Below are 114,588 nucleotides of genomic sequence, written 5' to 3' on the forward strand. Positions count from 1 at the left end.
CCTCCATCAGGCGTTTACCCTCTCCGCCCGTCCGGCGGCGAGCCACTGCAACGCCCGCTTGGTTTTCACGGGCAGTGATGACGCTACTACGAATCGGGAGCCCGATTCGCACGAATCCGAAAGCTAGAACACTTCCGCGGAAGACGGGTAGCCAGGTATCCATGAACGTCATACTGTATTCAGTATCCAAGCTAAGGAGGCGTTGATCAGATGACTGACGACACGGGTGCAGACACCACGATCTCCGGCGGCCACCTGGTCGCCAAGGCCCTCAAGGCCGAGGGGGTCGATGTGATCTTCACGCTCTGCGGCGGCCACATCATCGACATCTACGACGGTTGCGCCGACGAGGGCATCGACGTCATCGACGTCCGCCACGAGCAGGTGGCGGCCCACGCGGCCGACGGCTACGCGCGGGTGACCGGAAAGCCCGGATGCGCGGTCGTCACCGCCGGCCCCGGCACGACCGACTCCGTCACCGGCATCGCCAACGCCTACCGCGCCGAGAGCCCCGTGCTGGTCATCGGCGGGCAGGGCGCCCTCAGCCAGCACAAGATGGGTTCGCTGCAGGACCTTCCGCACGTCGACATGATCGGGCCCGTCTCCAAGTTCGCCGCGACCGTCCCGCACACCGAGCGGGTGGCCGACCTGGTCTCGATGGCGTTCCGGGAGTCGATGAACGGCGCCCCCGGCCCCTCTTTCCTGGAGATCCCGCGCGACGTCCTCGACGCCTCCGTACCCGCGGAATCGGCCCGAGTGCCCGAGGCCGGCCGCTACCGCGCCTCCACCCGCCAAGCCGGCGACCCCGACGCGATCGAGCGCCTGGCCGAGCTGCTGGTGCGCTCCGAACGCCCCAGCATCCTGCTGGGCAACCAGGTCCAGACCACCCACGCCACCGAGTCGGCCGTCGACCTGGTGCGCACCCTCAACGTCGCCGCCTACATGAACGGCGGCGGCCGCGGCACCCTGCCGCCGGGCGACCCGCACCACTTCCAGCTCTCGCGGCGCCACGCCTTCTCCAGCTCCGACCTGATCGTCATCGTCGGCACCCCCTTCGACTTCCGGATGGGCTACGGCAAACGGCTGTCGGCCGACGCCACGGTCGTGCAGATCGACCTCTCCTACGCCACGGTCGGCAAGAACCGCGACATCGACCTGGGCATCGTCGGCGACGCCGACGTCGTCCTGTCCTCGGTGCTGGAGGCGACCTCCGCCTACGGCGACAACGGGGCGCAGGGACGCAAGACCTGGCTGGAGGAGCTGCGCCAGGTCGAGAACACGGCGCTGGACAAGCGGGCGCCGCTGCTGGGCTCCGAGGCCACGCCCATCCACCCCTACCGCCTGGTCAGTGAGATCAACGAGTTCCTGACCGAGGACTCCATCTACATCGGCGACGGCGGCGACGTCGTCACCTTCTCCGGCCAGGTGGTCCAGCCCAAGGCCCCGGGGCACTGGCTGGACCCGGGCCCGCTGGGCACGCTGGGCGTGGGCGTGCCCTTCGTGATGGCCACCAAGTACGCCCGCCCGGACAAGGAGGTCGTCGCGCTGTTCGGCGACGGCGCCTTCAGCCTCACCGGGTGGGACTTCGAGACGCTGGTGCGCTTCGACATGCCCTTCATCGGGATCATCGGCAACAACTCCTCGATGAACCAGATCCGCTACGGCCAGGCCGCCAAGTACGGCGCCGACCGCGGCGAGATCGGCAACACGCTGGGCGACGTGCGCTACTCGGAGTTCGCCGCGATGCTCGGCGGCTACGGCGAGGAGGTCCACACACCCGACCAGATCGGGCCGGCGCTGCGGCGCGCCCGCGAATCCGGCACGCCCTCGCTGATCAACGTCTGGATCGACCCGGAGGTCTACGCGCCGGGGACGATGAACCAGACCATGTACAAGTAGGCGGTGAGGATCCACATGAGCAAGGCACTGGACGGGGTCCGCGTCCTGGACATGACCCACGTGCAGTCGGGGCCCTCGGCCACCCAGATCCTGGGCTGGCTCGGCGCCGACGTGGTCAAGCTGGAAGCGCCTTCGGGCGACGTCACGCGGCGCCAGCTGCGCGACCTGCCCGACGCCGACAGCCTCTACTTCACGATGCTCAACGGCAACAAGCGCAGCATCACGCTCAACACCAAGAGCGACGAGGGCCGGCGCATCTTCCTCGACCTGGTCAAGCGCAGCGACGTGCTGGTGGAGAACTTCGCACCCGGCGCGCTGGACCGGATGGGCTTCACCTGGGAGACGCTGCACGGGGCCAACCCGCGCCTGATCTACGCCTCGATCAAGGGGTTCGGCCCGGGCGCCTACGCCGGCTTCAAAGCCTACGAGGTCATCGCCCAGGCCATGGGCGGCTCGATGAGCACGACGGGCTTCGAGGACGGTCCCCCCACGGCGGCGGGCGCCCAGATCGGCGACTCCGGCACCGGAATGCATACAGTCGCCGGTATCCTCGCCGCGCTGTACCAGCGCACCAGCACCGGCACGGGGCAGCGGGTCGAGGTCGCCATGCAGGACGCGGTGCTCAACCTGTGCCGGGTCAAGCTGCGCGACCAGCAGCGCCTGACGCACGGCCCGCTCGACGAGTACCCCAACGCCGACTTCGGCGACGAAGTCCCGCGCTCGGGCAACGCCTCGGGCGGCGGGCAGCCCGGATGGGCGGTGCGCACCGCGCCCGGCGGGCCCAACGACTACGTCTACGTCATCATCCAGCCCACCGGCTGGGAGCACATCACCCGCATCATCGGCCGGCCCGAGCTCGCCACCGACCCCGAGTGGTCCACCCCGCAGGCGCGCCTGGACAAGCTCGACACGTGCTTCGGCCTCATCGAGGAGTGGTCGTCGTCGCTGCCCAAGTGGGAGGTGCTCGCCGCGCTCAACGAGCACGACATCCCCTGCGGGCCGATCCTGTCGACCCGGGAGATCATCGACGACCCCACGCTCAACGCCAACGGGATCGTCGCCACGGTCGACCACCCCCGCCGCGGCGCCTACAAGACCGTGGGCCTGCCCATCCGGATGTCGGACTCGCCCGCCGACGTCGGCCGCTCCCCCCTGCTCGGCGAGCACAACACCCAGGTCTACACCGACGAGCTGGGGCTGACCGCCGAGGACCTCGACGCCCTCAAGACGAACGGAGTGATCTGAGAAGATGACAACGGTATCCGGCTACGATCGCGAAGCCGTCCGCGCCGTGCTCGACCGGGCCCGCTCCGAGAGCCGCAGCGCGCTGACCGCCCCCGAGGGCAAGGAGCTCGCCGAGGCCTACGGCATCCCCGTCCCCCGCGAGGCGCTGGCCACCAGCGCCGACGCGGCGGTGTCGCTGGCCGTGGAACTGGGCCTGCCCGTGGTCGCCAAGATCGTCTCGCCCGACATCCTGCACAAGACCGACGCCGGCGGCGTCGAGGTGGGACTCTCCTCGGCCGAGGAGGTCGAGGCCGCCTACCGGCGCATCGTCGACAACGCACGGTCCTACGACCCCCGGGCGACGATCGAGGGCGTGCAGGTGCAGCAGATGGTGGGCGGGGGCACCGAGGTCCTCATCGGGGCCACCACCGACCCCACCTTCGGCAAGGTCGCGGTGTTCGGCCTCGGCGGGGTGCTGGTCGAAGTACTCAAGGACGTCTCGTTCCGCCTGGCCCCCGTATCGGCCGCCGACGCCCGCGCCCAGATCGGCGACATCAAGGCCGCCGAGGTGCTCGACGGCGTGCGCGGCGGCGAAGCGGTCGACACCGACCGCCTCGCCGACGTCATCACCCGGCTGTCGGACCTGGTCACCGACTTTCCCGAGATCTCCGAAGCCGACCTCAACCCGGTCTTCGCCTCGGGCACGGCCAGCGTGGCCGCCGACCTGCGCTTCGTGCTCGACTTCGACCCGGTCCAGCCGCCCGCGCAGTTCAGCACCGAGGAGATCCTCGCCTCGATGAACCGCATCTTCAAGCCGCGCTCCATCGCGGTCGTCGGCGCCTCCAACGAGCAGGGCAAGATCGGCAACTCGGTCATCCGCAACATCGTCGACGGCGGATACGCCGGGCAGGTCTATCCGATCAATCCCAAGGCCGACGAGGTCTACGGCCGCACCTCCTACGCCACCGTCGCCGACGCGCCCGCGGGCATCGACGTCGCGGTGTTCACGATCCCGGCCAAGCTCGTGCCCGCCGCGCTGGAAGAGGCCGGGCGCACGGGGGTGGCCGGCGCGATCCTCATCCCGTCGGGCTTCGCCGAGACCGGCGAGCACGAGCTGCAGGACGAGGTGCTGGAGGTGGCGCGCCGCCACGGCGTGCGGCTGCTGGGACCCAACATCTACGGCTACTACTACACCCCCGAGCACCTCTCGGCGACCTTCTGCACCCCCTACGACGTCGCCGGCGGCACCGCGCTGTCCTCCCAGTCGGGCGGCATCGGCATGGCCATCCTCGGATACAGCCGCAGCACGAGCACGGGCGTCTCGGCGATCGTGGGCGTGGGCAACAAAGCCGACATCGACGAGGACGACCTGCTGACGTTCTTCGGCCAGGACGACAACACCAACGCCGTCGCGATGCACCTGGAGGACCTCAAGGACGGCCGCGCCTTCGTGCAGGCCGCCCGCGAGGTGGTGCCCCGGAAGCCGGTGGTGGTGCTCAAGGCCGGCCGCACGTCGGCGGGCGCGCGGGCCGCGGGCTCGCACACCGGCGCGCTGGCCGGCGACGACAAAGTCTACGACGACATCCTGCGCCAGGCCGGCGTCGTGCGGGCGCCCGGGCTCAACGAGCTGCTGGAGTACGGGCGCGCGCTGCCGGTGCTGCCCACGCCCGCCGGGGAGAACGCCGTCATCATCACCGGCGCCGGCGGGTCGGGGGTACTGCTGTCGGACGCGGTGGTCGACAACGGCCTGTCGCTGATGGAGATCCCGCCCGACCTCGACGCGTCGTTCCGCGCCTTCATCCCGCCTTTCGGGGCGGCGGGCAACCCCGTCGACATCACCGGCGGGGAGCCGCCCTCGACGTATGCGAACACCATCCGGCTGGGCTTGGAGGACCCGCGGGTGCACGCGCTGATCCTGGGCTACTGGCACACCATCGTCACCCCGCCGATGGTCTTCGCCGAGCTGGTGGCCGACGTGGTCGGCCAAGCCCGCGCCGCCGGCATCGACAAGCCGGTCGTGGCGTCCCTGTCGGGCGACACGGAGGTCGAGGCCGCCAGCGCCCACCTGTTCCAGAACGGTGTGGTGGCCTACCCCTACACCACCGAGAAACCGGTCCAAGTGCTCGGCGCCAAGTATCGCTGGGCGCGCTCGGCCGGGCTACTCTGACCCGTGATCATCGTCGGGTAGCACCTGCCACACCCGGTGGCCGCCGAGCCGCCACGAAGCGGCCGCCGGGTACCCCGCCGCTGCGGCTTCCGCCAGAGCCGCGTCGGCGCAGATCCGCGACCATCCCGCCGGCCACGAGAAGGAGGTTGCGCGCGCAGGGGGGCGAATGAGGGGGCGAGACCAGCCCGCATCCGCGATCCAGCGAGGGAGAGCTCCACGCATGGACTCCTCAGACATCAACTCCGACCGGCCGCTGGGCCGTGATGACTCCCCCGGCACCGATGCGCCCGATGCGCAGGTGCCCGCACAGCGAGGCCCCTCGCCGGCAGAAGCCGGCGCCTCCGGCACCGGCGCCGCTGACACCGGCGCGTCCGAGGCCCCCGGAGAAGAACGCTATTGGAAAGCGGGGCGGCTGGAGCGGATGCCGATCCGCGCCCTGCCCGACGCGCCGCCCTCCGTCCACCTGCTGGGGCCGACGGTCTTCCTCGTCGCCCTGGGCGTGGGAATGGGCGAGTCCTACATGTGGCCGCGGCTGGTCCTGCTGTTCGGCCCCGAGATCCGGTGGCTGTTCCTCGTCGGCGTCAGCCTGCAGGCCGTGGTCATGCTAGAGATGTCGCGCTATGCGATGGCCACCGGCGAGAGCATCTTCTTCGGTGCCGCGCGCGTGTTCAAACCGCTGATGTGGTTCTTCTTCGTCACCGCGATGCTCGTCTACATATGGCCGGGCCACCTGTCAGCGGGCGCATCGGCCTTCGAACGGGTGAGCGGGATCCCCTGGCAGGCCACTGCGGTCACCGGCATGCTGCTGGTGGGCGTCATCTTCACGATGGCCAAGGTCGTCTACAACCTGCTGGAGAACGTCCTCTCCATCTGCATCGGCCTGCTGGTCGTGGGCACGTCGGTGGTGGCGGGCCTGGTCGGCAACCTGGCGGACCTCTCCAGCACCATCACCGGCATGTTCGCCTTCGGCTACATGCCCGACGAGGCGCTGAGCGCGGCGTGGTTCCCCGTCATCGTCGGCTCCATCGCCTTCGCCGGCCCGTCGGGCATGCAGCAGATGTGGTACACCCTGCACCTGCGCGACAAGGGCGCCGGCATGGGCTCCCACATTCCCCGCATCCGCGGCCTGGCCCACGCGGGCGAGCAGGAGACCATGCCCACCCGCGGCTTCATGTTCGACACCTCCGAGCCGGAGGAGATGGCCAAGTGGAAGGGCTGGCGCCGGTGGGTCACCTTCGACGCGTTCGTGCTCTTCTGGGGCATCACGATGCTGGTGACCGTCTCCTTCACCGTGCTCGCCCAGGCCTCGGCACGGTTCGACCCCGGGGTCGTGACGGTCATCCGCGACGGCGAACGCGACGCCGCGCTGGACGCGATGGCCGCCTCCTTCACCGCCGCCGGAAGCCCCGTCTTCGGCACCGTCTTCTTCCTGTTCATCTCCCTGATCGGCCTCAACGCCACGTTCGGCCTGTTCGACTCCTTCTCCCGCGGCCAGGCCGACATGACCTACTTCTTCGTCCCCGGCGCCCGACGTTTCAGCATGTCCAAGCTGTACGCGTTCTTCCTGTGGGGCGTCATCCTGTTCGGCATCGGCGTCCTGCTGTGGGGGCCGGCCGACGGCCCGGCGGGCATCCTGGACACGCTGGCGTTCCTGTCCACCTTCGCCATGGGCGCCTACTGCGTGACGCTGCTGCTGGTCAACAACCTGATGCTGCCCAAACCCATCCGGCCCGGCATCGTCACCAACCTGATCATCGCCTTCGCCGCGGTGTTCTACCTCGGCATGCTGTTCTACTCGCTGTTCGCCTACGGGGTGGTGGTGAGCTGATGAGCACCCGCACCACCGCAGCAGGGCCGATGCCCGCAGCGCTCCAGTACGCCGAGGTGTCCGTTCCGGGGGTGGGCGTCGGGCTGGTCGCCGGCGTCTTCGCCGCCGGAGTGGCGGCCATGGCCGGACTGCCCGCCGTGCAGATCGCGACGATCGCCGCCGGTCTGGGCCTGCCCCTGGCCCTGTTGGGAGCGGGCTACTGCATCCTGCTCGCCTTGGGCACGTTCGGGGTCGGCGCGCTCGGCCCGGTCGCCTTCTACTGGCTGGCCGGCTTCCCCCTGGCCCGGCTGACCGACCAGTACCTGGTCGCCGCCGTGCTCGGCCGCGACGAGGTACTGCGCGAGCCGCTGCTGTCGTTCCTGGCCTTCCAGGCGATGCTGAGCATGGGCTTCGCCATCGGGTTCCTGTGGCTGCACGAGCGGATCGCCCCCCACATGCTGATCCGCATCAAGGACCACAACCCCGTGGCCGCCGGCCTCGTCGGACGCTACGTCTCCCAGGCGACCGCCCTGGAGGAGCGGCGCGCGACCGCCACGCGGGAGCGTGCGGCCAAGCGGGGCCGCGGACGCGGCTCCCCCTGAGATGTAGTAAACCGGTCCCGGGCGCGTGCGGCGCCCGGGACCGGCTGCCCCGCGCCATCGCAACCGCTGGAGAACTCGCTTGGATATCGCACCTTGGGTCTGGGCAGCGACCATCGCCGTCCTGCTCGGCGTGATCGCGCTCGACTTCGCCATCATCACCCGCCGCCCCCATGAGCCGTCGATGCGCGAAGCCGCCGTCTGGGTCTCGGTCTACGTTTCGCTCGCGGTCCTGTTCGGGATCGGCCTGTCGGCGTTCACCGACGGCCAGGCCGTGGACTTCTTCACCGGATGGATCGTCGAATACTCGATGAGCATGGACAACCTGTTCGTGTTCATCCTCATCCTCGGCTCTTTCGCCGTCCCCCGGGAGCACCGCCAACGCGTCCTGCTGGTGGGCATCGCCCTCGCGCTGCTGTTCCGCGGGCTGTTCATCGCCGCCGGCGCCGCGGCCGTCAACACCTTCGCCGGCGTCTTCTACCTCTTCGGCGCCTTCCTGCTCTACACCGCCTGGAAGCTGGTCTCCGGCGGCGGCGAGGACGACGAGTACGAGGAGAACGCGGCCCTGAAAGCGGTCCGGCGGATCCTGCCCACGTCCGACACCTACGACGGCCACAAGCTGCTCACGCGCGTGAACGGCACGCGCATGGTGACCCCCATGCTGATGGTGATGATCGCCGTCGGCATGACCGACATCCTCTTCGCGCTGGACTCCATCCCCGCCATCTTCGGCATCACCCAGGAGCCCTACCTCGTCTTCACCGCCAACGCCTTCGCGCTGATGGGCCTGCGCCAGCTCTACTTCCTCATCGGCGGCTTGCTGAACAAGCTGGTCTACCTCAGCTACGGCCTGGCGGCGATCCTCGGCTTCATCGGAGTCAAGCTGGTCCTGCACGCCCTGCACGAGACCACCGACCTGCACGTTCCCGAGATCCCCACCATGGTTTCGCTGGTGGTGATCGTCGTGACACTGGGCGCCACCACGGTGCTGAGCCTGCTCAAGTCCCGCCGCGACGCCCGGGCCGACCAGGGCGCCGACGGACCGGAGGCGGCGGACAGGTCCGGCGGCGGTGACGACGACCTCGACGAGCGGGTCTCCCTCTGACCGGTCCCGGGCGCGGGACCGCCGCCGCGGCGGGTGCGGCATCGCCGTATCCGCCGCGGTGCCCCGCCGCGCCCGCAGGGGCGCGGCGGGTCCGTGCCGGGGTCGTGCCGGGGTCGTGCCGGGTCTGCAAGAGTCAGCCGGCGCTGCCGCGGGTCCAGGCGTTGAACGCCAGGTCGCGGCAGACGCGGGCGAAATCGAGTTCGGCGGCTTCGGCCGCCAGCGGGAACGTCGAGGTCTCGGTGAGCCCGGGAGCGACGTTGACTTCCAGGAACCGCACGCGGCCCGCGGCGTCGACGATGAGGTCGGTGCGCGAGTAGTCGCGCAACCCGAGCACACGGTGCGCGGTCAGCGCGGCGTCGGCCGCGGCGCGGGCGGCCTCCTCCGACAGGCGCGCGGGGCTGAAGAACTCGGTGCGGCCGGGGGTGTAGCGGGCGGCGTAGTCGTAGACGCCGCCGTCGGGCACGATCTCCACCGCAGGCAGGTCGACGGGGCCGTCGCCGAGGTCGACCACGCCCACAGCGACCTCGGTGCCGTCGATCCGCTCTTCGATGACCGCCTTGTCGCCGTAGGCGAAGCAGCTGACCATCGCCGCCGACAGCTCCTCGGCGGAGTCGACCGAGGTGGCCCCGAAGGCCGAGCCGCCCTGGTCGGGCTTGACGAACAGGGGCAGCCCCAGCCGGTCCACCACCCGCTCCAGCAGCGCCGGGGCGCCCAGGTCGTGGAACGCCGACTTGGGCAGCGTCACCCCGCGCGGCACCGGAACACCGTGCTGGGCCACCAGCGCTTTGGCGGCGGGTTTGGCGAAGGCGGTCCGGCATGCGGCGGGCGGCGCGCCGACGTAGGGCACACCGCTCAGCTGCAGGATCTCCGCGGTGGCGCCGTCTTCGCCGGAGGCGCCGTGCAGGACCGGGAAGACCGCCTGCGGCGGGTCGGTCCGCAGCCGCTCCAGCAGAGCCGCATCGATGTCGGCGATGTGGGCCTCCACGCCCAGGCGACGCAGCGATTCGGCCACGCGCCGCCCCGAGCGCACGCTGACCTCGTGCTCGGGCGACATGCCGCCCGCCAGTACGAGCACCCGCTCCAGATCGGCCACGGTCCTGCCTTCCTGCTGTGCTGCTGTGGGTGTCACCGGCCCGCTCCGCTGGTCGTCAGGGCAGGTCGGGGAAGGGGGATCCGTCGCCCGCTCCGGCCGGGGGCGACGTGTCGCCGAAGGTATCACGCAGCTCGGTCTCGCCCTCGATCACGCCGACGAGCCGGCGGACCCCTTCCCGGATCTGCTCGCCGGTGGGGTAGCAGAACGACAGCCGCATGCTGCGGCGGCCCTCGTCGGTGGCGTAGAAGCCGGTTCCGGGGACGTAGGCCACGCGTTCGTTGACCGCACGCGGCATCATGGCCTTGGCGTCGAGCCCTTCGGGCAGGGTCAGCCAGACGAAGAACCCGCCGTCGGGCCGGGTCCACTCGGTCCCGGCGGGCATGAGCGTGTCGAGGGCACCGAGCATGGCGTCGCGGCGCTCCCGGTACATCTCGTTGAAGTCCTTGATCTGCTCGCGCCATGCGTGGTCGGCGAGGTAGCGGCGCACGACCATCTGGTTGAAGGTGGAGTGGCTGAGCATGGCCGATTCCGCGGCCAGCACCAGCTTGGCGCGCACCGCCGGCGGAGCCAGTGCCCAGCCGATGCGGAAGCCCGGCGAGAGCGTCTTGGAGAAGGAGCCGAGGTAGATGACGCTGTCGGGCGCCTGGGCGCGCAGCGGCGCCACGGGCTCGCCGTCGTAGCGCAGCAGGCCGTAGGGATTGTCCTCCAGCACCAGCAGGCCGTAGCGCTGGCAGATCTCCAGGACGCGAGTGCGGCGTTCGGCCGCCAGGGTGACCCCGGCGGGGTTCTGGAAGTTGGGGATCGTGTAGAAGAACTTGGCCCGGCGGCCCTCGGCGGTCAGGCGCTGCAGCGCCTCCTCCAGCGCCTCGGGCACGACCCCGTCTCCGTCCATGGCGACGTGGCGGATGTCGGCCTGGAACGCGGCGAAGGTGTTGACGGCGGTGACGTAGGTGGGCGCTTCGCACAGCACCACGTCGCCGGGGTCGACGAAGACGCGGGTGACCAGGTCGAGCGCCTGCTGGGAGCCGACGGTGACGATGACGTCGTCGGCGGCGGCGTCGATGTCCTCCTCGGCCATGACCTCGCAGATGTGCTCGCGCAGTACGGGGTCGCCCTGGGCGGAGCCGTACTGCAGCGCGGTGGCGCCCTGCTCGGCGACGACCTGCTGGACGATGCGGCCGATGTCGTCCAGGGGGAGCGCGCTGACGTTGGGCATGCCGCCCGCCAGCGAGACGACCTCGGGACGGGAGGCCACGGCGAACAGCGCGCGGACCTCCGAGGCCACCATGCCCCGCGTCCGGGCTGCGTAGCTGTCGACATAAGGGTCGATGCGCGAGCCCTGGACCGAGGGCTGCCGGTGGGGTTCTCGGGGATCCTGCACGATCCACCTCCGCTGCCTGGGACGATGGTGCTGCCTGTGGCCGGTGGGACGCTTCGGCGGCGCCGCCGGTTCGCCTGATCCGCATACCGCGGTCCCGCGACACGTGTCCTGTCCGCCCGCCGCGGCACCCGGTTCGGCCGATCCCGGCCCAGTGTATGCTGGCCCGCCGCCGGTCCGCCCCGCGCCCTCCCCTGCGGAAGCACCGCGCCGCAGGACGGAGCCTTCCCGCCCACGCGGGCCGATGCGACCGCACTTACCCGATCCTGACCGGTTCGTTGCCCGCCGGCGGTCTCCGGACCTGCGGCGGCGACCCGGGCGGGCTCCCCCCACCCGCCGCAGGCCGCCGCCTTCGAAGGTCCGCCCGCGTGATCGACCCGCTACCCCCCTCAAGGCACCGGGTACGGGCGGACGTGGTCGTCGCGGCCCCGCGCCGCTGCACATCCGACTCGACCGCATCACCCCAGGCACAAGCAAAGGTTGCACGGGGTTGCATTTTAACTACGCACGGTGTTTCCAGTGTTTCGAAGCACCCGCGGGCCGGGGAGCCGGCCCGGGGACGACGCACCGAGCCGCCGCGGGCGCCTCAGCCCGGCAGCGGCGTGCCCGGCGCGGCGGCGCCGCGGGCCGCCTCGCCCCGGGCGCGCCGGATCCCGGGCGCACGCGAGGCCGGCAGCAGTTCGGCCGCGTGCTCGGGGGCGCGCACGCGCACCCGCAGGCCGTCGCCGAACCGGTAGGGGCGGCTCTCCACCACGCCGCCGAGGCGGCGGCGCAGGCGCGACATCTCCGCGCGCACGGTCACCAGCCGCTCGGCGTCGCCGAACAGCTCGCCGGCGAGCTCGGCGGCGCTGCAGCCCTGAGGACGGCGCGACAGCAGGAACAGCAGCTCGCAGTGGCGCAGGGTGGGCCGGTGTGTCCACGTCCCGCTGTGGCCGGAGACGGTCACCTGGGGCGCCGCGGCGTCGGCGAGATCCAGTACCACTTCGGTGGGCGACGGCTCCGCACCGGCACCGGGCCGCAGCAGCCACCCGCCCGGGAGGGGTTCCACGGCGCACTCCCCCAGCCCCGGCAGCCGGCTCCCCCCGCCCTGGAGGCGGCGGGGCAGCAGGACGCGGCGCGGCGGGTCCATGTGGACCGCCGTCGCCGTCCAGCCGTCGGAGTCGACCACCAGGGCCTTTTCGCCGATGCCCGACAGCAGCGGCGCGGAGACCGCGCGCAGCCGCTCCAGGTGGGCGTGGTGGCGGCCGCGCAGCTGCGATTCGGCGTGCTGGGCGACGACACTGACCAGAGCCAGGGTGGCCGGGTGCACGGTACGGGCGGGGCCGGTCAGGTTGACGGCGCCCAGAGCGCGCCCGTCGCGCGGGTCGTGTACGGGCGCGCTGGAGCAGGTGGCCTGGTGCAGCCCGCGGGCGTAGTGCTCGGCGGAGTAGACCTGAAGCGGGCGGTCCACGGCCAGCGAGGTCCCCACGGCGTTGGTGCCCGCGGCCTCCTCGCTCCAGTGCGAGCCCTCGACCAGCCCCATGGCGTCGGCCATGCGCCGCATCCGCACCGGGCCGTCGCGCCAGAGCAGGCGGCCCCTGTCGTCGGTGACGACCATGACGTGGGAGGCGTCCTCGGCGACGGGCATCAGCGCGTCGCGCAGCATGGGCAGCAGGTCGGCCAGCGGCGAGGCGCCGCGGAGGGTCTGCAGATCGTCGCGGGCCAGCACCGGGGCGGGGCGGGCGTCGTCGGGGTCGATGCGGGACCGGCGCATCCGCTCCCAGGAATCGGCGATGACCGGGCGGGGCCGGGCGGGCGGGCTGTCGCCGGCCAGGACCGCGTCGTGCACACGGCGCAGCAGCCGCGCGTAGTCCCTCGGGTCGACACCGGCAGGCACTGCGGTGTCCAGATGCGGCTGCACTATCGCGCCCCCGCTGAGCCGACGGATCCAGGACCCCTCAATCCTTGTCCCCGCGTGCGCGGGCGGCAACCGATACGCGAACAGGCGTAGCGCTTTGTGCAGCGGGAACCCCGAGTGGTCCCGAAAAGCCCGCTGCAGATCCCGGGTGTCCGCCGATTCGGCTTCGCACGCCGGGTTGCGTCGACGCCCGTCCGGCCTGGCGGGGCCGCGCCCCCGCAGGCGGAGGCGTCAGGAGGGCTGGATATCGCCGGTGGTGTAGCGATCCACCCCGACCAGGGCCAGATTGGTGACGCGGTCGATCAGGCCGTCGGGGCTCTCTTCGGGGTGCTCCAGCAGCCAATCGCTGAGCGAGTCGGCCGCGCCGATGGCGATGCGGGCGAGGATCTCGGCGTCGCGCTCGGTGACGATGCGCTCGCCGCCGCCCAGTCGGGTGCCGGCCACGACCATGCGGGTGATCTCCTCGATGACGCGGCGGCGGGCCTCGCTGACCTCCTGGGCGAAGGGCTCGCCCTGGGTACGGGCGTGCTGGTAGAGCACCGCCCAGCTGTCCCGGTTGTCGGCGACGAAGCGGAAGAACACCCGCAGGCCCGACCACAGCCCCAGTTCCGGGGGCTCGTCGGCGTGCACCGCTGCACGCACCGCCTCGACCACGCGGTCGGCCTCGCGGTGGATGCAGGCGGTGAACAGCCGCTCCTTGGATCCCAGGTAGATGTAGACCATCGGTTTGGAGATGCCCGCCGCCTCGGCGATCTCCTCGACGCTGGCCGTGTGGTAGCCGGAGCGGGAGAAGACCCGCACCGCGGCGTCGATCATCTGGCGCTCGCGCACTTCGCGCGGCAGGCGCTGCTGTTTGGTGGCCACGCCCCGACCCTATCGAGCGGACCGGTCCCGCCGCCGCGGGACCGGGCGACCGGAATCCGCCCTCCGACGGGCGATCCGAGCGTCCCCGGCACCGTCCGGGCGGTCCTTACCCCACTAGTAAACCGACTAGTCGGTCTTATAAGGTCGCGGTACTTCGAAGTAACCGGGATCACATGAAGGGCCCCACATGAGCACCACCGTCAGTGCCGCCGTCGTCGCCGGGGTCGACGAGCCGCCGAAGATCGAGCGCATCACCCTCAACGAGCCCGGACCGGGGCAGGTGCGGGTGCGGCTGGCCGCAGCGGGCGTGTGCCACTCCGATCTGTCGCTGGCCCAGGGCGTCCTGCCGCAGAAGCTGCCCGCCGTACTCGGCCACGAAGGCGCCGGCACCGTGGAGGCCGTCGGCCCCGGCGTCACCGGGCTGGAGCCCGGCGCCTCCGTCGTCCTCAACTGGACACCGCCCTGCCGCGCATGCTGGTACTGCGACAACGGCGAGCCCTACCTGTGCGAGCACGGGATGGACGCAGCCCAGCAGGCCTACGGCAAGCGCGCCGACGGCACCGCGGTCTATCCGGGGCTGGGCACAGCGGCCTTCGCCGAGGCCACGGTCGTCCCGGTCAACGGTGTGGTTCCCATGCCCGAGGGCGTCGACGCCGCGACCGCGGCCCTGCTGGGCTGCGCCGTGCTGACCGGCTGGGGCGCGGTCACCAACACCGCCGGCGTGCGCGCGGGCCAGTCGGCGGCCGTGATCGGCCTGGGAGGCGTGGGCCTCGCTGCGCTGCAGGCCGCCGCCCTCGCCGGAGCCGACCCCGTCATCGCCGTCGACGCCTCCCCCGGCAAGCGCGACCTCGCCCTCGCCCTGGGCGCCACCCACTTCGTGCAGGCCGGATCCGAGCTCGCCGGCGAGGTGCGCGCACTGACCGGCGGACGCGGCGTCGACCACGCCTTCGAGGTCGTGGGCTCCAGTACGACCATCCGCGCGGCCTGGGACATCAGCCGGCGCGGCGGCGGGGTGACGGTGGTGGGCGCCGGCGCCCTCGGCGACAGCGTCTCCTTCAGCGCTCTGGAGATCTTCCACCAGGCGCGCACCCTGCGCGGGTGCTTCTACGGCTCCTGCGACCCCGACCGCGACGTCCCTCTGGTCGCCGACCACGTCCGCGGCGGCGGCCTGGACCTGGCGACGATGGTCACCGACGAAGTCGGCCTCGACGAGCTGCCCGAGGCCTTCCAGCGGATGCGCGACGGCCGCGGCGGGCGTTCGCTGATCCGGTTCGACTGAGCAGGGCCGTCCGCCGCACGGGGCGGGCCCGTGCGCGTGCCGCCCGCTCCGCGCTCCCGCCTGCTCCCGTTTTTCCGAGGATCCGCCGCAGCCGACCGTGGGGAGTTCCCGTGGAAGAGCAGTCGTCCGAACCCGAGATCGCCCGCCCGACGCGCTCGCTCGCGGCGGTTACCGCGCAGCTGCTGGTCAGCGGCGGCCCCTTCGAGATGGAAACGGCCGAGGTCGGCGGCGTCGCCACCCGCGTGTGGAAGCACGCGCCGCCGCATATGCGCGCCGTCATCGAGTCGAGCCTGGAGCACGGTGAGGCGACGGCGCTGGTCTACGGTGACGAGCGCCTCACCCATTCCGCGTTCTACCGGAGCACCGCCGCCCTGGCGCGCCGCCTGATCGACGACTACGGCGTGGCCAAGGGCGACCGGGTGGCGATCGCGATGCGCAACTATCCGGAATGGGTGATCGCCTACTTCGCCGCGACCGCCATCGGTGCGATCGCCGTTCCCCTCAACTCCTGGTGGAGCGGGCCGGAGCTCGAATTCGGCCTCACCGACAGCGGGGCCGCGGTGCTGGTGGCCGACCGGGAGCGCATCGAGCGGCTGGGCGGAGCACTGGAACGGCTGGAGCTGCCGCTGATCGGGGTGCGCACCGAGGAGCTGCCCGAGGGCGCACGCTCCTGGGACGCCGTGCTGGGCACGGTCGCCTGCGACCAGCGCCTGCCCGAGGCCGAGCCCGCCCCCGACGATCCGTGCACGCTGTTCTACACCTCGGGCACCACCGGCCGTCCCAAGGCGGCGGTGGGCTCGCACCGCAACCTGGCCACCAACATCGTCTCCGGCTCCTACTCGCGGTTCCGCTCGCTGATGCGGCTCGGGCTGGAGATGGAGGAGGTCCAGGCCTACGTCGACGGAATGGGCCCCTCGGTCGTGCTGTGCGTCCTGCCGCTGTTCCACGCCACCGGCGCGCAGACGGTCATGCTGCCCACGCTCGCCAACGGCGGGACGCTGGTGCTGATGTACAAGTGGGACCCCGAGGAGGCGATGCGGCTGGTCGAGCGCGAGCGGGTCAGCGCGATCACCGCGGTGCCGTCGATGATCGCGCAGATGACCGCTTCGCCCCGGCTGGGCGACTACGACCTCTCCAGCCTGATGATGCTGGCCTCGGGCGGCGCGCCGGCCGCGCCCGCGCTGGTCTCGCGCACCCGCCGCAGCATGCACGAGATGCTGCTGGGGCAGGGATACGGGCTCACCGAATGCTCGGCGACGGCGACCACCAACGGCGGCAGCGACTACCTGCTGCGGCCCGACAGCGCCGGGCTGCCGGTGGCCACGGTCGACATCGCGATCTTCGACGCCGCCGAGCAGGAGCTGCCGCCGGGCGAGATCGGCGAGGTCTGGATCCGGGGCCCGGGCGTGGTGCACGGCTACTGGCAGCGCCCCCAGGCGACGGCGGCCGCTTTCAGCGGCGGCTGGCTGCGGACCGGCGATCTGGGGCGGCTGGACGACGAGGGATTCCTCTACATCGTCGACCGCGTTACCGACATGATCATCCGCGGCGGCGAGAACGTCTACTGCGCCGAGGTGGAGGCCGCCGTCCACGAGCACCCCGCGGTGGCAGAGGTGGCGGTGGTCGGGATCCCCGACGAGGTCATGGGCGAGGAGGTGGGTGCGGTGGTGCGCCTGCTCCCCGGTCGCGAGCTGACCGGCCAGGAGCTGGCGGAGTTCCTCGAACCGCACCTCGCGGGGTTCAAGATCCCCTCCCGCGTGCACGTGGTGACCGGGGAGCTGCCGCGCAACGCCGCGGGCAAGCTGCTCAAGAAGCACCTGAAGCGCGAGTACGGCTGGAGCGCGGACGAGGAGGGCCCGGCGGGCGTGCCCTGACGGCCCGGCACGCCGGGCTCGCCCAGCCCCTCCTGCGCCACCGCGACGCCCCACCGCCCGTACCGGCCGGCCTCCGCCTCGGCACGGTGCGGCGACGCGGCCGGCGGGGCCGGGCCGGTCAGGCGGTGCCGTCCGGGCCGGTGCCGTCCGGGCCGTCTCCGGACGCGCCGTCGCCGTCCTGCCCGCCGCCGTCGTCGCGGATCCGCTTGCGCGGTCGGCCGCGGCGGGGAATGCCCGCGGTGTCGCCGGGCAGCCGGCCCGCGTCGGCCAGCGCGCGGCGCAGCAGGAACTCGATCTGGGCGTTGGTGCTGCGCAGCTCGTCGCCGGCCCAGCGGGCAAGCGCGTCGTGCACGGCCGGATCCAGCCGCAGCAGGATCTTCTTGCGCTCAGCCACGGTGCTCCAGGTCTCGGCTACTGGTAGAGGGAACCGGCGTTGACCACCGGGCTCGCCGGCCGGTCCGAGCACAGCACCACGAGCAGGTTGCTCACCATCGTCGCCTTGCGCTCCTCGTCCAACTCCACCACCTCGCGCTCGGCCAGGCGGTCCAGAGCCGCGTCGACCATACCCACCGCCCCCTCCACGATCTGGCGGCGTGCGGCGACGACGGCGCCGGCCTGCTGGCGCTGCAGCATGGCCTGGGCGATCTCCTGAGCGTAGGCCAGGTGGGTGATGCGCGACTCGGCGATGCGCACGCCCGCCGACTCCACGCGCTCGGCGATCTCCGCCGACAGGCGCTCGGTGATCTCCTCGGCGTTGTCGCGCAGGGTCATGACCTGTTCGGCCGGGGCGTCGTAGGGATAGTTGTTGGCGATGTGCCGCACGGCCGTCTCGGTCTGGATGGACACGAACTCCACGAAGTCGTCGACCTCGAAGACCGCCCGCGCGGTGTCCTCGACCTGCCAGACCACCACGGCGGCGATCTCGATGGGGCTTCCGCCGGAGTCGTTGACCTTCAGCACCGACGTCTCGTGGTTGCGGATGCGGGTGGAGACCTGCCGGCGCGTGGTCAGGGGGTTGACCCAGCGCAAGCCGTCCGCGTGCACCGTGCCGACGTAGCGGCCCAGGAACTGCAGGACGCGGGCCCGGTTGGGCGCGACCACGGTGAGCCCGGCGGCGGCCACCACCGCGGCGGCGGCCGGGACGGCTCCGGCCGCGATCAGCGGCCCCGACCCGGAGTCGGCTCCCGCCACGATCGCGGCCGCCGCCGCGAGCAGAACGAGCAGGCAGGCGCCCGCGACGGGCAGGCCGGGCAGCTGCAGCGCGAGGCGCTCCCGGTACTTGGGCGCGGGCATCCGGATACCGGCACCCGGTGCGGGGGATTCGGACGGCGTCATGGGGCGGGATCCCCTTTCCTTCGATCGATGATTGCTTCATCATAGCATTGTGATATCACTTTCCACGTCGCATCGTCCCGACCACGAGAGGGGATCCGGGTCATGACACTCACCCGATCCGCCCCGTCCGCACCCGTCCTGCGGCCTCCTCGCCACCGCGTCGCGCGCCGCGCCGTCGCCTGGTGGAGCGCCCGCATTCTGACGCTGACCGCCGCCGGCGCGGCCACTCCGGCGCTCGCCGCCCTGATCGTTCCCGCAACCGGAAACCCGCCTCCGGTGCTGGCCGCCGCCCTGGTGTGGGCGGCGGCCGCGGCCGGCGCGGCGGGACTGGCGGCCGCAGCGGTGGTGCCCCTATGGCGCTTCCGCGTGCACCGCTGGGAGGTCGCCGACACCGCCGTCTACACCGCATCCGGCTGGCTCTGGCAGGAATGGCGGGTGGCGCCCATGTCGCGCATCCAGACCGTGGACACCCACCGCGGCCCGCTGCAGCGGCTCTTCGGACTCGCCGACGTCGTGGTCACCACCGCCTCGGCCGCCGGGCCCATCTCCATCGTCGGCATCGGCGCCGCGCAGGCCGAGCGCGCGGCCGCCGAACTGACCGAGGCCGCCCGCGTTTCGGAAGGCGACGCGACATGAGCGCGCATGCACCGGTTCCGGGAGCCGACACCGATTCCGCTCCCGATTCCGCTCCCGATTCCGATTTCGGCTCCGGCTCCGGCTGGCGGCGGCTGAGCCCGCTCACCGTCTGGGCGTGGGCGCTGGGGCTGGGCGCGGTCGCCGTCCCCGGCTCGGCCGCGGGCACCGTCCTCGTGCGCCTGGGCGGCGGGTCCTGGCTCTGGGTGGCGCTGATCGTACTCGGCGCCGCCGCCGGCACAGCCCTACCCACGGCGGTCGCGGCGCTGCGCTGGAGTCGGACCCGCTACCGGATCTCCGGCCGGCGCCTGGAGATCCGCACCGGCGTCGCGGCGGTTTCGTACCGCTCGGTGCCCCGCGAGCGCATCCGCAGCGTCGACGTGGCCGTGCCGCTGTGGATGCGGCCGCTGGGACTGTGCGCCCTCAGTATCGGCACGGCCGAGCAGGCCGGCTCCGGAGGCGCGCAGATCCGGCTCAGCGCCGTCCGGCGCGACGAGGGCGAGCGGCTGCGCGCACGACTGCTGCTGCGGGATCCGGCGGATCCGGCGCAGGCGCCCGCCGGATCCGCCGGCGACGGCCGCTCCGGCGCGGGAACCGCGCGCGAGCTGGTGCGGCTGCGGCCGGTGTGGCTGGGCTATGCCCCGGTTTCGGCCGCCGCGCCCGCGCTGGGCGCCGCCGCCGTCGGCGCCGCCTTCAACGTGCTGAGCCTCGCCGGCCGCGACCGGGCCGACGCCGCCGTGGCCGCCGTATACGGCCAGGTCCTCGACCGGCCGCTGCTCCTGCTGCCCGGCGTCGCCGCGGCACTGCTGGTCGGTGCGGCCGCGGCCGCCGCCGTGCAGGCCGAGGCGTGGTGGGGCTACCGCGTGGACCGCGAGCCCGACGGCACCCTGCGGCTGCAGCGCGGCCTGGTCACCACCACCTCGCTGTCGCTGGAAGAGCGGCGGCTGCGCGGCGTCGAACTGCGCCGGGCGCTGCCCCAGCGCTGGTTCGGCGCGGCACGGGTCCGGGCCGTGGCGACGGGACTGGCCGCCGAAGGCGGGCGCGGCGATCCGGTGCCGCGCAACGCGCTCTCGCCGGATCTGCCGCACCGGCGCGCACTCGCGCTCAGCGCCGCGGTGGTGGGCGAGTCCGAGTCGCCCGCCGCCGCGCCGCTGCGGAGCCACCCCCGGGCGGCCCTGCGCCGGCGCGTCGTCCGCGCCCTGGCGGGCACGGCGGTCGCGGCCGCCGCGGGTGCGGGCCTGGCGCCGGCGGCGCAGTGGGCCCTGGCGCAGACGCCCGCCGGCATGCGGGCGCTGGCCGAAGCCGACACGGCGACGGCACTGGCGGCCGGCGCATCGGCCGGCGCGCTGGCGGTCGGGCCGCCGCTGGCCGGCTGGGCGGTATCGGCCTACCGCGGGCTCGGACACACGGTGCTGCCGGGCTACCTGGTCACCCGCACCGGCGCGTTCGTGCGCACGACGGTGGCGCTGCGGCGCGAGGGGATCATCGGCTGGCGCATCTCCCGCTCGCCGTTCCAGCGCAGGGCGGGGCTGGCGACGGTGACCGCGACCACCGCGGCGGGGCCGGGGCGCTTCTCCGTGCCCGACGTCGCACTCGGTACGGGCCTGCGGCTCGCGGACGCGTCGGTGCCGGGCCTGCTGGGCCGGTTCCTGGTCCGCCCCGCCGCCGAGCGGTTCACCGGCGTCGGCGCGGCCGGTTCCGGCCGCGGCGCCGTCAGCGCCGGGCCGCCGAACGGGCGGTGAACGGCACCTGGGCCTGCGGCAGGACGGTGAAGCAACCTGCCAGGCCCAACGCCTCCAGCGTGCGGAGAACGGCGGGGGACGGCCCGCCCAGTGCCATCCGCACACCGCGCGCGTCGAGGCGCCGGCGCACCGCCATCAGCGCGCGAACGCCGCTCGCGTCGAAGAATCCGACCCCGGAGAGGTCGGCGACCAGCAGCGCGGTGCGCCGCTCCTCCCCCGCCGCGGCGAGCATCCGGTCGCGCATGTCGTCGGCCGTCGCGATATCGATCTCGCCCCGGACCGCGACGACCGCCGTATCCTGGTGATCGAACCGCGGGCCGCTTACTCCGGTCTGTCCGGGCACACCGTTCCGCCTCTCACTCGCCTGTCCGAATTCCCTGCCCCCGGGAGCATGATCGTATCGGTTGCCGGCCGTCTCCGCCCTCCTCCGAGAGTCCCGGGATCCACCGGTTCGCGGGCGATCGGGCGTTCTCCGGGGCCACCCGCCGAGCACGCCGCCGGGCGTGCCGAACAGGAACCGGCATCGGGAGGGTCTGGGCCGACCGGAAGTACACGGGCGGGACGCGCGGGAACGACGCGGCCGTGCTGCGGAATGCCGATTGCCGGGTGACCCGGTGGCGGCCGGCAGCCGGGTGCCCGGCGCGGGCGCCGGGCACCGTTGACATCGAACGGCGGGCTGCCTAGATTGATCTGGCAAGCGCTTTCCAAGGGTGCTGCAGGACTGCCGCCGACCGAAGGAGGTCGTGGACTCGCACCGCTCGCCGCCTTCTCCGCGGCCCTCCTCCACACGTCGGCCGCGTCCACCCCCGGCCCGGACCGGAACCGTTCGCGAAGGCAGGCCCGTGGACGTCCTCCCCTTGTGGGGAGGGACCCCGGCGGTCGCCCGCCGAGGAGGACCGCTTCGTCGCCGACCGCCCGGTCCGAGAGGACTCCTGTCGGGATCCGACACCCGAGCCCGCCCGCACCTGCCCGCTTCGGCGGCCCGCGTAGCGCGCACGCCCCTCCGCGCCGAACCGCCCCCGGACACGGTCGTCGCGGGCACGGCCGCACCCTCGGACCGGCCCCCGTTCCAGCCATCGTGCACGCCTCGACCAGGAAGGAGAGGGCGCCTCGCTCCCGCGTGAAGGCGGGGCCGGCGCGCCCGACATCCCGATGAGTGAATCCCCCGTTCCGGTCGTACTCGCCGGCGCCCACGGGCACGGGCGTTCGCACCTGCGCAATGTCGGGGCGCTCGCCGAAGAGGGACTGGTCCGGCTGGTCGGAGTGTGCGACCGGGTCCCGCTTCCGGAGTCCGAGCTTCCCGCCCGCTCCGGGGTCGAGCAGGGCGCCGACCTCGGCGCGCTACTGCGGCGCACCGGGGCCGCCGTCACGATCCTGTGCACTCCGATCCACACGCATCTCCCCCTCGCCCGCACGGCGCTGGAGGCGGGCTCGCACCTGCTGCTGGAGAAACCGCCCACCGCCACGGCCGGCGAATTCCACGCCCTGCGCGAGGCCGCAGCCGCCGCAGGCCCCGCCTGCCAGATCGGATTCCAGAGCCTCGGCTCGGCCGCCATCGCTGCGGTGCGGTCCCTGATCGCCGACGGGGCCGTCGGCACGGTCCGCGGCATCGGGGGCGCGGGAACGTGGGTGCGCACCTCGCAGTACTACGACCGCGCCGAATGGGCGGGCCGGCGCACCCTCGGCGGCGTCGACGTCGTCGACGGCGCGCTGACCAACCCGTTCGCGCACGCGGTGGCCACTGCATTGGCCCTGGCCGGCGTGCAGCGCAGGACCGCCGACGGCATCGAACTGGAGCTCTTCCGCGCCCACGGCATCGAAAGCGACGACACCTCGTGCCTGCGCCTGCACACCCCCGACGGGATGCCGATCAGCATCGCGGTCACCCTCTGCGCGGCGGTCCACCGCCCGCCGCGGCTGATCGTCCACGGCGACGCCGGACGCATCACGCTGTTCTACACCCGCGACGAGGTCCTGCTGGAGCGCCCCGGCGCGGAGCCCGAGACGACCGTCCACCCGCGCACCGACCTGCTGCGCAACCTGATCGACCACGTACGCGGCGAGGCCGAGCTGCTGGTTCCGCCCGAGGAGACCACCGGTTTCACGGCGGTGCTCGACGCCGTGCGCCGAGCGCCCGACCCGTTGCCGATCCCCGCCGGAATGCAGCTCGTGAGCAGCGAGGACGACGGTGTGCATCGAGTGGTGGAGGGAATCGACGATCTGATCGCACGCAGCGCCGAGCGGATGGCGCTCTTCTCCGAACTGGCGGCTCCCTGGGCGGTGCCCGGCCCGACCGGGACGGGAGCCCGCCCCGAAGCGGTCTCCGATCGCGGCGGCGGCACGGGCTGACGCCGCCGACCGCGTATCCGGGGCACGGCAGCGGCCCCGCCCCGGGCGGCGGCCGGAACGAGCGGGCCGACGGCCCGCGGCCCCGACGACACAGCGGCGCAACACGGCGGAAAGGACGGGTGCAGCCCTATGGCGGCAGGAGATGCGGACGGCGGCCGGGCCGGGAGCGGACACGGCGAAGGCGCAGCGGTGCTGCGGTGCCGGGGATCGGTGGTCGCCGAGTGGAACAGCGGCGCCGGCGTCGATCCGCAGCTGTCGCCCCGCCCCTACCTCCACCCGGTGCGCACCCCGGCGGGCACCACCGTCACCGAGGTCCGTCCCGACGACCACCTGCACCACCTGGGCGTCGGCGTGACCGTGCCCGACGTCAACGGCAGCAGCTTCTGGGGCGGCACCACCTTCGTCCGCGACCGCGGTCCGGTGCTGCTGGACAACCACGGGCGCCAGGAGCACCGCGGCTGGGACGCGGCCGCCGACGACCGGTCGGTCGAGCGGATCGCCTGGGTCGGGCGCGACGGTACCGAACTGCTCGGCGAGGTCCGCGAGACCGCCGCATGGGAGGTGGACGCGCACACGTGGGCGCTGGATCTGCACACGCGGCTGGTCGCCGGCGAGCGCGACCTGGAGGTCAACAGCCCGGCGACCAAGGGCCGCCCCGGGGCCGGCTACGGCGGGTTCTTCTGGCGCGCTCCGCGCCACGCCCGTCCGCCGCGGGTACTCGGTCCCGGTGCCGAGGGCGAGGACGCGCTGCACGGCTCGCGCGCCCCTTGGCTGGCGCTGCAGGGCACCTCCGACTCCGAGCAGCGGTGGAGCCTGGTGTTCGCCGCAGCGGGCCCGGTGGCGGACCCGTGGTTCGTGCGCGCCGGTGAGTACCCGGGCGTGGGCGGCTCGCTGGCCTGGCGCGATCCGCTGCACGTGGCGGCGCGCTCGGCGGTGGAGCGCCGCGTCCTCACCCTGGTCGCCGACGGCCATCCCTCCCCCGATCGCCTGGCCGGTCTGGTCGCGACCGCCCGCGACCGCCTGGGCGCGCCCGCTCCGGAGCGCTCCGCGGCGTGACGCCCGCGGGCCGGTTCCCCGCCTCGGCGCACCCGGGCGGGTCGGGCGGCGCACGTGCGCCGAGCGGGTCGACGTCCGCTCCCCGGCCGCGAAGCCGGGGATTCCTACGGCGGTCGGGTGACCGCTTCGGCGGTTTCCCGCTTCGTCGCGCCGCAGGCACCCGGACCTGAGGCCGTCCGGGTGCGGCGGGGTCCACTGGCGGCGCCCGCCGTCTGCTGCTCTCCTACGACGCGCGAAACTCAATGGCAAGCGCTTTCCAGTGGAGGAGGCGCACCCGGAAGCGCACGCGGCCGCGCGGGTCCGCACCGCACGCGCCCGACGACGCGAACAGGACGGCCATGCGCATCCCCGCCACCGGTGGCACGGGCCGAATCGGCCGCCGCGCGGGCGCGGCACCGACGGCCCGCTGCCATGACGCCCCTCGGCCGACCCGCCTCCCGCGGCTTCGGACGGCGGTGCCGGCTCCCCTACGGCAGTCCTGCCCGACGAGGCCGCGCGCGAGGATCCGTTCGCCCCGCTGCGCCCCGATCCCGCCCGCAGGGGCGGCGTCGACCACGCGCCCCCGTGGACGCCCTTGCGCCGGAACCGTCGGCCGAACCGGCGCCCCGCCTCCTCGGGCACCGCCGAAGCCGCGGCCGGTCCCGCCGGTCGGCATGGGCGTTCAGCCCCGCACCCGCCGCCGACCGGCTAGGCTGGCGCCCGCAGCGGATCCGGCGCGACGAACCACTGGAAGCGGTTTCCAGCGGGGGCCAGGGCACGGTCGGCGCGGCCGCCCCGCCCGCCCGGCGCACTCTCCTCAGCGTGTCGGGGTGCACCGCGCCGCGCCGCGGATGCGGCTGGTAACGGGGGTTGCGCGCACGCGTAGGATCGGACTGCGGAAAAAGTTTTCCCGCAGTCGGGGCGAAAGGTGAAGCCGTGGGCAGCGGATACGTGACATTGGATCAGGTCGCCCGGCACGCCGGCGTCTCCCTGGCCACCGCCTCGCGCGTCCTCAACGGCAGCACCCGCCAGGTAGGGCGCACCCTGCACGAGCGCGTCACGGCCAGCGCCCGCGAGCTGGGCTACCTCGCCAACGCCTCGGCCCAGACCCTGGCCCGCAACACCAGCTCACTGGTCGGACTCATCGTCCACGACATCGCCGACCCCTATTTCTCCAGCATCGCCTCCGGTGTCACCCGCACGGCCGAGGACGAAGGACTGGTCGTCGTGCTGGGCACCACCGGCCGCACCCCGCAGCGCGAACTGGAACTGCTCGCCACGCTGCGCTCGCACCGCGCCCGCGCGGTCGTGCTGGCGGGCAGCCGCACCATCGAAGAGGAGACCACCCGGCGGCTGGCCGACGAGATCGCCGCCCTCGGGGCCCGCGGGGGCCGCATCGCCTGCGTCTCCCAGGAGGGCCTGCCCGCCGACACCGTGGTGCCCAGCAACCGCGACGGCGCCGCCGAACTCGCCCGGCACCTGATCGGGCTGGGGCACCGCCGCTTCGCACTCCTGGCCGGACCCAACAACCTGCGCACCGCCCGCGACCGGCTCGACGGCTTCCACGCGGCGCTGTCGGCGGCAGGCATCGAACCGGACCCGCGCAACGTCGTGCACGGCGCCTTCACCCGCGACGGCGGCTACGAATCCACCCGCCGCCTGCTGTCCGCCGATACCGACGCCACCTGCCTGTTCGCCGTCAACGACGTCATGGCCACCGGCGCCGTCGCGGCGCTGCGCGACGGAGGGCTGGAGGTTCCCCGGGACATGTCGGTGGCCGGCTTCGACGACATCCCCACCCTGCGCGACCTCACCCCCGGCCTGACGACGGTGCGCCTGCCGCTGGAATGGATGGGCGAAGAGGCCGCCCGCCTGGCCCTGGACGACGACGAGAACACCGAGCCGCGCACGGTGCCGGTCTCGGGCGAGGTCGTCGTGCGCGAGAGCACGGCCCCGCCCGCCCGCTCCTGAGCGGCGTTCCCGCTCCGGGGTCCGCACCCGGGCCCCGGAACCGTCCGTGGACCGCCCGGGGCCGGGGCTGCGGACCGGCGCTCAGGCCAGGTAGCGGACGTGCCGGCGCGCCACGGTGGCCAGTACCGCGTCGGGGTCGGCCGACCACACGTCGGCGTTGAAGATCTCCACCTCGATGTCGCCGGTATATCCCGCCGCGTCCACGGCCCGGTGCAGCGCGGGGATGTCGGCGTGCCCGTCGCCGACCATGCCCCGGCCCAGCAGCGGGTCGGCCGGCAGCGGCAGCACCCAGTCGCAGACCTGGAAGGCGGCGATGCGCTCGCCGGCGCGGGCGATCTCCCGGTGGAGGCGGGGGTCCCACCACACGTGGTAGGAGTCCACGACCACGCCGACCTGGCCGACGGGGAAGCACTCGGCGACGTCCAGCGCCTGGCCCAGGGTCGACAGCACGGCCCGATCGGCGCAGAACATCGGGTGCAGGGCCTCCAGCGCCAGACACACGCCGCGCTCGGCGGCGTAGGGTGCGAGCTCGGCGATCGCCTCGGCCATGCGCTCGCGGGCGCCGACGAGGTCGCGGTCGCCGTCGGGCAGTCCGCCGACCACCACCACCAGGCAGGGCGCGCCGAGCTCGGCGGCCTCGTCGAGGGCCCGGCGGTTGTCCTCCAGCGCCGGGGTGCGGTCGCAGCCGGTGAGGAAACCGCCGCGGCAGTAGGAGGACACCCGCAGCCCGGACTCGCGCACCAGCCGGGCCGAGCGTGCGATGCCGGCCTCGGCGGCGTGCTCGCGCCACAGTCCGACGGAGCCGATGCCCGCGCGCAGGCAGCCGTCGACGGCCTCGGGCAGGCTCCACTCGTTGACGGTCTTCTGGTTGATCGACAGCCGGGCCAGTCGCGGGTCTCCGGGCTCCGGCGCGTCCCCCGCGGGCGCACCGGAGGGGACGTCGACGGCCGTAGGCGCGGCCGGACCGCCGTGCGCTCGTGCCGCCATCACCGCACCCCCGAGATCTCCAGCAGGCCGCGCATCCGGGCGACCGCCAGGTCGGGGTCGGTGAGGACCCCGGCGGCGTCGGCCAGACGCAGCGCCTCCGACAGGTGCACCAGGTCGCGGGCGCTGTGCAGGCCCCCGACCATGGTGAAGCCGGGCTGGTGCCCGTTGAGCCAGCTCAAGAACGCGATCCCGGTCTTGTAGTAGTACGTGGGAGCGGCGAAGATGTGGCGGGCCAGCGGGACCGTGGGCTCCAGCAGCGCGCGGTAACCCGCGGTGTCGCCGGCGTCCAGCGCACGCAGCGCCGCCGCGGCGGCCGGGGCGATGGCGGCGAAGATACCGAGCAGGGCGTGGGAGTGGCCGCCGGCGTCGCCTTCGATGAGCTCGGGATAGTTGAAGTCGTCGCCGGTGTAGAGCCGAACGCCCGCCGGCAGGCGTTCGCGCAGCCGCACCTCCAGCGCGGCGTCCAGCAGCGACACCTTGATCCCGTCGATGCGGGAGGCGTGCTCGGCGATGATTCCGGCGACCGTGTCGATCGCTTCGGCCGGATCGTCGTGGCCCCAGTAGCCGGCCAGCGCCGGATCGAAGGCGGTGCCCAGCCAGTGCAGAATGACGGGGCCGCGTACCTGCCGCAGCAGCCGTCCGTACACGGCGGCGTAGTCGGCGGGGCCGCGGGCGCAGGCGGCCAGGTGCCGGCTGGCCATCAGCACGGGGATGGCACCGGCGCCCTCGACGGTCTCCAGCTGTTCGGTATAGGCGGCCTCGACCTCCGTGAGCGTCGTCCCCGCGCCGGGTTCGAGGTGGTCGGTGCCGGCGCCGCAGCACACGGCGGCGCCGCGGGACGCGGCCTCGGCCGCGCTGCGGCGGATCAGCTCGGCCGTGGCGGGCCAGTCCAGACCCATGCCGCGCTGGGCGGTGTCCATGGCGTCGGCCACGCCCAGGCCCAGGTCCCACAGGTGGTGCCGGAAGGCCATGGTGGCTTCCCAGTCGAGGCGGGCGGGGGCGCCGATGGCGTTGCCGGCCAGCGGGTCGGCAACGACGTGGGCCGCTGCGTAGGCGGTGCGCGACCCGGGCGGCGGGGCGTCGGCGGCCGCGGGGGCCGGCGGTGCGCCGCGGGGGGTGAATCCGTTCAGCCGGCCGTCGGCGGTCGGCAGCATCAGTGTCGGGCCGCTCACGGCAGATCCACCTCCTCCAGCTCGACGCGGTTGCCCGAGGCGGCCGAGCGCAGCCCGGCCTCGGCCAGGTGCAGGCCCCGCGCCCCCGAGAGCAGGTCGTAGGGGAAGGAGGTACCCGCGCACACGTGGGAGATGAACTGTTCCCACTGGGTGCGGAAGCCGTTGTCGAAGACGGCGTTGTCGGGGACCTGCTCCCACTGGTCGCGGTATCCGCCCTGGTCGGAGGGGGCGTCGGGGTCCCAGAACGCGCGGGGGGTGGCGACGCGGTGCTGGATGCGGCAGTCGCGCAGTCCGGCCACGGCGCTGCCCTCGGTACCGTCGACCTGGAACTCCACGAGTTCGTCGCGGTCGACCCGCACGCACCAGGAGGAGTTGATCTGGGCGGTGATGCCGCCTTCGAGCTCGAAGACGGCGTAGGCGGCGTCTTCGGCGGTGGCGGCGTAGGGGCTGCCGCCTTCGTCCCAGCGCCGGGCGATGTGGGTGGCGGTGGTGGCGTTGACCGCGCGCACCGGGGCGAAGAGCTGCTCCAGGATGTAGTGCCAGTGCGGGAACATGTCCAGCACGATGCCGCCGCCGTCCTCGGCGCGGTAGTTCCAGCTGGGCCGCTGGGGCTCCTGCCAGCCGCCTTCGAAGACCCAGTAGCCGAACTCGCCGCGGATGGACAGCACCCGGCCGAAGAAGCCGCTTTCCAGCAGCCGGCGCAGTTTGAGCAGGCCGGGCAGGAACAGCTTGTCCTGCACGACGCCGTTGCACACTCCGGCGTCGCGGGCGAGCTTGGCCAGCTCCAGTGCCGCGCTGAGCGTGGAGGCGGTGGGTTTTTCGGTGTAGATGTGCTTGCCGGCCGCGATCGCCGAGCGCAGCGCCTCCTCGCGGGCGCTGGTGATCTGGGCGTCGAAGTAGGCTTCGATGCCGGGGTCGGACAGCACGGTGTCGAGGTCGGTGCTCCACCGCTCGACGCCGTTGGCTTCGGCGATGCGCCGGAGCTTGTCCGCGGACCGGCCCACGAGGACGGGCTCGGGCACCACCCGTGATCCGTCGGGGAGCTCGACTCCGCCGGCCTTCCTGATCGCCAGCACCGACCGCGTCAAATGCTGTCGGTAGCCCATGCGGCCGGTGACGCCGTTCATGGCGACGGCCAGCACCCGATCTTGCATGCGTCGTCCTATCACTCGATTGAGAAAGCGCTTTCCAACGTACTTTAACCTGCTTTCCGACGCCAGAGGCGTATCCGCGCACGGTGCCGGCCGCCCCGACGCCCCGACGGCGCCGATCCGGCCGGGCGCACGCCGATCGCACGGCGGAAAACCCGCCGGTGACCTGCCCGACACTAAAGGAAGGCGCTTACCATAGCCCTCGCGGGGCCCGCGCGGCGCGACCGCCGCGCGGGCCCCGCCGGCCGGTCAGCTCCCGGCCGTCGAGCACACGTCGGTTTCGATGTGCGTGCACAGCCAAGCGTGCTGGGCATAAGCCACGCGCAGCGCGAGCGCACGGCAGCGCGCACCGCAGTCGACCACCGCAGTCAGCTCGGCGACGTCGGGCGCGGGTGTGCGCAGCACCGTCCGCCGCAAGCGGGGGCTGTAGGCGCCCGCGTAGCAGCCGGCGCGGCGCAGCAGCAGCGCATAGGCGCGCCGCCCCAGCAGCGGCCGGACCTGGTGGACCGGCCGCTGCCCCGCCAGCACCTCGGCCAGGATCTGGGCGAAGCGCGACAGCTGCTGAGGGCTGCGGCGGTGCGGATAGGCCACCGGGTGCGAGCGTGCGGGACCGCGCCCGGGACGCGGCCGGCGGGTCGGGGCGTTCGGGGAGCGGCGCGCCGGCGGGTGCGAACCGCCGGTGCGGTCGACGGGCGGGGCCGGTGGGCCGGCGGGTGTGGAGGCGTGGGCGGAGGCGGTGTGGAGCTGGTGACCTGCCAAGGCTGCGTCCCTTCCGCGACGGATGCGGTCTCTTCCGCGGGCGCCGGGCGCCCGCGGAGGCGGCGGAGCCGGCGCGGCGCCGATCCGCCTCCCACTCAGAGCGCCCGGCACCGCCGCGATGCCACCTGGAATTCCAGGTTTCTCGCGCCGGTTCCGGGGCCGGCGCCCGCGCGGCCCTGGCCCGGGGCGTGGTCCCGGAACCCGGCAGCGGGCATACTGCTGGCTGTGACACACCGGTACCTCGACACACCCGCCCCCATCGCGCTGGCCCACCGCGGCGGCCGGCTCACCGACGCCTCCGGTGCCGTGGACACGTCGCTGGAGAACACCGCCGTCGCCTTCCAGCACGCCGTGGACCTGGGCTACCGGTACCTGGAGACCGACGTGCACGCCACAGCCGACGGCGTGCTGATGGCCTTCCACGACACCACGCTGGACCGGGCCACCGACCGCAGCGGCCGCATCGCCGACCTGCCCTACGCCGAGGCCGCCCGAGCGCGCGTCGCCGGGCGCGAGCCCATCCCGCTGCTGGAGGACCTGCTGGGTGCCTGGCCCCACGTGCGGCTCAACGTCGACATCAAAAGCGACGCGGCCGTGGCCCCGCTGGTGCGGACCCTGCGCCGCACCGCGGCCTGGGACCGCGTGTGCGTGGGCTCCTTCGACCAGCGGCGGGTGAACCGCGCCCGCCGGCTGTTCGACCGCCCGGTGGCCACCTCGTGCGGTCCGGTCGAGGTCGCCCGGCTACGCGCCGCCTCCTTCGCCGCACCGCTGCGCCCGCTGGCGCCGACGGTCCCGGTCTGCGCGCAGATTCCCCTCAGCCACAGCTCGATCCCGCTGGTCAGCAGCGATGTGATCGCCACGGCCCATCGCCTCGGGCTGCAGGTGCACGTGTGGACCATCAACGACACCGGCGTGATGGAACGGCTGCTGGACGCCGGCGTCGACGGCATCGTCACCGACGACACCGAGGGTCTGCGCCGCGTGCTGCGCCGTCGCGGCGCCTGGCAGGATTCCGGCGGCGACCCGGTCGCCGACCGGTAGCCGCCCCCACCGCCCCGCCCCCGGACAAGGATCCGACCATGGCCACCACTCCCCCTCCCCCGGCTTCCCCGCCGCCCGGCGCGGCACCCGGCCCGCCCTCCGCCACGGGACGCGAGCGCCGCGCCTGGTACTTCTACGACTGGGCGAACTCGGTCTTCTTCACGTCGGTCATTTCGGTCTTCTTCGGTCCGTACCTGACTACTCTGGCCCAGAACGCCGCCGGCCCCGGAGGCCGGATCAGCGTGCTGGGCTGGATGATCGACCCCACCGCGCTCTACCCCTACGCGACCTCGCTGTCGGTACTGCTGCAGCTGGTGGCACTGCCCGCCGTGGGGGCGATCGCCGACTACACCGGACGCAAGCGCGAGCTGATGGGCGTGCTGGCCTACATCGGGGCCTTCGCCACGATGGGCCTGTACTTCGTCGACGGCACCGAGTACCTGCTGGGCGCCGGCCTGTTCGTGCTGGCCAACCTCGTCCTGGGCGCGTCGGTCGTGGTCTACAACTCCTTCCTTCCGGACTTGGCCGCGCCCGACGAGCGCGACACCGTCTCTTCGCGCGGCTGGGCGCTGGGCTACCTCGGCGGCGCGCTGCTGCTGAGCCTGCACCTGGTGCTCTACCTCTTCCACGGGGCGTTCGGCCTGGAGCAGGGCCACGCCGTGCGCATCGCCATGGCGTCGGCGGGCGTGTGGTGGGCGGTGTTCACCCTGATCCCGCTGACGCGGCTGCGCAACCGCTACCGCGGCAGCGTGCTGACGGGCACCCGGCCCGCCGAACCGGGCCGGGCCACCACTTCCCGCATGGTGACCGGCAGCTTCGTCCAGCTCTGGCACACCGTGCGCAGTCTGCGCGCCTACCCCCGGACACTGCTGTTCCTGGTGGCCTACATCCTGTTCAACGACGGCATCCAGACCGTGATCGCGTTCGCGGCGACCTTCGCCGACCAGGCGCTGGGCCTGGGCCAGGAAGTGCAGATCGGCGCCATCCTGATGGTGCAGTTCGTGGCCTTCGGCGGTGCGCTGGCGGTGGGCGCGATCGGGCGCCGGCTGGGCACCAAGCGCACGATCCTGGGCAGCCTGGTCGTATGGACGGCGGTGGTGGCCGTGGCGCCGCTGCTGAGCGAGGGATCGGCGGTGCAGTTCTTCATCCTGGCGTTCTTCATCGCCATCGTGCTGGGCGGCACCCAGGCGCTGTCGCGGTCGCTGTTCTCCCACCTGGTCCCGGCCGGCAAGGAGGCCGAGTATTTCGGCCTCTACGAGATCAGCGACAAGGGGTCGGCGTTTCTGGGGTCGCTGGCGCTGGGGGTGGCGCTGGACGCCACCGGCGGCGACTACCGGCTGGCGATCCTGTCACTGGTGGTGTTCTTCGTCCTGGGCTTCGCGGTCCTGGCTTCGCTGGGTGTATCCCGCGGCATCCGCGACGCCGGCAACACCGTGCCCGACGCCGTCTAGAACCGCCGAGAACCCGGCCGGGGACGGGTCGCGTGTGCGGCGCGGACGGGTGTCCGCCCGCGCCGCCCGGACCGGCCCGGCCCCGGCCGGTCCTACCGGAATCCGCGCTCGACCCGCTCCCGGCGCTCGCCGGCGTCGTCGAGTTCGGGCACCCGGTCGGCCATAGTGGCGGGCTCGTCGCCCACGCCGCTCCAGCGGCGCAGCGCCGCGGTGGCCGCCGAGCGGTCCTCGCCGGACAGCGCGGCGATGTCGGCGCCGTGGTTGGCACCCGGGGCGACGAAGCGCATGGTGTCACGCTTGCCGAGGACCCTGAAGGGCTCGGCGCCCCACGGGTCGTACTCGCCGTCGACGAAGAGCATGCGCTCGGACCGGTGGGTCACCCAGTGGTCGATGTCGGGCATGGCCCACCGGTCGAAGCGCGGGACGTCCATGTCCTCGGGCAGGTAGCTGCCGGCCTGGAACAGGCCGGGGTAGCGCAGCAGGCCGTCGAGGTGGCGCGTGGGCACGCTCGGGGTCCCCAGCTGGGTGGCGGCCTGGAAGTAGTAGGGGATGTAGGGCTCGGTTCCCTGGTCGGTGTAGAAGGCGAACCCGGCGACCTCGTCGAGGAACGCCGCGATGTCGCCGGTGGAGGCCTCGGGCGCCGGCACGTCGGCGCAGGCCTCGGTGTGGGGCTGGTATTGCCAGAACGCCCAGGGGGTGTCGAGGACGAGCATCTCCAGGGCCTTGTCGGCGCTGCCGAGGGAGCGGTGGAAGGTCCAGCCGTTCTCCTCGGCCCGTCCCCTGTAGTGGTCCACGAGCTCGTCCCGCCGCTCCAGCGCCGCGCGCTGGAGGTCCTCCAGGCCCCGCCGGCACCGGGGGTCGTCGCCGACGGTGCGGAAGAACCGCCGGTAGGCGTGGTCCTCGTGGTCGAGGACGTCGTTGGGGGCGACGTAGGCGACGGTGCCGTCGACGTCGCCGGGGTAGAAGCGGCGGTGGTAGACCGAGGTCATGCCGCCCTTCGAGGCTCCGGTCGAGATCCACTCCCGCTCGTAGACGTCGTCGAGCGCCTCGACGAGGCGGTGGTGGTCGGCGGCGGCCTGGCGGATGTCCAGATCGTCCCAGTCGGCGGGGTCCGGGCGGGAGGGCTCGAAGAACCGCTGCTCGGTGGAGATCTGGTTGCCGTCGACGATGCGGGTGGGCTCGCTTCGGAAGGCGCCGAGGCCGACACCGTATCCGCTGGTGTGCAGTACGGTGGGCCGGTCGAGGCCGCGGTGCAGCAGGGTCAGGCGCTGTTCGAAGCTGTCGCCGCCGGGGGCGGCGTGGTCGGCGGGCTGCTCGTACCCCAGGACGAAGTAGCGGAATCCGGGTGCGGTGTCGGTCTCGTCGATGATGCGCAGGCCCGGTACTGCCTCGATCCGGTCGGTGATGTCGCCGGCGGCGGGAGCGGGGTCGGCGGCGGCCGGTGCCGCGGTCAGCAGCAGTGCGGTCGCGGTCAGCAGGGCTCCGGCGGCGCTGCGCCGGGACGGTTCCGTGTGCGGTTTTCGGGCGGTCACCCGTCGAACCTCCTCGGTAGGGGGCCGCCCCGGCGGGGGTGGCGGGGCGGGTCGTTTACCGACTGACCGATCATTCGGTGCGCCGCGTCCGCAGTCAAGCGGTCGCCGCGTGTCGCGGGTCCCGGTGTGGCCGGGGCGGATCCGCCGCCGCGGATGGCTATGCTGGCCAGTCGGCCGAGACGACGACGGCGCCGCCGCCTCCGGGCGGTTCCGGCGCGGAAGGGGAGCACATGCTGTTCGGCAAGGAGCACGTCGAGCGCTACCGCGCGACCGACGGCGCGGAGGGCCACGAGTGGAACGGCACCACGGTGCTGCTGCTGACCACAACCGGACGCAATTCCGGCGAGCCGCGCACCACGCCGCTGATCTACCGGCCCGACGGCGGGGCCTACGTGGTCGTGGCCTCCAACGGCGGCGCACCCGACCACCCGCAGTGGTACAAGAACCTGCAGGCCGACCCGCAGGCGCGGGTGCAGGTCGGAGCCGAGGAGTTCGGCGCCCGGGCGCGCACCGCCGCCCCCGGGGAGAAGAGCCGGCTGTGGTCCTCCATGGCCGAGGTGTGGCCGCAGTACGACGAGTACCAGAAGAGCACCGACCGCGACATTCCGGTCGTGCTGCTGGAGCCCGTGTCCTGACGTCCGCGCCGCGGCGGCCCACCCGGGCGGCCGCCGGCTCCGGCGACCGCCCCGGTACGGGAATCCGGCCCCGGTGGCGGTGCGTTGGAGCTGACGGCCGGGGAGGGCCGCGCGCGCCGCGGTACGCCGACGGCGGGGAGCGGCCTGCCGCCCGGCGTCGGCTCACCGGCCGATCCCGGTAAAGATTGTGTCAAGACCGCACGGGGAATGCAGGGGTGCGACCGGGCCGTGTGCTCGGCGTTGTGCGCCCGTGTCCTGTGGCTACTACCGTTCGGCGCGCCCCGGTCACCGGCGACCGGGCATTATCGCACGGTTGGTTCACCGATGTGCGGGGAATCTTGGCACGGACCGACGTGTTAGACCCATGTATCCCGCAAGAGCGCCTGGAGGCACGCAACCGATGGCCGAGCGAGCACTTCGCGGCACACGACTCGGGGCGACGAGCTACGAGAACGACCGCAACACCGACCTGGCACCGCGCCAAGAGGTCACCTACGACTGCCCTCGGGGTCATCGCTTCCCCATCACGTTCGCGACCGAAGCCGAGGTCCCCACGAACTGGGAGTGCCGCTTCTGCGGCGAGACCGCGCTGATGGTCGACGGCAAGGAGTCGCAGGAGAAGAAGGCCAAGCCCGCGCGGACCCACTGGGACATGCTCCTGGAGCGCCGCAGCATGGAGGACCTCGAAGAGGTCCTCAACGAGCGCTTGGAGCTGCTCAGGTCCCGCCGCAGGGAAGAGCAGGAGCACATGGAGGCGATCGCCGAAGAGCGGCGCAGCGCCTGAGCACCGGCAGGGGGCGCGCACGCGCGAGGGGCGGAGGCGGGAGGGCCTGACCGCCCCTTCGCATGTGCGCGGATCCCGCTCGTGCGGCGGGTTCAGGAACCCTGAGCCTGGTCGGCGGTCGTGTCCTCGCCGAAGGGGTCGCGGGTGTGGCCCACGAGGTCGGCCACCGAATTCAGGACCTTCGTCGGGCGGTAGGGGAAGAGCTCGGCCGTCTCGCGGCCGGAGATCCCCGACAGCACCAGCAGCGACTGCAGGCCCGCCTCCAGTCCGGAGCGCACGTCGGTGTCCATGCGGTCGCCGATCATGACGGTGCTCTCGGAGTGGGCGCCCAGCGCCCGCAGCGCCGAACGCATCATCAGCGGATTGGGCTTGCCCACGTAATACGGCGCTCGCCCGGTCGCGCGCTCGATCAGCGCCGCCACCGCGCCGGTGGCCGGCAGCGACCCTTCGCGACTGGGCCCCTTCTCGTCGGGGTTGGTCGCGATGAACCGCGCGCCGCTCTCCACCAACCGGATCGCGCGGGTGATCGCCTCGAAGCTGTAGGTGCGGGTCTCGCCCAGCACCACGTAGTCGGGGTCGCGGTCGGTGAGCACGTAGCCGATGCTGTGCAGCGCGGTGGTCAGGCCCGACTCCCCCACCACGTAGGCCGATCCGCCGGGCCGCTGCTCGCGCAGGAACCGCGCGGTGGCCAGAGCGGAGGTCCAGATGGATTCCTCGGGGATGTCCAGGCCGCTGCGCCGCAGGCGGGCCCGCAGGTCGCGCGGCGTGTAGATGGAGTTGTTCGTCAGGACCATGAAGCCGATTCCGTTCTCCCGCAATTCGGAGACGAACACGTCGGCGCCGGGGATGAGGTGCTCTTCGTGCACCAGGACCCCGTCCATGTCCATGAGGTAGTTCCACGGCTTGTCGTCGTTCACGCCCGCAACACTACCGCCGGGGATCCGGTCCGGCCGGGCGGTGCCCGGCCCGGATCGGCCGGGATCACTCGTCCTCGACGATGCGGCCCCGCACGACGCGGCCGCCGCCGGGGGCGCGGCCGTCCTTGCCTCCGGGCTCGGGCGGGATGCGGCCGCCCCGGGCGACGAACTCGGCCTCGGCGGCGTCGCGCATGCGGGTGACGCGGCGCTCGGCCCAGGCCGCGAACGCCCAGCGCAGCGCCGGTCGGGTGAAGGGCAGCGCCATCACGGCGCCGAAGGCGGCGGTGACGAACCCCGGGGTGAGCAGCAGGATGCCGCCCACCATCAGCATCAGCGTGTCCAGCAGCCCCGACTGCGGAGGCGAGCCGGTGCGCATGGCCTCGTTCGCCTCGCGGAAGGTCTTGGTTCCGGCGCTGCGCAGCACGACGACGCCCGCGGCGCTCAGCGCGAACAGCAGCGCGACGGTCCAGGCGACGCCGATCTGCTGGCCGACCATGATCATCAGCCAGATCTCCAGGAAAGGCAGCGCCATCAGCGCGATGACGATCAGCAGGGGCATGGGCACCATCCTCGACTCGGCCGGTCTCCCTGACGGGTACAACGCCTGAACGGCCCTGAGCGTTCCCGCACCGGCCACAGCGGATCGGGATCCGCCCGGGGCGACCGATCCGGTCCTGTGCTCCCGCTCAGGCTCACTGCGCCGCCTCCGGCGGATCGGCCCCGCCCGCGCCGCCGGACCGCCCGCCCCGGGCGGGCTCGGCGCGTGCCCGGCGGAGGCCCCGCCCGGCCGCCGCCGCGAGCGCGCCCAGCGCCAGGGCGCACAGAGCGGCTTCGGGCAGCGCCCCCAGGCGGGTGGCCGGAGTCTGCCCGGTCATGGCGGGGATCTCGGCGACGTGCACCGCCGGCTCGGCCTCGGGCGAGCGGTAGTCGATCCGGCCCCCGGCGGTGACCACGGCGCTGATGCCGCTGGTGGAGGCCACCACGGCGGGGCGGCCGTGCTCGACCGCGCGCAGCCGGGTGATGGCCAACTGCTGATCGGATTGGCCGGTGAAGTTGTAGTTGGCGTTGTTCGTGGGGACCGCGATGATCTGGCCGCCCGCGGCCACCGCTTCGCGGACCGGCCGGTCGAAGGCCACGTCGAAGCAGATCGCGGTGGCCAGCGCCGTACCGCCCATGTCCAGCGCGCCGGGCTCGGTTCCGGGGACCGCGTCGCTGCCGACCTGGTCCAGCCGCTCGACGAAGCGGGTGAAGAAGTCCCGGTAGGGGACGTACTCGCCGAAGGGCACGAGGTAGCGCTTGGTGTAGTGGTCGACCGGCCCCGCACCGGGCTCCCACACCACGCTGCGCACCTCGCGCTCGGTGCCGTCAGCGCTGTAGCGGGTGATCCCGAACAGCAGGGGGGCGCCGATGTCGCGGGCGGCAGCGTCGATCATGTCGGCGGCGGCCGGGTCGGCGTAGGCGTCGATGTCGCTGGCGTTCTCCGGCAGCACCACGAGGTCGGGCCGGGGCGCCTCGCCGGCCTCGACGCGCTCGGCCAGCCGGTGCACGCCGTCGACGTGGTTGCCCAGCACCTCCATGCGCTCGCCCAGGACGCTCATCTGCCCCACGCCCGGCACGTTGCCCTGGACGAGGGCGACGGTGGCGGTGTGGTCGACGGCGGGCGCGGTGGCGGCGGGCAGGACCGCGCCGGCTCCGGTGAGCGCGACGGCGCCCGCGAGCAGGCCGGCGGCGGCCGGCGCCCGGCGCGCCCGGCGCGGCCGGCGGGCCAGGCGCAGCGCCGCCGCCAGCAGCAGGGCGCCTACCAGCGCCACGGCGAACGTGGTCAGCGGCGACGATCCCGCGGCCGCATAGCCGGTGAAGGGGGTGTCGGGCTGGGCGAAGGCGAGCTTGCCCCAGGGGAATCCGCCGAGCGGGAACCGGGCGCGCACGGCTTCCTGCAGCACCCACAGCGCCGCGGTCCACACCGGCCATCCCGGCAGCCGTACGACCAGGGCCAGGCCCGCGGCCATCGGGGCGAAGTAGACGGCCTCGGCGGCGGCGATCAGCAGCCATACGTCCGTGCCGAGGACGTCCTGCCAGCGCAGCAGGGGAACCATCAGCGCCGCGCCGCAGACCGCGCCCAGCCACGCCGCGCGGCGCGCGCGGGCGCCCATGACGGCAAGAGTGAGCAGGGCGGCGCCGACCGGTCCGAGCCACCAGAGGCCGTACGGGGGCAGGGAGAGAAGTTGGCACAGCCCCGCCGCCGCGGCCGCGAGGGCGCGCGGGGCGGGGCCGGTCAGCGAGCTTCGAGGGGGTTGCCGGACCGCCGGAGCGGCGGCCTGCGCGTTGTCGCCCGTGTCCTGGGCGTCGTCGGTAACCACGCCGGGCTCGCTTTCACCAAAGTTGGGGGGACGCGGAAAAGGCCCGAAAGCACCCTTCGGACCGGATCCGTCTCGTCGGCGGCGAGCGCGGAGACCGTTGTCTACTGGATGTTCGGGCCTTCTCCGGGTCCAACCCCCCGCCCGGCCGCGGAACCCCGGTCCTTATCAGGCCGGCGAACGCACCTGGTGCGTGGTGCGACGCCGGGCAAGACAACGACCGGACCGCTCGACCGGTCCGTCCAGTGCTGGACTGGTCCGTAGATTACCCAGACTCGCAGCCGTACGCCGCAACGCTTCGCCGACGTGTCGGGGAGAGGAATCCCGCCCGCTCACGCACGCGGAGCCTGCGAGACGACCGGATCCGGGCAACCGTCGCCAGGCTAACGCACCCGGGGACCGCACGCCAGTCTGCCCACTCGGCGGCGGGCGCACCTAAACCCCCTCTATACAGCGCCGTGCGCTGCACCGACACACGGATCGCCGCGGTTTCGGGGACGCTCGGCACCCCGCGCGCGCCGGAGCGTGCGCGCACGGCGATACGGGATCCGCAAGCGCGGAGCCGGACGCCGGCGCGCGGCCCACCGCCCCGCCGCGCCGTGGCCCGCGCCACACGCGCGACGCTCGTCTCACATCGTGAACGCAATCGGATCGAAATCGCGCGAACTATCGACAGATCGGCGCCATTGATGTTCAGTATTGGTCAACACATCGATATAGAGCGATCACCACAGCGGACAAGCCCGATCCCGCGAGCCGGGGCGGGCCACGGACACGGGAGCTGTTACCCCATGGCGAAGATCGTCCTGGACGGCGTCGACAAGGTGTACTCCGGCGGAGTCAAGGCCGTCGACAACCTGAACCTGGAAATCAACGACAGCGAGTTCATGGTGCTCGTCGGACCGTCGGGCTGCGGCAAGTCCACCGCCCTGCGGATGATCGCCGGCCTGGAGGAGATCACCGGCGGCGACCTCTACATCGGCGACGACGTGGTCAACGACCGCCCGCCCAAGGACCGCGACATCGCGATGGTCTTCCAGAACTACGCGCTCTACCCGCACATGACCGTCGAGCAGAACCTCGCCTTCGGCCTGAAGCTGCGCAAGATCCCCAAGCAGGAGATCCAGAAGCGCGTACAGGAGGCCGCCTCGATGCTGGGGCTGGAGACCTACCTCAAGCGCCGCCCCGCCGCCCTCTCCGGCGGCCAGCGCCAGCGTGTGGCCATGGGCCGGGCCATCGTCCGCGAGCCCCAGGCCTTCCTCATGGACGAGCCCCTCTCCAACCTCGACGCCAAGCTGCGCGTGCAGATGCGTGCCTCGCTGAACCAGCTGCACGAGCGCCTGGGCGTGACCACCGTCTACGTCACCCACGACCAGACCGAGGCCATGACGCTGGGCGACCGCGTCGCGGTGCTGCGCGACGGCCGCCTGCAGCAGGCCGACACCCCCAAGAACCTGTTCGACCACCCGGCCAACCTGTTCGTCGCCGGCTTCATCGGCTCTCCCGCCATGAACTTCATCAACGCCGAACTGCAGAAGGACGGCGCGGGCGCGGTGCTGAAGTTCGCCGAGCACAGCCTGGCCGTGCCCGAGTCGGTCGTCGAAGCCCGTCCGGGCCTGCGCGACTACATGGGCACGGAGATCATCCTGGGCATCCGCCCCTCCGACTACGAGGACGCCACGATCACGGGCAACGGATCCGGCGTCACCATGGAGGCGGTCGCCGACGTCACCGAGGAGCTGGGCACCGAGATCAACGTGATCTTCTCGGTCAACGCCCCTCCGGTCCGCCACGAGGAGGCCGCCGCCCTGGCCGCCGACGCGACCGGCGACGGCGAAGACGCGGACTCCGGACTCTCGCTGAGCAGCGAGGACAAGGCGCAGTTCACCGCCCGTGTCAGCCCGCGCAGCTCGGTGCGCCCCGGCGGCACGATCTCGCTGGCCGTCGACATCAGCCAGCTGCACTACTTCGACAAGGACAGCGGCCTCGCCATCGGCCACGCGGGCTGATCGCGACACCCTTCCCCGGCCGCAGCGGGCCCTCCCCTCCCCGGCCGCCGCGCTCGCCCGCGGCGGCCGGCCCGGTCCGCGGCATCCGACGGGCTCCGGGCGCACCGCCCCGGGGCCCGTCGGCGGTTCGGGTCCGACGCCGGACGCCGCGACGCTCACCGCGCGAGCCGCACCCCTCCGCGGCCTCCGGGGCGGCCGCGACCGGACGGTTGGCCCGGAGGAGCCCGCACGGTCGGCGGTACGCCGCTATTTCACCGCTCCGGCCATCACGCCCTGCACGAAGTACCGCTGGAAGGCGAAGAACACCAGCAGCGGCACGATCATCGACAGGAACGCGCCCGATGCGATCACGTCGATGTTGGCCCCGAACTGGCGCATCTCCGACTGCAGGGCCACGGTCATGGGCCGGCTGGTCTCCGCGGCGAAGACCAGTGCGACCAGCAGGTCGTTCCACACCCACAGGAACTGGAAGATGCCCAGCGAGGCGATCGCGGGACCGCCCAGCGGCAGGATCACCCGGCGGAAGACGGTCGGTTCCGTGCCGCCGTCCATGCGCGCCGCCTCCAGCAGGTCCCGCGGAATGGACGCGAAGAAGTTGCGCAGCAGGAAGATCCCGAAGGGCAGCCCGAATCCCACGTGGAACAGCACCACGGCCGGGATCGACCCGTACAGCGGCGTGCCGCCGTACAGGCGGGAGATGGGCACCAGCGCCACCTGGATCGGCACCACCAGCAGCCCCACCACGCCCAGAAACAGCCAGTCGCGGCCGGGGAACTCCAGCCAGGCGAAAGCGTAGGCGGCCAGAGCGGCCACGACCACGATGATCAGTGTGGAGGGCACCGTGATCAGTACCGTATTGGCGAAGGACGCGACGAAGTCGGGGTTGTCCAGCAGGTTCGCGTAGTTGCGCAGAGTGATCCGGGCGGGCTCGGTGAACACGGTCCACCACCCCGACGCGGCGTTGTCCGCCGACGAGCGCAGGCTGGAGAACAGCAGGCCCAGGGTCGGCACCATCCAGAACAGCGCGATGAGGATCAGCAGCACCTGCACCAGCCCCGACCCGGCGCGCGCCACCAGGCGCGCGGCCGGCGAGCGGTGCGGCGCGCCCTCGCCGCCCGGTCCTGGAGGTGCGGCGCCCTCCTGGGCCGATGCGGCCGGTTCGGCGTGTGCGCTCATCGCTCCTCCCGGCGGAACCGTCGGATCTGGAAGACCATCGCGGGCACGACCAGGATCAGCAGGAACACCGCGAGCGCGCTGCCCAGCCCCTGGTCGCTGGCGCCGAAGGAGACCTGCCACATCTCCAGTGCCAACACGTTGGCGTCGGCGCGCACCGATCCCGGCGCGATCACGAACACGAGGTCGAAGATCTTCAGAACGTAGATCATCAGGGTCACGAAGACCACCATGAGCACCGGGGACAGCAGGGGCACGGTGACCCGCCTGAACACCTGCCACTCGGTCGCCCCGTCGACGCGGGCGGCCTCCAGCGACTCGCGCGGGATGGCCGAGAGCCCGGCGGCGATCAGCACCATGGCGAACCCCGCCCACACCCACAGATAGGCGGCGATGATGGCGGGTGTGATCAGCGTGGGGCCCAGCCACGTCACCCCGTTGTAGGGATCGGAGAAGTTGGAACCCGACAGCCGCAGCGTGTACCGGCCGTCCTCCAGCCCGGTCAGAGCGAACGTGCCGTCGGCGCCGGTGGCGGTGGCCGCCACCGCGTCGCCGTCGCGCACCGCCTCCACACGCAGCGCGGGAAGCCCGGTCTCGCCGGGGTCGACGGCTCCCTCCCGCCCGCCGCCTCCGCGGGTGAAATCCATCCACACCGTCCCGGCGACCTCGCCCCGGCCCGCCCGGGGCTCGACCGCGTCCTGGGCGTCTGCGGGCAGGTTGTCGGCTGAGACGCCCACCAGCGGAAGGGCCACCGCGTCCCCGGGGGCGACGGGGTCGGCGAGCCGGTAGCCGCCGCCCGGCGCCTCCTCCAGCGGCGCACCGTCGCGCGGACCGGCGCCGGGATAGGCACCGGTGGGGGCGATCGTGTCCTGGACGGTGGTGATGGCCGCGTTGGCCAGGCCGCGGTCGGGGTCCTGCTCGTAGACGATCCGGAAGATCACACCGGAGGCGAGGAAGGAGATCGCCATCGGCATGAACACCACGATCCTGAAGGCGGTGGCCCAGCGGATGCGCTCGGTCAGCACGGCGAAGATCAGCCCGGCCGCGGTCACCACGGCCGGCGCCACCGCGATCCAGATCACGTTGTTGCGCAACGCGGTGAAAGTGTCGGCCCGGGTGAACATCCGGACGTAGTTGTCCAGCCCGACGAACTCCGCACCCGCGGCGTCCCACAGGCTGCGGTAGACGGAGAACAGGATCGGGTAGACCACGTAGACGCCCAGGAACAGCAGGGCGGGCAGCAGGAAGAACAGCGCCAGCCACGGCGGCGGGCCCAGACGGCCCCGCCCGGCCCCGGGACCGCCGGCCTGCTCGTCCTCACGGGCGGGGGCCTCCTCCGCGGTCACCGCATCCGCCCGCCTTCCGCGTCCCCGCGGCGCAGCGGCGCCGCCGGAGCCGGCGCCGCCCTCGTCACCGTCGCCATGTCGGCGCTACTCCGCGTTCGCGGCGGCCCGCTCCAGCCGCTGCGCCGCGGCCCCGGGGTCGGAAGGATCGCGCAGGAAGTCCTGCAGCACGGCCCACATCCCCTTGCCCTCGGTCGCGCCGAACCGGCTGGGCACCTGGTCGGAGAGGTCGTAGCGGACGTCGTCGCCGGACTCCAGGATGGTCTGGGCCAGCTCCTGGGTGAACTCGTCGGGGTAGGCGCCGGCCTCGACCCCGGAGTTCGCGGAAAGGTAGCCGCCCAACCCCGCCCAGTCGGTCTGGGCCTTCGACGACGCCAGGTAGGCCACGAGCCGCTGCACGCCCTCGGACTCGCTCATGGCCACGGCGATGTCGCCGCCGACCACGACCGGTGCCCGCTCGCCCACGGCCGGGAACGGGAAGGCCCGGGCGGTCTCGCCGACCGTGGCGCCGGCCTCCTGGGCGCTGGCGGCGACGAAGTCGGCCTCATAGACCATGGCTGCCTGCTCCTGGCCGTAGACCTGCGAGACGCAGGTGGGGAAGTCGGTCTGCACGGCGCCCCGCGTGCCGCCGGCCATCCAGTCGCTTTCGCTCCACACGTCCGACAGGGTCCGCAGGGCCTGCACGACGCTGTCGTCGGTCCAGGGGATCTCGCGGTCGGCGAGCCGGTCGTACTTCTGCGGTCCGGCCTGGGCGAGATAGACGTTCTCGAACCAGTCGGTCAGCGTCCACCCGGAGGCTCCGCACATGGCGAAGGGGGTGATTCCGGCGTCGGACAGCGTGGGCGCGGTGGTTCCGGTCATGGCGTCCCAGGTCTCGGGCGGATTGACGCCCGCCTGGTCGAAGGCCTCGGGCCGATACCAGACGACGGACTTGTGCGCCGCCTTGAGCAGCACGCCATAGGAGTCGCCCCCGACCGAGCCCAGGTCCTGCCAGTAGTCGGTGTAGTCCTCCTCCAGGCGTGCGGCCGCGTCGCCGGACAGCGGCACCAGCGCGTCCTGCGCGGCGTACTCCGCAAGCAGGCCGGGTTGGGGGAGCACGGCCACATCCGGCGGCTCGCCCGCCTCGATCTTGGGACCGAGGTAGGCGCCGGTGTCCTCCCCGGTGGACTCGTAGGTGACGGTGGCGCCGGTCTCCTCCTCGAAACCGGACAGCACCTCGGTGAAGTTGTCCTCCTCTACGCCGGTCCATTTGGCCGCCACCAGCAGCTCCACGCCGGCGAGGCCCCCGGAGCCGCCGGAGGGCGCCGATCCCGGGCTGCAGGCGGTGGCGGCGACCAGGGCCGCGGCCGCCGATACGGCCACCGCTGCGCGTCCGGACCGCAGGTGCTCACGCATGTGTTCCCTCTCTCCGCTGGGGGATGGAGTCCGGATCGCCCCGGATGGCGTCTCCCGTGGCAGGGTCGAAGAAGTACAGGCGCCCGGTGTCGACCCGCACCCGCAGCGGCCGGCCGGTGCGGGCCCGGGAGCGAGGGCTGAACCGGGCGACGGCGCCGCTGTCCGGGGCCGCGGCGTCGATCCCGTCGGCGCCGGCGTCGCGCGCGAGTTCCCGGGTGTCGTCGGTGACCACCGGCGGCGCGGGCAGCCGGAAGTGCACGAGCAGTTCAGGGCCCAGCGCCTCGACGATGTCGGTGGTGGAGGTCAGTACCGTTTCCCGCTCTCCGTCGCGGAGTTCGGCGTCGTCCATGTCCTCGGGCCGGATGCCCAGGGCGACCTCGCGGCCCAGATACGCGCGCAGCCCGGGACGCCGCTCCAGCAGCGAGGCGGGCACGGCGAGCGTCTGCCCGCCCAGCTGCACGCGGGCGGCGGAGCCGTCGGCGTCGAGGCGGCCCTGCAGCAGGTTCATCGCCGGCGAACCGATGAATCCGGCCACGAACAGGTTGGCCGGGTGGTCGTAGAGCTCCTGGGGCGGGGCGGCCTGCTGCAGCAGGCCCTTCTTCAGCACCGCGACGCGGTCGCCCAGCGTCATGGCCTCGACCTGGTCGTGGGTGACGTAGACGGTGGTCACGCCGAGGCCGCGCTGGATCCGGGAGATCTCGGCGCGCATCTGCACGCGCAGTTTGGCGTCGAGGTTGGAGAGGGGCTCGTCCATGAGGAAGGCCTGGGGATCGCGGACGATGGCCCGGCCCATGGCCACGCGCTGGCGCTGGCCGCCGGAGAGGTTGCGGGGGCGGCGGTCCAGATGCTCGGTCAGACCCAGGGTCGCGGCTGCGGCCTCCACCCGCCGTTTGATCTCGTTTCTGGGGCGCTTGCGCAGCTGCAGCCCGAAGCCGATGTTGTCGCGCACGGACAGGTGGGGATAGAGCGCATAGCTCTGGAAGACCATGGCCACGTCGCGGTCGCGTGCCGGGGTGCGGTTGAGGACGCGGCCGCCGACGGTCAGCGTGCCCGAGCTGATCTCCTCCAGCCCGGCGACCATGCGCAGCGCCGTCGTCTTGCCGCAGCCCGACGGACCGACGAGGACCAGGAACTCGCCTTCGGCGATATCGAGGTCGAGCCCGGTCACTGCGCTCGTCCCGTCGGGGTAGGTCTTGCCGATCCCGGACAGGTGGACCCGCGCCATTCGCGCCTCCGACGCCGTTCGCCATTCGGATAGGCAGCGGCCGACCCCGGCCGCGTCAGGCGGGCTGCGTCACACGGGCTCGTGACCCGTGCCACACCAGCGCTCGCACTCTTGTACCAGCCGACGCCGCGATGTGCACAGCCCCCGCCACAGCGGTGTTACCGATTCTTGACCGCCTCCCGGCAGCCGGCGGCCGGCGGTCATCCGGCGTCGGCGGAGCGGGCGAGGTCGCGGCCGATCACCATGCGCTGGATCTGGTTGGTTCCCTCGACGATCTGCAGCACCTTGGCCTCGCGCATGTACCGCTCGGCGGGCAGGTCGCGCGTATAGCCCGAGCCGCCCAGCACCTGAACGGCGTCGGTGGTGACGCGCATCGCGGTGTCGGTGGCCAGGAGCTTGGCCATGGCCGCCTGGGTGCCGAAGGCGAGCCCGGCGTCGCGGCGGCGGGCGGCCGCCAGGTACAGCTCGCGCGCGGCCTGCACACCGGTGGCCATGTCGGCGAGCATGAAGGAGATCCCCTGGAAGTCGCCGACGGCGCTGCCGAACTGGCGGCGGGTGCGCGAGTAGGCCACCGCCTCGTCCAGCGCGGCCTGGGCGACGCCGACCGCGCAGGCGGCGATGCCGAGACGGCCGGAGTCCAGCGCCGCCAGGGCGACGGCCAGGCCCTGCCCCTCCTCGCCGACGCGGTGCTCGGCGGGCACCGGTGCCCGGTCGAAGCGCACGGCCGCCGTCGGCGACGAGGCCATGCCCATCTTGCGTTCGGGCGCGTCGGCCTGCACTCCGGCCGTGTCGGCGGGGACGTGGAAGCAGCTGATGCCGCGGCCGCCGGAGTCGGACTCGCCGGTACGGGCGAACAGGGCGTAGTAGTCGGCGGCGCCGCCATGGGTGATCCAGGATTTGGCGCCGTCGACCACGTACCCGTCCTCCGCGGCGCGGGCCCGGGTGCGCATGGCGGCGGCGTCGGATCCGGACTGGGCTTCGGACAGGCAGTAGGCACCCAGCCGCTCCCCGCCGAGCATGTCCGGCAGCAGTTCGGCGCGCTGGCGCTCGGTTCCGTAGGCGGCGACGGGGAAGCAGGACAGGGTGTGCACGCTCACGCCCAGCCCCACGGCCAGCCAGCGGGCGGCCAGCTCTTCGACGACCTGCAGGTAGACCTCGTAGGGCTGGTCACCGCCGCCGTAGTCGGCCGGGTAGGGCAGGCCGAGCAGCCCGGAGGCGCCCAGCAGCGCGAAAGCGTCGCGCGGGAAGGCGCCCTGCTCCTCGTCGCGTGCGGCGCGCGGGGCCAGTTCCGTGTCGGCGATGCCGCGGGCCAGCTCCAGCAGGTCCCGGGCCTCGGATGTGGGCAGGATGCGCTCGTGGGCCATATCTGGGCTCCCTGGAGTCGGGGCGGGGTCCCCGCCCGGAGAACTATGTGGACGTCCTACTTGTTACTAGGACGTCCGAATATATACGGCGGCTCCGGGGCCGGGACCACCGCCCCGCCCGGTTTCCGCCCATGTCCGGGACGCTCCCCCGTCCGGGCGCAGCTCACTCGCCGGCCGGGCCGCACCCGCATGCCGCAGTCTCCGGGGCGGGCCCGGCCGCGGACGCCCGGCGGCCCTTCAGCGCTCCGCCGCCGGCTCCAGCCGTGCCAGCATCCGCTCCCAGGTCCACTCCGCGCATACGCACTCGCGCCCCCGCTCCCCCATCGCCCTGGCGGTGTCGGGGTCGGACAGCAGCAGCGACAGCTTGCGGGCGACCGACCGCGCATCCGCGCCGTCGACGACGTAGCCCGTCTCGGCGTGGCGCACCCGCTCCCCCGCCGCCGCTCCGGCGACCACCGGCAGCCCGCAGGCCGCGGCCTCCAGCAGCCGCGCCCTCGAATCGGCGTTCCGGTGGTCGGAATCCGCGCGGCACGGGAGCGCGAACACGTCCGCGGCGGCATAGAGCCCCGGCAGCTCGGCCCGGGTGAACGGGCCGGCGAAGACCACCTCGTGCTCGACGCCCGCCCAGGCGGCCAGCGCGCGCAGCCGCCGCAGGTCCGGTCCCCCTCCGGCCACCAGCAGCCGCACCCCCGGGACGCGTACCCGCAGCCAGGTCATGGCCCGCACCAGGCTGTCGGCACCGCAGTCGCGCGTCAGCCGGCCCGCGCACAGAACCACCGGGCCCGCTCCGAGACCGAAGCGGCCGCGTGTCTGCGCGCCGTCCGATCCGGGTCGGAAAACGCCGGTATCCACGCCCTCGGCCAGCCGGACCAGCCGCACCGGTGTGTCGGGGTCCAGCATGCCGCGGACCCGCACCCGTGCTGCCTCGCTCGGGCAGGCCAGCACGTCGGCGCCGGAGGCGATGCCGCGCAGCACCGGCCGCGCGGCCGGGCCCCAGGCGCCGATCCCGCGAGTGGCGGCCACGACTTCGCCGCCGCTCCCGGCCCGCACGCGGGCGGCCATCAGGCCGAGCCCGGCCTCGGCCAGCAGCACCCGGTCGCAGCCGTAGCCGCGCATCAGCGCCGCCACGCGGCGCGCGGTGCGCGGGGTCGGCAACAGGCGCGGTCCGGAGCCGCGCTCGATCGGATAGCCCTGGTGATCGTCGTAACCGCCGGTCCCCGACGCGACCGTGTGCACGACCGCACCCAGCCCGTCGTCGCCGGCCAGCCGCCGGGCCAGCCGGCTGCCGAACGTCTCGGATCCGCCCCCGCGTCCGGGGAAGTCGTTGGTGACCAGCAGAGTGCGCGCTGCCATGGCAGCCCCCGTATTCCTCGTCACGGCACCGGTGGCGGCCGTGAACATCCTCGCCTGCAGCATTGTCCGCCCGGCCGGCGGGCAATCCCCGTCCCACCCGGCCGGCGCGGCACCCCGGTATCGGCGCCCCCGCAGCGCACATCCTCCGGTGACCGGTCCCGGCCGCCCTCGACGGCCGGCACCGCCATTGTGCCGGTCGGCGCCGCCCCCAAGCGGGCGTTCGCGCCGCCCGGCCCCCGCCGGCGGGGCCGCAGGATCAGCCCACCGAGGAGTAGGCGACCACCCCGCGGCGGACGAGGTCCACGGCGCGGCGGGCGCTGCGGCGCACTCCGCTGTCCTCGGGGGCGGCGCCGGCGATCTGGCCGAGCATGTCGACCAGCTGCTTGGTGGTGCGCACGAAGTCGCCGGCGGGCATGTCGGCCTCACCGAGGATGCGGTCCAGCCGGTCGCCGCGCGCCCAGCGGTGGGTGATCCACACGAATCCCAGGTCGGGGCGGCGCAGGAACCCGACGCCGTTGTCGCGTTCGACCTCGTGCAACTCGCCCCACAGCCGCTCCATCTCCTCCAGCACCGCGGCCGGAGGGCCGTCGGGCACCCGCGGGAACGGGTCGTCGTTCCGCCGCGACTCATAGACCAGCGAGGACGCGCACGTGGCCAGGTCCTGGGGGGCGAGGTCCTCCCACACGCCCCGGCGCAGGCACTCCGAGACCAGCAGGTCCATCTCGGAGTAGACCTTGGCCAAGCGGGCCCCCTCCTCGGTGACGGTGTCGCCGTCGAGGTACTCCAGGGTCTCCAGCACGCCGCAGACGCGGTCGAAGGTGCGGGCGATGACGTGGGAACGCCCTTCGACGCGGCGGCGCAGCGACTCGGTGTCCTTGCGCAGCCGGAAGTAGCGCTCGGCCCAGCGGGCGTGGTCCTCGCGGTCCTGGCAGGCGTGGCACGGGTGGCGCCGCAGATCCCGGCGCAGGCGGGTGATCTCGGCGTCCTCGGGGGCCTCGCCGCCCCCGCCCTGCTTGGCCGGGTCGACTCCGCCGGTCTCTTCGAGCTTGGCGCGCAGCGCCGAGGCCAGCTCGGTGCGCGACTGCGCCGATCGGGCCGAGAAGTTCTTCGGAATGCGCAGTCGCCCGGCCGGCTCCACCGGCACCGGGAAGTCGGCGGCGTTGACCCGCTTGACCTGCCGCTTGGAGGTCAGTACCAGAGGCGCCGGGGTGTCGCCCTTCAACCCCGGGTCCAGGACCACGGCGAAGCCGGTGTGGCGTCCGGAGGGCACGCGGATGACGTCGCCGGAACGCAGCCGCTCCAGGCTGCGCACCGCTTCGTCGCGGCGGCGGGCGCTGCGGCCCTTGGCCGCCTGGTTCTCGCGGTCGCTGAGTTCGCGCCGCATCCCGGCGTACTCCATGAAATCGCCCAGGTGGCACTGCGCCGCTTCGGCGTATCCCTGCAGGGCCTCCTCCTGCTTGCGCAGCTGCTTGGTCAGGCCCACCACCGCGCGGTCGGCCTGGAACTGGGCGAAAGAGGCCTCCAGCATGGTGCGGCTGCGCTCGCGTCCCACCTGGCCCACGAGGTTGACCGCCATGTTGTAGGAGGGCTGGAAACTGGAGTTCAGCGGATAGGTGCGGGTGCTGGCCAGCCCCGCCACGGCCTCGGGGTCGGTGCCGGGCTGCCACACCACGACGGCGTGGCCTTCGACGTCGATGCCGCGCCGCCCGGCGCGCCCCGTCAGCTGGGTGTACTCTCCCGCCGTGAGCGCTGCGTGGGTCTCACCGTTCCACTTGTCGAGCTTTTCGATGACCACGGTGCGCGCGGGCATGTTGATGCCCAGCGCCAGGGTCTCGGTGGCGAAGACCGCCCGGATCAGGCCGCGGGAGAACAGCGTCTCCACGACCTCCTTGAACGTCGGCAGCAGACCCGCGTGGTGGGCGGCCACGCCGTGCTCCAGGGCGCGCAGCCACTCCTCGTAACCCAGCACCGCCAGGTCGCGGGCGGGGATGTCGGAGCAGTGGCGCTCGGCGAAGGCGCGGATCTCCGCGGCCTCCTCCTCGGTGGTCAGCTCCAGCCCGGCGTATACGCACTGGCGCACGGCGTCGTCGCATCCGGCCCGGCTGAAGATGAACGCGATCGCCGGCAGCAAGCCCTCGTGGTTGAGTTCGTCGACGACCTGAACCCGGTTGGGCGGGGCGTACTTGGTCTTGGGACGGGGCGAGGTGCGCGCCCGCGACTGGGGGTGGCGCCGGCGGTGGGCCAACTGGGTGATGCGGTCCTCTTCGGTGGCCAGCCGGATCAGCCGCGGGTTGACCGCCATGCGCTCGCCGCTGACGACGATTTCGGAGGGGCGGGCGTGCGATGAGCGGTCGCGCTTGCGGGTGCGCTTTCCGCCGCCGCCCCGGGAGCCGCCCTGCTCTCCGCCGTCCTCCTCCCCGTCGAGGGGCACGAACAGGTCGTGGATGCGCTTGCCGGTCATAACGTGCTGCCACAGCGGCACCGGACGGGTCTCGTCGACGATGACCGTCGTCTCGCCGCGCACCTGCTGCAGCCATTCGCCGAACTCCTCGGCGTTGCTGACCGTGGCCGACAGCGCCACCACCCGCACCGATTCGGGCAGGTGGATGATGACCTCTTCCCACACCGCCCCGCGGAAGCGGTCGGCGAGGTAGTGGACCTCGTCCATGACCACATAGGCCAGCCCGGCCAGGGTGCGCGAGCCCGCGTAGAGCATGTTGCGCAGCACCTCGGTGGTCATGACGACGATCGGCGCCTCGCCGTTGACCGTGTTGTCGCCGGTGAGCAGACCGACCTGCTCGGCTCCGTAGCGGCGCACCAGGTCGGTGTACTTCTGGTTGGACAGCGCCTTGATGGGCGTGGTGTAGAAGCACTTGGCGCCGTCGCGCAGCGCGAGGTGCACGGCGTATTCGCCCACGATGGTCTTGCCCGAGCCGGTGGGGGCGGCCACCAGCACTCCCTCGCCCGACTCCAGCGCCTTGCAGGCCCGGATCTGGAAACGGTCGAACTCGAATCCGTAGAGACCCTGGAAATCCTCGATGGCGGCGCTGGATTCTGCTTGGCGCCGGCGGAAAGCGGCGTACCGGGCGGCGTGGGTACTCATATCCACCTAGCCTAGAACGTCGGGGCGGATGGGGAGCACGCGGCGCAGCGCGCCGCCGCGCCGGCGACGGTGCGCAGGCGGATCAGCTCTGCTCACCCTCGGCCTGCGCGCCGCCCTCCTCCGCGGATGCGTCCCCGGCACGGCCGGTCTCGCGGGAGGCGGGTGCGACCACCGCACGCACCGGGACCTCGCCGCGCTGGATGGCGGCTTCCTCGGCCGTGAGGTACTCCTCGGGGATGTCGAACTCGCCGTCCTTGGCGCCCAGCACGAACGCGTCCCACTCGGCGGGGGTGAAGAACAGGGTGCCCTTCTCGGGGTGCTTGCCGTCGCGCACCGCCCGGTACCCGTCCTCGAATTCGGCGACCTCGACGACGGCCGAGGAGTTCTCGCGCGAGAGCGAAGAGCGCTTCCACACGGCGTCGGTGGTGTCGTGCCACTTGGAGTTGCCGCGGGCCTCGGGCGGCAGGTCCCGGGAGGCGGGCGTGGCGTTGTCCATCTGACTGCTCCTCGGCGAACGTCGGATCACCCCGCTGATCGGGGGTTCGGCGTGTCCGAGACTAGCGCTTCGGATCGGGGCCGGGCACCGACTCCGCGTCATCGAGCGGAGAGATCTCGTCGTCGTCGAGCCCGGCGAGACCGTCGCGGGCGCGGCGGCGCCGGTCGTTGACGAAGCAGAACAACTCGGCGGCCTCGAACAGCGCGATGAGCGGAAGCGCCAGCGCCAGCATCGACAGCGGCTCGGCGGGGGTGGCCACCGCCGCCAGCACGAAGATGCCGAAGAGGATGATGCGGCGCGAGCGCGCCAGCGCCTCGTGGCTGAGGACCCCCAGCAGGTTGAGCAGGGCGACCAGCAGCGGGGTCACGAAACCCAGCCCGAACACGAGCATCATCAGCATCATGTAGCTGAGGTAGTTGGTGATGGTGATCATCGCCGTCGCGCCCTCGAACGCGAAGCCGAACAGCACCGTCATCGCGAGGCTGGTGATGTAGTAGGCCAGTGTCGCGCCGCCGACGAACAGCACCGCGGCCAGCGGGACGAAGACGTAGGTGTAGCGCTTCTCGCGGCCGTTGAGCGCCGGTGCGACGAACGCCCACAGCTGGTACAGCCAGAACGGGCAGGACACCGCCAGGCCCACGATCAGCCACACCCGGAAGGCGACGAAGAAGGGATCGAACACGCCGGTGAAGATCAGGTCGCATTCCTGGCCGCCGCCGCGCACGTCGGCCGGAAGGGAGCAGTAGGGTTCACTGAGCCAGGCCCACACCGGGTCTTCGACCAGGTATCCCACCACGGCGCCCGCCGCGATGAACACCATCGCCTTGAGCACCCGGTTGCGCAGCTCGCGCAGGTGGTCCATGAGCGGCATGCGGCCCTCGGGGTCCCGCGACCGCCGCTGCCGTGCTCGCCCCGCCTGCATCGCCCGCTACGCTCCTCGTGCCCGGCCTCGTCCGTTCGCCGGCGCGCCCGTGTACGCGCCGTTCGCCGCAGCGCCCCCGCTGAAGGCGCCGTCCTCCGTCCGTCCGGATTCTAGCCGCTGCTGCTGCGGCGGACGGGCTCACCGTTCTCGTCGACGACCTGCCGACCGGACGGAAGCTCCGGGTAACCGCTGCGGGCGTCCTGCTGCGGCTGCTGCGGGGGCGCGTCGACGCCGGACGGCGCGCCCGCCTGGGTGCCGGCCCCGCCCTGCGTCTTCTGGTCGGACGTGTCCTCGGCCTCTTCGTCGGCCAGGCCCTTGGTCTCGGCCTTGAGGATCCGGGCACTGCGGCCCAGCGACCGCGCCAAGTCGGGAAGCCGCCGCGCACCGAACAGGATCAGCGCGATGACCACCAGAAAAGCCAACGTCTTGGGATCGAACAAACCCATGTCTCAACCTCTTTTCCCGGCGCCACCTGCGCCATCGATGGTACGCCCCGGCGGTGCCAGGATCACGGGGCGCCCACCTTGTCGCGCCCGGTGCGGGCGCGCAGCCTGTCGTATGCCGGTTCGACCTGGTCACGGGTCCGCTCCAGCTGGTTGCGGAGCCGCCGCAGTTCGGCGAGCATCCGCAGGGCGCACGCGCCCACGCAGATCAGCCCGACGGCGGTCAGCGCGATCAGCACAGCGAACACGAACACCACTCCAGCTTACTGCCCGTCCCGCGCAATGCGGATTGCCTCGGGATGAATCCGACCGATCGGGTGTGCGAACCGCGGTCGGTCCCGTCCGGTCATCCTAGGCTCCCCGCCCGCAGGCGGAAAGGGGTCCCCACCGCCCGCTCAGCCGGCACACCCCGGGCGCCGGGCGCGCCGGGCAGAAGTCCGCACCCGGATCGTCTTGACTTCCGCTCCCCGGGCTAAGAGCCGGGGATTCCTACGGCGGCCGGTCGGCCGCTTCGGCGGGTTCCCGCTTCATCGCGCTGCGCCCGAACGGGTTCGGGTCTTACCTGCGCTCCACGGGCTGATGCCGCCAGTCCGGCGGCCGTGGCGACGTTGACCGCCGCGTTGACGTCCCGGTCGAGGACGGCCCCGCAGTCGCCGCACGTCCACACACGTACATGCAAAGGCTTGGGCCCGTCCTTGACGCCGCACACCGAACACACCCGGGACGTGGGTTCGAACCGCCCGATCCTGACCAGCCTCCGGCCGTACCGCGCGGCCTTGTACTCCAGCATGCGCACGAACGCCGACCACCCCGCGTCATGCACCGACTTAGCCAGCCTGGTGCGGGCGAGCCCGTTCACCGCCAGGGTCTCCACGGCCACCGCTTGGTTCTCGCGGATCAGCCGGGTGGAGAGCCGGTGGTGGAAATCGCGCCGTGCGTCGGCGACCCGGGCGTGAGCGCGGGCGACCTTCACCCTGGCCTTGTCCCGGTTGGCCGACCCCTTCTGTGTGCGGGACAGGCGGCGCTGTTCCCGCTTGAGCTTCTTCTCGGCCCGGCGCAGGAACCGGGGCGAGTCGACCTTCGTGCCGTCCGACAGCACCGCGAAGTGCCCCAACCCGAGGTCGATGCCGACCTCGCCGGTGGTCTCGGGCAGCGTCTCGTCCCGGCCGGTCTCGACGACGAAGCTCGCGAAGTACCGTCCGGCGGCGTCCTTGACCACGGTGACCGACGACGGCACCGACGGTAGCGCGCGGGACCACGTCACGCGCACGTTCCCGATCTTGGGTAGCGACAGGTCGCCGCCGGTCGTGATCCTCCAGCGGGCGTTGGCAGTGAACCGGACGGTCTGACGCCGGTCTTTGCGGGACTTGAACCGGGGTGCGCCCATGCGCGGGCGCTTGCCCGTGAGGCCGTCGAAGAAGGTGCGGTAGGCGGCGTCCAGATCCCTCAGCGCCTGCTGCAGGACCACGGCGGACACGTCGCCCAACCATGCGCGCTCGGGGGTCGCCTTCGCTCGGGTGATCAGCTTCTTGGACAGGTCCCCGGTCGTCGGGAACGCGTCGCCGCCGGTGCGGGCGGTCTCCCGCGCCCGCAGCGCGTCGTTGTAGACCACGCGGGCGCAGCCGAACGCCTGCGCCAACGCTTGGCGCTGGGGGCCGTTGGGGTACAGGCGGAACCGGTACCGGAGCTGCATGCGAACAAACGTACTACAGGGGGGCACGGGCCCACACGAGAACGCCGGAACCGGCAGACACCGCGTTTCCGTTCTGCATGCGCACTCGGTTTTCGTTACGAAGTACCGGCATGCGGTGTTCTCCGACGCCCACCTTCACCGCATGGAGGAGGTCATGCGGTCGGTGTGCACCGACGTCGCGGCCGATCCGGTGGAGTCCGACGGCGCGGGCGAGCACGTCCACCCGCCGGTGCACCTCCCGCCCGACACCGCGGCCTCCACACCGGTCGACAGCCGCACGGGCGTGTCCCCGCGCCGGTCGCGCCCGGAATTCTGCGAGCGTGTCCGCCACTGCCAGCGCGGGCGAGCGGCCCCGGTCGGGCTCCTACTCCGCCGGCCCGGCCGGCGACACCCCGTCGACCGCGGTACGGCGGAGCACTGCCGACGACCCCGGTAGCGTTCTCAACGGCCGCGGGTCCGGGCAGGCCGACGGGCCCGACATCGCATCCTCGGGGGGGGGATCGGGACATGCAGAACAGGTTTTCCGGCAAGGTCGTGCTCATCACCGGCGCCGGCTCGGGGCTGGGCAGGGCCGCGGCGGTCGAGGTGGCGGCGGAGGGGGCGCGGCCGGCGCTCGTGGACGTCAGTGAGCGGGGGCTGGCCGATACCGCCGCGGCGGTCGAGGAGGCGGCGCCGGGCGCCGAGGCGCTGCGCATCACCGCCGACGTCACCGACGAGGACGCCGTCCGCCGCTACGTCGACGCGACCCGGCAGGCCTACGGCCGTATCGACGGGTTCTTCAACAACGCCGGTGTCGAAGGCAGGCAGAACCTCACCGAGGACTACGGATCCGAGGAGTTCGACAGGGTGGTCGGGATCAACCTCCGCGGTGTCTTCCTCGGGCTCCGCTACGTGCTGGCGGTCATGCGCGAGCAGGGTTCGGGAACCGTGGTCAACACGGCGTCGGTCGGCGGTATCCGCGGTGTCGGCAACCAGTCCGGCTACGCCGCGTCCAAGCACGGTGTGGTGGGGCTGACCCGCAATTCGGGCATCGAATACGGCCCCTTCGGGATCTCGGTCAAGGCCATCGCGCCGGGCGCGATCATGACCCCGATGGTCGAGGAGTCCCTGAAGCAGATCGACCCGGAGAACTGGCAGGAGGCGGGGCGCGAGTTCGTCAGCGCGAACCCGATGCGGCGCTTCGGCCGCCCCGAGGAGATCGGGCATCTCGTCGCGTTCCTGCTGTCCGACCAGGCCGGATTCATCAACGCCACCACGGTGCCGATCGACGGCGGCCAATCGGAGCAGTACTGATCCCCGCGGCTGCGCCCCGCCGGGGCGCAGCCGCGTGCCGACGCGCGTGCTCCCGGGGCGGTCAGATGCAGCGGGCCGCGCGCCGAAACGGTCGGGGCCGCCGCGGCGATCCGGTCAGCCGTCCTGCCCGTAGGCGGCCAGGGCTCCCCGCGCCTCCTCGCGCACCCGTTCGGCCAACTCCAGCGGGGCCACCACGCGCGCCAGCGGCCCCAGGCGCAGCGCCAGCCGGCACACCCACGCCGGCGCCGGGGTGCGCAGGACCGCGCGCACCCGCCCGCCCTCGAACTCGCGCACCGACGAGCACAGGTACTCCTCGGTGACCCACCGTGCCGCGGGGGCGAGGTCCAGCGTCACGCGGGCGTCGTCGGCCGACAGCTGCAGCACGCCCTCGCTGAGGTCGCGGCGCCGGGCGCGGTCCGGGACCTGCGCGGGCTCGGGCAGCACCGTCAGGTCCAGCACGCGGTCCAGCCGGAACAGCCGCACGTCGCCGCGCAGCCGGCACCAGCCCTCCAGGAACGCGTGGCCGTCGTGCACCACCAGCCCCATGGGGTCGACGTCGCGCTCGGTGACCTCGTCGGCGTAGCCGGCCAGGTACCGCAGGTGCACCAGCTGCCCGCTCCGCAGCGCTTCGTCGCAGCGCCGCTGGACCTCGCGCACCTCGTCGCCGAGTTCGATGCGCACCCCCACCGACCCCGCCAGGCGCTCCAGCGGGTCGGGGGCCTCCTCGGCGGCGCCGGCTTCGCGGGCACCCGCGGCCTCGCCGATTCCGGACGGGGCGGCCGCCGCGGACCGCAGCTTCTCGCCGACCCGCTTGAGCGCCTCGCTGTCGGCCACACCGGGCAGTTCGGCCAGCAGTTCGACGCCGATGACCAGACTGGCGGCCTCGTCGGCGGTCAGCCGCAGCGGCTGGGCCAGGGTGTCGGCGTTGCCGATGATGATCTCGCCGGTGGCCTCGGCGGCCTCCAGATCGACGTCGATCAGGTCACCGGGAGTGTAGCCGGGCAACCCGCACATCCACAGCAGGCTCAGGTCCTTGAGCACCTGGCGCTGGTCGAGGTTGAAGTGGGCGGCGACCTCGGGCACGCGCACGTCGTGGCTGAGGGCGTAGGGCACCAGCATCAGCAGCCGGCGCAGCTGCTCGGAGGAGGCCGACTGGCGGCGGGTGGCGGTCCAGGGGCCGGGGCCCTCGTCGGATGCGGCGGCATCACGCGGATCGGGGTCGCGGGCGGCCAGCTCGGCCAGGTGGGCGGCCACGGCTTCGCGGGCCTCGGCGGGCGCCTCGATCACCGCGCGGTCGCCGAAGCGGGCCACCGCCCCGACGAGGTCGGCGACGTCGGTGTAGGGCAGGTCGAGCACGTCCCAGCGCCGGTTCTCGGCGCTGTGCTCGCCGGCCACGATGCGCTGGGCGGAGCGGCGCAACTCGTGCCCGGCGTCGGCGCGGACCCGTACCCGGGCCAGCCCTTGCGGCTCGCTGCTGCGGCCCAGCCGCACCACCGTGCGCACGTCGACCCCCTCGGGCACGTGGACGGGCGGGCCCGCGGAGGCGACCTCGACCTCGCCGGCGATGCGGCCCAGCCGGAAGACCCGGCGGTCCCCGCGGTCGCGGTCGTAGCCGGCGACGTACCAGTGGCCGTGGACGTTGACCACACCCCAGGGCTCCAGGCTGCGCCGGGCGGCGGCTTCGTCGCCGGGCTTGCGGTAGTCGAAGCGGATCGGCCGGCGGTCGCGCACCGCCTGCCAGATCGGAAGGAACGCCGGTTCCTCGGTGCCCAGCACGGGTGTGAGGGCGGGGGCGGCGTCGGTGTCGACGGGTACTCCGGCGGCGCGCAGCTTGAGGATGGCGTTGGCGGCGGCCTCGCCGAGCGCGGCGTGCCGCCAGGCGCGGGCGGCCAGGCCGAGCACGGCGGCCTCGTCGGCCAGCAGCTCGATCTCGGGCAGCCGGTAGTGGGCCCGCAGGATGCGGTAGCCCTCCTCGCCGCTCCAGACGTCGCCGCCGCCGGTCTCGATCGGGATCCCGGAGTCGCGCAGTTCGCGCTTGTCCCGTTCGAACATCCGCTTGAAGGCGGAGTCGGTTTCGGCGTCCTCGTAGCCGGCGACCGTCGAACGGATCTCCCGCGCGGTGAGGAAGCGCCGGGTGGCCAGCAGGCAGATCACCAGGTTGAGCTGCCGTTCGGTCTTCTTGCGCGACATCGGACCTCCGTTATCCTTCCGCGCCGCGGCCGCGGGCCTTCACGCCCTGACGGTACCGCGCCCGGGAGGCGGGAGTGACGCCGTGCACAACCGGCGCCCGCGCACGGGGCGGGGCCGCCGGACGCGCAGGGGCGCCCGGCCCGGAGCGGGCCGGGCGCCCCTGCGCGCGGAAACCGTGCGGTCAGCCGTCGTCGGAGCCGCCGCCGTCGCCCGAGCCACTACCGTCGCCGGATCCCTCGCCCGATCCCTCGCCGGAGCCGTCGCCCTGCTCCTCTTGGGGTGCGCTGTTGACCGCGTCGAGGATGTCGATGACGAACACCAGGGTGCCCTCGGGCGCCCCCTGCTGCGCGGCGCTGTCGCCGTAGGCCAGGTCCGGCGGAACGACCAGCAGCATGCGGCTGCCGACGTTCGCACCGACCAGGCCCTCGTCCCAGCCCTCGATGACCTGGCCGTCGCCGATGAGGAAGGTGGCGGGCACGCCTTCGGCGCCCTCGCGGCTCCAGGTGGAGTCGAACTCCTCGCCGTTGTTCCACTGCACGCCGGTGTACTGCACGACCAGCTGCTGGCCCGCCTCGACCTCGGGACCGTCGCCCTGGATCAGCGCTTCGGTCCGCATCTCCGCCGGAGGATCGGTGTCCTCGGGGACGGTGATGTCGGGCTGGTCGTGGCCGCTCTGCTCGACGGTGGGCAGCCCGTCACCGCCCTCGCTGTCCTGCTGGCCGGGCACGACCTCGGCCTCGCCGTAGCGTTTGCGGATGTCCAGTACCGACACCGAGCTGCCCGGTTCGGGCGAGGGCTGGCCCTGCTGCTGGGCCTGCTCGGGGTCCTGGGGCGGGAAGGCGTAGACGACCCGGGTGCCGACCGGCTGGTTGACCAGGCTCTCGGTCAGGTTCTCCTGGAGCTGGCCGAGGTTGAGCAGGATGGGGGCGTCGGCCTCATACGTCGACTGGGTCTGCTCCGCCTTGCCCTCGGCGGTCCACTGGTACTCCACGACGTCGGCCTGGACGATGTCGCCGCCGCGGATGAGGTCGTTCTCGCCGTCGCCCTTCTCGACCACGCCGGAGACCTGCTCCTGGGGCGGGGCCTTGCCGCTGAAGTCGACCTCGGGTTCCGTGCCGAATTCGCCGCTCACCTCGGGCAGCCGGTCGTCGATCTCCTGGCGGTCGGTCTCCAGGAAGGCGGGCGTGCGCCAGTCCTCGGGGATGGCACTGCAGCTCGACACCGCGAGCAGCACGGCAAAAGACGGCACCGCGATGGCGGCGGCACGCAGTCGCATAGGTCACTACCTCAGATATCCGGCTCGGGTCCCCGACACACTATCGGAGTGCCCATGATGCAGTAGTTCTGTGAGAACAGCGTAAGAGCCGGAAGCGCGCGGTGACATACCGATCGCATACCGGTCGGCGCGCCCGCCCCGCCCCGGGCGCGCCGGTTGCGCGGACCGGGGCTACATGCCGGCGATGAGCTTGTCGACGCGCTCGTCGACGGACTTGAAGGGGTCCTTGCACAGCACCGTGCGCTGAGCCTGGTCGTTGAGCTTGAGGTGGACCCAGTCGACGGTGAAGTCGCGCCGCTTCTCCTGGGCCTTGCGGATGAACTCGCCGCGCAGCCGGGCCCGGGTGCTCTGGGGCGGCACCGACTTGGCCTCGAAGGAGTGCAGGTCGCCGATGACGCGGTCCATCTGGCCCTTGCGCTGCATCAGGTAGAACAGCCCGCGGTCGCGGTGGATGTCGTGGTACGTCAGATCCAGCTGGGCCACCCGCGGCGAGGACAGCGACAGCCCGTGCTTGGTTCGGTAGCGCTCCAGCAGCAGGTATTTGGACACCCAGTCGATCTCGCGCGCTACCAGTTCGAGGTTCTGGGTCTCGACGGCTTCGAGGGTGCGCGCCCACAGTTCCAGCACCCGCTTGCCGGTGGCGTCGGTGCCGTTGCGGTCGACGAAGTTCTGCACCTTCTCCAGGTATTCGCGCTGGATCTCCAGGGCGCTGGCCTCGCGCCCGTTGGCCAGGCGGACCTTGCGCCGCCCGGTCATGTCGTGGCTGATCTCGCGGATGGCGCGGATGGGGTTCTCCAGCGTGAAGTCGCGCATCACCACCCCGTTCTCGACCATGCGCAGCACCAGGTCGGTGGAGGCCAGCTTGAGCAGGGTGGTGACCTCGCTCATGTTGGAGTCGCCCACGATGACGTGCAGCCGGCGGAAGCGTTCGGCGTCGGCGTGGGGCTCGTCGCGGGTGTTGATGATGGGCCGCGACCGGGTGGTCGCCGAGGAGACGCCCTCCCAGATGTGCTCGGCGCGCTGGCTCACGCAGTACAGCGCGCCGCGGGGCGTCTGCAGCACCTTGCCGGCCCCGCACACGATCTGGCGGGTGACCAGGAAGGGGATGAGGATGTCGGCCAGCCGGCCGAACTCGCCGTGCCGCCCCACCAGGTAGTTCTCGTGGCAGCCGTAGGAGTTGCCGGCGGAGTCGGTGTTGTTCTTGAACAGGTAGATCTCGCCGGCGATGCCCTCTTCGTGCAGGCGCTGCTCGGCGTCGACCTGCAGCCCCTCCAGAATGCGCTCGCCGGCCTTGTCGTGGGCGATGAGGTCGGCGAGGCTGTCGCACTCGGGGGTGGCGTACTCGGGGTGGCTGCCCACGTCCAGGTAGAGCCGGGCGCCGTTGCGCAGGAACACGTTGCTGCTGCGGCCCCAGGAGACCACGCGGCGGAACAGGTAGCGCGCCACCTCATCGGGGGAGAGCCGCCGCTGGCCCCGGAACGTGCAGGTGACGCCGTATTCGTTCTCAAGACCGAAGATCCGACGTTCCATGTGGTCTCACCAATCCCGTCCTGTCACCGCCCCCGGCCGGTATCCGGAGTGCTGCAACGGCTCCCAGAGTATTCATCGCCCACGGGGGTGTGCGGAAACCCCGGCGGGCGCGGCCCCGCGCCGCGGCGCCCGCCGCTGCGGGCAGTGCCGGGCTGCCGGGCCGCGCCCGCCGATCGCGTGTCAGGAACCGTTCGTCCGGTCCTGGGAGCCGCCGCCCGGCTCCTCCGCCGCCGAATCCTGCGCCGGATCCGCTCCGCCCGACGCCGCACCCTCTTCCATCAGGGAGGTGAGCCGGTCGCCGGTGACGCGCCGGAACTTGCGGTGCTCGCGGCGCCCGCGCTCCAGGACGGCCACCTCCAGTCCGGAAGAGTCCAGATCACGCTCCTCGCCGTTCTCGTGGCGCAGCGCGTGCACGGCGGCGTTGACGGCGGCGCCGAGCGAGGCGTCCTTGTCGAACCGCTCCTTGAGGGCGGTGGTGACCTGCTCCGCCGATCCGCCCATCGCCAGATAGCCCTGCTCGTCGACCACCGAGCCGTCGAAGGTGATGCGGTAGATCTGGTCGGAGGCGGCGTCGTCGCCGACCTCGGCGACGACGATCTCCACCTCCCAGGGCTTGTTGCTCTCGCTGAAGACGGTGCCCAGGGTCTGGGCGTAGATGTTGGCCAGCACCCGGCCGCTGACGTCGCTGCGGTCGTAGGCGTAGCCGCGCACGTCGGCGAGGCGCACCCCCATCTGGCGCAGGTTCTCGAACTCGTTGTAGCGGCCCACCGCGGCGAAGGCGATGCGGTCGTAGAGCTCGCTGATCTTGTGCAGGGTGCGGGAGATGTTGTCGGCAACGAACAGGATGCCGCCGTCGTACTGCAGCACGACGGCGCTTCGGCCGCGGGCGATGCCCTTGCGGGCATAGTCCGCCTTGTCCTTCATGCTCTGTTCGGGCGAAACGTAGAACGGCATCGACACCGCGAATCGTTCCTTTGCTACAGATCGTCGGGGCGGGGGCTCAGCGCAGCGGTGCCCGAGGGCCGTCGGGCCGCTGCGCACGCTCCTCGACCACCGCGGTGGCCAGGCGCGCGACGTCCTCCTCCGCCATGCGGCGGTGGCCGTCCTCGGTGATCACGTCGACCAGCGGGTAGATCTTGCGGTGCAGATCGGGGCCGCCGGTGGCGGAATCGTCGTCGGCGGCGTCGTAGAGCGCTTGGAGCGCCACGCGAACGGCGTCCTCCTCGGCCAGGTCGTCGCCGAAGAGCTTCTTGAGCGAACCGCGGGCATAGACCGCGCCCGATCCGATGGTGTGGTAGTCGTGCTCTTCGCTGCGCCCGCCGACGGCGTCGTAGCTGAAGATGCGGCCCAGGCCGCGATCGGTGTCGTAGCCCACCAGCAGCGGCAGCACCACGAAGCCCTGCAGCGCCATGGGCAGGTTGCCCCGGATCATCGTGGCCAGCCGGTTGGCTTTGCCCTCAAGGGACAGCGAGCGCCCCTCCATCTTCTCGTAGTGCTCCAGCTCCACCTGGAACAGCTTGGCCATCTCGATGCCGACACCGGCGGCCCCCGCGATGGCCACGGCCGAGAACTCGTCGGTGCGGTAGAGCTTGTCCACGTCGCGGTTGGCGATGACGTTGCCGGTGGTCGCCCGGCGGTCGCCTGCCAGTACCACGCCGTCGGGGAAGGTCAGGGCGACGATCGTGGTGGCCTCGGGGGTCATGTGCGTCGTGGTGGCGCCCTGCGGGAGCTCCCGTGCGGTCGGCAGCAGGTCGGGAGCGACCACGCCGAGCAGCTCGGCGAACGAAGAGGTTCCCGGATTCATGAACGCGGCCGGCAGCTGTCCACCGCCGTCGAACGCTTCGGACACTCGGCTCCCTTCGGATTGCGCCCCGCCCGGTGGGGGCGGGCGGGACGCGTGAGGTTGTTCTGTCGGCAGGTACCGGCGACCCTAGTGAGCGCCGAGACGAGCGGCGCACCGGCGTGCCGGGACTTGGCTGAGAGCGAACCGGCCGGCGGCCCGGCCCCCCGGCCGGGGCCGTTCCCGCCGCGCCGGGTGCCGCGGCACCCGGCCTCCGCCCGGGTCGCGGATCACTGGCCGCCCTTCTGCACGAACTGGCGCACGAAGTCCTCGCTGTTGGTTTCGAGAACCTCGTCGATCTCGTCGAGGATGTCGTCGGTGTCCTCGTCCAGCTTCTCGTTGCGCTCCTGCGCCTCGGTGCCGGCCTCGGTCTCCTCGACCTCTTCCTCATGGCGGCTGCCGTGCTTCTGGCCGCCGGTGTCCTTCGTCGCCATGGATGCAACCTCCTCGATGGAGCATTCGCCCTTATCTTGGCCCAAGCGCGGGCGCCTCAACCTCGATTGCGGTGCCTGTTGTGCTTGCGTTACCGGCCGCCCCGGGCACCGCCCTGTGCCCGGGCGAACGCGCCCCGCCGCACGGGGATTCCCGGCCGCCGGCGGGGCGGCCCTCCAGCGGGCGGGCCGCCGGGCTCAGCGGCGGTCCCCGGTCAGGACCGAGACCAGGTCGGCGGCGGTGGCCGACTGCTCCAGCAGGTCGCCCACGTGCTCGCGGGTCCCGCGCAGGGGCTCCAGCGTGGGCACGCGCTGCAGCGAGTCGCGGCCGGGCAGGTCGAAGATGACCGAGTCCCACGAGGCCGCGGCCACCGAGTCGGCGTACTTGGCCAGGCAGCGCCCGCGGAAGTAGGCGCGGGTGTCCTCGGGCGGCTCGGTGACGGCCCGGTCGACCTCCCCGTCGCCCAGCAGCCGCTGCATGCGCCCGCGGGCCGCCAAGCGGTTGTACAGGCCCTTGTCGGCACGCACGTCGGAGTACTGCAGGTCGACCAGCTGGAGGCGGTGGTGGCCCCAGTCGATGTCGTCGCGGCTGCGGTAGCCCTCCAGCAGCTTGAGCTTGGCCACCCAGTCCAGCTCCTCCGAGAGCTGCATCGGGTCGGCGGCCAGGCGCTCCAGGGTCGATTCCCAGCGGTCGAGGATGTCGGCGGTTTCGGCGTCGACGTCGGGACCGAACCGGTCCTGGACGTACTTGCGCGCCAGTTCCAGGTACTGGCGCTGCAGTTCCACCGCGGTCATCCGGCGGCCGTCGCGCAGCCGGGCGGCGTGGGTGAGGCCGGGGTCGTGGGAGAACGCCCGCAGGTCGGACACGGGGGTCTCCAACGACAGGTCCACGTTGAGGAAGCCGTCCTCGACCATGGCCAGCACGAGCGCGGTGGTGCCGAGCTTGAGGTAGGTGGAGACCTCGCTCATGTTGGCGTCGCCGACGATGACGTGCAGGCGCCGGTACTTGTCGGGGTCGGCGTGGGGCTCGTCGCGGGTGTTGATGATGGGCCGCTTCAGGGTGGTCTCCAGGCCCACCTCGACCTCGAAGAAGTCGGCGCGCTGGCTGATCTGGAATCCGCTGTCACGGCCGTCGGCGCCGATCCCCACACGTCCCGCCCCGCAGATCACCTGGCGGGAGACGAAGAAGGGGATGAGGTGGCGGACGATGTCGCCGAACGGCGTGGACCGGCGCATCAGGTAGTTCTCGTGGCAGCCGTAGGAGGCGCCCTTGTTGTCGGTGTTGTTCTTGTAGAGCTGGATCGGCTCGACACCGGGGATGGTGCTCGCGCGGGCGCAGGCGTCGGCCATCACGCGCTCTCCGGCCTTGTCCCACAGGACCGCGTCGCGGGGGTTGGTGACTTCCGGAGCGGAGTACTCGGGATGGGCGTGGTCGACGTAGAGGCGCGCGCCGTTGGTCAGGATGACGTTGGCCAGCCCGAGGTCCTCGTCGGTGAGCTGGGTGGAGTCGGCGACCTCGCGGGAGAGGTCGAATCCGCGCGCATCGCGGAGCGGGTTCTCCTCCTCGAAGTCCCAGCGGGCCTTGCGCGCTCGCGCGGCGGAGGCCGCCAGGTAGGCGTTGACCACCTGTGTGGAGGTCACCATCGCATTGGCACCGGGGTTTCCGGGCACGGAGATGCCGTACTCGGTCTCGATGCCCATAATCCGCTGCACACTCATGCTGGAAGGTTATCCATCGTCGCGGGGTCTTGAACTCCCTTCAGCGAATTGTGGCCCGACAGCCACCGGTTTACCCCCTTTGCGCCCGCTTCGTCATATCCGAGAGGCCGTGCTGTGCCCGGGATGCGGGGCCGGAACCGCCGTGGGCAGGTTTCCAACGGGCCGGTCGGCCGCCGGGCGTGGCGCGGGGGCCGGCCGCACGCGCTTCCGGACGGGCACCGCGGGCGCCCGCCGCCCACGAGCGGAAGGCCGGGCCGCGCGGGGCGGCCCGGCCTACTGCGTCGGGCATCCTACAGGTACTGGCCGGTGTTGGCCACGGTGTCGATGGAGCGCCCGGAGTCGGCGCCCTTCTTGCCCGAGACCAGGGTGCGGATGTAGACGATCCGCTCGCCCTTCTTCCCGGAGATCCGGGCCCAGTCGTCGGGATTGGTGGTGTTGGGCAGGTCCTCGTTCTCGCTGAACTCGTCGACGCAGGCCTGCATCAGGTGCGAAACGCGGATGCCGCGTGCGTCGTCGTCGATGTAGTCCTTGATGGCCATCTTCTTGGCCCGGTCGACGATGTTCTGGATCATCGCGCCGGAGTTGAAGTCCTTGAAGTACAGGACGTCCTTGTCACCGTTGGCGTAGGTGACCTCCAGGAAGCGGTTCTCCTCGCTCTCGTCGTACATCCGCTCCACCACGCGCTGGATCATGGCGTCGACCGTGGCGCGCGCGGACCCGCCGTGCTCGGCGAGGTCCTCGTCGTGCAGGGGCAGGTCGTCGGTGATGTACTTGGAGAAGATGTCGCGCGCGGCCTCGGCGTCGGGACGCTCGATCTTGATCTTCACGTCCAGGCGCCCGGGCCGCAGGATCGCCGGGTCGATCATGTCCTCGCGGTTGGAGGCGCCGATGACGATGACGTTCTCCAAGCCCTCCACACCGTCGATCTCGCTGAGGAGCTGGGGCACGATGGTGTTCTCGACGTCGCTGGACACCCCGGACCCGCGGGTGCGGAAGATGGAGTCCATCTCGTCGAAGAACACGATGACCGGCGAGCCCTCGCTGGCCTTCTCGCGGGCGCGCTGGAAGACCAGGCGGATGTGGCGCTCGGTCTCGCCCACGTACTTGTTGAGCAGTTCCGGGCCCTTGATGTTGAGGAAGAAGCTCTTACCGACGTCGCGGCCGGTCTTGTCCGAGACCTGCTTGGCCAGGGAGTTGGCCACCGCCTTGGCGATGAGCGTCTTGCCGCAGCCGGGCGGCCCGTAGAGCAGCACGCCCTTGGGCGGGCGCAGCTGGTGCTCGTAGAAGAGGTTCTTGTGCAGGTACGGCAGTTCGACCGCGTCGCGGATCATCTCGATCTGCCCGCCGAGGCCGCCGATGTCGGTGTAGGCGATGTCGGGGACCTCTTCGAGGATGAGCTCCTCGACCTCCGACTTGGGGATGCGCTCGTAGATGTAGCCCGAGCGCGGCTCCAGCAGCAGCGAGTCGCCCGGGCGCACCGGCTGGTCGCGCAGCGGCTCGGCGAGCCGGACGATCTTCTCCTCGTCGTGGTTGCTGATCACCAGGGCCCGGTCGTTGCCCTCGAGGAACTCCTTGAGGAGCACGACCTCGCCGATGGTCTCGAACGACTGGACCTCGACGACGTTGAACGCCTCGTTGAGCATCACCTCCTGGCCGGGACGAAGGTCGCCGACCTCCACCGAAGGGCTCACGCTGACCCGCATCTTGCGCCCGTTGGTGAAGATTTCGACGGTCTCGTCCTCGCGTGCCCCCAGGAACACGCCGAATCCCGACGGAGGCTGCGACAGCCGGTCGACCTCTTCCTTCAAGGCCGTGATCTGGTCGCGAGCCTCCTTGAGTGTCTCCACGAGGCGCTCGTTCTTACCGTTCGCGGCGGCCAGGTTGGCCTGCGCCTCACGCAACCGGTCTTCGAGCAGCCGCACGTGGCGGGGGGAATCGGCGAGCTTGCGCCGGACTACGCTGAGCTCCTTTTCCAGATAGGAGACTTGAGCGGTGAGTTCCGCGACTTCACGGTCGCGTTCGGTCTGACGCTCGTCGTCGCGATCGGCCACGTCCGCCACCTCCCTGTAAGAAGGACGACTACTCGAAACCCTACCTACCCGTGGACGATTCCTAACCTCCCGGCGGCCGCGAGTGTCATAGCGCTCACTTTTCGATGTTGTGAACGCCTAGGTCACCCTGATAAGAGCCGGTGCGGCGTAACGCGAACGTAATGTCACTCGCCGCCGCCGGCCCCCGCGGGACCGGTGTCCGCGGCGCCGGATCCGGAGGAAGGCCGGGCGCCCGCCGCCGCACGCGCCTCCTGCTCGCGCTGCCAGTCCTGGCCGTAGGCGCCCTTGGAGGGGCGCCGACGGCGGTCGGGCGGCACCGCGCCGTCGGCCAGGCGCCGTGCGGTCACCAGGAATCCCGTGTGTCCGATCATGCGGTGGTCGGGGCGCACGGCCAGGCCTTCCACGTGCCACTCCCGCACCATCGTCTCGAAGGCGCGCGGCTCGTAGAAGGAGCCGTTGTCGCGCAGCTCCTCGACCACCCGCGAGATCTGCGTCGTAGTGGCGACGTAGACGCACACCAGCCCGCCCGGAATCAGCGCCGTGGAAACGGCCTCCAGGCACTCCCACGGGGCGAGCATGTCCAGCACCACCCGGTCGAGGTCGGTCTCGGCGAGCTCCTCGGCCAGATCCCCCACGGTCAGCCGCCAGGCCGGGTGCTCACCGCCGAAGAAGCGCTCCACGTTGGTGCGGGCGATCTCGGCGAAGTCGGCGCGGCGCTCATAGGAGGAGACCAGCCCCTGCTCGCCCGCAGCGCGCAGCAGCCAGCTGGTAAGCGCACCCGAGCCGCCTCCGGCCTCGGCGACCCGTGCGCCCGGGAAGATGTCGGCCTGAGCGACGATCTGCGCGGCGTCCTTGGGGTAGACGATCGTCGCGCCGCGCTTCATGGACAGCGTGAAGTCGGCCAGCAGCGGACGCAGGGCCACATAGGCGGTGTTGGAGGTCGCACGCACCACGCAGCCCTCAGAGCTGCCGATCAGCTCGTCGTGGTCCAGGCGCCCCCGGTGGGTGTGGAAAGCGGCTCCGGCCTTGAGGGTGATGGTGTGCATCTTGCCCTTGGGGTCGGTCAGCTGGACGATGTCGCCCTCGCGGAAGGGGCCGCGGCGGGCGTGGATGCCGGTCACAGGTACTCGTCTCTTCGCGGTTTCGGTCGTTGCACTGGGGCGGGCAGTCGCCCACGTTAGCGGCCCGGACACCGCACGGCGTAATCGCGCGCCCACCCCGTCCCGCACGGCGCGCAGCGCACGCGCCACGTCCCGGAAGGCGGCACAATCGGACTACGGGCACACGCGGGCCGGGGTTTCCCGGCGGGCCGGGAAGGACGGGACGACATGGCGCCCAGCGCACCCCGGACGGGGATCGGAATCGACATCGGCGGCAGCGGGATCAAGGCCGCGCCGGTCGACCTGGAGCAGGGGACGTTCCTGGTGGAACGGCTCAAAACGGCGACGCCCCGCCCCGCCACCCCCGAGGCGGTGGCCGAGGTCGTCGCCGACCTCGCCGCCTCCTTCCCCGAGCACGTGTCCGAGTCGGCGCCGCTGGGCGTGACCTTCCCGGCGGTCATCCAGCACGGGGTCGCCCGCAGCGCCGCGAACGTCGACCCCTCCTGGGTCGGCGCCGACGCCGAGAAGCTGCTGTCGGAGGCGACCGGGCGCGCGGTCGGCGTCGTCAACGACGCCGACGCCGCCGCGGTGGCCGAGCACCGCTACGGCGCCGCGCGCGGCGTACGGGGCGTGGCGCTGCTGACCACGCTCGGCACCGGCATCGGCACGGCGCTGCTGGTGGACGGCCGCCTGGTGCCCAATACCGAGTTCGGGCACCTGGAGATCGACGGCTACGACGCCGAGACCCGGGCCGCCTCCAGCGTGCAGGACCGCGAAGGGCTGTCGTACGAGCAGTGGGCCCGGGAGCGGCTGCAGCGCTACTACGACGAGGTGGAGCGGCTGCTGTGGCCCGACCTGATCGTGGTGGGCGGCGGGGTGAGCCGCATCGCCGACCGGTTCCTGCCCTACCTGGACCTCAACGCCCCCATCGTGCCGGCCGAGCTGCGCAACACGGCGGGGATCGTGGGCGCGGCCTGCCTGGCGGTGGAGCGGTTCGGCCCGGCGCGGACCGGCGGTGCCCCGCAGCCGTCGACGTGACCCGGCCCGACTCCTGCGGCAGGCCCGCCCGACGGCCGATCAGCCGTGGCGGGCCCGCAGCACCCGGGCGATCCTCCGTGCGGCCTCGGCGGGCCGCGCAGCGGGCGCAAGCGGGGTCCGGTGCGGCGGCGGCAGCGCCGGGTCGGCGCCGCAGTCCAGCCACCACCACAGCCGGCCGCGGTGCGGCCGCAGCAGGGCCTGCTGCACCCGCGGTCGGGGGCCGTCGGCGACGGCGTCGACCGCGCCGACGACGCGGTCCGTGCGGGCCCGCACGCCCATCGACCGCAGTTCGGCACTGAGACCGCTGAGCGCGCTGCTCCAGTGCGGACCGTCGGCGCCGCTGTCAAGCGTGTGGCCGCGTGCGGCCAGTCCGGACGTTCCACCGGGCGGGGTACCGACGGTCATGGGCGCTCCTGATCGCTACACACATCCCCGACACGACAGGGACTTCGGACCCTTGACTCTGCCTCGGGAGCGAACTCCGCGTAACCCTCCATGCGCATTACGCATAGCAGTATCTTTTTCACACATAGCCACCGATGCCTGGTGGAACCTTTAATCTAGGCTCATGCCCCGACGAGACAGCGCGCTGCCGCCGGACTTCTGGGAACGCGACGGCATCACCGAGGCGCTGGCCACCTGCGACCTCGCCCGTGTCCTGGAACAGGTGCGCCTGGCCCGCGACTGGTCCCAAGGCGAGCTCGCCGCCGCCGTCGGCTACTCGCAGAGCTGGGTGTCGCGGGTGGTCAACCGGCAGCAGTCACTCACCGTCGACCAGGTCCGCGAGATCGCCGGGCGGCTGGGGATCCCGATCCGCCTCCTGCGGTTCGCGGGCTCCGCCGATCCGGACAGGGGGGCCGATCCGACGAGACGACGGGAATTCGGCACGGTCGTCGCCACGGCGGCGCTGACGCCCGGAGCGATCCCGCGCGACGGGGTCGACGAAGGCACCGCCCAGACCCTGCGCGCGATCACCGGCGGCCAGCGGCGCCTGGACGGCGCCTCGCCGTCGCGCGACCTCGCCGGCGGCGCGGTCGCCCACGTGGAACTGACCGGGCGGACGCTGGCCCGGGCCCGCCGCACGCCGTTCGCGCCCGGTATCGCCGCGGCGGCCGGCGAAGCCGCCGGCTTCGCCGCCTGGCTGCACGCCGACATGGACGACGCCGGATCGGCGCGCGGCTACTACCGCACCGCGGTGCGCAACGCCCGGCTGGCCCGCGATCCGCTGCTGGGCGCCTACATGGTGGGCAGCCTGGCCGCGTTCGAGACCGAGACCGAGGACGCCGCGGCCGGGCTGAGCCTGGTCGGCGAGGCGGCGCGGCTGCTGGGCGGCGGCACCCACCCCACCGCTGCGGCGTGGCTGTCGTGCACCCGCGCGATGGCCTACGCCACGCTCGGCGACGCCTCCGCGGCCGACGCCGAGATCGCCTCCGCCGAGCGCGCGGTCGCCCGCAGCGACAACACCGAGCCGCCCTGGCCCTGGGTCTTCCCCTTCACTGACGCGAAGGTCGCCGGGTACCGTGCCCGAGCGGGCGTGCGGCTGCACCGTCCGCGCGAGGCGCGCGCCGCCTTCGCCGAGGCGTTCGGCGGCACTCGGCCCGCGGCCAAGAGCGGCGCGAACCTGATGGTGGAGCTCGCCGGCGCCCACGCCGACGCCGGCGACGTCGACGAAGCGTTCTCGCTGGCCGCCGATTCTCTGCGGATCGCCGTGCACTTCCGCTCCGATCGGCTGATATCGCGGGTGCGGCGCTTCCGCCGCGCCTACCGGGGGCCCGGCGCACGCTGCGTCAAGGAGCTCGACGAACAGCTCGCCTCGGCGGCGCTGACCGCCTAGCGCCGCCTGTGCGCACCCCGCGTGGCGGGTGCCCGGGCCAGAGAGGAAGGGCGATGCGGCGTATCGCGATCACCGGCCACCGCGGCCTGCCCGAGGAGGTCGCTCGTGCGGTGGACTCCGTCCTGCGCACCCGCCTGCGGGGCATCGGGCCGTACCTGACGGGGCTTTCCTGCCTCGCCGACGGCGCCGATGCGCTGTTCGCGCGCGCCGTGCTGGACGCCGGCGGCGCTCTGGAGGCGGTGGTGCCGGCCGACCGCTACCGCGACGGCCTGCCCGAGTGGCACCGCGCCACCTACGACGCGCTCATGGCGGAGGCGTCGCTGGTGCACCGGCTGCCGTACGTGGAGTCCACCTCCCAGGCCCACCTCGAAGCGGGCCGCTACCTGGTGGAGCACTGCGACGAGCTGCTGGCCGTGTGGGACGGCTGCCCGCCGCGCGGGCCGGGCGGAACGGCAGACATCGTCGACTACGCCCGCTCCCGCCGGCGCCACGTGACCGTCGTCTGGCCCGAGGGCGCCACCCGCTGAGCGGGCCCCGAGCGCATCCGCCGGCCGACGGCCTCAGCGCCGGACGAAGGCCTGCTGGATGTCGGAGGTGTAGAGCGCGCCGTAGACGCTGCCGTCGGCCTCCACCAGCAGGTACTCCTGGGCGGGGTGGGCGCGCAGCGCCTCCAGCAGCTCCTCGCCTTCCAGGTCGGCGCCGACGACCGCCCCGGAGGTGATCGCGCGGGCCACGCTGGAGACCGGCACCCACGGGAGCCGGGTGTCGGGCACGGCCGCCGCAGCGGCCTCGTTGACGATGGACGTGGGGGTTCCGGCGGTGTCGGCGACCACCACCGCCCGCGCGCCCGCCGCCTCCATGCGCCGACGGGCTTCGGCCACCGACGTGTCGGCGCCGACGGCGACCACGCGCCGACCCAGCCGCCGCGCGCGCAGCGTGGGCACCCGTTCGCGTACACGCGCGGCCCGCAGTGCCGAGGCCGCACCCATCCACATGAACGACGCCAGCAGCACCGCCCACACCATGCCGAACAGGTCGGGCGCGCTCCCGGTGGCCAGCCCGTACAGGACCGGGACGGCGACGATGGCCACCGCCAGCAGCCGCCCGCCCCAGGCGGCGACCACGGTTCCGGCGTAGGGCCTGCGGGTGAGCGCCCACACCGCGGCCCGCACCAGGCGTCCGCCGTCCAGCGGCAGGCCGGGCAGCAGGTTGAACACGCCCACCAGGAGGTTGGCCACCCACAGCTGCCACACCAGCACGCCCACGACGGTCTGGGGATCGACGAGCCAGTAGCCCGCGAACCCGGCGGCGGCCAGCGCCAGCGACAGGACCGGCCCCGAGACCGCCACCAGGAACTCGCGTCCGGGTGTGGGCGCCTCGCGCTCGATCTGGGACAGCCCACCGAGCATGTACAGGGTGATCCGGGCGACGGGCAGCCCGAACATGCGCGCCGTGACGCAGTGGGCGAGCTCGTGGATCAGCACCGACGCATACAGCAGCACCGCGAAGACGAAGGCCACGACGTAGGAGAGCGGCCCCAGGTGGAGGGTGCGCTCGACCACGGGCTCGTAGATCAGCGTGATCACGGCCGCGATGATCAGCCACGAGGGTGTCACGTAGACGGGGATGCCGAAGGGCCGCGCCATGAGCCAGCCCGATCCGTCGCGGGTGCTGCGGGCGGTACTCGGGCTCTCGGGCGGAGTGCTGCTGCCGGAATGGGTCACGGCCCCAGCCTATGCAACCTGCCTGCGCGCGCCGGGACGGTGCGGGCGGGCTGTGGACGGCCCGCCCGCCGGTACCCACGCGAAGCCGTACGGTTGGGCCATGGACTCGCCCGACGACGCCCCCGTGATCGGCGCCCTGTCGCCGTCGCGGGCCGCCGACTTCCTGCAGTGCCCGCTGTTGTTCCGCTTCCGGGCCATCGACCGGATTCCCGAGCGCCCCAGCGCCGCCGCGCTGCGCGGCACCCTGGTGCACGCGGTGCTGGAGCGGCTCTTCGAGCTGCCTTCCGGGACCCGCACTCCGCGCACGGCGCTGTCGCTGATCGGTCCGCAGTGGGAGCTGTTGCGCGCATCGCAGGCCGAGGCGGTCGCCGAACTGTTCGCGACCGAGCAGGAGGTCGACGACTGGCTGGCCCAGGCGCGCGCACTCGTGGAGCGCTACTTCGAAATGGAGCAGCCCCAGCGGCTGGAACCGCGCGAGCGCGAAAAGCGCCTGGACGTCACGCTGCAGTCGGGGTTGCGGCTGCGCGGCTATCTCGACCGCCTCGACGTCGCCCCCGCCGGCCAGATCCGCATCGTCGACTACAAGACCGGCAAGTCGCCCCGCCCCCGGTTCGAGGACAAGGCGCGCTTCCAGATCTTCTTCTACGCCGTGATGCTCTGGCGCGAACTCGGCGAGGTCCCGGCCCGGCTGCAGCTGATGTATCTGGGCGACGGCGGAGTGCGCTGGTACGACCCCACCGAGCAGGAGCTGCGGGCGGCCGAGTCGGAGATCCTGGGCATCTGGCGCGACATCGAGGACACCGCCCGGTCGGGCACCTGGCACCCGCGCCCCAGCAAGCTGTGCGGCTGGTGCGACCACCAGGCGCTGTGCCCGGAGTTCGGCGGCACCCCTCCCCCGCTGCCCGATCCCGCACCGGCACGGTGACCGGCGCCGCCCCGGACGCGTCCTACCGGCGGAGGAGACGGGATCGGCCGGGCGAAGGGCGGCGTGTGCGGCACGCGCCCCTAGCGTGGAGCAGGTGACCGCCGCACCAGCCCCACCCGAAGCCGACACCGCCGCCGCGCCCCGAGACGCCGGGTCCTCCCCGCTGCGCGGGGGCCGGTGGCCGTGGACGGGCGACGCGGCCGTCGTGGCCGCGCTGGCGGCGGCCAACTCCGCGCTGGTCACGCTCAGCCGCGAAACCCCCGCCATGGCAGCCGTGTGGCATGACCACACGGCCGGCTACATCGCCGGGATCCTGCTGTCGCTGGTGCTGTTCGCGCGGCGCTACCTTCCGTTCACCGTGCTCATGCTGGTCACACTCGGCGGGCTCGCCGGCGACTTCGCCGGAATCCTGGTGTGGGGCGCCGCGAGTCTGGGTATCGCGGCGGCGGCCTATTCGGTCGGCCGGTACCTGCCGCTGGTGCGTTCGCTGGCCGGGCTGGCCGCCGCGATGGCGGTCAACGTCGCCTCGACCGCGCTGAGCCCGGCCACGACCGCGCCCGGCGGCGGCGAAACCGACGGCGCACCGTGGTGGATCAACCAGGCCTTCTATCTCGGCTGGATCGCGGGGTCCTGGTGGGTGGGGCGGCTGGTGCGCATGCGCTCCTTCCACATGATGGAACTGGCCGCCCGCGCCGAGCGCCTGGAGCGCGCCCGCGACGCCCACACCCGCGCGGTTCTGGCCGAGGAGCGCACGCGCATCGCCCGCGAGCTGCACGACGTCGTGGCCCACCACGTCAGCGTGATGACGGTGCAGGCCACCGCCGGGCGCCGGGTGATCGAGCGCTCCCCCGACCGGGCCCGCCAGACCCTCGTCGAGATCGAGGAGACCGGGCGCCAGGCGATGTCGGAAATGCGGCGGCTCGTGGACGTCCTGCGCGAAGCCGAAGCCGAAGGCGGGGGCGCCGACGGCGGCGACGCCGCCGAACGCGATCCGCAGCCGGGCCTGTCCGGACTGGGCGAACTGGTCCGCCAGATCCGCGAGACCGGGACGCCGGTGGAGCTGGTCGCCGAGGGCGTACCGGTGCGGCTTCCGCCGGGCCTGGAGCTGACCCTGTACCGGGTGGTGCAGGAGTCGCTGACCAACGTCCTCAAGCACGCCGGCCGCGACGCCCCCACCACCGTGTCGGTGCGCTACGGCCCGCGGGCGGTGGACGTGGCCGTCGTCGACGAGGGCGGCGCCGGAGGGCGCGGCGGCGGCACGGAGGGCGCACCGCCCTCCTCCGACGAGCCCGGGCACGGCCTGGTGGGCATGCGGGAACGCGTGTCCCTCTACGGCGGCGAATTCGACGCGGGGCCGCGCAGCGGCGGCGGGTTCGAGGTCCGTACCCGGATCCCGCTCCCGCACCGCGAATGACCCCGAGCCGACGCGGGCCTGCGGCCGAGCCGACGCGGGCCCGGCCGCCGAACCGGCCGCTTCCGGCCGCGGTGGACGCGGCGGCGCCGCCGATCCCCGAGAATCGGCACATGACCATCCGCGTCCTGCTCGTCGACGACCAGCCCCTGTTGCGTACCGGCTTCCGCCTGATCCTCGAGTCGGAACCGGAGTTCGCGGTCGTAGGCGAGGCCGCCGACGGCCACGCCGCGCTCGCCGACACCCGCCGGCTGCTGCCCGACGTGGTGCTGATGGACATCCGCATGCCCGGTAAGGACGGTATCGACGCCACCCGCGAGATCCTGGACTGGTCCCGGACCAGCGGCCGGCACGTGCAGGTGCTGGTACTGACGACCTTCGACCTGGACGAGTACGTCGTCGAGGCGCTGCGGGCCGGGGCAAGCGGATTCCTGCTCAAGGACGTGCCCCCGGACGAGCTGGCGGGGGCGATCCGCGTGGTGGCCGACGGGGCGGCGATCGTGGCACCCACGGTCACGCGCCGGCTCCTGGACCGCTTCGCCGACAAGCTGCCCGCCACCCGGGAGCGGCCTGCGCACCAGCCGGACCACCTCACCGAGCGCGAGCGCGAGGTGCTGCGGCTGCTGGCGCGCGGGCTGTCCAACGCCGAGATCGCGCGCCGCCTGGTGGTCAGCGAGACCACGGTCAAGACCCACGTGGGAAACGTCCTGACCAAACTGGGGCTGCGCGACCGGGTGCAGGCGGTCGTGCACGCCTACGAGACCGGCGTCGTCCGCCCGGGCGAGGACGAGGAGTAGACCGGCGCCACACACGGCGGCCGCACTCGGCGATCGCGCACGCGACCTGCGACCATGGCCCGTGATCGACCTCACTGCCGCACCGGGGCGGGCACCGCCAACCGGCGCTGGGGACCGGGCGTCTCATCCCGTGGCCGCCAGTGCGGGCGGCAGTCGTTTCCGCACGTCGAGGAGGTATCGAGAACCGCTCATGGCCGATGACCCCCAGCTTCCCGCATCGTCGGACGACGATTTCCTGCTGAGCCGGCTGCGGGATTGGCGTGCGTCCCGCGAGGCGGAGATGCACTCCGACCTCTTCGACGAAGCCGTGGAGATGCCCGATCCGCGGGCGCTGGACCTCGTACTGCGCGTGGGCGAGCTGCTGCTGGCCAGCGGCGAGAGCACCGAGGTGGTCAGCGAGTCGATGCTGAGCCTGTCGGTGGCCTTCGAGCTGCCGCGTTCGGAGGCCTCGGTCACCTTCACCGCGATCACGCTGTCGACCCACCCCGGGGGCGACCACCCGCCGGTCACCGGTGAGCGCGTGGTGCGCCGCCGCACCCTGGACTACTTTCGCGTCAACGAACTGCACGCCCTGGTGCAGGACGCGGCGCTGGGGGCGGTGGAGCTGGAAGGCGCCATCGCGCGGCTGCGGGCGATCAAGCGTGCGCATCCGCCCTACCCCAGTTGGCTGATCGTGACGGGGTTCGGGCTGATCGCCTCCAGCGCCAGTCTCATGGTCGGCGGCCAGTGGCTCGTCGCCGCATTCGCTTTCGTGGCGACGGTGCTGGGCGACCGCACCTCGGCGTTCCTCGCGCGGCGCGGCGTGGCGGAGTTCTACCAGATGGCCGCGGCGACGATGGTGGCCTCCTCCATCGGCGTGGCGCTGCTGTGGGGCAGCGACCAGCTGGACCTGGGGTTGCAGGCGGGCGCGATCATCACCGGCAACATCATGGCGCTGCTTCCGGGGCGTCCGCTGGTGGCCAGCCTGCAAGAGGGAATCAGCGGCAGCTACGTCTCGGGGATGGCGCGGCTGCTGGAGGTCTTCTTGACCCTGGGCGCGATCATCTCGGGGGTGGGCGCCGTCGCCTACACCGCGGTGCGCCTGGGCGTGGACGTCACGCTCGACAATCTGCCCACCGTCGGTACCGGCGTGGAGTTCCCGGTGCTGCTCGGCGCTGCCGGCATCGCCATGACCTTCGCGGTGTCGCTGACGGTTCCGCCGCGCATGCTGCCCTGGATCGGCACGATGGGCGTGGTGATCTGGCTGATCTACGCGACCGTGCGCAGCCTGCTGGACGCGCCCCCGATCCTGGGTACCGCGGCCGGCGCCGTGGTCATCGGCGTGATGGGCCACGCGCTGGCGCGGCGCACCCGGCGGCCCGTGCTGCCCTATGTGATTCCGGCGATCGCGCCCCTGCTGCCCGGCAGCATCCTGTACCGCGGCCTGTTGGAGATCACCCTGAACCAGCCGGTGCAGGGGCTGCTGAGCCTGTCGGAGGCGGTGGCGATCGGCCTGGGCCTGGGTGCGGGGGTCAGCTTCGGCGGCGAACTGGTGCGCGCGTTCCAACGCGGGGGCCTGGCCGGAGCCGGCCGCCGCAGCCGCCCCGCGGCCCGCCGCAGCCGCGGCGCGGCCTGAGGCCGCCGTGCGGGCCGAGCCGCGGCGGGCGGGGCGGCGCCGGCCAGGCTCTTCGCCATGCGATCGGCCCGCCTCCACGACCGATGCGCCGGCAGGCGCGCCCGCACGTCACCCGCGCGTGCGGAAACCGCCCCTCCTCGGCCCGGATCACGGCGCCGACGCCGGTGGCGGGAAGGGCGCCCCTGGACACCTCCCCGAGTTCGTCAGCACGCCGGCAGGCGTCCTGCACGTTCGCGGCGAAGTCCTCGTAGCGGGTGCCGCGACGGCGTTGTGCGTTCCACCCGCCCTTCTGCCAGTGCGCAAGGGCCTTTTCGAGCGTCTTCGCCGCGTCTCCCGTGGTGCAGCATTCTCTGACCTCAGCGGCCGTTCGATAGTGCAGCAGGAGCCACACTTCGAAGTCGGGATGGGACACAGCGGTGTCCACGGACACGTCCCGGGCCGTGCCGTTGAACTCTCGGACGCGCTCCTCGGCGCGGGCGGTGTCCTCCCCCTCGGTGTCGAAGACGGCCCACACCCGGTGGTGGCCATCGCCCGCGCGGGCGATCGCCTCGTCGACGATGCTCAGGGCGTCCGTGGTCTTCGCTGTCCGCACATCGACATGAACCCCGGAGAAACGCACCCGCAATCCCTTGAGGCAGGCCACCTCTGTTGCGCCCTCGCAGAGGACGAGAACGGTCTTACGTTCGCTCCGTAGCGGCCGGCCGGACACTTCCGGGCACGGGTTCCCTCGTCGGCGGCCTCGAAGCCGGACAGGGGGTAGATCTCGGTCGCGCCGGAGACGACCTTCTCGCAGAACCAGATCTGATCCCGCCCAAGCACCTCTGCACCCCGGATCCGCGGCCAAGAAGCGCAGCGTCGTGACTGGTGAAGATCAGTTGAGCGCCGTGGGGGCCTGCGCCGCGGTGCCGAAACACCCATCTGCAGGAGTCCCGCACTCCCCCGTCCTTCGTCTCCCGGGAGACGGCCTCGGTGGCGACCTCCCCGATCCCGGTATCCGCCGCGACGAGGAGTTCCCCGAGGCGCCGCTCGGCCTCTTCGCCGGGCGGCGCCATCGAGGTGAACCGCACTCGCGGTATTCCGGAAGGACGCGACCGGATCAGCAGCCCGTTGGCGAACCAGCGCAGCGCCGAGGGCGCCCCGGGGACGCCCTCGGCGTCCTACCCCGCCCGGCTAGGGTTTGCGGTATGGACGGGATCGACAGCGCCCGGGGGCGCACGGCTGCAGGGGGCATCGCCCAGCAGGAGCGGCCGACCGACGCCGCACAGGCACGGGCGGTGCAGGAGCGGTCGGCCCCGCTGGTGCGCCACGAGGCCGTCGACGCCGGCGCCGTCTCCCTGGTCGCCGGCCTGGACGTGGCCTACTCGGCCGACGACGACCGGCTCGCGGCCGCGGCGGTCGTGCTCGCCGCGCCGGAGTGGCGACCGGTCGACTCCGCCACCGTCGTGTCGTGTCCGCGGTTTCCCTATGTGCCCGGGCTGTTCGCTTTCCGGGAGGCGCCGGCGCTGCTGGACGCCGTCGCGCAGTTGCGGACGGCGCCCGACGTGCTCGTCTGCGACGGTTTCGGCCTGGCCCATCCGCGCCGTTTCGGCCTGGCCTGCCACGTCGGGCTCGCACTGGAGGCGCCCGTGCTGGGCGTGGGCAAGACCCCGTTCGTCGGCCGCGCCGCCGAGCCCGCGTCCGAGCGGGGCTCCTGGACTCCGCTGGTGGACGGCGGCGAGCCGGTCGGCCGGTGCCTGCGCACCCGCGCCGGGATCAAACCGGTCTACGTTTCGGTGGGCCACCGCATCGACCTGGATTCGGCCACCGAACTGACACTGCGCGCGGCACCGCACTACCGGGTGCCCGAACCCGTCCGGCGCGCGGACCGGTTGTGCCGGGAGCGCCTGGCCGCCTGCTGATCCGGCGCCGCCGCGAGTCCGCCCCGCGGCCGCAGCGCGACACGCCGAGGCTGCATGCGGTCTCGGCGCACAGGCGGAACCTGTTGCCCCGTTCGTCCGCGCTTTTCGGGATATTCCGAGCACGTCGCCTGACCGCATCCGGCCGATTCGCCGTGTCGCCGGACCGCCCCGGCGGCCTTCGGCGTCGAATCCCCGCAAAACCAGGTGCACTGTGACTCGCGCCACTAAGCTCGGGGGAGCAGTGATCGAAACGACCGGAGGCGCAAGATGTGCCCGCACCGACCCCAGTGCCCGTCCTGCGACGACGTCGACCGCGAAGCGGCCCGCGTCGTGGCCAGCCATCCCGAGCAGGGCTGGAGCCTGCTCTGCAACGGCGTCGTGAACTTCGAGGACACCGGCGAGCTACTGCCCGACGGCGACGTCGTCGCCCCGCACCGCCCGACCGATATCAGCGCCGTCGCCTGATCCCGCCCCGGCGGTTTCGATCCGGGCACGCCCGGCGCCGCCGGCGCTCGACTCAGCCCAGCCGCTCGGTGAGCCATTCGGTGACCGCACCGGCCACGGCGCCGACGTCTCCGGCAAGGTCGTGCCGCTCTCCCGGACGCACCACGAGCGACGCGGCGTCGGCCGCGTCGGGGACGCCGAAGGGGTCGCGGTCCCCGTTGACCACCAGAGTGGGCACCCCGGCGCCGCGCAGTTCCGGAGCCCGCGAGCGTTCCGGTTTGCCCGGCGGGTGCAGCGGGAACGCCAGCGCGACCACCGCCGCCGCGCCCAGTTCCGCAGCGGTGCGGCAGGCGACGCGGGCTCCGTTGCTGCGCCCGGCGAGCACGAGCGGTATCCCGTGCACGCGCGGGTCCGCGCACACGCCCCGCACTGCAGACGTCCACGCCTCGTCCTGGGGACGGGTCGCCGAACCCGGCATCTTCCGGCCGGCCACCCGGTAGGTCTGGGTGATGCGGGCGACGGCGCCGCCCGACGCCAGCACCGCCTCGCACACCGCGGTGATGTCGGGCGCGTCGACGCCGCCGCCGGCTCCGTGGGTGATGGCCAGCAGGTAGCGCGGTTCGCCGGACGGCAGGCCGAGATCGGCCAGCGCCGGGCCGCGGGGCGTATCGAGCTCCATGCCACCAATCTAGGACCGCCGGGCGGGCGGCGCGCCGCCCGCAGGGCTCCCGCCGCACCGGCGTCAGTCGGCGGTTCCGGGCCACCCTTCGGGAAGGACCGGGGCCCGGGATCCCGCTGCCACGCGGAGCCGTTCGCGGAAGTCGTCGTCGAGTGCCGGCCCCCACACGTACTGTCCGGGGGTGCGAACCGCCTCCTGCACTGCGCGGCGCAGGGCCTCCGGGTCGCCTTCGCCCTGGGCCAGGGGCAGCGCGAGGCGGGTGTACATCCGGTCGAGGGCGACGAACAGCTCTCCGGTGAGCATGGGGGCGCTGTTCTGCGCGGCGGCCGCCTCGACGTAGGGCTCCCACCAGTCGGCGCCCTCGTCCTGCTCCGGGGCCCGGTCGTCGGAGGCCGGTCCGGGTTCGGGCGCCAGGAAACCGCGGCGCAACCGGGCGCGGACCTCGCCGGCGGTGGCGGGGTCGCGGTGGGCCAACCCGTCGGCCCACACCCGCTCGGCGGTCTCGCCGTCGCCGCGCACCGCGAGCAGGCGGGCCAGCAGCTCGACGGCGCCGCCGGCGACCTCGGGCGCCACCGCGGGCCCGGAGACCGCCGTGGCCGCATCGGCCTCCGTGCCGGCTTCGGCCTCCGCCTCGCCGACGACGGCGCCGAACGCGCTGATCGCGTACTCGACGTGCACGGCGCCCAGCAGCAGCCGCAGTCCGGCGTGCTCGCCGGCCTCCAGGCCGCGGTCGACGACATCGGCGGCGGCGTCGGGGCGGCCCTGGGCCAGCAGCCGGGCCGCGTAGTCGTGTGCGGCCTCGGGTGCGACCTCCGCCGAGCCGCTCTGCAGCACCTGCTCCCAGTGCTCTTCGGCGGCCCGGGTGTCGCCGCGCTCTTCGGCCAGGCGCGCCAGCCCGTAGTGGGCGGCCGGCCGGTAGCGGTTGTTGCCCGAGTCCATGACCTCGTTCCAGGCCTCGCGGGCCCGGTCGTCTTCGCCGGCGGATTCCAGGGACAGGGCCAGGTGGTAAGCGGCGCGCGGCGCGAATTCGGGGTGGCCGGTGGCGATCGCGGTGCGCGCGGCCGCGTGCGCCGCCGCGACGTCGCCCATGTCGTGGCGGACGACGGCCAGCCCGAGGGCGGCCCGCGGGAGGTAGCGCGGCGATCCGCCCTCCACCACGCGTTCGTAGACCTGGGCTGCGCGGTCGAGGTGGCCGTTCTCGGCGAGGTCGCGCGCCTGCTCCAGCAGGCTCGCGAGCTCCGGCTCGTCTCCGGAGGCGTGTGCGGAGGATCCGGCGGACGCTGTCATCTCAGGCGTACTTTCCACGCGGGGGGGGCGGGGCGGTGCAGGGCGGCGACCGACCGCCCCGACGTCTCGTTCGGACCCTAGCCCGTCGGCGGGAACCCGGCGGGCAGGCGCGGCCGCATCGGCCGGATCCGGCTGTCGGCGGGCGCCTGTTCCGGGATGCGGGACCCGCCACCACCTCCTTTACGATGTAGATTTCTTGGGGTGTTCGGGCTCCCGGTGCGCACGACAGCGGCCGCCGGCCCGCATCCGCGCTGCGGAACCGGCGGCCGCCCGCCGCGTGTGCGGGGTCCGCGCCGCCCGGGCGGCGCGGACCCGGCGGCCCTAGGCTTCGAACGCCTCCGGCGGCGGGCAGGCGCAGACCAGGTTGCGGTCACCGTAAGCCTGATCGATCCGGCCCACCGGCGACCAGTACTTGTCGTAGCGCAGTTCCGGCACCGGGAACGCGCCTTCGTGGCGGGAGTAGGGGCGCTCCCACTCCTGGACGGTCAGCGCCTCAGCGGTGTGCGGCGCGTTCTTCAGCGGGTTGTCCTCGGGGGGCAGGGATCCGTCGGCGACCCGGTCGATCTCGCCGCGGATGGCGATCATCGCGTCGACGAACCGGTCCAGCTCGGCCAGGTCCTCGCTCTCGGTCGGCTCGACCATCAGCGTCCCGGCGACCGGGAACGACATGGTGGGCGCGTGGAACCCGTAGTCGATCAGCCGCTTGGAGACGTCCTCGTTGCTGATGCCCGTGCTCTTCTGCAGGCCGCGGATGTCGATGATGCACTCGTGGGCCACCAGACCGCCCTGGCCGGTGTAGAGCACCGGGTAGTAGGGCTCCAGCCGCTTGGCGACGTAGTTGGCGGTGAGCACGGCCGACTCGGTGGCCGAGCGCAGCCCGTCCTGGCCCATCATCCGGATGTAGGCCCACGAGATCTGCAGGATCCCGGCGGAGCCGAAAGGCGCCGACGAGACGGGGCCCACGCCGGTGTAGGGGCCGGCCTCGGGCTGGCTGGGGTGGTTGGGCAGGTAGGCGGCCAGGTGGGAGCGCGCCGCTACCGGACCCACACCCGGACCGCCGCCGCCGTGGGGGATGCAGAAGGTCTTGTGCAGGTTGAGGTGGCTGACGTCGGCGCCGAACGCGCCGGGCTTGGCCCACCCCAGCAGCGCGTTCAGGTTTGCGCCGTCGACGTAGACCTGCCCGCCTGCCTCGTGCACCAGGCTGCACACCTGGGTGATGGTGTCCTCGTAGACGCCGTGCGTGGAGGGGTAGGTCACCATGATCGCGGCCAGGTCGCCGGCGTGCCGGGCCGTCTTGTCCCGCAGGTCCGCCATGTCGATGTTTCCGCCGTCGTCGCAGGCCACGACCTTGACACGCATACCGGCCATGATCGCGCTCGCGGCGTTGGTGCCGTGGGCGGAACTGGGGATCAGGCAGACGTCGCGGCCGGTCTCGCCGCGCCCGCGGTGGTAGCCGCGGATCGCCAGCAGCCCGGCCAGCTCGCCCTGGGACCCGGCGTTGGGCTGCAGCGACACCGCGTCGTAGCCGGTGATCTCGGCCAGCCAGCGCTCCAGGTCGCGCACGATGCGCACGCTGCCCGCCGCCTGGTCCAGGGGCGCGAAGGGGTGCAGCGCGGCGAACTCCGGCCAGGTCACCGATTCCATCTCGGCGGTGGCGTTGAGCTTCATCGTGCACGAGCCCAGCGGAATCATGCTGCGGTCCAGCGCCAGGTCCTTGTCGGAGAGCCGGCGCATGTAGCGCAGCAGCGACGTCTCGCTGCGGTGGGAGGAGAAGACGGGGTGGGTCAGGTAGTCCACGCCGCGGCGCAGGTCCTGCGGCAGCGCGGCCGAGTCCCGGCCCCGGTCGCCGGCGTCGGCGGCGCCGTGGGCGCTGCCCGAGGTGGGGGCGCCGGTGCAGGCCGCCACGATCTGCTCCAGGTGGGCGGCGGTGGTGACCTCGTCGCAGCTGATGCCCACGGTGTCGGAGTCGGCAGCGAGCAGGTTGATGCCGCGCTCGGCCGCCGCCCCGACGACCGCGGTCGCGGCGCCGGGCACCCGCACGCGCAGCGTGTCGAAGAACCGGTCGTCGGCGACGCCGAGGCCGGCGTTGCGCAACCGCTCGGCGAGGTCGACGGTGTGCCCGTGCACCCGCTCGGCGATGGCCCGCAGCCCCTGAGGGCCGTGGTAGACGGCGTACATCGATGCCATCACGGCCAGCAGCACCTGGGCGGTGCAGATGTTGCTGGTGGCCTTCTCCCGGCGGATGTGCTGCTCGCGGGTCTGCAGCGCCAGCCGGTAGGCGGGCTTGCCGGCGTTGTCGACCGAGACGCCCACCAGGCGTCCGGGCAACTGGCGCTGGAGTCCTTCGCGCAGCGCCATGTAGCCGGCGTGCGGCCCGCCGAATCCCATGGGCACGCCGAAGCGCTGGGTGGAGCCCACCGCGATGTCGGCACCCATCTCACCGGGGCTGCGCAGCAGGGTCAGCGCGAGGATGTCGGCGGCGACCACCGCCTGCGCACCGCGCTCGTGGGCCTCGGCGATGACGGGGCGCGGATCGCGCACCGCGCCGCTGCCGGCCGGGTACTGGATGAGCACGCCGAAGGCGTCGGCGTCGGGCAGCCCTTGGGAGAGGTCGGCCACCACCACGTCGATGCCCAGCGGCTCGGCCCGGGTGCGCAGCACCGACAGGGTCTGCGGGAACACGTCGGAATCGACGATGAACACGTCGCCCTTGCCGCGCGTGGCGCGGCGCGCCAGCGTCATCGACTCGGCGGCGGCCGTGGCCTCGTCCAGCAGCGAGGCGCCCGTGACGTCCAGTCCCGTCAGATCCGAGACCATCGTCTGGAAGTTCAGCAGGGCTTCCAGGCGCCCCTGGGAGATCTCGGGCTGGTAGGGCGTGTAGGCCGTGTACCAGGCCGGGTTCTCCAGGATGTTGCGCCGGATGACCGGCGGGGTGACGGTGTCGTAGTATCCCTGGCCGATCATCGAGGTCAGTACCCGATTGCGGTCGGCCAGTTCCCGCAGCTCGGCCAGCGCCTCCGTCTCGCCGGCCGCCTCGGGCAGCTCCAACGGGGCCGGCTGTCCGGGGCCGGTGAGGATCGACTCGGGCAAAGCCGCGGTCATCAGATCGGCCGTACTGCCATGGCCCACCGTCTTGAGCATCTGGGTGAGCTGGGCCGGGTCCGGTCCGATGTGGCGATCGGCGAATCCGCGGGCGGCCGCGGCGCCGACGTCCGGCCCTCGTTCACGGATTGGCTGCTCCGTCATGGAGACCTCCTGGTCGCTGTGCCGCTATGCGGCTGCTCCTGTCTGGTCTCCCCCTCTGTCGCTCACGGCCCGTGGGCCGAGGCGGCACGTCTCGCCTACCGCTCCAGAGTGGCCTCCTCCACGCGGTCCTTGGTGCCTGAGAGGTTACTGGGGAGTGTTGCCCCGTCGGCGCCCCGCTGTGGGGGTCTCTCCCGCGTGGTATCGACGGCCGGATGTGGTGTCGACTCCGGTGTTCAGTTGTGGGTGGCCCATTATCTACGGCACTTGCGGACCGTCGGCGGCGGGGGGCACTCCTGCGGGCGCCGCATCGCCTCCCCGCACGTCCCGACGCTACTGGATCGCGGCGCCGACGTGGAGTGGCCGCGACCGGACACGTGTCACACCCCCGGCGCGCGGCGGGGGTCGGCACGCGCGGATGGACGCGTGCCGATCAGGCGGAGGGCGCGTTCGGGGCCGCGGGGCCCGGGCGGGCGGGCGGTTCAGCCGGTCTTGCGTTCGCGGCGGCGCCGCGCCAGCTCGTCGGCGGGCGGGGCCTGCGGGCTCAGCGAGCCTTCCAGGTCCTCGCCGGGCACCTCGCCCAGGGCGCTCTCCAGTTCGCGCCAGACGCGTCCCAGCGCGATACCGAACACCCCCTGACCGCCTTGCATGAGGTCGACCACCTCGTCGGGCGAGGTGCACTCGTAGACACTGACTCCGTCGCTCATCAGGGTGATCTGGGCGAGGTCGGCGGTCCCGCGGTAGCGCAGGTGGTCCACGGCCGGGCGGATCTGCTGCAGGGAGATGCCGGTGTCGAGCAGGCGCTTGACGACCTTGAGGAGCAGGACGTCGCGGGAGTCGTACAGCGCGGGCCGGCCGTCGGCGGACTGCACGCTGGGGTTCACCAGGCCGGTGCGGGCCCAGTAGTCGAGTTGCCGATAGGTGATGTCAGCGGCCGCACACGCCGTGGGACCGCGATAACCGACGTCCATAGGCAGCGCCACCACGTCCTCTTCGCACAGCAGGCCCTGCTCCCCAGCTCGCCGTATCGCTGTATGCCCGAGAGCGGAGGTTTGCTGCTCACCGCTAGTAACCGCCACGCCGAACCTCCGGCTCCTCGGCCCACGGCGGTTTGACAGGGGGCATGAAGGGTGCGCCGCGGGTTCCTTCGACAATGAAGGTAAGCCGGTCGCACGGACAGCGTCAACGACACCCTTCGGCGCGTCGCGGAACCTGTTCCATCGCCGCCGCACCCTCATGCCGTCCATCCGCAAGCATACGCCCCTCCGGGCCCGCGAGCGACTTCCGTGCGACCGTGACCTGCGCCGGAACCGGAACTCCGCCCCCGCGGCGTACTGAACACGCTCCGGGTACGCGGCCGCGGGCGACGCGCGGGACCGACCGACACGCCGGGCCGCCCATCCATCCGGGCCGCGGCCCGAACCCGCCCGCCCGGTCCCGCACGGCGGCGCCGGCGGCCGCGTCTGGTATCTGTGGTGGCTGCCTACCGCGGGCGGCCCCGACCGTCCGATCCATCCACCCCTGGGAAGGGGCCGAAGGTGAACCGGCGCACCACGAACTGGGCGGGCAACATCGGCTTCACCGCCGAACGCCTCCACCACCCCTCCACCGTCGCCGAACTGCAGGCGGTCATCGCCCGCGCCGAGCGGGCGCGCGCCCTCGGCAGCGGGCACTCCTTCAACGCCGTCGCCGACACCCCCGGCGCGCTGGTCTCGCTGGCGCACCTGCCGCGCACCATGGAGCTGGACACCGCCGCCGGAACGGTGCAGGCGGGTGCGGGCGTGCGCTACGCCGAGCTGGCCCAATGGCTCCACGAGCGCGGCCGCTCCCTGCACAATCTGGGATCGCTCCCCCACATCTCGGTGGCGGGCTCGTGCGCCACCGCCACCCACGGCTCCGGCGACGCCAACGGCAGCCTCGCCACCGCCGTGGAAGGGCTGGAGCTGGTCACGGCCGAAGGCGACCTGGTGGCCCTCAGCCGGGCCGAGCACGGCACCGACTTCGACGGCATGGTGGTCGCCCTGGGCGCGCTGGGCGTGGTGACGTCGATGACGCTGCGCACCGCACCCACCTTCGACGTCGCCCAACGGGTCTATGACGACCTGCCGCTGGAGGCGCTGGAGGACGGCTTCGACGCGATCACCGGCGCCGCCTACAGCGTCAGCCTGTTCACCGCCTGGCGCGAACCCGTGATCGACCAGGTGTGGGTCAAGCACCGCGTCGGGGACACGCTCCACGAGGACGCCGCGTCCGGTTTCTTCGGCGCGCGGCCGGCCGACGGGCCGCGCCACCCCGTTCCCGGGATGGCCGCCCAGCACTGCACCGAGCAGCTGGGGGCGGCGGGCCCGTGGTCGGAGCGCCTGCCGCACTTCCGCCCGGGGTCGCCGCCCAGCAGCGCCGGCGCGGAACTGCAGGCGGAGTACCTGCTGCCGCGCCATGCGGCCGTGGCGGCGCTACGGGCGCTGGAACCGCTGCGCGAGCGCATCGCCCGCGTCGTGCAGATCAACGAGATCCGTACCGTCGCCGCCGACGAGCAGTGGCTGAGCCCCAGCTACCGCCAGGACACCGCGGCCTTCCACTTCACCCTGGTTCCCGACACCGCCGCGGTACTTCCGGTGCTGGAGCTCATCGAGGAGCGGCTGGCCCCCTTCGGCGCCGTGCCCCACTGGGGCAAGCTGTTCACCGTCCCGCCCGCGGCGCTGCGCGAGCGCTACAGCCGCCTGCCCGATTTCGCGGCCCTGGCCCGCCGGTTCGACCCCGCCGGCAAGTTCGCCAACGCGTTCCTTCGCGAGCACGTCCTCGGCGACGGGTAAGGGCCGCCCACCGGCGGGCGCTCGCACAGCGCGGCCTACAACCGGTCGATGGCCCGGCGGGGCGAGCGGGCGCGGCGCCCGATGCCGCGCCAGGGGTCGGTGTCGGCGCGCCCGGCGAAGGTGCGCACGGTCCAGTGCCGGGCCGAGTCGATGTGCTCCAGTTCGTCCCAGGTCATCGGGGTCGCCACGGGGGCGCTCGGCAGCGCCCGCACCGAGTAGGGCGCCACCGCCAGCTGGGCGTAGCCGTTGCGCAGGTAGTCCAGGAAGAGCCGCCCTCCCCTGCGCTGTTTGCGCAGCGCAGTGGTGAGCTCGTCGGGCCGCCGGCGGGCGGCCAGCTCGGCGATCACACGGGCGAAGTCGCGGGCCTGGCCGGCGCGGATCTCGGGCCGGATGGGCGCCACCACGTGCACCCCGCGCGACCCGGTCGTCATCGGGTAGGCCGCCAGCCCCAGGCTCTCCAGCACCTCCCGGACGTCGTGGGCCGCCCGGCGCACCGCGGCGAAGTCGTCGCCGGGCGGATCCAGGTCGATGACCAGCCGGTCGGGGGTGTCCACGCGGGGCGCCCGACTCAGCCACGGGTGCAGCGTGACGGCGGCCTGGTCGGCCAGCCACACCAGGGTGGCGGCGTCGTCGCAGACGAGCATCTCGCGCCGGGCCCCGCCGTCGGCGGGTACGCCGACCGCCCCGGCCCAGGCGGGCGCGTGCGAAGGCCGGTTCTTGACGTAGAAACCGCCTTGGGGGTCGCCGATCCCGTGCGGGTAGCGCTGCACGGCCAGCGGCCGCCCGCGCAGATGGCGCACCATCGGCCCGGCGACGGTGCGGTAGTACTCGGCGAGTTCGCGTTTGGTGACCCCGCCCGGCTCGAACAGCTCCTTGTCGGGCTTGTGGATGCGGACCCGGCGCCCGCCCACCCGCCATCCCGGTGCCTGCTCGGTCACCGCGCTCCCCCGTTCGTGTGTGTCTTTACCCGCAGTCTGCGGCGTTTTACCTGCAAAGGGGCACTATGGGAGATAGGTCGGGGGAAGGAGGCACGCCGATGGCCTCTCCGGTGTGGAAAGGGACGTTGAGTTTCGGGCTGGTGAGCCTGCCGGTGCGGCTGTTCACCGCCCGCGAGCGCCACGGAACGCGCTTCCACCAGTTCCAGCGCGGTACCTCCGACCGGATCCGCTACCGGCGGATCAACGAGCGCACCGGAACGGAGGTGGACTCCTCCGAGATCGTGCGCGGCGCCAGGGCCGACGAGTCGGGCTCGGACGAGTACGTCATCGTCGAGCCCGCCGAGCTGGAGGAGATCGCGCCAGGGCGGTCCCGGTCGCTGGAGATCGGCGCGTTCGTACCGGCCGGCGACGTCGAGGCGCTGTGGTACGACTCCGCTTACTACGTCGCTCCCGACTCCGCGGGATCGGCCAAGCCCTACCGGCTGCTGTGCCGTGCCCTGGAGCGGTCGGGGCGCCTGGGACTGACCAGGCTGGTGATGCGGGAGCGCCAGCACTTGGCGGTAGTGGGCCCGCAGCAGGGGGTCCTGACACTGAGCACGCTGTGGTGGGCCGACGAGGTCCGCGACCCCGCGGAGACCCTGCCCGCGATCCCCGGCGCCGAGCTGGGCGACCGCGATCTGGAGCTGGCCGAGCAGCTGATCGGCGCGATGGCCGACGAGTGGCGGCCCGCCGACTACACCGACGACTACCAGGAGCGCATCGACGAGCTGATCCGCGCCAAGAGCGCGGGCGAGCGGGTGCGCTACGCCGAGGAGGGGGCGCCGGAGGAGACCAACGTCGTGGAGCTGACCGAGGCGCTGCGCGCCAGCCTGCGCAGCGGCGACGAGAACGCCGCCCGGGGCGGGGGACCGGGCTCCGGGCGGCGCCGCTCGGGCGCGGGCGGCCGCTCGGGCGCGGGCGGCCGCTCGGGACCGGGATCGGGTTCCGGGGGCGGCGGCCGCGGCCGGGACTCCGGCGCTGCGCCGCCCGAGCCGCGCCAAGCGCCGGTCGCCGAGCTGTCCAAACGCGACCTCGCGCGCCTGGCCTCCGAGCTGGACGTCCCGGGCCGGTCGAAGATGGATCGCCGGCAGCTGGCGGAGGCGGTCGAGCGAGCCCGTGCCGAGGCCGCGGCGCACTCGGCGTGACCGGCGGCGCAGCCGGACGGCGGGCGCCGCCGGGCTCCCCCGGCGCCGGCGCCCGGGCGCCATCTCAGCCCTCGACGGACAGGTCGGTGGGCACGTCGGCGGGCGCGAGATCGCTGCGGCAGCGCACGTAGCCCACGGCGTGGCGCCAGCGCCCCGCCGAGGCGGCCGCGTCCGGCGCGATCTCCACGACGACCTCCGGTACCACCCGCGCGTAGTCCCCGCGGGCCGAGCCCCACCGCGCGGGCAGCCGCCGGGGCCAGGGGTGATCGCCACCGGACGGGCGCAGGAGTGCCGCCAGTTCCCCCCGGTGCGCGGGGGCGATCTCGCCGGTACGCCCGGCCACGCGCAACGCCCCCGTCTGGGAGTCGCGCCGGCCCACGACGAGTTCGCGGGGATCGCCGGGCTCGCCGATCACCCCGCCCACGATCGCTTCGGTCGTGACCCGGTGCTTGTACTTCAGCCAGTCGCGGCGGCCCGGCCGGTAGCGGCCGCGGCCGTCTTTGGCGACCAGGCCCTCCACACCCACGCGCCGCATCTGCTCGAACCACTGCCGGGCGACGTCGGGCGCGCCGGTCTGCCAGCCGAGCATGACGGCCGGTTCGCTCACGCGCAGCATCAGCTCCTCCAGGAACCGGCGGCGTTCGTCCAGCGGCCGGTCGGCCAGCTCGGCGCCGTCGGCGCGCAGCAGGTCGAAGGCGATGTAGTGGCAGGGCTCGGTGCCGGCCGCCCGCCGGGCCGCCGCCGAGGCGCGGCCACGGCGCTGCAGCGCGGAGAAGTCGAGGCGGCCCTCGGTCGACCAGCGCACGATCTCGCCGTCGACGGCGGTGCCCGGGGGCAGGACCGCCTCCACGGCGGCGGCGACGTCGGGAAAGGCGGGGGCGAGCGGCCGGCCCGAGCGCGAGGTCAGGTGCACCCCGCCGTCGCGCTCGGCGATGGCGCGATAACCGTCCCATTTGGGTTCGTAGCGCCAATGCGGCCCTTCGGGGAAGGTGCCGACCGCGCGCGCGAGCATCGGTTCCACGCTGCGGGAATGCCCGCTGCGCGACCGCGGCAGCTGCGTGCCGGGGCGATCGTGGGACGATGTTGACCGCACCTTGGCCCGCCCGGACGCCGCCGCGCGGTGGCCGGGCGGCCGGCTTCAGGTGGTGCGGCCGAAGTCCTCGGGCGAGATCTGGTCGAGGAACTCCCGGAACTTCTCGACCTCGTCCTCCTGCTCGTCGGGTATGGGCACCCCGGCTTCCTCCACCACGTCCTCATGGGCGTAGATGGGCGCGCCGGTGCGCAGCGCCAGCGCGATGGAGTCGGAGGGCCGGGCGCTGACTTCGACGCCGTTGGAGAAGACCAGTTCGGCGTAGAAGATGCCGTCGCTGAGCGCGGTGATGTTGACCGTCGTCAGGTCGGCGTCCAGCGCTTCGAGCACGTCGCGGAAGAGATCGTGGGTAAGCGGACGAGCGGGCGTCACGCCCTGCTGGGCGAGGGCGATCGCGGTCGCCTCGACCGCGCCGATCCAGATCGGCAGGTACTGTTCGCCGTCGGTTTCCTTGAGCAGGACGATCGGCTGGTTCGAGGGCATCTCGACTCGGACGCCGACAACCTCCATGTACTTCACTGCGGCTCCGTCCCACGACTCGTCGTGCCGGAGGGGGCACTCGCCAAGGTGTGCTCTGCTCCGTCTTCTTCACGGTACACCGCCACGCCGACAGGCCTCCGAGGCAGGTCCCAGACGCCGACGCCCGGACCGGACTCCGGCACCCCTCCCCGACGCCGCATCCGACGACATGACCGCGATGTCCCCGATCGCGCCATCGGTGGCGGTCTTCCCTAAAGGTTCTCCGGTGCGGGGGGCGGGCAAACCTGGTCGGCGCGGTCGGAGCGGACCGCGCCGCTCAGCGGCGCGGCTTGGTCAACAGCACCAGCCGGAACTTGCCGATCTGCACTTCGTCGCCGCCGCCGATCTCGGCCTCGTCTATACGTTCGCGGTTGACGTAGGTGCCGTTGAGGCTGCCGACGTCGCGGACGCCGAACCCGTTTCCGCGCCGGAAGAACTCCACGTGGCGCCGGGAGACGGTGACGTCGTCGAGGAAGATGTCGCTGTTGGGGTGGCGGCCCACGGTCGTGACATCGCTGTCGAGGAGGAACCGGCTGCCGGCGTTGGGGCCCCGCTTGACCACCAGCAGCGCCGTGCCCGGGGGCAGGGCGTCGACGTTGGTGGGCTCGCCGGGCAGGTCCTCACCCTCGGCTTCGGCCTCCAGCGCCTGGATGCCGGCGATGGAGATGGTGGAGGTGGTCTCGCCGACGGAGTCGCGGTTGCCGCCGGATCCCGGGGCGGCATCCTGCTCGGCCGTCCGGATGGGGGAACCGCAGTTGGAGCAGAAACGGGCATCATCCGCAACGGCGTGACCGCACTGCGTGCAGTAAACGCTCGACATGGGTCGGCTCGGCCTCCTACCGCACGGGGCGGTGCTTGATCGGCTGGTGGTCGTTCGTACATGGGTGGGGACGGCTCGCGCACCCACTCGGGAAACGGGACGGGCCGGTGCTGTGTTCCCCGGCTCACCTCGGATTCTCACATGGGGTCCTCCCCTGCCGTGCTCTGATCGTGAACAGCTCCGCGTTCCCTCTCGAATCCGGCCGTGCTCGGGGAGGCCTGCCGGTGGGGAACACCCGACTCTAAACCATATCGGCGCCGCACAGGCGGCGGTGCCGTGCGGCGGGGCCCGCGGGCGGGCGGCCGGATTTGGCCGCCCGCCCGCGGGCCCGCGCGGGCCGTGCGTATCCGGCGGGTCAGCCTTCGGCCTGCTCGACCACCCGGGCCCACTCCTCCACCAGCCGCTGGGCGGTGTCGGAGTCGGGACCCTCGGACCAGAGGTGGGTGACCGCCTCGGAGGTGTCGGGCAGGATCAGCGCCCAGGCGCCGTTGGGTTCGACCACGCGCACACCGTCGGTGGTGTCGACCTCGCGGCCTTCGGCGGCCTCGACCACCGCCCGCATCACGCTGCCCTTGACCGCCCACGGGGTGGGCACCGAGCGGCGCAGCAGGTGGGACTGCGGGATGCGCCGGTCGATCTCGCTGAAGGACATGCGGGTGCGCGCGACCAGGCCCAGCAGCCGCACGAACGCGGCGATGCCGTCGCTGGTGCGGGAGAACTCGGGTACCACGTAGCCGCCGCGGCCGTCGGAGGCGAACACGATGTCCTCGGCCTGGGCGGCCTTGGCGAGTTCGTCGACGGCCGTGGGGGTCCACTGCACCCGGGCCCCGTGGTAACCGGCGACCTGGCCCGCCACCCGCGTGGTGGTCACCGGCAGGGCGATCCGGCCGCCCTGGCGCTCGGCGGCGATCAGATCCAGTATCACCAGCAGCGCGCGCTCGTTGTCGACCACCCGGCCGGTCTCGTCGACGACCGACAGGCGCTCGGCCACCGGGTCGAAGCGCACCCCGAAATCGGCGCGCGACGAGGAGACCAGCTCGCCCAGGTGCTGCAGGTCGCGCATCTGCTTGGCGAGCGTGTCGGTGGGCGAGTCCTCGTCGAGCTTGTTGTTGACGGTGAGGACCTCGACCCCGATCCGGCCCAGCAGCGAGGGCAGGATGAGCGATCCCGTGCCGCCGGCGCAGTCGACCACCACCTTCAGCCCGGCCTCGCCGATCCCCGAGGTGTCCACGGTGCGCAACAGTTCGTGGGCGTAGTTCTCCACCCCGCGCGACGGGAAGGACAGCTCGGCGATCTCGCCGGGGAACGCGCGGCGGTACTCCGCGCGGGCGAACACCCGCTCCAGCTTGCGCTGCGCCGCCGGGGACAGGTCGGCGCCGCGCTCGTCGAAGAACATGATGTCCACCGACTGGGGGTCGCCGGGCGACGTGCGCAGGCTGATGCCGCCGGCGACGCCGCCCTGGGAGGTGTGGAAGCGGGCCGCCGGAAGCGGCACCACCTCCAGGTCGCGCACGTCGATGGCGCTGGCGGTGAGTGCGCTGATGACCGCCCGCTTGAGGGCGCGCGCCGCCCGGGAGACGTCGCGCGAGGTGGTCACCACCGAGCCCTTCTTCAGCGTGGTGGCGAACGCGCTGGCCAGCCGCACCGCGAGCTCGGGCGTGATCTCGACGTTGATCAGCCCGGAGACCCCGCGTTGACCGAACAGGGAGCGCTGGCCGCGCGACTCCCAGATGACGTTGCTGTTGACGACCGCGCCGGCCTCGATGGTCTTGAAGGGGTAGACCTTGACCTCGTTGGAGAGATAGGCCTCGGACTCGACGACGCACTCTTCGCCGACGATCGCCCCCTCCTCCACGCGGGCGCGCGACATCACGTCGGTGTTCTTGCCGATGACGCAGCCGCGCAGGTTGGTGCTGGCACCGATGTAGACGTTGGCGTGCACCACGGCGCGGTGCAGGAACGCCTCCGAGCGCACCACGGCGTTGCTGCCCAGGACGCTGAACTCGCGCAGCTCGGCTCCGGCCTCGACCTTGGCGTAGTCGCCGATGTAGAGCGGACCCTTGAGCACGGCCTCGGAATCGACTTCGGCGCCTTCGGCCATCCAGACCCCGGGCGAGACCTCGAAGCCGTCGATCTCGACGTCGACCTTGCCGGAGAGCACGTCGGCCTGGGCGCGCAGGTAGCTCTCGTGGGTACCGACGTCCTCCCAGTAGCCGTCGGCGATATACCCGTAGATGGGCTCGCCGTCCTTGAGCAGTTTGGGGAACACGTCGCCCGACCAGTCGACCACTTCGCCCTCGGCGACCTCGTCGAGGACCTCGGGCTCCATGATGTAGATACCGGTGTTGACGGTGTCGGAAAAGACCTGCCCCCAGGTGGGCTTCTCCAGGAAGCGCTGGACCCGCCCCTGTTCGTCGACGATGATGATGCCGAACTCCAGCGGATTCTCGACCCGCTTGAGCCCGATGGTGACCTTGGCGCCGTTCTCGCGGTGGAAACGCACCATGTCGGTCAGGTCGATGTCGGTCAGCGCGTCACCGGAGATCACGATGAACGGCTCGCCGCGCAGGTACTCCTCGGCGTTCTTGACGCTTCCGGCTGTGCCCAGGGGCACCTCCTCGGCGACATAGTGGAGGTTCATGCCGAGTTCTTCGCCGTCGCCGAAGTAGTTGCGGATCAGCGTGGCCAGGAACTGGACGGTCACGACGGTGTCGTCGAAGCCGTGCCGGTTGAGCAGCCGCAGGACGTGCTCCATGATCGGCCGGTTGACGACGGGCAGGAGTGGCTTGGGCTGGTTGGCGGTCATCGGGCGGAGGCGGGTTCCTTCCCCTCCGGCCATGACTACGGCCTTCATCGGGGCCACCCCCAGACCCCGTGGTATGGACGGCCGGACGCCCTCGGGCGTGTTCTCATGGTGGGGACGTCGCTCCCTTCCTATCGGTCGTGCCGCTGGACGGTGGCCCGCAGCCGCGGCCGGGAGCCGTCTGCTCCGGCTGCCCCGGTTCCGCGCCCGCACGGCTGTCGCCGCCGGATGTGGCCGCTACCCCCGGCACGGGGTCGTCACCCGTGCCGGACGGACGGTCGGCCCGTCGGGACTGCGCGATCAATCGCCGCCCCTGCACCGCGTACAACAGCCCGGCCCACCAATAGATAGCCGTTCCCCAGAGAGCGAACGCCCAACCCACAATCCGCGCCCCATCGCCGACTATTCCGGCGTATCCGGCGAGGAACAACAATGGGAAGGAATAGAGCAGGCAGAGTGTAGCCGCCTTACCGGCGAAATTCACCGGAAGGGTTCCGTAGCCGTAGTGGCGCAGCACCGGAAGCGACAGCAGCATCAACCCGTCGCGCAGCACCAGCACCGCCATCAGCCACCACGGCACGATGCCGCGCACCACCAGGCCCAGCAGCGCGGCGAAGATGTAGAGGCGGTCGGCCATAGGGTCCAGGAGCGCGCCCAGGCGGCTCGCCTGGTCCCAGATCCGGGCGATCTTGCCGTCCAGCCAGTCGGAGATCCCCGCGAACGCCAGCAGACCCAGCGCCCACCAGTCGGCCTGGGGCACCAGCACCAGCCACAGGAACACCGGCACACCCGCCAGGCGCAGCATGCTCAGCAGGTTCGGCACGGTCCAGACGCGGTCGCCTGCGACACGGCCCCCTGCGCGCGGAGTCAGTCGGCTCGCCACCCCACCTCCCACGTTTCGGTTAGCGAGCTTACCCGGCGAAGGGGCGCATTACAGCGGCGCGGTCACAGCCGCTCCAGCGCGATCCCGCGCAGCCGATCGACCCCGGTGGGCTCCTGCTCGCTCAGCGCGCAGCGGCGGATCCCGCATGCGCCGAAGCGGCGGCGCACCGCCTCCACCACCGCGGCGTCGGGACGCTCGGGCACCTGGTTGAGCACGACCGGACCCAGGTGGAAGCCGGCCCCGGCCAGCTCGTCGGCGGCCCGCTCGGTTTCGGCCAGCACCATCCGCCGCGGCAGCAGCACCAGGTGCACCGCGGCGTCCTCGCGCAACCGGCGGGCGGCGCGCTCCAGCCGCCGCCGGCGGGCGTTGAGCGTGCCCAGCAGCGGGTCGGGCTCGGGCTCGGCGGAGCCGCCGACCACGCCGGCGGCGAAGCGATCGGCGTCGACGGCCTTCTCGCGCTGGCGCGCCAGCCCCTGCAGCCACGGGGTCATCAGCGCGGGCATGTGCAGCATCTTCAGCAGGTGGCCGGTGGGCGCGCTGTCGACCACCAGGCGGTCCCATTCGCCGGGCACCCGGTCCATCGTGTCGATCAACAGGTCGTTGAGCGCGGACTCGGCCATCCCCGGACCGGCCGCGGCGTGGCCGAGGTGGCGCTGGACGGCGGGCATGATCTCGCGCGGCAGCGCGGCGTAAGCGTCGTCGGTGACCTGCTTGACGCGCCGGCGCACGGCGGCGTCGGCGTCGGGCTCGGCCGCCCACAGGTTCGGTGCGACGCGGCGCGGAGCGTCGCCCAACCGCATCAGGAGCGCATCGCCGAGCGAATGGGCCGGGTCGGTGGAGACCACCAGGGTCCGCCGGCCCTCCTCCGCCAGGGCGAGGGCGGTGGCGGCGGCCAGGGTCGTCTTCCCGACGCCCCCCTTGCCGCCGAAGAAGACCAGCGGGCGCCCGTCGTCGCCGATCCCGCCGCCCGCATCGGCGGCCGCGCCCGCGCCCCTGGCATCGTTCCGGTCGGTGCTCAGCAGCACACTCCCTCGTCGCCGAACGTCTCCCGCCCCATGCGCTGATGCCATTCGTGCAGGTCAGCAACCATGTACGGGATCAGATCGAGGGTCTCATAGGCGGCGGGATCCTCCACACCCAGTGTCTGCAGCAGCAGCATGGCCCGCAGCGTGTCGTGCTGGGTGCGGGCTTCGCGGCGCAGCACGTGGCGCCAACGGGAGGCGAACCACTCCTCGTGGACCCTCTCGATCCGGCGCCACGCGCTGCGCAGCCGCTGCCACGCGCCGGTCATGTCACTGCGCCTCGTCGGTTCCCGCGGCCTCCTCGGCCGCGGCTCCGGAGTCGGCCGGGTCGCCGCGGTGGGCGAAGGCCCGGCGCAGCGCGATCGCGGCCTCGACGATCAGCCAGATCGCCAGCACGAAGATCGCCAGATCCAGCGGGGCGAGCAGGAACATCTGCATGGGCTCGCCGGAAGCGATGAAGTCCTGCAGGTTCACGATCAGCGCCCAGGAGGTCATGACCACCAGGAACACCAGCGGCACCAGCACCGCGAGCGGGTTGCGGCGGTTCTTGGTCACCCACACCGCGATCACCGACAGCGCCAGGCCGGCGGTGAGCTGGTTGGTGGTGCCGAACAGCTGCCACAGCGTCCCGAAGGCGAAGTTGCCCGGGATCAGCGCCAGGCCCAGCGGGATCAGCACCGCCATCGCCGTAGCCGCCGTCAGGTTGCGGGCCAGCGGCCGGAGACCGGTGATCTCGGCGATCTCCTGGATGATGTAGCGCTGCAGCCGCACGCCGGTGTCCAAGGAGGTGGCGGCGAAACTGATCACGACGATCGAGGCGAAGACCGCGCCCACGGTCAGGGGCACGCCGAGGTTGCCGGCGAACCCGGCCACACCGTCGACGAAGTTGCCCACCGCGCCGTCGGAGGCGGTGCCGAAGTCGACGTAGAGCTCGTCCCACTGGCCGGCGGTGGCGACCACGCCGGCCGTGCAGGCCAGGATCGAGCACAGCGCCAGCGCACCCTCGCCGGAGGAGGCCAGGTAGCCCACGTAGCGGGCGTCGGTCTCCTTGTCCAGCTGCTTGGCGGTCGTCCCGGAGGCGACCAGGCTGTGGAACCCGGAGACCGCGCCGCAGGCGATGGTGACGAACAGCAGCGGGAACCACGGAGGCGAACCGGCCGGCACGTCGTTGACCACCGGGGCGACGATGGTGTCCCAGCCCACGACCACGCCGACGAAGATGACCGCCAGCGCCAGCACCATCTGCAGCTGGTTCACGTAGTCCCGGGGCTGCAGCAGCAGCCACACCGGAAGGCGCGACGCGAAGAACGCGTAGACGAAGATCAGCACGACCCACAGGGTCTGCGCCGACATGCCCACCGCCGCGGCGACCGGCTCCAGCGACACCGGCACCGCGATGCCCAGCGGGATGAAGGCGTAGACGACCACCAGGCAGATGATCGAGGGCAGCAGCGCGGCGGTGCGGCGGCGGTAGACGAGCTGGCCCAGGGCGATGGCCATCGGGATGGTGACCAGCACCGGCAGCACGGCTTTGGGGTTGCCGTCCAGCAGGTTGCCGATGACCACCGCGAAGACCGCGTTGACCATGGTCAGCAGGAAGAACAGGATCAGCAGGAACAGCACGCGCGAGCGGGCGCTGATCACCTCGCCCGCCAGCGTCCCGATACTCTTGGCCTTGTGGCGCACGGATACCGCCAGGGCACCGAAGTCGTGCACGCCGGCGGCGAAGACCGTGCCCAGCACGACCCACAGCAGGGCCGGGCCCCATCCCCAGAAGACGGCGACGGCCGGCCCCACGATCGGGGCGGCGCCGGCCACCGAGATGAAATGGTGGCTGAAGACGATGTGCTTGTTGGTGGGGACGAAATCGATACCGTCGCGTTGGGTGTGGGCCGGTGTCACGTACGCCGGGTCGAGCGCATAGACGCGCTTGGCCAGATACGCCGAGTAGTACCGGTAGCCCAGGGCGAAGATCGCGAGGACCACGACCATGACTACGGCTGCTGGCATTGGCAGTCCTTACGTCGCACACGTGCACAAACGGCCTGCACCCCGCCCGATCCGCTCCTCGGACCGGCATCGGTAGAGCGGCCGATCGCCGAAGGCGCCGCGGTTCGGGACGCAAACCATCGAAGATCGCTTAAAGTCATCAGAAATTAACACGCACTTCTTCGCAGACAAAGGGCCCACCTTGCTGGACATGGTCACGGTTTGGCGGCGATCGACGGCCGCGGAAATGTGCTGGACCGGGTCGTCGGGACCCGCGGGGATCCCGGTGGTACCGCTGGTGTGGCAGGACCTGCCGTGCGTGGCGTTGCCCTTGGCCCACCTCGACGCGGTCGACACCATGACCTCGGGGCGCGCCGCCTTCGCCGTGACCGGCCCGGGCGACGACGAACCCGGCGCCGACGGCCTCGTGGCCACCGGGCCGGTCGACATCCGCTTCGATCTCGAAGGCACCCGCTTCGTCGACCACCTGCTGGAGCAGGAGATCGTCAAGCACCCGCCGACCCGGCTGCGCGCCGACGGGATCATGGCCCGCCGGGAGAACTGGTGGTGGGTACCGCGGGTGCTGATCACGCTGACCGCCGAGGAGGAGGTACGCGAGGTCCCGGCACGCCGGCGCGGCGCGGACGCGCTCCTGGTGCGCACCGCCGACGCGGGCGGGGCACCCCGGGTGGACACGGTCACCGCCCCCGCCTGGCCCGACCGCACCGGTGCCGAAACCGAGCTGTGGCGCCGCGACGGCGCCGCGCTGCAGGGGGCGGGCGAACCGGCGTTCGCGTTCGGCCACCGGCACAGCCCCGACTTCGAGCGCTGGGAGCGCTGGTACCGCTCCGGCCGCACCGAGAGCGAGGCCCTCACGGTCGCCGAGGCCACCGGCGCGCCCGAGCCGGAGCCGTTGCAGCCCTACTCGTTCTTCGCGCGCTACCGCAACCACCGCGACGTGGTCCGCGCCTGCCGCCGGGGCGTCGCCGAAGCGGAAGCCCGCGCAGGCCGGGGCTGAACCGGCTCTGCGGTGAGGGGCGGACCGCCCCCGCAGCGGCCCGTTTCGCGGCATACTCGTAGGCCTCGGCCCACCGGCCCGACGGCTCTTCCCGGCGCACGGGGCCCTCGGGCCGCCGACAGGGGAGAATGCGATGCGGTTCCGGATTGACGGCCAGGATTTCGACCTCGACGCGGCCCGTGTGCGCGAACGCCTGCGGGGCCGCTCCCCCGAGTCGCTGAACCGGCACTGGGTCGAGGTCGACGGGCGGCGCTGGCCTCCCAAGCAGGTGCTGGAGGCGGCGCTGCGCGTCGATCGGACGCGGTTCACGTCGCAGACCGCTCTGCGTCAGCTGCGCCGCCTGGAGTTCTCCACCAGCGCCGGTACCTGGGCTTCCGGCGGTGCCGCTCCCCCGCCTCCCGCCGCGCCCGAGCCCCCGCCGACGCAGGCGGCCGCCCCGTCCCGGCGCCGCTCGCAAGCGGCGCCGGAAGCGGGGATGCCGGAGGCGACCGCCCAAGGGCTCCTGGTCTCCCATCTGGTCACCCGAGGCTGGACCATCCATCGCGTCGCCGACACCGGAACGCGCGAACGCGGAATCGACGTCCTGGCCGGCCGTGCCGACCGGACCCTGGCCGTGGAGGTCAAGGGGTATCCGGGGCGCGCCTACGCGGACCCGCGCCGCGCCGATGAGCCGAAGGCGACGGCGCCCGCCACTCAGGCGCGGCACTGGTACGCTCAAGCGGTCCTGAAGGCCATGCTCACCCGCGAGGAGCATCCGGACTACGACCTCGCGATCGCCCTCCCCGACAGGGCCACCTACCGCAGGCTGCACGAGAACACCCGCGCCAGCCTGGAGGCGCTCGCGATCACCGTCTACCTCATCGCCGACAGCGGAGCCGTCGACCTCCTCTGAGACTGCGCGGACCGGGTCGATGCCGGAGGCCGCCACCGCGGCCACCGTGCCGCCCACGATGCACCTGTAGTCGTCAGCGACGGGTGACCACAGGTTGCCCATACAGCAGCGCTTCGGCGAGCGGCGCGACCAGGCGTAGCCTGGTCGGCGTGTCTGCCGCCGACTCTTTGCCCGACCAGCTGCGCCTGGACGACCTGACGTTTCGCGTGCTGCGCTCCCCCAAGCGCTCGACCGTGGGGATCACCGTGGAGCGCGACGGCTCGCTCCTGCTGCGGGTGCCGGAGCATGCGCCGCGTCCCCACGTGGAGGCGTGGGTGCGGCGCAAGCGGCCCTGGGTCCTGGACAAACTCGCCAAGAAGGATCTGCTGCTCGCACGCCAGCCCGACCGCAGTTTCGTCTCCGGCGAGGGATTCGACTACCTGGGGCGCCGCTACCGGCTGAAGATCGCCGACGACGTCGAGAGCGTGCACTTCGCCGGCGGTCGCATCAGGATGAACCCGTCCGTGGCCCAAGGCCCCGACCCGGCGGCGGCGCTGATCGGCTGGTACACCGGACGCGCCCACCGCCGGCTGCCCCGGCGCCTGCGCTCCTGGCAGGAGGCCACCGGTCTGCACCCCGGCAGCCTGCACGTGCGCGACCTGGGCTACCGCTGGGGTTCGCTGGGCAAGAACCGGCGGCTGAACCTGCACTGGGCGATCATGCAGCTGCCGCTCACCGTCATCGACTACGTACTGGTCCACGAGCTCGCGCACCTGGCCGTGGCCGACCACTCCCCCGCCTTCTGGGACCAGGTCCGCGCGGTCGTGCCCGACTATGAGAAGCGCAAGGAGCGGCTGGCCGTGCTGGGGGCGCAGCTGTGGCTCGGGTGAGCCGCAAAGCGGCTCTCAGCGCGGCGGAGTGAACTTGCGCTCGGCGAGGTCGACCAGGCGGGGCGCCAGATTCTTGGCGTGTTCCATGTCGATGACCACGACGCCGTTCACCTGGCACCCGGCGAGTGCGCGCGTCACCTGGTTGCGCAGCTTCCGCCCTTGGTACGCGCTGTAGCCGGCGAGCTCGATCTTGCCGCGCATCATGCCGCTCACCTCCGTAGTTTTCTCCACCAGGCGTCGCTTCAGCTCATCGGAGGGCGGGGAGGCGCCGTCGCCGGCGAGCTCGCTCACGAGCAGATCGTAGAACGGCGCCTCGGTCTCGGGGTCGAGCCCGGTGCCGCCGTCGTCCCGGCGACCGGCCAGGACGTCCTCCTTGAGCTTGCTCAAGGCCTCGACCTGTGCGGGCCAGTTCTCGCCGAGGCTCTCCAGCACCTGCTCCGGCCGCTCGGAGAACTTGGCGTAGAACTCGGGGTCGGAGTCGATGTTCTCGTTGATGTGGTGGCGCAGCGCGTGCTGCATCTCGGAGGCCTTGGCCCGATCCGAGGGCAGTTCCGCGACCTTGGCGTCGAAGCCGGAGTCGGTGATGGACTGCGGCGGGATCTTCGTGCGGATGTCGTGCACCCGCACGTAGTCGTCGATGAGCTTGCGTACCTTGCCGCCGTACAGCGAGGCGTCGAACCCGTCGTCGGCGCGGTAGCGGCGGCGTGCCGCCTCCCCGATGGCGCCGAACGCTTTGGCGTCGGCGCCGAACTCGCGGGCCTCCGGTCGGGGCAGCACCGTCTCCAGACTGCGGGTGAACTCCTTGAAGGCGTTGAAGAACTCCATGCGGACACGGTCGTCCTCCAATACCTGGACGCACTCCTCGCGCTCGGCGTCGGTGGTGAAGCGCTCCAGGCCGCGGATGGTGAACACGCGCCGCACCCGCTCGTGCCGCTCGCGCAGCAGCGGAACCTCGTCCTTGACGCTGGTGAGTACGCCCTCCACGTCCTCGGCGGCGTAGGCGGCGAGGGCGGTCTTCAGGTGCTCGGCGACGCCGTAGTAGTCGATGACGTAGCCGGCGCGCTTGGCGCGTGCGGTGCGGTTGACGCGTGCGACGGCCTGCAGCAGCTCGGCCTGCTTGATGTGGCGGTCGAGGTAGAGCACCTGCTCGTTGGGTGCGTCGAATCCGGTGAGCAGCATGGACTTGACGGCGAGGAACGCCAGCGGGCTGGTCTCGGCGGGATCGGCATCGGGACCGCTCGGCAGCGGCTTGAGGAACTCGGCGATGTTGGCGTCCTGGCGGGACTTGTCGGTCCACTCCTTCCAGTCTTTGCCGTCGTTGTGCGCCCCGGAGACGACGGCGGCGGCGCCGAGCCGGGCGATGGTGTCGCGGTAGGGCAAGGCGCCGATCCGTCGCGCCGTGGCGGGGTCGTACTCGTGGTCCGTCTCGGCGGCCTGCGGGGTGCGCAGTTCGGCGGGCAGCGCGTCGAGCTCGGCGACCAGGACGTCGCGGGCCTCGGTCAGCGCCTGTTGGTAACGCACCGCGGCGACCCGAGACACGGCCACGACCTGGGCCTTGAACCCGTTGGGCAGGACCACGCCGACATAGTGCCGCAGCATGCTCTCGGCCTTGGCGCGGATCATCTGCTCGGCTACGAGCACGTGGTTCTTGGTAGCGTAGCGGCGTTTGAGCTCGTCGAGCTGGGCGGGGGTGGCGTCGAACAGGTCCTCGAAGATCTCGTCGAGGTCGTTGCCGTCGCGCACGTGGGCCATGGCGGTGCGGCCCTCGTACAGGATGGGCACGGTCGCACCGTCGGCCTCGGACTGCTTGATGGTGTAGGAGTCGATGAACTCGCCGAAGATCTTGCCGGTGAAGCGCTCCTTGTCGCCCATGATGATGGGCGTGCCGGTGAAGCCGATCCGCGCGGCGTTGGGCAGCGCCGCCATGAGGTTGGCGTGCAGCTGCGAGGTCTGCGACCGGTGCGCCTCGTCGACCAGGATGAGGACGTTCTCGGACTCGTCGACGGCCTCCAGCTGCGGCGCGATCTCTGCGCGGCGGGGACGGCGCTGGGCGGCGCGGGCCGGTCGAGGGTGTTCGGCCGGGTCTGCAGCGCCGTCGACGGAGGCCGCCTCGTTCTCGTCGGCGGGGACGGCGTCCGCGGCGTCGCCGTCCTCCTCGGTCTCCTCGACGTCCTCGTCTTCGCCACGGGCTCCCTCACCGCTACCGCCGCCGGATTCACCCAGGTACTTCTGGATCATCGCGAAGTACAGGCCCTTGCCGGGCACGGCCAGTCGCTCCTCGATCTCGGCGACCCTGGTGACGGTGTCGCTGCTCTCCCCGGTGAGCGCCATCGTCGCTGCGAGCTGGTCCTGCAGCTGCGTGCGGTCGGTGACCACGACGACCTTGAAGCCGGTCAGCTGCGGGTGCGAGCGCATCGCGCGCACGAGGAACACCATGGTGAGGCTCTTGCCGGAGCCCTGGGTGTGCCAGATGATGCCGCCGCGCCGGTCGAGTTCGCCGTCCTGGCGCCGGGTCGGCTTCGTGAGCATCCGCTCGATCGCGCGGCGCACGGCGCGGTACTGCTGGTAACGGGCGACCACCTTGACCTTGCGGGGGCCGCGCTCCATGAACAGGGTGAAGTGGCGCACGAGGTCCAGCAGCACGCCTGGGCGCAGCATTCCCGCGACCTGCCGGTGCCGGTTGTTGAGATCCTCCGGGCCGGCCGCGCCGATCTCGGCGGCGACCTGGTCCTCCGCGACCGGATCGGTGGTCTTCCACTCGGCGTAGTGCTCGGGCTCGGCCGTGAATCCGGCGGCGCGGGCGGTCTCGCCCGCGGCGGCCACCACGAACTGGTTGGTGTGGAAAAGCCGCTCGTTGCCCTCGGCGGGGACATCGGTGCGCTGGTTGGCGTAGCGGCGCAGCTGGTCGGCTGCTGCAGCGATCGGGGCGGCCGTGTTGGGGCTCTTGGCCTCGATGACCACGAGGGGGATACCGTTCACGAACAGCACGAGGTCGGGCACGATCCGGTCGGCGCCCACCGCGCCCGGGCCGTCGACGGCGAACTGGTTGACGACCAGGAACTCGTTGTTGGCGGGCTCGTCGAAGTCGATGAAGCGCACCGTCTGGGTGCGGCCCTGGTGCCAGCCTTCGACACCGTCGACCTCGGTGCCGACGATCAGTTTGGCGGTCAGCTCCTCGTTGACCTCGACGAGGGTGCGCGCCTGCGGCCGGGTCAGAGCGCTGAGGGCCTGTTCCAGACGTCCCTCGTCCAGCCACTCGCCCCCGCCGTCGTCGAGGTTGATGCGGCGCATGACCGCCTTCAGCCGATCCTGCAGAATCGTCTCGCGGAAGGAGGCACGCCCTGTCGCGGCGGAGCTCTGCCGCGAGCCGGGCAGGTGGGTCCAACCCATAGCGGTGAGCTGGTCGATCACGGGCTTCTCGACGAGGTGCCATTCCGGTCCGGAAGGCGCAGCGGCTCCGGAGGAGGGACCGTGGGCGAAGTGGGGGGGGCGGTCAACAAGGCACCTCTCGTCGCCGGCGGCGTGGGAGCGATCCGGCGTCCAGCGTTCGCTTTCACTGCTGGTTCTCGGACGTCTCAGTCTGCCAGCAGGCACCGACCGAAACGGGGCGATTCGCTGCCTGGAGGGTTGCCGGGTCCGGCCGCCTGCGGCGCTCGGGTGAACGCTGTCAAGGGTGTCCTTGTGGTCACTCTCGACGACTACGACCTCGGGATCCGAGCCAACGCCTTCTTCGCGATCGCCGCGCTGCCTGCACCGAGGGAGATCCAGAGCAGAGGCGTGATCCGGCGGCGCAGGCGATGACGGGCGGAGGGCTCGCGGTGATCCTGCGGCGGGTCCGGGTTGGGGATCGGCAGGTGCGCGACGTTCCGGTACGCCTCGTCGAGCACCTCGTGGAAGCGGCGGGCGCGCCTGTTCTCCGAGGTGGCCATCCGGATCTCGCGGGTGTCCTCCCAGAACCTGCGGCCGACCCGGCCGAGGAACATCTCCTCGGCAATCGCGCGCAGCCGCTTGTCGCCCAGCGCACCCGTCTCATAGGACGTCTGCCACTGGGAGAGGACCATGTTGACGTACATGTGCTGCCGCTGGTCCTTGAACGGTTCGTCGAGCCCCGTCGGCCCCCAGCACTCGTTGAAGTCCGGGTCCTCCATCGCCATCTTCAGCAGGTCGCCGATCGCGCTGCGGCGCGCTTCCTCCCGGGCTACCTTGACCTCGCGCGCCTGGTACACCAGCGTCGCGGTCACCCCGATGATGGCGAACACCGACAGCAGCGCCGAGGCGGCCCCGTAGGTCTGTCCGATGAAGCTGAGCCGCTCCCAGTAGCTGTTCCCGCCTCGGAAGACGTCCAGTACCAGCGGTGACAGTCCGACCAGGGAAGCGGCCACCGCCACGAGCAGCACGACGATGACGGCCAGGGATGTTCGGCTCACGCCTCGTCTACCACGCACGTCGCCGCCGGCCGTGGGTCATGTGGTTACGGTCGGGGCGGGCAGCGGCGCGATCTCGCGGTGGAAGTACTCCAGGACGGGCTCCGCTTGGTCGAAGAGCGACTCCATCGCGCGGCGCACCCCCGCGATGCTTTCGGGGTCGTCGATGCGCCGGGCTCCCGCGGGCGTTCCGTCGGGCTCTTGGACGATGTGGTACAGCACGCGCTCACCGAGGAGATTCAGGTCCGGTAGCGGACCGGAACGCTCGTGTTCGGCGATGCGGTCGGCTTCCAGGACCCGCAGCGGGAAGCCCTCCTCGGCCAGGATGCGGAAGTACTGCATCTCCCACTGCACGTAGGGCGTGACCGGCTTCTCGACGATGCGCAACCGCCGGAGCTCCACGCCCTGCTCGCGCAGGGACGCCGCTTCGGCGCGGGCGCCGTCGCGTTCCCGGTCGTTGAGCACGAGCGAGCGCTCCCAGTCGCCGGCGACGAACGCCTCCCAGCTCGCGTCGCCGTGCTCCTGGTACGTCTGGCCGCGTTCCAGCTTCCAGAGGATGCCGGTGAGCTCGGTGAACTCGGCGGCGAAGTCCCGGTGGTAGGCGGGGCGGGCCAGCTTCGGACCGGGGAGGGCGGGGATCGCGGAGATTCGTTCAAGCATCGCGGATGTCCGGCTTGGCCGCGCTGAGCATGTCGCCCGGGATGACCACCAGCCGCTCGTCAGCCCCGATCCGCACGTCGGCGGGAAGGCGGTCGGCGAAGGCGTCGGTGAGGTCGCGGCCGATGACCGCGATGTCCCCGCTGTCCAGCTCCCAGATGTCGGGGCAGTCCTGAGTGGACTTGCTGTCGCCCAGTTCGGCGGCGGTCTTGCCCAACCGCCGCACGAACCGCGCGTCGTGATCCGCTTCCCAGGCACGCGCCACGGGGGCCTCCACATCCGCTGACTGACGGGAGTTCAGTCTTTCAGGGGCGAGTTGGGCCGACAAGCGACCGACAGCTCATTGTCCCTATTCGGTCACGGTGTGCGAGACGGTACGGGAGGTGGGAGGGCGCCGGTCACAGCTCCTCGGCCTTGAGGGTAGCGAGGAAGGCCTGCCAGGAGGAGGCGGAGAAGGTGAGGCGGCCCTGTTCGCGGTGCTGGGAGTCGCGGACGTGGATCTGGCGGGGAGTGTCGGCGACCTCGACGCACTCACCGCTTGCTTTGGAATAGCTGCTCTTGCGCCAGCCGGAAACTTCTACGCAATTGCCGCCGTGGGCACCGCTGTAGCTGGACTTGTACCACTCAGCGACTTCAACACAGTCGCCACCACTGGCTCCGCTGTAGCTGGACTTATGCCAGATGTTCCTGTCAATCATCCAGTGCTCCTTCAACTTCACGAATCAGGTCGGCAGAGGCTCTTGGGGATAGCGCCTCGGCCTGCAACGCACCAAAGATAGTGCTGCAATGCCGGACATCATCCGGTTGATCTACAAGTTCTCCCCCCAGCATGTGTTCGACGTAGGCAACAGTCGGCTTGTCGTGGAACGACATCAGCCGAAAAGGTCCTGACAGTCCAGGGTGGCCGAGAGGCTTCTCGGGGATGATCTGCAGTCGGCTCTGTTGACTGTCGGTGAGCTTCAGCAGCTGAGCGAGTTGCTCGTGCATCATTCCTGGAGTTCCCACTGCGCGGCGCACCACCACCTCGTCAACCACCGTCCACAGCAAGGGCCGATCCTCTTTGGCAAGTACCTCCTGCCGCTCCATGCGTGACTTTACAAGGCGCTCAATGGCGTCCTCGCAGTCCCAGGGGCGCCCGTAGCGCAGGACCGTACGAGCGTAGTCAGCCGTCTGCAGAAGCCCTGGGACAAGCGACGTGTGGTACATCCGAAGCTCGCTCGCCTGGTGCTCAAGCGCTACGACATGCTGAAACCAATCGGGCACCGATTCTTGCTTGACAAGGTTCTCCCAAAGACGAGTGAGACGGCCGTCTGTAGCGAGAGCCGCATCGAGGGACTCCGCTTGGTCCCGCTTTGTCGATCGTGTCCCTCGCTCGATCGCACTCACCATCGACGAGGAAACATTGCTGGTTCTGGCAAGTTGATCTTGAGATGCGCCTGCGTTCACGCGCAGGCGCCGAACTTCAGCACCAAACCGGCCCCACACGGGATGCGCCTTCTCAGCCATGCGCTCCAGTTCACCACAACTCCACCACAGGCAGCCACCAGTATCGACGAATCTCCTCGAATCTGTGGAGATGGTGGCGCACACGTGGGTGTGGCGGGACTGTGGAGACAGGTCGACCCAGCGAAATAGGCGGACGGGCTCGACCGCCACAAGACGGCCCTGGCCGGTGATGGCACACCGAACCAGGGCCTTAGCCCACAACCTGAAACAGCAGGTGAGGACTCATGTCTAACGCTATCGCCCCCGCATCCGCGCCCTCGCGGCGGTTCCGGCTGCGGCGGTGTTCCTTCCGGTTCGACGGCCGACAGCAGAGCGTCAAGGCCGCTCGGGACTGGCTCGACGTCCGGATGAACGTCACCGACGTCCCCGAGGACACCGCCGACGCCGCGCGGTTGCTGCTCTCCGAACTCGCCACCAACGCCCTCGCCCATACCGCCGGCGACGACGGCGGAGCCTTTTACGTGCGGGCGTTCTTCTCCCCCGGCCGGCTCCGCGTCGAGGTCCGCGGCGCTGGAGGTGCTGCCCCCGCCTTCCCTGTCCCCGCACCCGATCCCGACTCCGAATCCGGGCGCGGGCTACTGCTCGTCAACGCCCTCGCGGCTCGGTGGGGCGGCTTCGAGAGCGGGCGCGGGCCGGGGATGTACGTCGAACTGCTCTGGGCACAGCCGGGCCGCAAGGCCACGCCCCGGCTCTCGTCCGAGATCGCCCGGTGATCGCCATGCCGGGATACAACCTCTGGCCCAGCGACGAGCTGCGGCAACTGCGCGCCGACTTCCCCGACTACCTCGTCTTCGAACGCCAAGACGAGCAGGGACGGCCCCGCTTCATCGCCACCCGCACGCCCCCGAATGCACCGGGAGCGGCCGACCTGGTCATCACGGCGGACGCGGCAGAGATGCGCGACAAGCTGTCGAGGCAGCCGACCACTCCCCCGCTTCCGCGCCGAGGGGGTGAGCGCTCATGACAGGAGCTCTCACCGCGACCGAACCTGCGGCGATCGGCTGGGAGCTGGCCCGGCTGCGCCGTACCTACCGCCCGCACGGCTGGACCGTCTGGCACGGCAAGGCCACCGGCCAGTACTGGGCCGCGCACACCCGCGCCATGGTTCTGCTGTGCGGCGAGAGTGAGGCCGACCTCGCCGCGGCGATCAACCGGTTCGTCCCCATTCCGCATCCGCCCGTTCCGGCTCCGCGCCGACCTTCCCTGAATCTCCCACGACGCCCACGCCCGCGCAGGGCCTGATCGTCGCTGTGGCCCGGGAGCTGCACTCCCGGGCTGCACCGGCTTGCGTCTATTTCTGGAAGTCGTTCTGGTGGGGGTACCGGGCGTCGACGTCGTCGCTGCCGTGACGACTGACCGGAAACGGGCAGTCGTCTGTCGCGGACGCGACGTGCGGCTTCTGCGACGTCCCGACGGAGGAGGCCGACCCGTCGCGCTGAGCCGCCCCCTCCACCGGGGACGCCCGGCTCAGTCCCTCATACCTTGCGCCACTTGGGGACCCAGGCGCCGTCGTCGATCTCGTAGTCGCTGAACAGCGCCGGTGCCTCCGCGCGCATGGTCTCGCCGATCTTGCCGAAGAGCAGGCGGATCTCCTCCTCGGCGCCCGGTGCGGTGCGGGCCTCCAGGGTGTGGCGCAGGGTGCGGACGTTGGCGGTCCACACCAGGCCGGTGGCGACACCCTCGGGGGCGAAGCGGCGCATGAAGGAGGTGCGGTGCTTCTTCTCGGCGAACTTGACGTCCTCCTCGTCGAGGCCGAAGTGCTCGGCCATCCACAGCTGGAAGCGCTCCATCTGGTCCAGCATCTCGGTGGCGCGCTTCATCAGCTCGGGATCCTCGCGCGCCCACTCGGGGAACCAGAACGGCAGGTCGTCCAACCGGACGAACCGCATCGACTCCTGGGAGATCGCAGTGCCGGGCCGGTGCCGCACCAGTTCGTGGGTCATCACGCGGCTCACGTTGTGCAGCACGAAGCTGAAGCTGACGTGCTCCAGAACCGAGCCGTGCATGCTCGCCAGCAGGTTGCTCAGGTACTGGTCCTGGTCGGTGCGCACGCGGGTGACATTGGGGTTGAGGCCGGGCTCCCACGAGCGGTAGCACAGGCGGCCGGCGAACTCCGCGAGGTTCTGCGGGTCGTTGAGGGCGGAGTCGAGGTCGCCGCGGTCGAGGCGCTCCAGCCAGCTGTCGCCGCCCACGTCGGCGAGGTAACGGGCGACCTCGTCGTAGTCCAACTGCGGACGGGCGATCAGATGGACCTCGGGCTCGACGCTCTTCACCGTGCTCTACTCCCCCATCGAACGGGCCGACGGCCCGGCGCTCATGCTGCGGTTTCCACCGCGCCGGAGGAGGGCAGCGGCCGCTGCGGGGCGGCGCCGGCGGTCGTCCGGACGGCGGTGTCCGTCCGAACCTAGCAAAACGCAGGTCCCGGCGACGCCCGAGGGCATCGACGGGACCTGCGAGGACGGGCGTGAAGGGGAAGGTGAACGGGGTTTCACCGCTTGCGGGGGGCATACCGGCTCCGTCCGGCGCCCCGGCGGGGATCCGGGGCAGTTCCCGGTTTCGAATGCGGCGCGACGTGTGCAGCCGCGGGCGTCAACCCAAATAGGAGATCCCCGGCGCCACGACGAGGCCGACGACGATGAGCACGACGCCCCACAGCATCTGGCGGCGCACCAGGGCGGCGATGCCGGCGACGATGAGCACGATCCCCAGTATCAGCATGAGAATACCCATGCCCCCGCTACTAACCCCGGCGGAGCTCGCCTAACCCCGCAGAGCCGCACGGCGCCGCGGGCGGCTCACTCGCCCAGGTGGGGCAGCAGCGCCTGGGGCCCGGCGAAGTCGCCGCCCTGGGGGCCGCCGTGCCAGAAGGGGTCGTCGTCGGGGAACTCGGCGGCGTAGGCCGAGGCGTCGTCGACGGGCCGGTAGCCCAGGTCGCCGTCGCCGACGCTGAGGTCCCAGAACCGGCGGGCGTTGCCGGAGACGGCGTAGGCGGCGACGAAGTTCACGTTGGGCGCGGTGAGGGCGGCGCGCACGAAGCCGACGCAGTCGCGCGGGCTCAGCCACGTCGCCAGGTGCCGGGTCTCGGTGGGCCGCTGTTCGAACGACCCCGCGCGCAGCGCGACCACCTGCAGGCCGAAGGTGTCGGCGTAGAGCTGGCCCAGGGCCTCCTCGGCCACCTTGCTGACGCCGTAGAACCCGTCGGGGCGCGGCGGCTCGTCGGGGAAGACGTGGTGGTGGATGGGATAGTTGCCGGTGACGCGGTTGCTGGAGAACAGCACGATGCGCTCCACCCCGGCCTGGCGCGCGGCTTCCAGGACATTGAGGCTGCCGCGCACGTTGGCGTCGAGCAGGTCGTCGAGGGGCCCTTCCTCGGCGATCCCGGCGAGGTGGACGATCGCATCGGCACCGCTGAAGGCCTCGCGCAGGGCGGCGCGGTCGGCGATGTCGGCGTTGACGGCGGTTTCGGCACCGCCGTCGGGTTCGATGTCGGCGGTGTCGACCAGTACGAGGTGGTCGGCTTCCTCGCGGAGTCCTTCGCGCACGGTGGGGCCGATCTTGCCCGCAGCTCCGGTGATCACGACCCTGCCAAGTTTCACGTCCATGCTGCCGAGCCTATGCGTCAGGGGCGGTGCCAGGCACATTCGCGCTCGTGCTGCCGTTTCCGGCCGTCCCTCCTGGCGGGCGGGGGCGGGGCGGCGCCCGGTGGCCGGCGCCGCCCCGCCCCCGCGAGGCCGGACTCAGCGCGCCAAGCGCAGGACCCGTTCGACGATGCGCTCGCCGACCCCGGCGGTGAGGATCGACTCCGGGTGGAACTGCACCGCCCATTTGCGGGCGTCGGCGTCTTCGACGGCCATGACCACCGGCTCGGCGCCGTCGTCGTGCACGGCGGCGGTGACGGTGAAGCCCTTCACACGCTCGGGTGTGGTGTAGGTGGAGTGGTAGCGGGCGGCGGTGAACCCGTCGCCTCCGAGCTCCGACAGCAGATCGCCGCCGCTGACGCGCACGCGGCCGGGCTTGCCGTGCACGGGTTCGTCGAGGGTGCGGAGTTCCCCGCCGGCGTGCTCGACCATGGCCTGCAGGCCCAGGCAGACGCCGAAGACCGGTAGGCCGCGGGCGTCGAGCTCGTCCAGCAGCGCGGCGGCGCCGAAGTCGGCGGGCAGGCCCGGCCCGGGGGAGAGCACGACCAGGTCGGGGGCGGTTTCGTCCAGCAGTGCGGGGTCGAATCCGTGCCGCACGGTGGTGACCTCGGCACCGTGGCGGCGCACGTAGTCGGCGAGGGTGTGCACGAAGGAGTCCTCGTAGTCGACCAGCAGCACCCGCATCCCGGCGCCGGCGGGCTCGGCGGCCGGTTCCGGCCGTGCGGCGGGCTCGGCGGCCGGGGTGTCGGCGGCCTCGTCGAGGGCGAGGGTCTCCAGCAGCGCGCGGGCCTTGAGGAAGGTCTCGCGCTCTTCGGCGTCGGGGTCGGAGTCGTGCAGCAGGGTGGCACCCACGCGCACGGTGGCCACGCCGTCGCGGATGTGGGCGGTGCGCAGCGTCAAGCCGGTGTTCATGGAGCCGTCGAAGCCGATGGCGCCGACGGCGCCGCCGTACCAGCGGCGCGGGGTGGCTTCGTGCTGTTCGATGAAGCGCATCGCCCAGGTCTTGGGCGCGCCGGTGACGGTGACCGCCCACATGTGGGTGAGGAAGGCGTCCAGGGCGTCGAATTCGGGGCGCAGCCGGCCTTCGATGTGGTCGACGGTGTGGATTAGCCTGCTGTACATCTCGATCTGCCGGCGGCCGATGACGCGGACGCTGCCGGGTTCGCACACCCGCGACTTGTCGTTGCGGTCGACGTCGGTGCACATGGTCAGCTCGGACTCCTCCTTGGCGGAGGTGAGCAGGGACCGGATGTTCTCGGCGTCGCCGAGGGCGTCGTCGCCGCGGCGGACGGTTCCGGAGATGGGGCAGGTCTCGATGCGCCGGCCCTGGTCGGGGTCGCCGCTGACGCGCACGAACATCTCCGGGGAAGCGCCGACGAGGTATTCGCCGTCGCCGAGGTTGAAGAAGAACTCATACGGCGCGGGGTTGCGGGTGCGCAGGTGCTCGTAGAAGCGGGCCGGGGAGTCGCAGGCGCCGTAGGTGCGGTGGCCGGGCACGACTTCGAACAGGTCGCCGCGGGCGAAGCGCTTCTTGGCTTCGGCGACGATGCGGGCGTAGCTGCCGGGTTCGGGCGGCGGGGGGACGTCGGCGGTGCGCACGGCGGGGGTGGGCGCGGTGGTGCGCTCCAGGCCGCGGGTGGTG

At 72.4% G+C, this 114,588-nt stretch carries 99 protein-coding genes and 1 riboswitch (1 of these 100 running past the window's edge); of the genes, 37 read left to right on the forward strand and 62 right to left on the reverse strand.

Going from position 1 to position 114,588, the window contains the following annotated elements; genetic code table 11:
* Positions 1-210 precede the first annotated feature (210 nt).
* From HNR25_RS00525 to HNR25_RS00550, 6 genes are all read left to right on the forward strand, one after another.
* Positions 211-1,899 (forward strand): thiamine pyrophosphate-binding protein, encoded by a 1,689-nt coding sequence (locus HNR25_RS00525; RefSeq protein WP_184632435.1) that lies wholly within the window; start codon positions 211-213, stop codon positions 1,897-1,899.
* Positions 1,900-1,914: 15 nt separating this feature from the next.
* On the forward strand, positions 1,915-3,144 hold the full coding sequence (frc, locus tag HNR25_RS00530; protein ID WP_184632437.1) for a formyl-CoA transferase: 1,230 nt from the start codon (positions 1,915-1,917) through the stop codon (positions 3,142-3,144).
* A gap of 4 nt (positions 3,145-3,148) precedes the next feature.
* Positions 3,149-5,290, forward strand: coding sequence for an acetate--CoA ligase family protein (locus tag HNR25_RS00535; protein WP_184632440.1), 2,142 nt, complete (start codon positions 3,149-3,151; stop codon positions 5,288-5,290).
* 220 nt (positions 5,291-5,510) lie between these two features.
* A complete protein-coding gene (locus HNR25_RS00540; RefSeq protein ID WP_184632442.1) occupies positions 5,511-7,118 on the forward strand; it encodes an Nramp family divalent metal transporter in 1,608 nt (535 codons plus the stop codon).
* Entirely contained in the window at positions 7,118-7,699 is a 582-nt protein-coding gene (locus tag HNR25_RS00545; protein ID WP_246463491.1) for a hypothetical protein, read from the forward strand. The genes HNR25_RS00540 and HNR25_RS00545 overlap by 1 nt, the downstream gene beginning before the upstream one ends.
* 79 nt (positions 7,700-7,778) lie before the next feature.
* A complete protein-coding gene (locus tag HNR25_RS00550) occupies positions 7,779-8,801 on the forward strand; it encodes a TerC family protein (protein ID WP_184632444.1) in 1,023 nt (340 codons plus the stop codon).
* Between the two features lie 133 nt (positions 8,802-8,934).
* Here HNR25_RS00550 and HNR25_RS00555 read toward each other — a convergent pair whose 3' ends face one another.
* The 4 genes from HNR25_RS00555 to HNR25_RS00570 all read right to left on the reverse strand — a co-directional run bounded on the left by HNR25_RS00555 (position 8,935) and on the right by HNR25_RS00570 (position 14,033).
* Entirely contained in the window at positions 8,935-9,894 is a 960-nt protein-coding gene (locus tag HNR25_RS00555) for a D-alanine--D-alanine ligase family protein (RefSeq protein ID WP_184638632.1), read from the reverse strand.
* A 55-nt stretch (positions 9,895-9,949) separates the two neighbouring features.
* Positions 9,950-11,182 carry an aminotransferase-like domain-containing protein gene (locus HNR25_RS00560; RefSeq protein WP_184638634.1) on the reverse strand — a complete coding sequence of 411 codons (1,233 nt, stop codon included), beginning with the start codon at positions 11,180-11,182 and terminating at the stop codon, positions 9,950-9,952.
* Positions 11,183-11,858: 676 nt separating this feature from the next.
* Entirely contained in the window at positions 11,859-13,148 is a 1,290-nt protein-coding gene (locus HNR25_RS00565) for a GAF domain-containing protein (RefSeq protein ID WP_312862278.1), read from the reverse strand.
* 252 nt (positions 13,149-13,400) lie between these two features.
* Positions 13,401-14,033, reverse strand: coding sequence for a TetR/AcrR family transcriptional regulator (locus tag HNR25_RS00570; RefSeq protein ID WP_184632446.1), 633 nt, complete (start codon positions 14,031-14,033; stop codon positions 13,401-13,403).
* 187 nt (positions 14,034-14,220) lie between these two features.
* Between HNR25_RS00570 and HNR25_RS00575 the strand changes: the two genes are divergently transcribed.
* Positions 14,221-15,312 (forward strand): zinc-binding dehydrogenase, encoded by a 1,092-nt coding sequence (locus HNR25_RS00575; RefSeq protein ID WP_184632448.1) that lies wholly within the window; start codon positions 14,221-14,223, stop codon positions 15,310-15,312.
* A gap of 110 nt (positions 15,313-15,422) precedes the next feature.
* Positions 15,423-17,186 (forward strand): class I adenylate-forming enzyme family protein, encoded by a 1,764-nt coding sequence (locus HNR25_RS00580; RefSeq protein ID WP_312862279.1) that lies wholly within the window; start codon positions 15,423-15,425, stop codon positions 17,184-17,186.
* A 118-nt stretch (positions 17,187-17,304) separates the two neighbouring features.
* On the opposite strand, the gene HNR25_RS00585 is transcribed toward HNR25_RS00580, so the two are convergent.
* Both HNR25_RS00585 and HNR25_RS00590 read right to left on the reverse strand, forming a co-directional pair.
* Positions 17,305-17,580 (reverse strand): type II toxin-antitoxin system antitoxin, encoded by a 276-nt coding sequence (locus tag HNR25_RS00585; RefSeq protein ID WP_184632450.1) that lies wholly within the window; start codon positions 17,578-17,580, stop codon positions 17,305-17,307.
* Between the two features lie 17 nt (positions 17,581-17,597).
* Entirely contained in the window at positions 17,598-18,521 is a 924-nt protein-coding gene (locus HNR25_RS00590; protein WP_184632452.1) for an SPFH domain-containing protein, read from the reverse strand.
* Between the two features lie 102 nt (positions 18,522-18,623).
* Here HNR25_RS00590 and HNR25_RS00595 point away from each other — a divergent pair, with 102 nt between their 5' ends.
* Entirely contained in the window at positions 18,624-19,157 is a 534-nt protein-coding gene (locus HNR25_RS00595) for a PH domain-containing protein (RefSeq protein ID WP_184632454.1), read from the forward strand.
* A complete protein-coding gene (locus HNR25_RS00600; RefSeq protein WP_184632456.1) occupies positions 19,154-20,896 on the forward strand; it encodes a PH domain-containing protein in 1,743 nt (580 codons plus the stop codon). Before HNR25_RS00595 ends, HNR25_RS00600 begins: the two co-directional genes overlap by 4 nt.
* Here HNR25_RS00600 and HNR25_RS26705 read toward each other — a convergent pair.
* Positions 20,868-21,239 carry an STAS domain-containing protein gene (locus HNR25_RS26705; protein ID WP_184632458.1) on the reverse strand — a complete coding sequence of 124 codons (372 nt, stop codon included), beginning with the start codon at positions 21,237-21,239 and terminating at the stop codon, positions 20,868-20,870. The genes HNR25_RS00600 and HNR25_RS26705 overlap by 29 nt on opposite strands.
* Before the next feature lie 809 nt (positions 21,240-22,048).
* Here HNR25_RS26705 and HNR25_RS00610 point away from each other — a divergent pair.
* The 3 genes from HNR25_RS00610 to HNR25_RS00620 all read left to right on the forward strand — a co-directional run bounded on the left by HNR25_RS00610 (position 22,049) and on the right by HNR25_RS00620 (position 26,251).
* On the forward strand, positions 22,049-23,245 hold the full coding sequence (locus HNR25_RS00610; protein ID WP_184632460.1) for a Gfo/Idh/MocA family protein: 1,197 nt from the start codon (positions 22,049-22,051) through the stop codon (positions 23,243-23,245).
* A 129-nt stretch (positions 23,246-23,374) separates the two neighbouring features.
* Positions 23,375-24,301: a DUF6807 domain-containing protein gene (locus tag HNR25_RS00615; RefSeq protein ID WP_184632462.1), complete on the forward strand. Its 927-nt coding sequence runs from the start codon at positions 23,375-23,377 to the stop codon at positions 24,299-24,301.
* Positions 24,302-25,216: 915 nt separating this feature from the next.
* Positions 25,217-26,251, forward strand: a complete 1,035-nt coding sequence (locus tag HNR25_RS00620) for a LacI family DNA-binding transcriptional regulator (RefSeq protein ID WP_184632464.1) — start codon at positions 25,217-25,219, stop codon at positions 26,249-26,251.
* Positions 26,252-26,332: 81 nt separating this feature from the next.
* Here HNR25_RS00620 and HNR25_RS00625 read toward each other — a convergent pair whose 3' ends face one another.
* From HNR25_RS00625 to HNR25_RS00640, 4 genes are all read right to left on the reverse strand, one after another.
* Positions 26,333-27,238 (reverse strand): sugar phosphate isomerase/epimerase family protein, encoded by a 906-nt coding sequence (locus HNR25_RS00625; protein ID WP_184632466.1) that lies wholly within the window; start codon positions 27,236-27,238, stop codon positions 26,333-26,335.
* Positions 27,238-28,392 carry a dihydrodipicolinate synthase family protein gene (locus HNR25_RS00630; protein WP_184638640.1) on the reverse strand — a complete coding sequence of 385 codons (1,155 nt, stop codon included), beginning with the start codon at positions 28,390-28,392 and terminating at the stop codon, positions 27,238-27,240. The genes HNR25_RS00625 and HNR25_RS00630 overlap by 1 nt, the downstream gene beginning before the upstream one ends.
* 14 nt (positions 28,393-28,406) lie before the next feature.
* Positions 28,407-29,564 (reverse strand): Gfo/Idh/MocA family protein, encoded by a 1,158-nt coding sequence (locus tag HNR25_RS00635; protein ID WP_184632468.1) that lies wholly within the window; start codon positions 29,562-29,564, stop codon positions 28,407-28,409.
* 246 nt (positions 29,565-29,810) lie between these two features.
* Positions 29,811-30,152, reverse strand: a complete 342-nt coding sequence (locus tag HNR25_RS00640; RefSeq protein ID WP_312862280.1) for an Rv3235 family protein — start codon at positions 30,150-30,152, stop codon at positions 29,811-29,813.
* 393 nt (positions 30,153-30,545) lie between these two features.
* Between HNR25_RS00640 and HNR25_RS00645 the strand changes: the two genes are divergently transcribed.
* Both HNR25_RS00645 and HNR25_RS00650 read left to right on the forward strand, forming a co-directional pair.
* Complete coding sequence (locus HNR25_RS00645) at positions 30,546-31,361, forward strand: glycerophosphodiester phosphodiesterase family protein (RefSeq protein ID WP_184632470.1); 816 nt, start codon at positions 30,546-30,548, stop codon at positions 31,359-31,361.
* Positions 31,362-31,399: 38 nt separating this feature from the next.
* Positions 31,400-32,812, forward strand: coding sequence for an MFS transporter (locus tag HNR25_RS00650; protein WP_184632472.1), 1,413 nt, complete (start codon positions 31,400-31,402; stop codon positions 32,810-32,812).
* A 92-nt stretch (positions 32,813-32,904) separates the two neighbouring features.
* On the opposite strand, the gene HNR25_RS00655 is transcribed toward HNR25_RS00650, so the two are convergent.
* Positions 32,905-34,344 carry a serine protease gene (locus tag HNR25_RS00655; protein WP_312862281.1) on the reverse strand — a complete coding sequence of 480 codons (1,440 nt, stop codon included), beginning with the start codon at positions 34,342-34,344 and terminating at the stop codon, positions 32,905-32,907.
* Between the two features lie 230 nt (positions 34,345-34,574).
* Here HNR25_RS00655 and HNR25_RS00660 point away from each other — a divergent pair, with 230 nt between their 5' ends.
* Positions 34,575-34,979, forward strand: a complete 405-nt coding sequence (locus HNR25_RS00660; protein WP_184632475.1) for a nitroreductase family deazaflavin-dependent oxidoreductase — start codon at positions 34,575-34,577, stop codon at positions 34,977-34,979.
* Between the two features lie 400 nt (positions 34,980-35,379).
* Entirely contained in the window at positions 35,380-35,763 is a 384-nt protein-coding gene (locus tag HNR25_RS00665) for an RNA polymerase-binding protein RbpA (RefSeq protein ID WP_184632477.1), read from the forward strand.
* Positions 35,764-35,855: 92 nt separating this feature from the next.
* Here the strand turns inward: HNR25_RS00665 and HNR25_RS00670 are convergent, their stop codons facing one another.
* From HNR25_RS00670 to lnt, 3 genes are all read right to left on the reverse strand, one after another.
* Positions 35,856-36,650, reverse strand: coding sequence for an HAD-IIA family hydrolase (locus HNR25_RS00670; RefSeq protein ID WP_184638645.1), 795 nt, complete (start codon positions 36,648-36,650; stop codon positions 35,856-35,858).
* Positions 36,651-36,744: 94 nt separating this feature from the next.
* Entirely contained in the window at positions 36,745-37,239 is a 495-nt protein-coding gene (locus tag HNR25_RS00675; protein WP_184632479.1) for an FxsA family protein, read from the reverse strand.
* A 133-nt stretch (positions 37,240-37,372) separates the two neighbouring features.
* The gene (lnt, locus tag HNR25_RS00680; RefSeq protein ID WP_184632480.1) at positions 37,373-39,040 is read right to left on the reverse strand and encodes an apolipoprotein N-acyltransferase; all 1,668 of its coding nucleotides are present in this window, start codon (positions 39,038-39,040) and stop codon (positions 37,373-37,375) included.
* Between the two features lie 788 nt (positions 39,041-39,828).
* Between lnt and HNR25_RS00685 the strand changes: the two genes are divergently transcribed.
* Positions 39,829-41,046 (forward strand): ABC transporter ATP-binding protein, encoded by a 1,218-nt coding sequence (locus HNR25_RS00685; protein ID WP_184632482.1) that lies wholly within the window; start codon positions 39,829-39,831, stop codon positions 41,044-41,046.
* Between the two features lie 246 nt (positions 41,047-41,292).
* Here HNR25_RS00685 and HNR25_RS00690 read toward each other — a convergent pair whose 3' ends face one another.
* From HNR25_RS00690 to HNR25_RS00745, 12 genes are all read right to left on the reverse strand, one after another.
* Positions 41,293-42,222, reverse strand: coding sequence for a carbohydrate ABC transporter permease (locus HNR25_RS00690; protein WP_184632484.1), 930 nt, complete (start codon positions 42,220-42,222; stop codon positions 41,293-41,295).
* A complete protein-coding gene (locus HNR25_RS00695) occupies positions 42,219-43,565 on the reverse strand; it encodes a carbohydrate ABC transporter permease (protein WP_184632486.1) in 1,347 nt (448 codons plus the stop codon). The genes HNR25_RS00690 and HNR25_RS00695 overlap by 4 nt, the downstream gene beginning before the upstream one ends.
* 84 nt (positions 43,566-43,649) lie before the next feature.
* Positions 43,650-44,957 carry an ABC transporter substrate-binding protein gene (locus HNR25_RS00700; RefSeq protein ID WP_184632488.1) on the reverse strand — a complete coding sequence of 436 codons (1,308 nt, stop codon included), beginning with the start codon at positions 44,955-44,957 and terminating at the stop codon, positions 43,650-43,652.
* A complete protein-coding gene (locus HNR25_RS00705; protein WP_184632490.1) occupies positions 44,950-46,182 on the reverse strand; it encodes an ABC transporter ATP-binding protein in 1,233 nt (410 codons plus the stop codon). The genes HNR25_RS00700 and HNR25_RS00705 overlap by 8 nt, the downstream gene beginning before the upstream one ends.
* Before the next feature lie 200 nt (positions 46,183-46,382).
* On the reverse strand, positions 46,383-47,546 hold the full coding sequence (locus HNR25_RS00710; RefSeq protein ID WP_184632493.1) for an acyl-CoA dehydrogenase family protein: 1,164 nt from the start codon (positions 47,544-47,546) through the stop codon (positions 46,383-46,385).
* A 237-nt stretch (positions 47,547-47,783) separates the two neighbouring features.
* Positions 47,784-48,899: a glycosyltransferase family 4 protein gene (locus tag HNR25_RS00715; protein ID WP_184632495.1), complete on the reverse strand. Its 1,116-nt coding sequence runs from the start codon at positions 48,897-48,899 to the stop codon at positions 47,784-47,786.
* A gap of 256 nt (positions 48,900-49,155) precedes the next feature.
* Entirely contained in the window at positions 49,156-52,002 is a 2,847-nt protein-coding gene (locus HNR25_RS00720) for a DEAD/DEAH box helicase (protein WP_184632497.1), read from the reverse strand.
* A gap of 82 nt (positions 52,003-52,084) precedes the next feature.
* Positions 52,085-52,498: a DUF397 domain-containing protein gene (locus HNR25_RS00725; protein WP_184632499.1), complete on the reverse strand. Its 414-nt coding sequence runs from the start codon at positions 52,496-52,498 to the stop codon at positions 52,085-52,087.
* A gap of 61 nt (positions 52,499-52,559) precedes the next feature.
* On the reverse strand, positions 52,560-53,369 hold the full coding sequence (gene tatC, locus HNR25_RS00730; protein WP_184638648.1) for a twin-arginine translocase subunit TatC: 810 nt from the start codon (positions 53,367-53,369) through the stop codon (positions 52,560-52,562).
* Between the two features lie 161 nt (positions 53,370-53,530).
* On the reverse strand, positions 53,531-53,866 hold the full coding sequence (gene tatA / locus HNR25_RS00735; protein WP_184632501.1) for a Sec-independent protein translocase subunit TatA: 336 nt from the start codon (positions 53,864-53,866) through the stop codon (positions 53,531-53,533).
* A 62-nt stretch (positions 53,867-53,928) separates the two neighbouring features.
* Positions 53,929-54,117, reverse strand: a complete 189-nt coding sequence (locus tag HNR25_RS00740; RefSeq protein WP_221459292.1) for a hypothetical protein — start codon at positions 54,115-54,117, stop codon at positions 53,929-53,931.
* 218 nt (positions 54,118-54,335) lie between these two features.
* Positions 54,336-55,556, reverse strand: a complete 1,221-nt coding sequence (locus tag HNR25_RS00745; protein WP_184632505.1) for an RNA-guided endonuclease InsQ/TnpB family protein — start codon at positions 55,554-55,556, stop codon at positions 54,336-54,338.
* Between HNR25_RS00745 and HNR25_RS26990 the strand changes: the two genes are divergently transcribed.
* On the forward strand, positions 55,555-55,992 hold the full coding sequence (locus HNR25_RS26990) for a transposase (RefSeq protein WP_221457394.1): 438 nt from the start codon (positions 55,555-55,557) through the stop codon (positions 55,990-55,992). The two genes, HNR25_RS00745 and HNR25_RS26990, sit on opposite strands and share 2 nt — an antisense overlap.
* A gap of 71 nt (positions 55,993-56,063) precedes the next feature.
* Positions 56,064-56,849 carry an SDR family oxidoreductase gene (locus HNR25_RS00755; protein WP_184632507.1) on the forward strand — a complete coding sequence of 262 codons (786 nt, stop codon included), beginning with the start codon at positions 56,064-56,066 and terminating at the stop codon, positions 56,847-56,849.
* Positions 56,850-56,963: 114 nt separating this feature from the next.
* Here the strand turns inward: HNR25_RS00755 and HNR25_RS00760 are convergent, their stop codons facing one another.
* The 9 genes from HNR25_RS00760 to HNR25_RS00800 all read right to left on the reverse strand — a co-directional run bounded on the left by HNR25_RS00760 (position 56,964) and on the right by HNR25_RS00800 (position 69,007).
* Entirely contained in the window at positions 56,964-59,039 is a 2,076-nt protein-coding gene (locus HNR25_RS00760) for a helix-turn-helix transcriptional regulator (protein WP_184632509.1), read from the reverse strand.
* 181 nt (positions 59,040-59,220) lie between these two features.
* Positions 59,221-60,315 (reverse strand): FKBP-type peptidyl-prolyl cis-trans isomerase, encoded by a 1,095-nt coding sequence (locus tag HNR25_RS00765; protein WP_184632511.1) that lies wholly within the window; start codon positions 60,313-60,315, stop codon positions 59,221-59,223.
* Positions 60,316-60,486: 171 nt separating this feature from the next.
* Positions 60,487-61,845 carry a Pup--protein ligase gene (pafA, locus tag HNR25_RS00770; RefSeq protein ID WP_184632513.1) on the reverse strand — a complete coding sequence of 453 codons (1,359 nt, stop codon included), beginning with the start codon at positions 61,843-61,845 and terminating at the stop codon, positions 60,487-60,489.
* Positions 61,846-62,025: 180 nt separating this feature from the next.
* The gene (prcA, locus tag HNR25_RS00775; RefSeq protein ID WP_312862282.1) at positions 62,026-62,805 is read right to left on the reverse strand and encodes a proteasome subunit alpha; all 780 of its coding nucleotides are present in this window, start codon (positions 62,803-62,805) and stop codon (positions 62,026-62,028) included.
* Positions 62,806-62,845: 40 nt separating this feature from the next.
* Positions 62,846-63,694 carry a proteasome subunit beta gene (prcB, locus tag HNR25_RS00780; protein ID WP_184632515.1) on the reverse strand — a complete coding sequence of 283 codons (849 nt, stop codon included), beginning with the start codon at positions 63,692-63,694 and terminating at the stop codon, positions 62,846-62,848.
* 221 nt (positions 63,695-63,915) lie between these two features.
* The gene (locus HNR25_RS00785; RefSeq protein ID WP_184632517.1) at positions 63,916-64,119 is read right to left on the reverse strand and encodes a ubiquitin-like protein Pup; all 204 of its coding nucleotides are present in this window, start codon (positions 64,117-64,119) and stop codon (positions 63,916-63,918) included.
* 195 nt (positions 64,120-64,314) lie between these two features.
* Positions 64,315-65,835 (reverse strand): depupylase/deamidase Dop, encoded by a 1,521-nt coding sequence (dop, locus tag HNR25_RS00790; RefSeq protein WP_345608746.1) that lies wholly within the window; start codon positions 65,833-65,835, stop codon positions 64,315-64,317.
* A 290-nt stretch (positions 65,836-66,125) separates the two neighbouring features.
* On the reverse strand, positions 66,126-67,895 hold the full coding sequence (gene arc, locus HNR25_RS00795) for a proteasome ATPase (RefSeq protein ID WP_184632519.1): 1,770 nt from the start codon (positions 67,893-67,895) through the stop codon (positions 66,126-66,128).
* Positions 67,896-68,050: 155 nt separating this feature from the next.
* A complete protein-coding gene (locus tag HNR25_RS00800) occupies positions 68,051-69,007 on the reverse strand; it encodes a tRNA (adenine-N1)-methyltransferase (RefSeq protein ID WP_184632521.1) in 957 nt (318 codons plus the stop codon).
* Positions 69,008-69,214: 207 nt separating this feature from the next.
* Between HNR25_RS00800 and ppgK the strand changes: the two genes are divergently transcribed.
* Positions 69,215-70,024: a polyphosphate--glucose phosphotransferase gene (ppgK, locus tag HNR25_RS00805; protein WP_184632523.1), complete on the forward strand. Its 810-nt coding sequence runs from the start codon at positions 69,215-69,217 to the stop codon at positions 70,022-70,024.
* Positions 70,025-70,063: 39 nt separating this feature from the next.
* On the opposite strand, the gene HNR25_RS00810 is transcribed toward ppgK, so the two are convergent.
* On the reverse strand, positions 70,064-70,429 hold the full coding sequence (locus HNR25_RS00810) for a hypothetical protein (protein WP_246463493.1): 366 nt from the start codon (positions 70,427-70,429) through the stop codon (positions 70,064-70,066).
* Between the two features lie 163 nt (positions 70,430-70,592).
* Between HNR25_RS00810 and HNR25_RS00815 the strand changes: the two genes are divergently transcribed.
* Positions 70,593-71,858 carry a helix-turn-helix domain-containing protein gene (locus HNR25_RS00815; RefSeq protein ID WP_184632525.1) on the forward strand — a complete coding sequence of 422 codons (1,266 nt, stop codon included), beginning with the start codon at positions 70,593-70,595 and terminating at the stop codon, positions 71,856-71,858.
* Between the two features lie 53 nt (positions 71,859-71,911).
* Positions 71,912-72,385 carry a hypothetical protein gene (locus HNR25_RS00820; RefSeq protein ID WP_184632527.1) on the forward strand — a complete coding sequence of 158 codons (474 nt, stop codon included), beginning with the start codon at positions 71,912-71,914 and terminating at the stop codon, positions 72,383-72,385.
* A gap of 33 nt (positions 72,386-72,418) precedes the next feature.
* Here the strand turns inward: HNR25_RS00820 and HNR25_RS00825 are convergent, their stop codons facing one another.
* Positions 72,419-73,582 (reverse strand): site-2 protease family protein, encoded by a 1,164-nt coding sequence (locus tag HNR25_RS00825; RefSeq protein WP_312862283.1) that lies wholly within the window; start codon positions 73,580-73,582, stop codon positions 72,419-72,421.
* A gap of 100 nt (positions 73,583-73,682) precedes the next feature.
* Between HNR25_RS00825 and HNR25_RS00830 the strand changes: the two genes are divergently transcribed.
* The 4 genes from HNR25_RS00830 to HNR25_RS00845 all read left to right on the forward strand — a co-directional run bounded on the left by HNR25_RS00830 (position 73,683) and on the right by HNR25_RS00845 (position 78,330).
* Positions 73,683-74,507, forward strand: a complete 825-nt coding sequence (locus HNR25_RS00830) for a RecB family exonuclease (protein WP_184632529.1) — start codon at positions 73,683-73,685, stop codon at positions 74,505-74,507.
* Positions 74,508-74,601: 94 nt separating this feature from the next.
* On the forward strand, positions 74,602-75,921 hold the full coding sequence (locus tag HNR25_RS00835; RefSeq protein WP_312862284.1) for a sensor histidine kinase: 1,320 nt from the start codon (positions 74,602-74,604) through the stop codon (positions 75,919-75,921).
* Positions 75,922-76,031: 110 nt separating this feature from the next.
* Entirely contained in the window at positions 76,032-76,715 is a 684-nt protein-coding gene (locus HNR25_RS00840) for a response regulator (protein WP_184632547.1), read from the forward strand.
* 190 nt (positions 76,716-76,905) lie between these two features.
* Positions 76,906-78,330, forward strand: coding sequence for a threonine/serine exporter family protein (locus HNR25_RS00845; protein ID WP_184632549.1), 1,425 nt, complete (start codon positions 76,906-76,908; stop codon positions 78,328-78,330).
* Here HNR25_RS00845 and HNR25_RS26995 read toward each other — a convergent pair.
* Positions 78,227-79,039 carry an RloB family protein gene (locus HNR25_RS26995; RefSeq protein ID WP_376767392.1) on the reverse strand — a complete coding sequence of 271 codons (813 nt, stop codon included), beginning with the start codon at positions 79,037-79,039 and terminating at the stop codon, positions 78,227-78,229. The genes HNR25_RS00845 and HNR25_RS26995 overlap by 104 nt on opposite strands.
* A gap of 475 nt (positions 79,040-79,514) precedes the next feature.
* Here HNR25_RS26995 and HNR25_RS00855 point away from each other — a divergent pair, with 475 nt between their 5' ends.
* Together HNR25_RS00855 and HNR25_RS00860 are read left to right on the forward strand one after the other, a co-directional pair.
* Entirely contained in the window at positions 79,515-80,228 is a 714-nt protein-coding gene (locus HNR25_RS00855) for an endonuclease V (protein ID WP_184632553.1), read from the forward strand.
* Positions 80,229-80,495: 267 nt separating this feature from the next.
* A complete protein-coding gene (locus HNR25_RS00860; RefSeq protein ID WP_184632555.1) occupies positions 80,496-80,693 on the forward strand; it encodes a DUF5999 family protein in 198 nt (65 codons plus the stop codon).
* Between the two features lie 52 nt (positions 80,694-80,745).
* Here the strand turns inward: HNR25_RS00860 and HNR25_RS00865 are convergent, their stop codons facing one another.
* The 4 genes from HNR25_RS00865 to HNR25_RS00880 all read right to left on the reverse strand — a co-directional run bounded on the left by HNR25_RS00865 (position 80,746) and on the right by HNR25_RS00880 (position 86,864).
* Entirely contained in the window at positions 80,746-81,351 is a 606-nt protein-coding gene (locus HNR25_RS00865; protein ID WP_184632557.1) for an alpha/beta hydrolase family protein, read from the reverse strand.
* A gap of 63 nt (positions 81,352-81,414) precedes the next feature.
* A complete protein-coding gene (locus HNR25_RS00870; protein WP_184632559.1) occupies positions 81,415-82,638 on the reverse strand; it encodes a tetratricopeptide repeat protein in 1,224 nt (407 codons plus the stop codon).
* A 321-nt stretch (positions 82,639-82,959) separates the two neighbouring features.
* Positions 82,960-85,884 carry an aminomethyl-transferring glycine dehydrogenase gene (gene gcvP, locus HNR25_RS00875; RefSeq protein WP_184632561.1) on the reverse strand — a complete coding sequence of 975 codons (2,925 nt, stop codon included), beginning with the start codon at positions 85,882-85,884 and terminating at the stop codon, positions 82,960-82,962.
* Between the two features lie 113 nt (positions 85,885-85,997).
* Positions 85,998-86,088: riboswitch (glycine riboswitch) on the reverse strand.
* 275 nt (positions 86,089-86,363) lie between these two features.
* A complete protein-coding gene (locus HNR25_RS00880) occupies positions 86,364-86,864 on the reverse strand; it encodes a MerR family transcriptional regulator (RefSeq protein ID WP_312862285.1) in 501 nt (166 codons plus the stop codon).
* 555 nt (positions 86,865-87,419) lie between these two features.
* On the opposite strand from HNR25_RS00880, the gene HNR25_RS00885 reads away from it, so the two are divergent.
* Complete coding sequence (locus tag HNR25_RS00885) at positions 87,420-88,694, forward strand: FAD-binding protein (protein ID WP_184632565.1); 1,275 nt, start codon at positions 87,420-87,422, stop codon at positions 88,692-88,694.
* 35 nt (positions 88,695-88,729) lie between these two features.
* On the opposite strand, the gene ligD is transcribed toward HNR25_RS00885, so the two are convergent.
* The gene (gene ligD / locus HNR25_RS00890; protein ID WP_184632567.1) at positions 88,730-89,632 is read right to left on the reverse strand and encodes a non-homologous end-joining DNA ligase; all 903 of its coding nucleotides are present in this window, start codon (positions 89,630-89,632) and stop codon (positions 88,730-88,732) included.
* A 98-nt stretch (positions 89,633-89,730) separates the two neighbouring features.
* Here ligD and ku point away from each other — a divergent pair, with 98 nt between their 5' ends.
* A complete protein-coding gene (gene ku, locus HNR25_RS00895) occupies positions 89,731-90,816 on the forward strand; it encodes a non-homologous end joining protein Ku (protein ID WP_184632569.1) in 1,086 nt (361 codons plus the stop codon).
* Between the two features lie 64 nt (positions 90,817-90,880).
* Here the strand turns inward: ku and HNR25_RS00900 are convergent, their stop codons facing one another.
* From HNR25_RS00900 to HNR25_RS00935, 8 genes are all read right to left on the reverse strand, one after another.
* Entirely contained in the window at positions 90,881-91,828 is a 948-nt protein-coding gene (locus HNR25_RS00900; RefSeq protein ID WP_184632571.1) for an ATP-dependent DNA ligase, read from the reverse strand.
* A 126-nt stretch (positions 91,829-91,954) separates the two neighbouring features.
* A complete protein-coding gene (locus HNR25_RS00905; protein WP_184632572.1) occupies positions 91,955-92,425 on the reverse strand; it encodes a bifunctional nuclease family protein in 471 nt (156 codons plus the stop codon).
* Between the two features lie 277 nt (positions 92,426-92,702).
* Positions 92,703-93,245 carry a double zinc ribbon and FHA domain-containing protein gene (locus tag HNR25_RS00910; RefSeq protein ID WP_184632574.1) on the reverse strand — a complete coding sequence of 181 codons (543 nt, stop codon included), beginning with the start codon at positions 93,243-93,245 and terminating at the stop codon, positions 92,703-92,705.
* Positions 93,246-93,600: 355 nt separating this feature from the next.
* A complete protein-coding gene (locus HNR25_RS00915; protein ID WP_184632577.1) occupies positions 93,601-96,099 on the reverse strand; it encodes a mannose-1-phosphate guanyltransferase in 2,499 nt (832 codons plus the stop codon).
* Between the two features lie 55 nt (positions 96,100-96,154).
* A complete protein-coding gene (locus HNR25_RS00920; RefSeq protein ID WP_184638660.1) occupies positions 96,155-96,853 on the reverse strand; it encodes a CDP-alcohol phosphatidyltransferase family protein in 699 nt (232 codons plus the stop codon).
* A gap of 140 nt (positions 96,854-96,993) precedes the next feature.
* Positions 96,994-97,890, reverse strand: coding sequence for an ArsA family ATPase (locus tag HNR25_RS00925; RefSeq protein ID WP_312862699.1), 897 nt, complete (start codon positions 97,888-97,890; stop codon positions 96,994-96,996).
* A 56-nt stretch (positions 97,891-97,946) separates the two neighbouring features.
* Entirely contained in the window at positions 97,947-98,222 is a 276-nt protein-coding gene (locus HNR25_RS00930; RefSeq protein ID WP_184632581.1) for a cory-CC-star protein, read from the reverse strand.
* A gap of 1 nt (position 98,223) precedes the next feature.
* Entirely contained in the window at positions 98,224-99,963 is a 1,740-nt protein-coding gene (locus HNR25_RS00935; RefSeq protein WP_184632583.1) for a carbon starvation CstA family protein, read from the reverse strand.
* A 226-nt stretch (positions 99,964-100,189) separates the two neighbouring features.
* On the opposite strand from HNR25_RS00935, the gene HNR25_RS00940 reads away from it, so the two are divergent.
* The 3 genes from HNR25_RS00940 (at position 100,190) to HNR25_RS00950 (ending at position 102,721) form a co-directional block, all read left to right on the forward strand.
* Entirely contained in the window at positions 100,190-100,960 is a 771-nt protein-coding gene (locus tag HNR25_RS00940; RefSeq protein WP_376767532.1) for a hypothetical protein, read from the forward strand.
* Between the two features lie 133 nt (positions 100,961-101,093).
* Positions 101,094-101,852 (forward strand): hypothetical protein, encoded by a 759-nt coding sequence (locus tag HNR25_RS00945; protein WP_184632587.1) that lies wholly within the window; start codon positions 101,094-101,096, stop codon positions 101,850-101,852.
* Positions 101,853-102,001: 149 nt separating this feature from the next.
* Entirely contained in the window at positions 102,002-102,721 is a 720-nt protein-coding gene (locus tag HNR25_RS00950) for a M48 family metallopeptidase (protein WP_184632589.1), read from the forward strand.
* Positions 102,722-102,736: 15 nt separating this feature from the next.
* Here the strand turns inward: HNR25_RS00950 and HNR25_RS00955 are convergent, their stop codons facing one another.
* The 6 genes from HNR25_RS00955 to HNR25_RS00980 form a co-directional block, all read right to left on the reverse strand.
* Complete coding sequence (locus HNR25_RS00955; RefSeq protein ID WP_312862287.1) at positions 102,737-106,315, reverse strand: type I restriction endonuclease subunit R; 3,579 nt, start codon at positions 106,313-106,315, stop codon at positions 102,737-102,739.
* Between the two features lie 104 nt (positions 106,316-106,419).
* Entirely contained in the window at positions 106,420-107,148 is a 729-nt protein-coding gene (locus tag HNR25_RS00960) for a DUF6082 family protein (RefSeq protein ID WP_184632591.1), read from the reverse strand.
* A 36-nt stretch (positions 107,149-107,184) separates the two neighbouring features.
* Positions 107,185-107,805 carry a DUF6879 family protein gene (locus HNR25_RS00965; RefSeq protein ID WP_184632593.1) on the reverse strand — a complete coding sequence of 207 codons (621 nt, stop codon included), beginning with the start codon at positions 107,803-107,805 and terminating at the stop codon, positions 107,185-107,187.
* Positions 107,798-108,067, reverse strand: a complete 270-nt coding sequence (locus HNR25_RS00970; RefSeq protein ID WP_184632595.1) for a hypothetical protein — start codon at positions 108,065-108,067, stop codon at positions 107,798-107,800. The genes HNR25_RS00965 and HNR25_RS00970 overlap by 8 nt, the downstream gene beginning before the upstream one ends.
* A gap of 133 nt (positions 108,068-108,200) precedes the next feature.
* Positions 108,201-108,500: a DUF397 domain-containing protein gene (locus tag HNR25_RS00975; RefSeq protein WP_184632597.1), complete on the reverse strand. Its 300-nt coding sequence runs from the start codon at positions 108,498-108,500 to the stop codon at positions 108,201-108,203.
* On the reverse strand, positions 108,493-109,308 hold the full coding sequence (locus tag HNR25_RS00980; protein ID WP_184632599.1) for a helix-turn-helix domain-containing protein: 816 nt from the start codon (positions 109,306-109,308) through the stop codon (positions 108,493-108,495). Before HNR25_RS00980 ends, HNR25_RS00975 begins: the two co-directional genes overlap by 8 nt.
* Before the next feature lie 224 nt (positions 109,309-109,532).
* Between HNR25_RS00980 and HNR25_RS00985 the strand changes: the two genes are divergently transcribed.
* Genes HNR25_RS00985 through HNR25_RS00995 form a run of 3 tightly spaced genes read left to right on the forward strand, consistent with a single transcriptional unit; the run spans position 109,533 to position 110,550 of the window.
* A complete protein-coding gene (locus HNR25_RS00985; RefSeq protein WP_184632601.1) occupies positions 109,533-110,021 on the forward strand; it encodes an ATP-binding protein in 489 nt (162 codons plus the stop codon).
* 5 nt (positions 110,022-110,026) lie between these two features.
* Entirely contained in the window at positions 110,027-110,272 is a 246-nt protein-coding gene (locus HNR25_RS00990) for a hypothetical protein (protein ID WP_184632603.1), read from the forward strand.
* Positions 110,269-110,550, forward strand: coding sequence for a hypothetical protein (locus HNR25_RS00995; protein ID WP_184632605.1), 282 nt, complete (start codon positions 110,269-110,271; stop codon positions 110,548-110,550). Before HNR25_RS00990 ends, HNR25_RS00995 begins: the two co-directional genes overlap by 4 nt.
* Positions 110,551-110,783: 233 nt before the next feature.
* On the opposite strand, the gene thyX is transcribed toward HNR25_RS00995, so the two are convergent.
* The 4 genes from thyX to HNR25_RS01015 all read right to left on the reverse strand — a co-directional run.
* Entirely contained in the window at positions 110,784-111,581 is a 798-nt protein-coding gene (thyX, locus tag HNR25_RS01000) for an FAD-dependent thymidylate synthase (RefSeq protein WP_184632607.1), read from the reverse strand.
* A 316-nt stretch (positions 111,582-111,897) separates the two neighbouring features.
* Positions 111,898-112,038: a GPGG-motif small membrane protein gene (locus HNR25_RS01005; protein WP_184632609.1), complete on the reverse strand. Its 141-nt coding sequence runs from the start codon at positions 112,036-112,038 to the stop codon at positions 111,898-111,900.
* A 65-nt stretch (positions 112,039-112,103) separates the two neighbouring features.
* The gene (locus HNR25_RS01010) at positions 112,104-112,910 is read right to left on the reverse strand and encodes an NAD-dependent epimerase/dehydratase family protein (protein ID WP_184632611.1); all 807 of its coding nucleotides are present in this window, start codon (positions 112,908-112,910) and stop codon (positions 112,104-112,106) included.
* A 135-nt stretch (positions 112,911-113,045) separates the two neighbouring features.
* A protein-coding gene (locus tag HNR25_RS01015) for an anthranilate synthase component I (protein WP_184632613.1) crosses the window boundary here: on the reverse strand, positions 113,046-114,588 show its 3' portion. Its footprint extends 695 nt past the window's final position; the window shows 1,543 of its 2,238 coding nt (coding positions 696-2,238); its start codon lies beyond the right edge, outside the window; it ends in the stop codon at positions 113,046-113,048.

The sequence above is a fragment of the Streptomonospora salina genome (assembly GCF_014204715.1).
Taxonomy (GTDB): domain Bacteria; phylum Actinomycetota; class Actinomycetes; order Streptosporangiales; family Streptosporangiaceae; genus Streptomonospora; species Streptomonospora salina.

What these genes read in the sequence shown, in the direction of transcription:
- HNR25_RS00545 (WP_246463491.1), top strand. Translation starts at nt 7,118, where the DNA reads ATGAGCACCCGCACCACCGCAGCAGGGCCGATGCCCGCAGCGCTCCAG.
- HNR25_RS00995 (WP_184632605.1), top strand. Translation starts at nt 110,269, where the DNA reads ATGACAGGAGCTCTCACCGCGACCGAACCTGCGGCGATCGGCTGGGAG.
- HNR25_RS00670 (WP_184638645.1), bottom strand. Translation starts at nt 36,650, where the DNA reads ATGGACATGGACGGGGTCCTGGTGCACGAAGAGCACCTCATCCCCGGC.
- HNR25_RS00690 (WP_184632484.1), bottom strand. Translation starts at nt 42,222, where the DNA reads ATGAGCGCACACGCCGAACCGGCCGCATCGGCCCAGGAGGGCGCCGCA.
- HNR25_RS00980 (WP_184632599.1), bottom strand. Translation starts at nt 109,308, where the DNA reads ATGGCTGAGAAGGCGCATCCCGTGTGGGGCCGGTTTGGTGCTGAAGTT.
- HNR25_RS00610 (WP_184632460.1), top strand. Translation starts at nt 22,049, where the DNA reads ATGAGTGAATCCCCCGTTCCGGTCGTACTCGCCGGCGCCCACGGGCAC.
- HNR25_RS00590 (WP_184632452.1), bottom strand. Translation starts at nt 18,521, where the DNA reads ATGACGCCGTCCGAATCCCCCGCACCGGGTGCCGGTATCCGGATGCCC.
- ppgK (WP_184632523.1), top strand. Translation starts at nt 69,215, where the DNA reads ATGGCGCCCAGCGCACCCCGGACGGGGATCGGAATCGACATCGGCGGC.
- HNR25_RS00840 (WP_184632547.1), top strand. Translation starts at nt 76,032, where the DNA reads ATGACCATCCGCGTCCTGCTCGTCGACGACCAGCCCCTGTTGCGTACC.
- HNR25_RS00930 (WP_184632581.1), bottom strand. Translation starts at nt 98,222, where the DNA reads ATGACCGGCGCGTGGCAGCGGCTGCGCAGCGCGTGGCGCCGGATCGAG.
- HNR25_RS00920 (WP_184638660.1), bottom strand. Translation starts at nt 96,853, where the DNA reads ATGCTGCGCCTGGCGGGTGTGCCGGTGTTCCTGTGGCTGGTGCTGGTG.
- pafA (WP_184632513.1), bottom strand. Translation starts at nt 61,845, where the DNA reads ATGGAACGTCGGATCTTCGGTCTTGAGAACGAATACGGCGTCACCTGC.
- HNR25_RS00990 (WP_184632603.1), top strand. Translation starts at nt 110,027, where the DNA reads ATGCCGGGATACAACCTCTGGCCCAGCGACGAGCTGCGGCAACTGCGC.
- dop (WP_345608746.1), bottom strand. Translation starts at nt 65,835, where the DNA reads ATGAGTGTGCAGCGGATTATGGGCATCGAGACCGAGTACGGCATCTCC.
- HNR25_RS00650 (WP_184632472.1), top strand. Translation starts at nt 31,400, where the DNA reads ATGGCCACCACTCCCCCTCCCCCGGCTTCCCCGCCGCCCGGCGCGGCA.
- HNR25_RS00660 (WP_184632475.1), top strand. Translation starts at nt 34,575, where the DNA reads ATGCTGTTCGGCAAGGAGCACGTCGAGCGCTACCGCGCGACCGACGGC.
- HNR25_RS00715 (WP_184632495.1), bottom strand. Translation starts at nt 48,899, where the DNA reads ATGGCAGCGCGCACTCTGCTGGTCACCAACGACTTCCCCGGACGCGGG.
- HNR25_RS00915 (WP_184632577.1), bottom strand. Translation starts at nt 96,099, where the DNA reads ATGAAGGCCGTAGTCATGGCCGGAGGGGAAGGAACCCGCCTCCGCCCG.
- HNR25_RS00845 (WP_184632549.1), top strand. Translation starts at nt 76,906, where the DNA reads ATGGCCGATGACCCCCAGCTTCCCGCATCGTCGGACGACGATTTCCTG.
- frc (WP_184632437.1), top strand. Translation starts at nt 1,915, where the DNA reads ATGAGCAAGGCACTGGACGGGGTCCGCGTCCTGGACATGACCCACGTG.
- HNR25_RS00725 (WP_184632499.1), bottom strand. Translation starts at nt 52,498, where the DNA reads ATGGACAACGCCACGCCCGCCTCCCGGGACCTGCCGCCCGAGGCCCGC.
- HNR25_RS00535 (WP_184632440.1), top strand. Translation starts at nt 3,149, where the DNA reads ATGACAACGGTATCCGGCTACGATCGCGAAGCCGTCCGCGCCGTGCTC.
- HNR25_RS00975 (WP_184632597.1), bottom strand. Translation starts at nt 108,500, where the DNA reads ATGATTGACAGGAACATCTGGCATAAGTCCAGCTACAGCGGAGCCAGT.
- HNR25_RS00675 (WP_184632479.1), bottom strand. Translation starts at nt 37,239, where the DNA reads ATGCCCCTGCTGATCGTCATCGCGCTGATGGCGCTGCCTTTCCTGGAG.
- HNR25_RS00525 (WP_184632435.1), top strand. Translation starts at nt 211, where the DNA reads ATGACTGACGACACGGGTGCAGACACCACGATCTCCGGCGGCCACCTG.
- HNR25_RS00830 (WP_184632529.1), top strand. Translation starts at nt 73,683, where the DNA reads ATGGACTCGCCCGACGACGCCCCCGTGATCGGCGCCCTGTCGCCGTCG.
- HNR25_RS00615 (WP_184632462.1), top strand. Translation starts at nt 23,375, where the DNA reads ATGGCGGCAGGAGATGCGGACGGCGGCCGGGCCGGGAGCGGACACGGC.
- HNR25_RS00540 (WP_184632442.1), top strand. Translation starts at nt 5,511, where the DNA reads ATGGACTCCTCAGACATCAACTCCGACCGGCCGCTGGGCCGTGATGAC.
- tatC (WP_184638648.1), bottom strand. Translation starts at nt 53,369, where the DNA reads ATGCCGCTCATGGACCACCTGCGCGAGCTGCGCAACCGGGTGCTCAAG.
- HNR25_RS01010 (WP_184632611.1), bottom strand. Translation starts at nt 112,910, where the DNA reads ATGGACGTGAAACTTGGCAGGGTCGTGATCACCGGAGCTGCGGGCAAG.
- HNR25_RS00765 (WP_184632511.1), bottom strand. Translation starts at nt 60,315, where the DNA reads ATGCGACTGCGTGCCGCCGCCATCGCGGTGCCGTCTTTTGCCGTGCTG.
- HNR25_RS00625 (WP_184632466.1), bottom strand. Translation starts at nt 27,238, where the DNA reads ATGGCGGCACGAGCGCACGGCGGTCCGGCCGCGCCTACGGCCGTCGAC.
- HNR25_RS00720 (WP_184632497.1), bottom strand. Translation starts at nt 52,002, where the DNA reads ATGAGTACCCACGCCGCCCGGTACGCCGCTTTCCGCCGGCGCCAAGCA.
- HNR25_RS00910 (WP_184632574.1), bottom strand. Translation starts at nt 93,245, where the DNA reads ATGTCGAGCGTTTACTGCACGCAGTGCGGTCACGCCGTTGCGGATGAT.
- HNR25_RS00900 (WP_184632571.1), bottom strand. Translation starts at nt 91,828, where the DNA reads ATGCTCGCGCGCGCGGTCGGCACCTTCCCCGAAGGGCCGCATTGGCGC.
- HNR25_RS00635 (WP_184632468.1), bottom strand. Translation starts at nt 29,564, where the DNA reads ATGCAAGATCGGGTGCTGGCCGTCGCCATGAACGGCGTCACCGGCCGC.
- HNR25_RS00855 (WP_184632553.1), top strand. Translation starts at nt 79,515, where the DNA reads ATGGACGGGATCGACAGCGCCCGGGGGCGCACGGCTGCAGGGGGCATC.
- HNR25_RS00965 (WP_184632593.1), bottom strand. Translation starts at nt 107,805, where the DNA reads ATGCTTGAACGAATCTCCGCGATCCCCGCCCTCCCCGGTCCGAAGCTG.
- HNR25_RS01005 (WP_184632609.1), bottom strand. Translation starts at nt 112,038, where the DNA reads ATGGGTATTCTCATGCTGATACTGGGGATCGTGCTCATCGTCGCCGGC.
- HNR25_RS00600 (WP_184632456.1), top strand. Translation starts at nt 19,154, where the DNA reads ATGAGCGCGCATGCACCGGTTCCGGGAGCCGACACCGATTCCGCTCCC.
- HNR25_RS26990 (WP_221457394.1), top strand. Translation starts at nt 55,555, where the DNA reads ATGCGAACAAACGTACTACAGGGGGGCACGGGCCCACACGAGAACGCC.
- HNR25_RS00700 (WP_184632488.1), bottom strand. Translation starts at nt 44,957, where the DNA reads ATGCGTGAGCACCTGCGGTCCGGACGCGCAGCGGTGGCCGTATCGGCG.
- HNR25_RS00685 (WP_184632482.1), top strand. Translation starts at nt 39,829, where the DNA reads ATGGCGAAGATCGTCCTGGACGGCGTCGACAAGGTGTACTCCGGCGGA.
- HNR25_RS00710 (WP_184632493.1), bottom strand. Translation starts at nt 47,546, where the DNA reads ATGGCCCACGAGCGCATCCTGCCCACATCCGAGGCCCGGGACCTGCTG.
- HNR25_RS00815 (WP_184632525.1), top strand. Translation starts at nt 70,593, where the DNA reads ATGCCCCGACGAGACAGCGCGCTGCCGCCGGACTTCTGGGAACGCGAC.
- HNR25_RS00665 (WP_184632477.1), top strand. Translation starts at nt 35,380, where the DNA reads ATGGCCGAGCGAGCACTTCGCGGCACACGACTCGGGGCGACGAGCTAC.
- HNR25_RS00870 (WP_184632559.1), bottom strand. Translation starts at nt 82,638, where the DNA reads ATGACAGCGTCCGCCGGATCCTCCGCACACGCCTCCGGAGACGAGCCG.
- tatA (WP_184632501.1), bottom strand. Translation starts at nt 53,866, where the DNA reads ATGGGTTTGTTCGATCCCAAGACGTTGGCTTTTCTGGTGGTCATCGCG.
- HNR25_RS00705 (WP_184632490.1), bottom strand. Translation starts at nt 46,182, where the DNA reads ATGGCGCGGGTCCACCTGTCCGGGATCGGCAAGACCTACCCCGACGGG.
- HNR25_RS00935 (WP_184632583.1), bottom strand. Translation starts at nt 99,963, where the DNA reads ATGCCAGCAGCCGTAGTCATGGTCGTGGTCCTCGCGATCTTCGCCCTG.
- HNR25_RS00755 (WP_184632507.1), top strand. Translation starts at nt 56,064, where the DNA reads ATGCAGAACAGGTTTTCCGGCAAGGTCGTGCTCATCACCGGCGCCGGC.
- HNR25_RS00760 (WP_184632509.1), bottom strand. Translation starts at nt 59,039, where the DNA reads ATGTCGCGCAAGAAGACCGAACGGCAGCTCAACCTGGTGATCTGCCTG.
- HNR25_RS00860 (WP_184632555.1), top strand. Translation starts at nt 80,496, where the DNA reads ATGTGCCCGCACCGACCCCAGTGCCCGTCCTGCGACGACGTCGACCGC.
- HNR25_RS00820 (WP_184632527.1), top strand. Translation starts at nt 71,912, where the DNA reads ATGCGGCGTATCGCGATCACCGGCCACCGCGGCCTGCCCGAGGAGGTC.
- HNR25_RS00945 (WP_184632587.1), top strand. Translation starts at nt 101,094, where the DNA reads ATGCGGTTCCGGATTGACGGCCAGGATTTCGACCTCGACGCGGCCCGT.
- HNR25_RS00810 (WP_246463493.1), bottom strand. Translation starts at nt 70,429, where the DNA reads ATGACCGTCGGTACCCCGCCCGGTGGAACGTCCGGACTGGCCGCACGC.
- HNR25_RS00785 (WP_184632517.1), bottom strand. Translation starts at nt 64,119, where the DNA reads ATGGCGACGAAGGACACCGGCGGCCAGAAGCACGGCAGCCGCCATGAG.
- HNR25_RS00630 (WP_184638640.1), bottom strand. Translation starts at nt 28,392, where the DNA reads ATGCTGCCGACCGCCGACGGCCGGCTGAACGGATTCACCCCCCGCGGC.
- ku (WP_184632569.1), top strand. Translation starts at nt 89,731, where the DNA reads ATGGCCTCTCCGGTGTGGAAAGGGACGTTGAGTTTCGGGCTGGTGAGC.
- HNR25_RS00865 (WP_184632557.1), bottom strand. Translation starts at nt 81,351, where the DNA reads ATGGAGCTCGATACGCCCCGCGGCCCGGCGCTGGCCGATCTCGGCCTG.
- gcvP (WP_184632561.1), bottom strand. Translation starts at nt 85,884, where the DNA reads ATGACGGAGCAGCCAATCCGTGAACGAGGGCCGGACGTCGGCGCCGCG.
- HNR25_RS00985 (WP_184632601.1), top strand. Translation starts at nt 109,533, where the DNA reads ATGTCTAACGCTATCGCCCCCGCATCCGCGCCCTCGCGGCGGTTCCGG.
- HNR25_RS00560 (WP_184638634.1), bottom strand. Translation starts at nt 11,182, where the DNA reads ATGGTGGCCTCGGAGGTCCGCGCGCTGTTCGCCGTGGCCTCCCGTCCC.
- HNR25_RS00940 (WP_376767532.1), top strand. Translation starts at nt 100,190, where the DNA reads ATGTGCTGGACCGGGTCGTCGGGACCCGCGGGGATCCCGGTGGTACCG.
- HNR25_RS00595 (WP_184632454.1), top strand. Translation starts at nt 18,624, where the DNA reads ATGACACTCACCCGATCCGCCCCGTCCGCACCCGTCCTGCGGCCTCCT.
- HNR25_RS00745 (WP_184632505.1), bottom strand. Translation starts at nt 55,556, where the DNA reads ATGCAGCTCCGGTACCGGTTCCGCCTGTACCCCAACGGCCCCCAGCGC.
- HNR25_RS00575 (WP_184632448.1), top strand. Translation starts at nt 14,221, where the DNA reads ATGAGCACCACCGTCAGTGCCGCCGTCGTCGCCGGGGTCGACGAGCCG.